The organism is Streptomyces sp. NPDC006610, assembly GCF_040611575.1.
In the GTDB taxonomy this organism is placed as follows: domain Bacteria; phylum Actinomycetota; class Actinomycetes; order Streptomycetales; family Streptomycetaceae; genus Streptomyces.
Window position 1 is genome coordinate 55,893 of record NZ_JBEXOP010000012.1, and the last position, 112,696, is coordinate 168,588.

Consider the following 112,696-nt stretch of genomic DNA (forward strand, 5'->3'; position numbering starts at 1 on the left):
AGTGTGGCCCGTGGACCCGGAAGAGGTCTAGTCCAATGCGGTGGTGTAGACCTTAATCCGAATATCGGAATTCGGATCTCCGGTGACCGGTGACCGGTGATCAGTGAGCGGTGATCGGTGACCGATCACCGAACGGCAGTCGACACAGGGTGGGCGGGTAAAGACGTGCAGCGGCGCAGGACGGGAACGATCGCGGTGGTGGCGGCACTGGGCCTGACGGCGGCCCTGGGCGGCTGCGGACTCGGCGAGGACTCCGGGAACGTCACGCTGCGGCTGGTCGCGGCCGACTACGGCGACCGCGCCGCCAACAGTTCGAAGAAGTACTGGGCCGGGCTGGTCGACGAGTACGAGGCGGCACACCCCGGCGTGGACGTCGAGGTCGAGGTCCACTCCTGGAACGAGGTCGACCGCCGGGTCAGGGAGATGGTCGACGCCGGGAAGGCCCCGGACATGGCGCAGATCGGCGCGTACGCCGACTACGCCGCCGACGATCTGCTCTACACGGCCGACGAACTGCTCTCCATCACCACGCAGGCCGACTTCGCCTCCCGCCTCGCGTCGGCCGGGCAGGTGAACGGGGCCCAGTACGGGATGCCGTTCGCGGCCTCCACGCGGCTGCTGTTCTACAACGAGAGCCTCTTCGCCGAGGCCGGTCTCACGCCCCCGCGCACCTGGAAGGAGCTGGCCGACGCCGCCGCGGCGCTCAAGGCGCGGGGCGTGAAGTACCCGTACGCGCTGCCGCTCGGGCCCGAGGAGGCGCAGGCCGAGACCATGCAGTGGCTGCTCAGCGGGGACGGCGGCTACACCGACGCCGTCGGCACCTACGCCATCGACTCCCCGCAGAACGTCGAGACCTTCACCTGGCTGCGCGACGAGCTGGTCGGCGAGGACCTGGTCGGACCGGTCGCGCCGGGAAGGCTGGACCGGGCCGACGCGTTCGAGGCGTTCGCGGACGGCGAGGTGGGGATGCTCAACGGCCATCCCTCGCTGAAGGAGGCGGCGGAGCGGGAGGGCGTGAAGGTCGGGATGGTGCCGATGCCCGGCGTCGGCGGCGAGAGCCGGGCCACGATGGGGGTGGCCGACTGGATGCTGGCCTTCCGGCAGAACGGGCACCGGGAGGAGGTGGGCGACTTCCTGGACTTCGTCTACGGCGAGAAGAACGTCGTCGCCTTCTCCCGCGCGTACGACCTGCTGCCGGTCACCCAGTCCGCCTCCGAGACGATGAGCGCGGCCCCCGAGGACCGGGCCCTGAAGCCCTTCCTGGACGAGCTGCCGCTGGCCGAGTTCTACCCGGTGGACAAGACGTCGTGGGCGGCGGTGAGCGCGCAGGTGAAGAAGCGCATCGGCGCGGCGGTGCAGCCGGGATGTCAACCCGGCCACGGTCCTCGGCGAACTCCAGACGACGGCGACGACGGCGGAGAGCGCGGCGGCGGGCCGGTAGCCCGGGCCGCCGTTGTCGGTGGCCGGCGTTACCGTGCCCTGTATGGACCAGGAGAGCCTCGGACGTCGGGAACAGGACATCCTCGGGCTGGAGCGGCGGGGGTTCGCGGGGCCCGGCGCGAAGGAGCGCGCGATACGCGAGGAGCTGGGCCTCGCGCCGGTGCGGTACTACCAGCTGCTCAACGCGCTGCTGGACGACCCGCGCGCGCTGGCGCACGACCCGGTCACGGTCAACCGGCTGCGGCGGATACGGGACCGGCGGCGGGCCGAGCGGTAGCGGCCGGGCTGCTTGAGGCCGGGCGGCGTGGATATGGTCCCCGTATGGGCAGCCACGAGACCGAACCCCACCCCCCTCTGCCGACCCCCTCGACCCCGGCCGGCCGCGACGGGCTCGACGCCCTGCTCGCACGGCCCGGCAAGGCGGTGATCGCCCTCGACTTCGACGGGACGCTCGCCCCGATCGTGCCGGACCCCGAACAGGCCCGCGCGCACCCCGGCGCGGTGTCCGCGCTCGCCGCCCTCGCCCCCGAGGTCGCCGCCGTCGCGGTGATCACCGGCCGCCCGGCCGGCGTCGCCGTGCGCTACGGCGGCTTCGCGGGCGTTCCCGGCCTGGAGCACCTCGTCGTCCTCGGCCACTACGGCGCCGAACGCTGGGACGCCGTCAGCGGCGAGGTCAGCGCGCCCGCCCCGCACCCCGGCGTCGCCGCCGTCCGGGCCGAACTGCCCGGCGTCCTCGACGGGGTCGGCGCCTGGCAGGGCACCTGGGTGGAGGAGAAGGGCCGCGCGCTCGCCGTCCACACCCGCCGCGCCGCCGACCCGCAGGCCGCCTTCGAGGCCCTGCGCGAGCCGCTCGCCGACCTCGCCACCCGCCACGGCCTGATCGTCGAACCCGGCCGCATGGTCCTCGAACTGCGCCCCCCGGGCGTCGACAAGGGCGTCGCCCTCTCGGAGTACCTCCGCGACACGGGCGCCGAGTCGGTCCTCTACGCCGGCGACGACCTCGGCGACCTCCCGGCCTTCGCCGCGGTCGACAAACTCCGCGGCGAGGGCGTCCCCGGCGTCCTGGTCTGCAGCGGCAGCGACGAGGTCACGGAACTGCGCGAACGCGCGGACCTGGTGGTCGACGGCCCGGAGGGCGTGGTGGGCCTGCTGGGGGCGTTGGCGGCACGGCTGGGCTGAGCCCTCCCCCTCGGGGGCGCGGACGCGTGGCGGTACCGGACCGGTCGCGCGGGGTCCCGGCACCGCGGTGGGCCGCCGGCCGCCGACGGCTCCGTCCGCGGGGCCGGCCGCCGCAGCGGCCTTCCCTGTGACCACCGTCCGTCCGCGGCCGACGTGTGCCGGCCGACGAGCGCCGTCGGCCGGCCCGGCTGCGAACGGGCCGCGGTGCGGCCCGTGTGGCTGGTGCGACCTCGTCCGTCGCGCCGGGTGGTCGGCCGGGACGAGCAGGGGCCCGGGCGGTCCGCGGCCCGGGCGGGCCGTGCACCGCCGGCTGCACGGCCCCGCCGTGTGGCGCGATCGCCGGTCCGGCGGCGGGGTCGCGCCGGTCGGCGAACGGGCGCGGCGGAGCCGTTGGGCCCGGTGGCCGAGGCTCTGCGGGCGGCCGTTCCGCTCAGGCCGCCGCCCTCACCGATCCGATCCACCGTCCCGGAAGCCGAGGCCCCACCGGGTGCTCAGGCCGCCCCGTCCCCCCGCAGGGCGTTCAGCTGGTCCAGGAACCACTGGGCCGGGGGGAGGGCCGTCGCCGCCGCGGCGAGGCGCTTGGTGCGGTCGGCCCGCTCGGCGGCGGGCATCGTCAGGGCCGCGTGGAGGGCCTCCGCCGTGGCGGTGACGTCGTAGGGGTTGACGACCAGCGCGTCCTCGCCCAGTTCCTCGTAGGCGCCCGCCTCGCGGGACAGGACCAGGGCGCAGCCGTCGTCCGAGACGACCGGGACCTCCTTGGCGACCAGGTTCATGCCGTCCCGGATCGGGTTCACCAGGGCCACGTCGGCCAGGCGGTACGCGGCCAGGGAGCGGGCGAAGTCGTCCTTGACGTGGAGGACCACCGGCGTCCAGCCCGGCGTGCCGTACTGGTCGTTGATCTCCGCGGCCAGGCGCTGCACCTCCGCCGTGTAGTCGCGGTACACCGCGAGGTCCTGCCGCGACGGGTAGGCGAACGCGACGTGCACCACCCGCTCGTGCCACTCGGGGCGGTCCTCCAGGAGCCGGCGGTAGGCCAGCAGGCCGCGGACGATGTTCTTGGAGAGTTCCGTGCGGTCCACGCGGACGATCGCCCGGCGGCCCTCGCCGATCTCCGCGCGCAGCGACTCCATGCGCTCCTCGACGTCCGCCTCGCGCGAGCGCCGGCGCAGGAAGTCCGCGTCCGCTCCCAGGCCGTGCACGCCCACGCGCGTCCCGCCGAGGCCCCCGGCGAACGCCTCGCAGCACGCCGTGAACGCCTCCGCCCAGCGGCGGGTGAGGAAACCCAGCCGGTCTGCGCCCAGCATCCCGCGCAGCACCTGCCCGGCCACGTCGTCCGGCAGCATCCGGAAGTACTCCGGCGGCGCCCACGGCGTGTGCGAGAAGTGGCCGATCCGCAGGTCCGGGCGCAGCTCGCGCAGCAGCCCCGGCACGAGCGTGAGGTGGTAGTCCTGCACCAGCACCGCCGCGCCCTCGGCCGCTTCCTCGGCCAGCGCCCGCGCGAACGCCTCGTTGTACGTGACGTACGACGCCCACTGGCGCCGGAACTCCGCGTCGAACACCGGCTCCACCGGCGTCTGGTAGAGCATGTGGTGCACGAACCACAGCACCGAGTTCGCGACGCCGTTGTACGCGTCCGCGTGCACGTCCCCCGGAATGTCCAGCATCCGCACCCCGGACTCGCCCACCCCGCGCCGCACCGCCTCGCGGTCCCCGTCGCTCAGGGCCGAGCACACCCACAGCGCGCCCGCGTCCGGACCGATCGCCGACAGCCCGGAGACCAGGCCGCCACCGCCCCTGCGGGCGTTCAGCGAACCGTCCTCGCCGACCGTGTAGGAGACCGGCCCCCGGTTGGAGGCGAGCAGGACCTGTGCAGCACCGTACGTCGAAGCCATAAGCCTCAACCTAGCCCGCCCCCCAACCGCTCAAACGTACGGTTCCAGCAGTTCGGCGGCCGGATCGCGTGCCGTATACGACCGGCCGTGCGACGGCGGACGACCGGCCGCGCGACCCTCCGCGCGGCCCGCCGTCCGGCTCCTCGTCCGACCTCTCGTCCGGCCCCTTCCGCTCCCGTCCGGCCCGCGCCCGGCCGCCTCACGCCACCCTGCGCCGCGCGTACTCCGCGATCTCCACCATCGGCGGACGCTCCTCCGTGTCCACCGAGTACGTGCGCGGCTCGAACCCCTCCGACCCCCGCTCGAACTGGGTGATGGCGGGCCGGATCAGATGCCCGCGCGCCAGCCTCAGCTGCGCGGTGCGGTAGATCGCCGCGGCCATCCGGCCGAGCGCCTGCCCGTCCTGGTGCCGGTGCTTGCGCACTCCGATGTCCACCTGGGCCAGCGCGTCGAGCCCCACCAGGTGCAGGGCGTCGACCAGCATGCCCAGCTCCACGCCGTACCCGACGGGGAAGGGCAGCTGTTCCAGCAGCGAGCGGCGGGCCGCGTACTCGCCGCCCAGCGGCTGCACGAAGCCCGCCAGCTGCGGCCAGTGCATGTTGAGCAGCGGGCGTGCCATCAGCTCGGTCACCCGGCCGCCCTGCCCCGCCGCGCCGCCCAGCGGGCGGTCGTACATCCCCTTGACGAGGTCGACGTCCGGGTCGGTCAGCAGCGGGCCGACGATCCCGGAGACGAAGTCCGACGAGAACTCCCGCAGGTCCGCGTCGATGAAGCAGACGATGTCCCCGTCGGTCACCAGCAGGGAGCGCCACAGCACCTCGCCCTTGCCGGGCACGGCGGGGAGGCGCGGGAGGATCTCGTCGCGGTGCACCACCCGGGCGCCCGCGGCGGCGGCCACCTCGGAGGTGCGGTCGGTGGAGCCCGAGTCGACGACGACGATCTCGTCGACGAGCGGGACCTGGTGCATCAGGTCGTGCCGGATCACGGCGACGATGTCGCCGACCGTCTCCTCCTCGTTGAGGGCGGGCAGCACGACGCTGACCGACTGGCCCGTGGCACGCTTGGCGGCCAGGATCTTGTGCAGCGGGCGATCGGTCGCGGACCAGGAGCGGGTGTTCAGCCAGCGCTCGACTTCTTCCAGCACAGCCTGCGGCTCCTTCGCGTTCTCTCGGCGAGTGGGGGAGCACATGTCCGGACGTTCCGACCGGCATGTGATCCATCTCGCGCTTCGGACGACTATCTCAACTGTCCTGGCCTTCGGTTACAGTCTTGAACAACGCTGGTGACCATCGCATGTCGGGGGTCGCCATGCCGACAACCACATACAGCTCATCCAGAGGGGCAGAGGGATACGGCCCGATGAAGCCCCGGCAACCCTCCAGCCGGTCTCGTAGATCAGTGTTGATCGTTTCCGCGAGGCTCCCGGCTAGGGAAGGTGCCAAATCCGTCTCACGGCGAGATGCGTCGTGAGGAAGATGAGGAGAAAGGGCCTCGCCTCACATGGCTGTGCAGACCGTTGCAAGCACCACCGATTCCGCCGCCTCCGTGGACCTGGGTCCCGCCGCGGCGCTCTCCTGCCGCGAGTGCGGTCACCGCGTACCCCTCGGACCGGTCTTCGCCTGCGAGGAGTGTTTCGGCCCGCTGGAGATCGCGTACGACTTCTCGGCCTACGACACCGAGGAACTGCGGCGGCGCATCGAGGCGGGACCCGCGAACATCTGGCGCTACGCGCCCCTGCTGCCCGTCCCGGCCGACGTGGCGGACAAGCCCAACCTGAACCCCGGCTGGACCAAGCTCGTCCAGGCCGACAACCTCGCCCGCGAACTCGGCGTGACCGGCGGTCTGTACGTCAAGGACGACTCCGGCAACCCGACCCACTCCTTCAAGGACCGGGTCGTCGCCCAGGCCCTGGAGGCCGCCCGTGCCTTCGGCTTCACCACCCTGTCCTGCTCCTCCACCGGCAACCTGGCCGGCGCGGTCGGCGCCGCCGCCGCCCGGGCCGGCCTGCGCTCCTGCGTGTTCATCCCGCACGACCTGGAGCAGGGCAAGGTCGTCATGGCCGCCGTCTACGGCGGCGAGCTGGTCGGCATCGAGGGCAACTACGACGACGTCAACCGCTTCTGCTCCGAGCTGATCGGCGACCCGGCCGGCGAGGGCTGGGGCTTCGTCAACGTCAACCTGCGGCCGTACTACGCGGAGGGGTCCAAGACCCTCGCGTACGAGATCTGCGAGCAGCTCGGCTGGCGGCTGCCGGACCAGATCGTGGTGCCGATCGCCTCCGGCTCCCAGCTCACCAAGATCGACAAGGGGCTGCAGGAACTGATCAAGCTCGGTCTGGTCGAGGACCGGCCGTACAAGATCTTCGGCGCCCAGGCCGAGGGCTGCTCGCCGGTGTCCACCGCGTACAAGGCCGGGCACGACGTCGTCCGGCCGCAGAAGCCCGACACCATCGCCAAGTCCCTCGCCATCGGCAACCCGGCCGACGGGCCCTACGTCCTCGACATCGCCCGCCGCACGGGCGGCGCCGTGGAGGACGTCACGGACGAGCAGATCGTGGACGCCATCAGGCTGCTGGCCCGCACCGAGGGCATCTTCGCGGAGACGGCCGGCGGCGTGACGGTGGGCGTGACCCGCAAGCTGATCGAGAACGGCGTGCTGGACCCGGCGAAGACCACGGTCGTCCTCAACACGGGCGACGGTCTCAAGACGCTGGACGCCGTGGCGGGGACGGGGCTCACCGCGACCATCCGGCCGAGCCTGGAGTCGTTCCGCGCGGCCGGCCTCGCCTGATCCGCCGGTCCGCCGCCCCCTTCCGCATCCGCGTACGCCAGCCACCCCGACCGGAGGTCACCGAGCCATGAGCGTCACCGTCCGCATCCCCACCATCCTGCGCACCTACACGGGCGGGAAGGCCGAGGTCGCCGCCGAGGGGGCCACCCTCGGCGAGGTCATCGCCGACCTGGAGAAGAACCACACGGGCATCGCCGCCCGCGTCCTGGACGACCAGGGCAAGCTGCGCCGCTTCGTCAACGTGTACGTCAACGACGACGACGTCCGTTTTGAACAGGGTCTGGACACCGCCACCCCGGACGGCGCGGGCGTGTCGATCATCCCCGCCGTCGCCGGCGGCTGAACACCGGACGTCCGTTGAATGGCCCCCTCCCCAAGAGAAGCGGAGGGGGCCATTCAATGTGATTGAGCACGGTAGAGTTGGGGAACGCGCCCCCTTTCACCTTGCCGGGCGCATATGTGGAACGCTGCGCTTCCGTCGAGAAGTAGCCAAAGTGTGCGATCCTTTTCGGCCATCCTGGCCTTTTCCGCGGTCCGGCTTGCCCTGAAGTCTGGCGGATTTTCCGTAAATTCCCGACCGCTCGCGCCCAGATTTCTCGTCCGACTGACCTGTTGCAGACGGCAGTTGGACAGATACATTCGGCCGCGGTCGACGCGTTCCGGCGCACGCCCCCAGCCATTGGGGGGTGAGATCTGACCCGGGTCCGCGAAGTGTGGATCTGTGCAAGGGCCAGTAATAGGGGAGTTAGGCATGGCTCAGGGCACCGTCAAGTGGTTCAACGCGGAGAAGGGGTACGGCTTCATCGCGGTCGACGGTGGTGCGGACGTCTTCGTCCACTACAGCGCGATCCAGATGGACGGGTACCGGACCCTCGAAGAGGGCCAGCGAGTCGAGTTCGAGATCTCGCAGGGTCAGAAGGGCCCGCAGGCCGACATGGTCCGCGTCACTGCCTGAAACGCGCGACCGACCACCGCAGGCGAAGGTCTTTCTCCGAAGGGCCCGCATCCCCAGGGGTGCGGGCCCTTCGGCTGTCCGGGCCCGCGTCCCCGGCCGTCCGGGCCCGCCTCCGGGTCCGCCTCCGGCCGTCCGGCCCCACGCCTCTGGCCGTCCGGGCCCGCGCCTCTGGCTGTCCGGGCCCGCGCCTCCGGCCTCCGGGTCCGCCTCCGGCCTCCGGGTCCGTCGCCTTCGGCCGTCCGCGGATCCGCCGCTTCCGGCGGTCGGGACCCGCGCTTCCGGCTGTCCGGACCCACGCCTCCGGGTGGCCGGATGCCGGGAGGCGCTTGCACTCACCACACCCGAGTGCTAATCATTGGCGTTAGCACTCTGAAGGTGAGAGTGACAAAGAAGGACCGGGTCGGTGAGGCCCGCGGGCCAGGTGGGGCAAGGAACCACGGGGCCGGCGAGCCGTCCGTCGCGGGCGCGGGCGCGGTCCGAAGGAATCACCCCCAGTCCTGGAGGGACCACTTCACATGGCCAAGATCATCGCGTTCGACGAGGAGGCGCGGCGCGGCCTCGAGCGCGGCATGAACCAGCTCGCGGACGCCGTGAAGGTGACGCTCGGCCCCAAGGGCCGCAACGTCGTCCTCGAGAAGAAGTGGGGCGCCCCCACGATCACCAACGATGGTGTCTCCATCGCCAAGGAGATCGAGCTCGAGGACCCGTACGAGAAGATCGGCGCCGAGCTGGTCAAGGAAGTCGCCAAGAAGACGGACGACGTCGCCGGCGACGGTACGACCACGGCGACCGTGCTGGCCCAGGCCCTGGTGCGCGAGGGTCTGCGCAACGTCGCGGCCGGCGCCAACCCGATGGCCCTGAAGCGCGGCATCGAGAAGGCCGTCGAGGCCGTCTCCGCCGCCCTGCTCGACCAGGCCAAGGAGGTCGAGACCAAGGAGCAGATCGCCTCCACGGCCTCCATCTCCGCCGCCGACACCCAGATCGGCGAGCTGATCGCCGAGGCGATGGACAAGGTCGGCAAGGAAGGCGTCATCACGGTCGAGGAGTCGCAGACCTTCGGTCTGGAGCTCGAGCTCACCGAGGGCATGCGCTTCGACAAGGGCTACATCTCGGCGTACTTCGCCACCGACATGGAGCGGATGGAGGCCTCGCTCGAGGACCCCTACATCCTCATCGCCAACTCCAAGATCTCCAACGTCAAGGACCTGCTCCCGCTCCTGGAGAAGGTCATGCAGTCGGGCAAGCCGCTGCTGATCATCGCCGAGGACGTCGAGGGCGAGGCCCTGTCGACCCTGGTCGTCAACAAGATCCGCGGCACCTTCAAGTCCGTCGCCGTCAAGGCCCCGGGCTTCGGCGACCGCCGCAAGGCCATGCTCGGCGACATCGCCATCCTCACGGGCGGCGAGGTCATCTCCGAGGAGGTCGGCCTCAAGCTGGAGAACGCGACCCTGGACCTCCTGGGCCGCGCCCGCAAGGTCGTCATCACCAAGGACGAGACCACCATCGTGGACGGCGCCGGCTCCGCGGAGCAGGTCCAGGGCCGCGTGAACCAGATCCGCGCCGAGATCGAGAACAGCGACTCGGACTACGACCGCGAGAAGCTGCAGGAGCGCCTGGCGAAGCTCGCCGGCGGTGTCGCGGTCATCAAGGCCGGCGCCGCCACCGAGGTGGAGCTCAAGGAGCGCAAGCACCGCATCGAGGACGCCGTGCGCAACGCCAAGGCGGCCGTCGAGGAGGGCATCGTCGCCGGTGGTGGCGTGGCCCTGCTCCAGGCCTCCCAGGTGTTCGAGAAGCTGGAGCTCGAGGGCGACGAGGCCACCGGTGCCGCCGCCGTCAAGCTGGCGCTCGAGGCCCCGCTGAAGCAGATCGCCGTCAACGCCGGCCTCGAGGGCGGCGTCGTGGTGGAGAAGGTCCGCAACCTCACCCCGGGCCACGGCCTGAACGCCGCGACCGGTGAGTACGTCGACCTGGTCGCCGAAGGCATCATCGACCCGGCGAAGGTGACCCGTTCCGCGCTGCAGAACGCCGCCTCCATCGCCGCGCTGTTCCTCACCACCGAGGCCGTCATCGCCGACAAGCCGGAGAAGGCCGCCGCGCCGGCCGGCGGCGGCATGCCGGGCGGTGACATGGACTTCTGATCCTTCCGAGGATCGGTACCGTCCTTCCGTGCCGTGGGCGGCACTCCCCGTACGACGGGGGGGTGCCGCCCACGCGCGTTTCCGCGGCGGCCAGGTGCGGGTCCGTCTGCCTTCTCCGGCTCCCGGGAACGGGATCCGCGGCTCCCGGGAATGCGATCTGGACACCGCTTGTTGCACATGCACATACTGAGCGGTATCCGATCCCTAGGAGCCCCCGAGTGACCGTCTCCCCGCCCGCCGCCTCCCGCGCGGCCGAGATCCTCTCCCGCCCCGTGTCGATCAACGGCCTCACGGTGCCGAACCGCATCGTCATGGCGCCGATGACCCGTCAGTTCTCCCCGGGCGGCGTCCCCGGCGAGGACGTGGTGTCGTACTACGCCCGCCGTGCCGCCGCCGGCGTCGGGCTCATCGTCACCGAGGGCACGTACGTCGGCCACGACTCGGCCGGGGAGAGCAGCCGGGTGCCGCGGTTCCACGGGGCCGAGCAGCTGGCGGGCTGGACGAAGGTCGCCGACGCCGTGCACGCGGCCGGCGGGACGATCGTGCCGCAGCTGTGGCACATCGGCATGGTCCGCAAGCCGGGCCGCCCGCCGTTCCCCGAGGCGTCCCCCGTCGGCCCCTCCGGGCTGCGCCTGGACGGCACCGCGGGCGACGGCCGGGAGATGACGCGCCAGGACCTGGACGACGTGATCGCCGCCTTCGCCGAGGCCGCCGCGGCGGCCGAGCGGATCGGCTTCGACGGCGTCGAACTGCACGGCGCCCACGGCTACCTCATCGACCAGTTCCTGTGGGAGTTCACCAACCGCCGCACCGACGCCTACGGCGGCGACCCCGTCGCCCGCACCCGGTTCGCCGCCGAGATCGTGGCCGCCGTCCGCGCCTCCGTCTCGCCCGGCTTCCCGGTGATCTTCCGCTACTCGCAGTGGAAGTCGGGGGCCTACGACGCCAGGCTCGCCGACACCCCCGAGCAGCTGGAGGCCGTCCTCACCCCGCTCGCCGCCGCCGGCGTCGACGCCTTCCACGCCTCCACCCGCCGCTACTGGCTCCCCGAGTTCGACGGCTCCGACCTCAACCTCGCCGGCTGGACCAAGAAGCTCACCGGCAAGCCCGCCGTCACCGTCGGCTCGGTCGGCCTCGACGGCGACTTCATCAAGGCGTTCCAGGGTGAGGGCGCCGCGCTGGGCAGCCTCGACAACCTCCTCGACCGCTTCGAGCGCGACGAGTTCGACCTGGTCGCCGTCGGCCGCGCCCTGCTCCAGGACCCGCAGTGGGCCGAGAAGGTGCTCGCCGGCCGCTTCGATGAGCTGGCCCCGTACGACGCCGCGTCCCTGCGCACCCTGAGCTGACCGCGGCGGCCTACAGGTTGCCCATCGGCTCGATGTCCACCCGCACCGGGGTGCCCCACACGCGGAGCACCTCGTAGTCGGTGAACTCGTGCACCAGCCGGTACGCCATGGCGGCCCGCGAGCCGCGCCGCTGGGCGGCCAGATACAGCTCGGCCTCGCGCCGGTCCCGGCGCGGGGTCCCGCACAGCTGCCACTCCTGCCCGTTCCACAGCTCCGGCAGCCAGCGCTGCTGGGGCTGCGGACGGTCGCCGCGCACCCCGTACCGCGACGGCGCGGTGGCGGCGGGGCCGGCGGGCGCGGCGGGGCCGTTGAACTCGGCCCGGCGGGCCGCCCGCCGCCGCGTCTCGCACAGCAGGCACAGGTCGGGCGCGCTCTCGTCCACGGGCCCGTACGGATGCTCGGGGCAGCGGGTGGCCGGGGCCTGCGCGCCGGCGCTCTCCTCCAGCAGCTCCAGCGCGCGCTTGAGGTCCGCCTTGATCTCGTGCAGCTTGGCGTCCGGCGTGTCGGCGCCGAGGGCCTCGCCGTGTTCCCCGAGCAGCCGGAGGGCACGGCCGAGAGCGGTGACGTGGGCGTGGTTCATGCCGTCCAGTGTCTCAGCGGGGGGCGCGGGCCGTGCCGCGCGCGGTGGCGGTGGGATTGCGTCGGCAGCCGCGTCGCGCGGCCGTCGGGGCGTTCGGCCGTGCGGCAGGGGGCCGCCGCCCGCACCCTCCAGGGCAGTCGGTCGGTGGCCGCGGGGTGTTCGGCCGGTGTGTCAGTGGGCTGCCGTCTCCAGCGGCTCGCGCAGTCGGTCGCCGGAGTTCGCCCGGTGGCCGTGTGGTGTTCGGCCGGTGTGTCAGCGGGCTGCCGCCACCAGCGCCTCGCGCAGTCGGCCCCCCGACTCCGCCAGCAGCCGTGCCGCCGTCGGGGCGTCCACCTGGCCGAGGATCGTCAGGATGGCGTCCTTGACCTCGCCGCCCGTCGCCGCGAGGGCCGCCTCGATCTCGTCGTCGCCCGCGCCGGTGGCCAGGGCGACGATCCGGCGGGAGCGGGCGCGCAGCTTGTCGTTGGAGGCGCGCACGTCGACCATCAGGTTCCCGTACGTCTTGCCCAGCCGGATCATCGTGATCGTCGAGATCATGTTGAGCACCAGCTTCTGCGCCGTGCCCGCCTTCAGCCGGGTGGACCCGGTGATCAGCTCGGGCCCGACGACGACCTCGATCCCGTGCTCGGCGGCCGCGGCGAGGGCGCTGCCCGGATTGCAGGCCAGCCCCACGGTCAGGGCGCCGTGCGCGCGGGCGTGCTCCACTGCGCCGACGGCGTAGGGCGTACGGCCGGACGCGGACACGCCGACCACCGCGTCCCCGGCGGTCAGCCCGAGGGCGTCCAGGTCGCGCCGGGCCAGCTCGGCCGAGTCCTCGGCGCCCTCGACGGACGTGACCAGCGCGTCCCTGCCGCCCGCGACGAGGCCCACGACCTGCGCCGGGTCGGTGTTGAAGGTGGGCGGGCACTCGGAGGCGTCCAGCACCCCGAGCCGCCCGGCGGTGCCGGCGCCGGCGTAGACGAGCCGTCCGCCGCGGGCCATGCGCTCGGCGACGGCGTCGACGGCGGCGGCGATGCGGGGCAGCTCCCGGGCGACGGCGGCGGGGACGCCGGCGTCCTCGCCGTTCATCAGCGTGGCGATCTCCAGGGTGGACAGCCGGTCGATCTCCGCCAGTTCGGGCCGGAATGCCTCGGTCGGCAGGCTCGCCAACTGGGCCCGCAGGCCGGTCGATTCGGGTGTGGGGGTCATGGACGTCGGTTCCTGTTCGGTGCGGGTGGGTACGGCATGAACCGCCTGCGACGGCGGATGTCCTGCCTGCGAGCCGGATGTCCTGTCCGCCTGCGACGCAGGACGTCCCTCCTACCTGCGATGCCGGTGGGCCAGTGCCTCGTAGGACGCGGACAGCGCCGGCCCCGCCGTCTCGTAGGTCCGCTGCGCCACCCCCACGAACAGGCAGTCCACCACCAGCAGTTGGCTGGTCCGCGAGGACATCGCCGCGGGCCGCAGCTCGCTCTCGCGGGCCGTGGACGTCGTCAGCACCAGGTCGGCGTACTGCGTCACCGCGGAGTCGGGCCGGCCGGTGACCGCGACGGTCGTCGCCCCGCGCTCGAAGGCGACCCGCAGCGGCTCGATGACGTCCCCGGTCGACCCGGAGTGGGTGATCGCGACGGCGACGTCCCCGGCGCGCAGCTGCACCGCGTTCGTCACCGCGAGGTGCGGATCGCCGGGCGCGTGCGCCATCAGCCCTATGCGCAGCAGCTTCTGCGTCAGGTCCTGGGCGACCAGTCCCGACGCCCCGATGCCGTACACGTCGGTGCGGCGGGCGGTGGCCACCGCGGCGACGGCGGCGCCGAGCTGGGCGGTGTCGAGGCCGGCGGCGGTGTCGGCGAGGGTCTGCTGCTCGTCGAGGGCGAGCTTGGCGACGACGTCGGCGATGGGGTCGTCCACCGCGATGTCGGTCGTGATGGCGGGCGCGCGGCCGGACTGCTGCTGGGCTGCGAGGCCGGCGAGGGCGAGGCGCAGATCGCGGTAGCCGGGGTAGCCGAGGAGGCGGGCGGTGCGTACGACGGTGGCCTCGCTGGTGCCCGTGCGCTCGGCGAGGCCGGTGACGGTGAGGGCGGCGCAGCCCGCCGGGTCGCCCGCGAGGGCCTCGGCGACGCGCTGCATGGAGCGGGTCATCGACGGGGCGAGGGTGCGGACCTTGGCGGCGAGGGCGGCCGGCGCGGGCGGGGCGCCGACGGCGGACACCGGCGCCCGGCGGAAAGTTTCCTTCACGTTCCGGGTCACCTCTGAAAGGTATTTTCGGTTCGGTGTCGTGGTCAAGAGTGCGCACAATGGGTGCATGGACCCCATCAGCCCCCTGGAGCAGGCGCTGCACGCCGCGCGCGCCCTGGTGCTCGCCGACCTCGTGGCGGGCCGGGTCGCGCAGGCGGACGTCGTCTCCCTGGTCGAGGAGTCCGTCGCGCAGCGGCGTTGGTGGGTGGAGCAGTGGCCGGAGGGCGCCGCCTTCGTGGCCGGGCTGGTCGCCCAGGACGTGCAGGACGCCCTGCTGGACCGCCACGGCCGCTGGCCCCTGTGCCCGGTGTGCGGCTCCGGCGAGCCGCACGCGCTCGACGTCGAGCCGGAGCTGGGCCCCGACCCGCACTGGGTGTGCCACAAGGCGGGCGTGAAGGTCGCGGCGATCGGAGGGCTCGGCGCCTGCGGCGGGGCGCCCTCCTCGTGACGGTGTACATCGACCCGCCGACCTGGCCCGGCCACGGCCGCATGTGGTCCCACCTGATCAGCGACGTCTCGTACGACGAACTCCACGCCTTCGCCGCGCGCCTCGGCGTCCCGCGCCGCGCCTTCGAGCGGGACCACTACGACATCCCCTCGCACCGCTACCGGGACGCGGTGCGGGCGGGCGCGGTGGAGGTCGGCAGCCGCGAGGTGGTGCGGCTGCTGCTCGGGGCGGGACTGCGGCGCCGTAAGCACGACGCGGGCTGAGCCGCGGGTCCCCGTGGGGCGCGGTCGGGCCGTGGGGCGCGTCAGCCGCGCAGTTCGTACGCCACCAGCTTCTCCTCGCCGTACGCCTCGCTCACCCGCGTGAACCCGGCGCGTGCCAGGACGTGCCGCGAGGCCGGGTTGTCCCGCTCCACGGTGGCGAACAGCGACCGCACGTCGTCGCGCGCCAGCGCCCAGTCCGCCAGCGTGCGCAGCGCCTCCGTGGCGTAGCCCTGTCCGCGGGCCGGTTCGGTGAGGTCGTAGCCGATCTCGGTACGGCCGTCCTCGTCGGGGGAGCCGTGGAAGCCGATGCCGCCGATCGCGCGGTCGTCCTCGCGGCGCACGACGGCGAAGAGGCCGAACTCGGCGCGGTGCACGCCCGCCTCGTACGCCGCCACCGTCATCCCGGCGGCCTCGCGCGTGCCGTCGAAGGGGCCGCCGCCGAGCCAGTCGAAGCCGCCGTCGCCGCCCGCGGCGAGGTCGGCCGCGGCGGCCGGGGTGACGCCCTCCAGCGTGAGGCGCTGCGAGGCGGGCAGGACCATGTTGTTCTGCCAGCGCCACTCGGTGACCCGGGGCCGCCCGGGCAGCTCGCCCCGGCCGGTGGCCCACAGCAGGGTCCGCCAGGGGTCGGGGCCGGGCCGGACCTCGGGGAAGATCGTGCCGAGCACGAAGGCGGCGAGTTCCGCGCGCGGCGCGTAGGACAGGCCGAGGCCCTCGGTGAGGTCGTGGGTGTGCAGCAGCACCTCGGCGACGCCCATCGCGGCGAAGCCGGTGCGGTTGGCGCTGCGGAACGGGTACGGGTGGAAGGCGCGCACCGCGCGGGGCGTGGTGCGCACGGTGGCGGCGAGCAGGGTCCCGGTGGTCTCGATGACGTGGAGGACGCCCCGGTTGTCGGCGGGGTCGAAGCCGGCGGAGCCGTCGAGGGTGATCTTGAAGGGTACGTAGGAGTCCTGCGCGCGCCCGGCCAACTGGCCCGCGTAGGCGAGCAGACAGCTCGCCACATGGGTGGCCGTCCTGCGGCAGTCCCACTCCAGCGAGCCCGCCCGCACCCGCTCCCAGTCGTCCCGCTCCACCGCCGCGCCCAGCGCCGCGACGGCGCCCGCGACGGCCTGCTCCACCAGATCCCCGCCCGCATCGCTCATGCAGCGCAGGCTAGGCGACGCCGCACCGTCACGACGACAGCATTTCCAGCTCGCCTCCGACGTTGTAGCGAGCCGTCGCCTCCCAGTGGGCGGCGCCGTAGGGGGTGCGGAACAGCCTCGGGAGGGCGAGGAGTTGGCGCAGGACCTCGGCCCGGCCCGCGCGGAAGGCGTCGGACGGGACGAAGCCGTACTCCTCGCGCACGGCCGCGGTGTAGGCGGCGTAGGCCGACGGCGGCGCGGCGAGGATCGCCAGGTCGGCGTCGCACAGCACCACGCCGTTGCGGTCCCCGTCGGCCGGGGCGTGCCCGGCGGTGAGCCGCACCAGCCGGGCCACCTCGGCGGTCTTCGCCTCGGCCAGCCCGGCCTCCGCGAGGGCGCGTTCGGCGAGCCGCGCGGACCGCTCCTCGTTCTCCGAGCGGTCGGGCAGATACACCGCGTCGTGGAACCAGGCGGCCAGCCGCACCAGGTCCGGATCGTCGGCGTACTCGGCCAGCGTGTCGACGCGGTCGAGCACCGCGGCCAGGTGCGTGAGCGTGTGGTACCGGCGCTGGGGCTCCTGCCAGCGGGCGAGCAGGTTGTCGGCGTACGGGGCCGGGTCGGGGCCGTACGCCGGGGAGCGGGCGGCCTCCAGGGCGGCGGCGAAGCGGGTGCGCAGGGCGTCGGGATCGGCCATGCGCCCATTGTCCCGGCCCCGCGTCCTCCCGGCGGGCCGCGCCTTCCCTCTAGCGTGAACGTCATGACGACACCTGCCGATGTGTACGACGTACGGGACCCGGAGCTGCCCGGGCGGCTGCTGATCCTCGAACGGGACGAGTTGGTGCCCCTGCTGCGGGAGCGGGCGGAGGGGGAGTTCGCGCTGCCGGTCGCCGCCTGTCCGGGGTGGTCGGTGCGCGATGTGCTGGCGCACTGCTCCGCCGCGCTGACGCGGGTGGTGGAGAGCCGGTACGAGGCCGACGTGTTCTCGCCCGCCGCCAACGAGCGGGACATCGCCGAGCGAGGCGACTGGAGCAACGCCCGGGTCGTCGACGAGCTGGAGCGCGGGATGACCGGGGCCGGGCCGGTGATCGCCGCCTCCGACGGGCTGCTGGACAAGCTGGCGCTGGGCGAGTGGGTGCACGGCGGCGACGTGCGCGAGGCGCTCGGGGCGCCGGGGGCGTACGGCGGCCGGCCGCTGCCGGAGGCGCTGGCGCTGCTCGCGTACGTGACCCGGCAGGAGAAGCGGCCGCCGCTCCACGCCGACCTGGACGACCTGGACGAGCCCCTGCGGCTCGGCGACTTCGCCGGCGACCGCCCGCCGGCCCGCTACATCGGCGACGCCCCGACCCTGATGCGGCTGTACGCGGGACGTGCGCCGGCGGCGGGGGCGTCGTACGAACTGGCCGGGGTGACGGAGGACGAGCTGGACATTTTCGACTGAGTCGTCCCGGGCTCCCCGCACGAGCGGCGCGGGGGCCTTCGAAGGAGTGGCGTCGGGCACGGGCGTAGTCTTCAATTGGTTCAAGTGGACTAGACCTGTAGCCGTCGACGAATGGGGTCCCATGAGCAAGCGTGCAGTCCTGGAGGTGATCGCCCTCGACGCCGAGGACGCCGTCGCCGCCCAGGCCGGAGGCGCGGACCGGCTGGAGCTGGTCACCGACATGGCGGCGGACGGGCTCACCCCGTCGGCCGGGACCGTCGGCGAGATCCGCGCCGCCGTCGACATCCCGGTGCGCGTGATGCTGCGGCTCGCGGACGGCTTCGCCGCCGGGGACGTCGACCGGCTGGTCGGCACCGCCGGGCGGATGCGGGACGCCGGGGCCGAGGAGTTCGTCCTCGGCTTCCTCGACGCCGCCGGGCAGGTGGACCTGGACGCCGTGGAGCGGGTGGTGGACGTGCTCGACGGCTGCCGGTGGACCTTCCACCGGGCCATCGACCGTGCCGCCGACCGGGACGCGCTGCGCAGGGCGCTCGACGGGCTGCCCGGCCTCGACGCCTACCTCACCGCCGGCTCGGCCACCGGCGTGGACGACGGGCTGCCGGTCCTGTGCGCGGAGGCCGCACGGGGCGGCGAGCGCGGCTACGAGCCGCGGATCCTGGTCGGCGGCGGGCTGCGGCTCGACCATGTGCCGGCCCTGCTCGCCGCCGGGATCGACGCCTTCCACATCGGCGGCGCCGCCCGGCCCGAGGGCTGGACGGGGCCGGTGTCCGAGGTGGCGGTCGCCGAGTGGCGGTACGCGCTGGACTCGGTCGTGCCGGCCTCGGCCGGGGAGGATCAGGGGTGGGCGGTCGGAGCCGCGGTCACCCCAACTGCTCCGGCAGCGGCGCCGAGTACGTGACCGTCAGGCCGGACACGGCCCGGGTCAGCGCCACGTACAGGCGGCGCAGGCCCGTCCGCTCGTCCGGCTCGCCGTCCACGATCGCCCGCGGCTCGTCCAGCACCACGTAGTCGTACTCCAGGCCCTTCGCCAGCGATGCCGGGACCAGCGTCAGCCGGGTCTCGCGGGTCGTCTCCTCGCCCGGCCCGAGGAAGGCCAGGCCCGCGGCCGTGAGCGCCCCGGCGAGCGCGGGCACCCGGGCGTCGGCGGCGATCAGGCCGATCGACCCCTCGTGGCGCAGCGACTCGGCGCACACGGCCACCACCTCCGCGTCCCCGCCGACCCGCCGCACCTCGAACGCGCCCGGGTTCTCCCGCACCGACGCCACCGGCGTCAGACCCGGCGCGATGTGCGGCAGCAGCCGGGAGGCGTAGGCGATGACGTCGGACGGGACGCGGAAACCGGCCGTCAGCTCCTCGATCACGGCGTCGTCCTTGCCCAGGTGCGCCAGCGCCTCCTCCCAACTGCGGGTCGCCCAGGGCGTGGTGCCCTGCGCCAGGTCGCCGAGGACGGTGGCGGAACCGGTGGTGCAGCGCCGGCCCACCGCGCGGTACTGCATCGGGGACAGGTCCTGCGCCTCGTCCAGGACGACATGGCCCAGCGAGGGCGTGCGCTCGACCAGGTCGGCGGCCTCGTCGATGAGCACCGCGTCCGCCGCCGACCACTTGGCCGACCTCACCGAGCGGACGGGCTTCGCCCACAGGATCGTCTTCTGCTCCTCGGGGGTGAGGACCGCGTCGGCATGCTCGGCGAGGAAGTCCGCGTCGGTGAGCAGCCGCAGCACCAGCTTCGCCGGGTCGACCGGCGGCCACACGGCCTTCACCGCCGCCTTCACGGCGCTGTTGCGGGCCACCGCGTCCTGCACCCGGTCGTCGGGGGCCTCCCCGGCCCGCTCCATCTGCACGAGCACGGCGTGCGCGATCCGCTGCGGCAGCGCCTCCCGGGCCGCGCCGTAGCGGATCCCGCGGTCCAGCAGCTCCCGGACGATCTTCTCCAGTTCGTACGCCGGCACCCGCCAGCGCCGTGACCCGCGCACCACGACCACCGGCTCGGTGGGCGGCGTGACGTGCGCGTACAGCGCCCGCCGCAGCACCTCGGCCATCCGGGCGTCGCCCTTGACGACCGCCGCCGCCGCGTCGTCCGCGCCGCTCACCTCGACGTGCGCCACGAGGTCGTCCACCGTCGCCTGACGCACCGTCAACTCGCCGAGCGCGGGCAGCACCTGCTCGATGTAGTGGAGGAAGGACCGGTTCGGCCCGATGACCAGCGTCCCGGTGCGGGCGAGCCGCTCCCGGTGGGCGTAGAGCAGATACGCGACCCGGTGCAGGCCGACCGCCGTCTTCCCGGTGCCGGGTCCGCCCTGCACGCACACCGTGCCGCCCAGCCCGGACCGCACGATCTCGTCCTGCTCGGGCTGGATCGTCGCCACGATGTCCCGCATCGGGCCGACGCGCGGGCGCTCGATCTCCTGCTGGAGCAGCCTGCTGGTCCGCGCCGCCTCCGCCGGGTCCGACAGGTGCTCGTCCTCGTACGCGGTGAGCTGCCCGCCGGTGTAGCCGAAGCGGCGGCGCAGGGCGACGTCCATCGGGTCCTTCTTCGACGCCCGGTAGAACGGCTGCGAGACCGGCGCGCGCCAGTCGATGACCATGGGGTCGCCGTCGGCGTCGTGCACGTGCCGCCGCCCGATGTAGAAGCGTTCCCCCTCGGCGCCCTCCGCCCGTTCCGCCCCCGGTGCGTGCAGGTAGTCGAGCCGGCCGAAGAACAGCGGCGTGTCGCTGAGGTCGGCGAGGGCCTTGATCCGCTCATCGATCTGGCGTTCGAGGATCCGGGCGTTGACCCAGTTCGCGGTCACGTCGCTGATGTCGAGCGACTCGACGTCCTGGCGCATGGCCCGCAGCGCGGCACGGGAGGCGGCGAGGTGGGAGCGCTCGCGGGAGAGGGGATCGTCGGCGGGCGTGGACAAGGCGGTGCCTCCGGAGGACCTGCTGGGTGGGTGTGCGTCGGGATGCCGTCCGGTTCGGTCCGGGCGACGGCCGTCCGGTTTCCGTCCGGACGGCGGCACTCCGCGAGTGGGAGGCGGGCAAGGGCGGAGATTCTAGGGGAGGGGTGCGGACCCGGGCCAACGAATATTCAGGCGTCCTCGGGCTTCGAGTGGAGGATGTCGCGGGCCTGCTCCGCCGCGCGGGCGATGCTCTCGCTGATGAAGGCGAGGTAGCGGGCGATGTTCTCCAGCCGGACGGCGGCCGGGGTGTCCGGGCCGAGGACGCCGACGCCCTGCCGGGTGATCTCGCCGATGTGGGCGGTGGAGCGGGCGCTGGCCATCATCGACTGGTAGAAGACGTCGTCGTCCACGATGTAGCGCTCGCGGCGGCGTTCGCCCTGTTCCCGGCGGAGGAGGCTCTGGCTCTCCAGGAACGCGACGGCCTTGGACACGGACGCCGGGCTGACCCGGAGGCGCTGGACGAGTTCGGCCGCGGTGAGGCTTCCGGTGTCGGTCAGTATGAGGCAGGCCAGCACGCGTGCCGTCATCAGCGGCATGCCGGAGGCCATGAGGACGGTGGTGAACGTCTCCTCGAACTCGCGCACCGCCTCGGCGTCCCGTCCGTCGCCCCGCCCGGGCCGCTCCGGTCCCGGTGGGGCGGGCCTGCGCCGGTGGGCGCGGCGTTCGGCGGCGCGGTGGGCCAGGTCGGCGCGGTAGCCGGTGGGGCCGCCGTTGCGCATCACCTCGCGCGTGACGGTCGAGGTCGGCCGGTCGAGCCGGCGGGCGATCTCGGCGTAGGCGAGCCCGTCGGCCAGCCCCAGCGCGATCTGCTGACGTTCCTGCTGGGTGAGCCTGCCTCCGGGCATGCGCGGTCTCCTTCGTGGTCCTTGAGGTCCCCAGCGTAGCGTTCGACGGCATTCATTGCAATGAACTGCGATGGCGTTGTTGCGTTATCTCCTGACTCATTGCAATGAAATGGTGCCTCTGAGCTGTGTATTCACGCATCAAGTGCAACAGGCTAGTTGCCTGCTTCTTGAATGCAACGTAGCGTTTCTCATATCGGAAACAACTCGCCGTGCCAGCCACCAGGAGTACGCCATGCAGACCTTCGCCACCCCCGCCCCCGTCTCCGCCGTCCTCGACATCCCCGCGGGCCGCATCCAGTTCATCGCCGCCGACCGGGCCGACACCGCGGTCGACATCCGCCCCGCCGACGCCTCGAAGAACCGGGACGTGCAGGCGGCGGAGCGCACGACGGTCGCCTACGCCGACGGCGTGCTGCGGATCGAGGCCGCGCCGGTGAGGAACCCGGTCCTCGGCCGGGCCTCCGGTGCCGTCGAGGTCACCGTCCGGCTCCCGGCGGGCTCCCGTGTCGAGGCCAAGGCCGCCGCCGCCGACTTCCGGGGCGTCGGACGGCTCGGCGACGTCGCCTTCGACGGCGCGCAGGGCACGGTCAAGCTCGACGAGACCGCGAACGCCCGCATCGGCCTCCTCGACGGAGGCATCTCGGTCGGCCGGCTGGGCGGCTCCGCCGAGATCAGCACCCAGAAGGGCGACATCCGCGTCGCCGAGGCCCTGCACGGCACGGTCGTCCTGCGCACCCAGCTCGGCGAGGTGTCGATCGGCGCCGCCCGCGGAGTCTCCGCCTCCCTGGACGCCGGCACCGGCTACGGCCGGATCCACAACTCGCTGAAGAACGCCGACGGCGCCGACGCCGGCCTGGCCATCCACGCGACCACCGCCCACGGCGACATCACCGCCCGCGGCCTCTGAAGGAGCCCTCCATGACCGGCACCACCCACCTGACCAGCACCGGCATGACCAACCCCGCCATCACGGCGAGCGGTCTGCGCAAGTCCTACGGCGACAAGGTCGTGCTCGACGGCATCGACCTCGCCGTCCCCGAAGGCACGGTCTTCGCGCTGCTCGGGCCGAACGGGGCCGGCAAGACCACCGCCGTCAAGATCCTCTCCACCCTCGTGTCCCCCGACCCGGCCTCCGGCGAGATCCGGGTCGCGGGCCACGACCTCGCGGCCGACCCGCAGGCCGTGCGCGCGGCGATCGGTGTCACGGGGCAGTTCTCCGCGGTGGACGGGCTGATCACCGGCGAGGAGAACATGCTGCTGATGGCGGACCTGCACCACCTGCCCCGCGGCGAGGGCCGACGGGTGTGCGCGGACCTGCTGGAGCGCTTCGGCCTGGCGGAGGCGGCGAAGAAGCCGGCCTCCACCTACTCCGGCGGCATGAAGCGCCGTCTGGACATCGCCATGACCCTGGTCGGCAGCCCGCGCGTGATCTTCCTGGACGAGCCCACCACCGGCCTGGACCCCCGCTCCCGGCACACCATGTGGCAGATCGTCCGCGACCTCGTCACCGGCGGCGTCACCGTCTTCCTCACCACCCAGTACCTGGAGGAGGCCGACCAGCTCGCCGACCGCATCGCCGTCCTCCACGACGGCGGGATCGCCGCCCACGGCACCGCGGAGGAACTCAAGCGGATCGTCCCCGGCGGACACGTCGCGCTCCGCTTCACCGACCCCGCCGCCTACGGCGCCGCCACCGCCGCCCTGCCCGCGGCCACCCGCCACGACCGGACCCTGACCCTGCACATCCCCAGCGACGGCAGCCAGCGCGACCTGCACACCCTGCTGACCCGCCTCGACACCGCCGGCGTCCACGCCGACGAGCTCACCGTCCACACCCCCGACCTCGACGACGTCTTCTTCGCCCTGACCGGCGGGAACGAGCCCGTAAAGGAGACCACCCGATGAGCGGCTCCCCGTCCCTCGCGGTGCGCGACTCGGCCACCATGCTGCGCCGCAACCTGCTGCACGCCCGCCGTTACCCCTCCCTCACCCTCAACCTCCTGCTCACCCCGATCATGCTGCTCCTGCTGTTCGTCTACATATTCGGCGACGCCATGAGCGCGGGCCTGGGAGAGGGAGCCGACCGCTCCGACTACATCGCCTACCTGGTGCCCGGCCTGCTGCTGATGACCATCGGCAGCACCACCATCGGCACCGCGGTCTCCGTTTCCAACGACATGAGCGAGGGGATCATCGCCCGCTTCCGGACCATGGCCATCCACCGGCCCTCGGTCCTGATCGGGCACGTCGCCGGCAGCGTCCTGCAGTCCGTCGCCGCCACCGTCCTGGTCGGCGCGGTCGCCGTCGCGATCGGCTTCCGCTCCACCGGCGCCACCCCCCTGGAATGGCTGGCCGCGTTGGGGCTGATCGCCCTCTTCGCCCTCGCCCTGACCTGGATCGCCGTCGGCATGGGCCTGTCCAGCCCGACCGCGGAGGCCGCGAGCAACAACGCCATGCCGCTGATCCTGCTCCCGCTGCTGTCCAGCGCCTTCGTCCCCGTCGACGGGATGCCGGGCTGGTTCCGGCCGATCGCCGAGTACCAGCCCTTCACCCCCGCCATCGAAACCCTGCGAGGACTCCTCCTGGGCACGGAGATCGGCCACCAGGGATGGCTCGCCGCCACCTGGTGCCTCGCCCTCACGGCCCTCGGCCACCTCTGGTCCACGTCCCTCTTCAACCGCGACGCGAAGTAGCGGCCCGAAGAAGCGGGACACCCCGGGACGAAGGCCTCGAAGACCTCAGCCGCCCTCCGCCAGCAGTTCGTCCGCGTCCATGATCCGGTACGCGTACCCCTGCTCCGCCAGGAACCGCTGGCGGTGGGCCGCGAAGTCCTGGTCGATCGTGTCACGGGCGACCACCGAGTAGAAGTGCGCCTGATGCCCGTCCGCCTTCGGCCGCAGCACCCGGCCCAGCCGCTGCGCCTCCTCCTGTCGCGACCCGAACGTGCCCGACACCTGGATGGCGACCGTGGCCTCCGGCAGGTCGATGGAGAAGTTGGCGACCTTGGAGACCACCAGCACGCTCAGCTCGCCCTGCCGGAACGCCTCGAAGAGCTTCTCCCGCTGGGCGTTGCTCGTCTCGCCCTTGATCACGGGGGCGTTCAGATGCTCGCCCAGTTCGTCGAGCTGGTCGATGTACTGCCCGATGACGAGGATCTGCTGCCCGGCGAACCGGCGCACGATCGCCTCCGTCACCTTCCGCTTGGTCACCGTGGTCGAGCAGAACCGGTACTTCTCCTCCGGCTCGGCCGTGGCGTAGGCGAGCCGCTCGGAGTCCGTGAGGTTCACCCGGACCTCCACGCAGTCGGCGGGCGCGATGTAACCCTGCGCCTCGATCTCCTTCCACGGGGCGTCGAACCGCTTGGGCCCGATGAGCGAGAAGACGTCCGACTCCCGGCCGTCCTCCCGCACCAGCGTCGCCGTCAGGCCGAGCCGCCTGCGCGCCTGGAGGTCGGCGGTGAACTTGAACACCGGCGCCGGCAGCAGATGCACCTCGTCGTAGACGATCAGGCCCCAGTCGCGGGAGTCGAACAGCTCCAGGTGCGGGTAGACGCCCTTCCGCCGCGTCGTCAGCACCTGGTAGGTGGCGATGGTGACGGGCCGGATCTCCTTCCTGGTCCCGCTGTACTCGCCGATCTCGTCCTCGGTCAGCGAGGTTCGCTTCACCAGCTCGTGCTTCCACTGCCGGGCGGAGACGGTGTTCGTGACCAGAATCAGCGTCGTCGACTTCGCCTGCGCCATCGACCCGGCGCCGACCAGGGTCTTCCCCGCACCGCAGGGCAGCACGACGACACCGGACCCGCCGTGCCAGAAGTTCTCCACCGCCTGCTTCTGGTAGGGGCGCAGCGCCCAACCGTCCTCGGCCAGCTCGATCGGGTGCGCCTCGCCGTCGACGTACCCGGCGAGGTCCTCGGCCGGCCAGCCCAGCTTCAGCAGCGTCTGCTTGATCTGCCCGCGCTCCGAGGGGTGCACGGCGACCGTGTCCGGGTCGATGCGGGCGCCGACCAGCGGGGCGATGCGCTTGGAGCGCAGCACCTCCTCCAGCACCGGCCGGTCGGTGGTGGTGAGGACCAGCCCGTGGGCCGGATGCTTGCTCAGCGTCAGCCGGCCGTAGCGGTCCATGGTCTCGGCGATGTCGACGAGCAGCGCGTGCGGCACCGGGTAGCGGCTGTACTCCACCAGCGCGTCCACCACCTGCTCGGCGTCGTGGCCGGCCGCGCGGGCGTTCCACAGGCCGAGCGGGGTGACGCGGTAGGTGTGGATGTGCTCGGGCGCCCGCTCCAGCTCCGCGAACGGCGCGATGGCGCGCCGGCAGTCGTCGGCGCGCTCGTGGTCGACTTCCAGAAGCAGTGTTTTGTCTGACTGGACGATCAGCGGACCGTTCACTCGGGCACCCTTTCCGTACGGCCGGACAGTACGGCCAAACGTCCAGTGTGCCTGATCGGGGGCGAGACGGAGCGGGTGTGCGCCGGAGCGCGGACGTGGTGTGTCCGACAAGATGTCTAATCACTCGTGCGAGTGGCGTGACTTCATTTGCTGGGTGGCGACTGCGAAGAATGCTGATCATGCAGCCCCTCACAGGTACCCCACCGCCGACTCCGGCGCCCACCCCTTCCCCGCCCGCGACGACCACGCTCGGGTACGCCCTGTTCGCGACCCGCTGGCTCCAGGCCCCCCTGTACTTCGGCCTGGTCGCCGCGCAGGGCGTCTATGTGTACAAGTTCTTCAACGAACTGTGGGCCTTAATCCTCCGGTGCGTCACCGGCCAGGCGACCGAGACGTACGTGATGCTCGCGGTCCTCAAGCTCGTGGACGTCGTGATGATCGCCAACCTGCTGATCATGGTGATCGTCGGCGGCTACGAGACGTTCGTCTCCCGCATCGGCCTCCAGGGCCACCGCGACCAGCCCGAGTGGCTCTCGCACGTCAACTCCAACGTGCTCAAGGTCAAGCTCGCCACCGCGATCGTGGGCATCTCCTCCGTCCACCTGCTCCAGATGTTCGTGGACGTGCACCACACCGACCAGCACTCGCTGCTGTGGGGCACGGTCATCCACATGGCGTTCATCGTCTCCGCGGCGATCCTCGCGTACATGTCCGGCCCGATGGCCGCACACGCCGACCGCCCGCACCTGCCCGTGCACCTGCAACCGGCGCACGGCGAGCCCGGGGGCCACGGAGCGTACGGGGTGCTCGGCGCGCACGGTGACCTCGGCGGGCCGACCGGTCCCGGCGGTCGTGCGCAGACGCTCCCCGTCGTCCCCGCCCAGGGCGGGCCGCCCCAGGGTGAGGCGGCCGGCGCCGAGGAGCGCATCCGGGCGGCGGGGTTGTCCGTCCGGAAGACGCTGGAGGAGTTCGACGCGGAGCATCTGCGCGCGTTCGACCGGGAGACCGTGGCCCGGCTCGGAAAACTGGACTTCGTCGTCGACAGGGAGAACGTCCTGTTCGTCGGTCCCCCCGGCACCGGCAAGACCCATCTGGCGATCGCCCTCGGCGTACGGGCGTGCCAGGCCGGTCACCGGGTGCTGTTCGCGACCGCGGGTCAGTGGGCGGCGCGGCTGGCCGCGGCACGGGCGGAGGGCCGGCTGGACGAGGAACTGGCCGAGCTGGACTCCGTGCCGCTGCTGATCGTCGACGAGGTCGGCTATCTGACCTTCGACGCGGAAACCTCCCATCTCTTCTTCCGTTTGGTCGCCCACCGCTACGAGCGGGGTTCGCTGATCGTGACCGGCGACCGGCCGCCGGAGCGGTGGGGCGAGATCTTCGCCGGCCCCGGCACCGCGGCGATGGTGGACCGGCTGGCGCACCACGCCGTGACCGTACGGCTGGAGGGGCCGAGCTACCGGCTGCGCGGGGCCGCGTCCGGGGCTACTTCAGAGAGATGTGGTTGATCAGCGGCCCTTCGACGTTCGCCACCTCCCCGACCAGCGGGCCGCCGCCGCCACTGGGCAGCGGCAACGGCAGCGGGTTCGCGTCCGGGGTCGCCGAGGCTCCGGGCGCGAGCAGGCCGGCCAGAGCGAGGGACGCGAGCGCGGCGACGGCGGGCGTCAGGACGCGCACGAGGATGCGAAGGGGAGGACGCAAGGGGGGACGCACGGGGGGACGCACGGGGGGACGCATGGGGGGTTTCCGGCCTTTCCAAGGCTGACGGTCGGCTGAACCGAGGGGGCGGCCGGGCCGGCCCCGGCGGAAGCCGGGACCGGCCCGTGGACGACGACGCGCGGCAGACGCCGGAAGCGACGCCGCGACGACACCACGACGACGCGCCGGCACGGGGACGGGCGACGAGGTGGCACGGGGAGGGGTGATGCCGTGGCGGCGACCGCCTACAGCGTCACACCCCCGCCGAGGTCGATGCCGATCGCCGCGGCCTGGCCGGCGAGGGCGCCGAGCATCGCGGCGGTGGCGGTCAGAACGGCTGCGGCACGACGGACAGCACGCATGAGTGTTCCCTTCTGGTGAGCGATCTGCGCGGGTTTGCGCGGATCAGGACACCCGGTGGTTGCCCGCCGATCCACCCCGCGATGCGGGACACGGCCGAAGGTCCCCCGACGGAGGGAAGCTCGGGCGTGGCGCGCATGAAACCGGGCGTACACCCGTGCGGGCGAACCCCCGTCCGGGTTCCGGCGAAGGAGGCTCTGCGTTGGCCGGAGGAGGCCTCCGCTCGGGCAGGAGGAGGGACTACTGCTCGTCGGCCAGCTCAGCCACCCCGGTGATCCGGTGCAGCGGATAGGTGCGGACCTCGTCCGCCGTATGGTCGTACGCCGTCACGAAGCCGCCCTCGACCCGCACCGGCGCGATCACGCGCTGGCTGGCGGCCCCCTCGGCGTTGACGTAGCCGATCCACAGCGCCTGGCCGGTCAGCACGGCGGCCTGCACGGTGGCGAGGGTCTCGGCGGAACTGGTGCGCGGCAGCTCGCCGCCGGTCACCGGGGCCGTGCCGGTGGCCCGGTGCGGGGCGGTGGCCGCCAGGTCGCCCGCCCGGATCGCGCGGATCGCCGCCGCGAGAAGGGTGTCGTCGGGAACGGGCGGGCCCTCCGGGACCGGCTCGGGCGCGGTGCGCGGCGGGGTGCGCCGGGCGTGTGCCCGGGTGATCAGCACATCGCCCTCGGCGGATTCGGCGGCCGGCGCGAAGCCCATGGCCCGCAGCCCCTCCAGCAGCGCCGCCGGGTCGGCCTGCGCGGCCAGCACGGTCGGCGCGAGCCTGCGCAGCCGCAGCCCGGCCGACCGCTTGTCGGCGAGGATCTCGTCGAGCATCGCGTCGTCGTCGCAGCGCACGTAGGCCGAGGCCGCACCGACCCGCAGCCGGCCGTGCCTGCGGGCCACGTCGTCGATCAGGTAGGCCAGCGGCTGCGGAACCGGCGTTCGGGAGTGCTCGGCCAGGAAGGCGTGCAGGTCGGAGGCGCTGCGGCCGGCGTCGAGGGCGCGGCGTACGGAGGCGGGCGTGAAGCGGTAGACGGTCGCGCCGCCCTTGGACTCGACGTCGGCGACGACGTCGAGCGTGTCGGCGAGCGGCCGCCGCAGCGGGCCCGGCGCGACGGCCGTGAGGTCGGCCTGGAGGAGCACGTGGTCGAGGGGCTCGGGCAGCAGCGGGGCGAGCAGCCGGGCGGCGGCGGCCTGCTCGGCGGGGGAGAGCGGGCCGGGAACCGCGGGGCGCGGCGCGTGGTGGTGCACCGGCAGCTTGTCGCCGGGCCCTTCGGGGACCGCGTCGTCGGCGCCGTGCGCGGGAGCGCGAGCCGGCGCCTGCGCCGGCGGACGCGCGCCCAGCAGCGCCCGCCCGTGCCCGGACAGCGCGCCCCGGCCCGTCACACCGAGCGTCTCGGCCTCGGCCAGCGTCCATTCGGCGAGCCGCCCGCGCAGATCGTCCTCCCGCTCCCGGCCGCGCAACGGACGCTCCCAGCGCAGTCGCGCCAGCACCGAGTCCGCGGAGACGGCGGAGCCCTCCGGCAGCTCGGCCAGCAGGGCGAGCACCCGGTGCCGTACCTCCGGGGCCGCCGAGCGGTCCAGGCCCGGGCCGAGCGCGGACAGCATGCGGTCCTTCGCGTCCCGCGCGCCGACCAGACCGCAGACGCGGGTCGCCGTCAGCCAGGCCGCGGCCAGCCGCGTCCAGCGCTCGGCGGGCGGCTGCTCCAGCCATTCGTCGTAGGCGGGCGTGGCGGCGTAGCGTTCGTCGGCCTCGCCGTCGGAGGCGATCAGCCCGGTGGCGTAGGCCAGCTCCACCCAGAAGGCGGCGACCGGCTCGGACACGTCCAGGGCGACCGCGGTCCGCTTCAGGTCGCGCTGGCTGAGCCCGCCGGCCCGCAGCACCGCCGGGCCGCCCTCGTCCCAGTCCTTCAGCAGCTCCTCGACGGTCGCCAGCGCGGTGTACGCCTGCCCGGCCGCCGTGGCGTCGACCACGCGCGCGGAGTGCGTGGCCGCGGTCTGCACGGGCGGCGGCACCGGCTCCGGCGTGCGGTGCGCGCGCCCGCCGCGCAGGTGCAGGGCGACCTCGCGGGGCAGCACGACCGTCCCCGGCGCGGTCGGCAGCAGCAGCCCGCGGTCCAGCAGCCAGCGCAGATGGGCCGCGGGCTCCGCGGTGACCTGCCCGTACGGCGGCCCCCACATCAGCCGTTCCAGCACCTCGCGCGAGGCGTCGGGGGCCCCGGCGAGCAGTGCCGTCATCCGCGCGCGATGGGTGAACAGCGCGGTCAGGGCCGCCGCGGCGGACACCGCGTCGTGTGTGGAGGGCAGTCCGGCGGCGGCCACCAGCTGCTGGATGCGGCCCGGCGACATGCCCGCGGTCGCCTCCGCGACGGTCGGGCCGAGGCCGGTGGGGGAGGGGTGCTGCGGGGAGGGCGTGAGCAGCTCGCGCGCGGTGCGCACCAGGCGCAGCCGGTCGTCGCCGCCCCACACCAGGGCCTGCTCGCGCAGCGTGCCGAGCGCCCTCGGCAGCGCGGCGGCGATCCGCGGATCACGGCCCCCGTCCACCCCGTCCGCCCGGTCGGCGCCGCCGGCCAGCAGTCCGAGCAGCTCGTCGTACCCCGCCGGGTCCGCGGCCACGGCCAGCGCCTCCGCCGTCTGGAGGGCGAACCGGTCCAGCCGTTCCAGGGCGCGCACCACGGACGCGCGCGTGCCCGCGCGGGTGGCCAGCTGGGTCAGGTCCGTGGGCACGGGAGTGATGAGATCGGGCCGGCTGCGCAGCAGCGCGGCCAGGGAGGCGTCGTCCCGCGCGCGGAGCGCCTCCGCGAGGGACCGCGGGGCGGCCGGCTTCTCGTCGCTGCTCATCCGATCAACGGTAGCGGGTGGGGGCCTCGGCGGGGCACCGCGCCGTGGCCCGGCGTGCGAACGGAACGTTGCGCGAGTGGTCGGGACCCGTACGCCCGCCTGTGCCCGGAGGTCGACAAGCCCGGCCCGGGCGAGCCCGGCTGACGTGCCGTCCGCCCGCCGCGGCCTGCGCTACCGTCGTCTGCGCGGGGAAGCTGGCACATCCGCCCCGGAGGGGACAGCGTGGGGATCGAGAGCGACAAGGTCGTCTACGAGTATCTGAGCCGCGTCGGCGACGTGGCTCAGCAGCGGCAGCTTCCCTCGGCGACCCGGATGCGCCTGGTCTCGCAGCTGCGCGACGAGATCGACCGGCGGCGCGCCAAGGCCGTCGTGGACAGCCCCGCCGCCGTGCGCCGCATCCTCGACCGCATCGGCAGCCCCGACGACGTCGTGGACGCCGCGCGGGACACGGCCCCCGCCTCCGCCACGGCCCCGCAGCCGCCCTCCACGGCGGTACCCGTCCAGCCGACGCAGCCCGCACAGTCGGCCCGGCCCGCCCAGCCCGCACGGCAGAAAGGGCGGCGGGAGCAGGCGTCCGAGGCGGAACGGCCGCCCAAGGGCCTGCGCCGGGCCGTCCCCCGCCCCCGTCCCCGGCCCGCCGAGCCCGATGCCGTCCCGCAGCCTCCTGCGGTGGCCCCCGGCGCCCTCCCGCCGCACCGCGCGGGCATGGACGAGCTGGGGGACAGCGCCACGCAGCCGGACTGGTGGCGGGTGGACGACAGCCCGTTCGGCGTGGGCGACAGCGTGCCCGGCTTCGTCGGCGGGGTGGAGGTCCCCGACCTCCTCAAGCCGCCGCCGCCGAAGGACGCCGACGCCCCCGAGGACACCCGGAAGGACGCCTCGGACCGAGCCCCGAAGGAGGCTCCGGAGCAGGCGACCGGCGGACCGGCGCCCGAGGCGGAGCCCGCCGCCCGCCGTCGCCGCCTCCTCCCGTCCGTCCCCTCGCCGGGCGCCTGGAACAACCCCCTGCTCCTCCTCGCCGCCGGCCTCCTGGTCACCGGCGCGGTCCTGGGCAACCTCATCGCGCTCGCCGCCGGTTGGGCCATCGCCTACGTCTCGCGCCGGCTGACCCGGACGGAGATCAAACTGGCGGTCGTCGTCCTGCCCGCCCTGGCGCTGGGCGCCGGTTTCGGCTGGCTGTGGGGCCGGATGAACGGCCGCTGGGGCGACCCCATCGCCGAGGGCGGGATGTCCGCCGCGATCGGGGAGACCTGGCCGTGGGTGGTACGGGGCGCGGCGCTGGCGTCGGCGCTGTTCCTGGTGTGGCGCTCGCAGAGGGAGCGGTAGCTCGCGGCGAGGGCGGTGGCGGAGGCTCGCCGAGGACCTGCCCGGAGGCATGCCGGCGATCTCCCAGAGCCCGCCGACGGACTCGCCGGGAGGCCTGTCGGCGGACCCGCCGAGAGGCTCGCAGAGGGCCGCGCGCGGGACCCTGCCGAAGACCCCCCGGAGCCGCGCCCCGGCGACTCGGCACAATGGCCCATATGGCTCTCACCCCGCCCACACGGTCCACCGTGCCCACGCCGCCCGTCCTCACCGTCGGCTTCGATCTCGACATGACCCTGATCGACTCCCGCCCCGGCATCCGCGCCTGCTACCGGGCGCTGACCGAGCGGACGGGGACGTACGTCGACGCCGACCTCGCGGTCAGCCGGCTGGGACCGCCGCTGGAGGAGGAGTTGCGGCACTGGTTCCCGGCGCGGGAGGTGCCCGCCGTCGCCGACCTGTACCGCTCGATGTATCCGGGCATCGCCGTCGCCGCGAGCCCGGCCATGCCCGGCGCCCGGGAGGCGATCGAGGCGGTGCGGGCCGCGGGGGGACGGGCGATCGTCGTGACCGCCAAGTACGAGGCCAACGCCGAGCTGCACATCGCCCACCTCGGCCTGGAGCCGGACGCGGTGATCGGCGACCTGTGGGCCGAGCGGAAGGCGGAGGCGCTGCGCGAGCACGGCGCCACCGTCTACGTCGGCGACCACACCGGCGACATACGCGGCGCCCGCGCGGCCGGCGCCCTGTCGGTCACCGTGCCCACCGGCCCCTGCGACGCCGACGAGCTGCGGGCGGCGGGCGCGGACGTCGTACTGGGCGGGCTGGCCGAGTTCCCGGGGTGGCTTTCGGCCCATCTTTCGGCCGGTACGGCCGAAAAGGCTCAGGCCCCCGGATCTCCCGAGGCCCCGGCCGCGGCGCGCGCCTGACGCCGCCCGGCGGCGACGGACTGCAGCACCCCGCCCGCGGCGATGAGGAAACCGACGCCCATGAGCATGCTCAACAGGAACATGTAGGTCGGAAACGGCTCCGTTCCGAGGAACAGCGGGGCCACCGTGACCAGGGTGGCGACGGCGCCGACGATGAAGACGACGGCGCCGACGCGGATCAGCCGGTCGCCGGGAGCGGCGGAATTCGTTTGGGTTTTGTCACGCACCCCACCAGGGTAGTTCCCAGCGCGTAGGAACAACCGGGGGACGTCTTGTCACCGGCCTGGAGACCACTAGCCTTGGTACCGGCGGGTCGCGGACGACCCGCCCGAGTGCTATCAAGAGCCGTTTCAGAAGCAGTTTTCCGACGAGTACGAGGACGAGGACAGACGTGCCTACCGGCAAGGTCAAGTGGTTCAACAACGAGAAGGGCTTCGGCTTTCTCTCCCGCGACGACGGCGGCGACGTCTTCGTGCACTCCTCGGTTCTGCCCGCCGGAGTCGACACGCTCAAGCCGGGGCAGCGTGTGGAGTTCGGAGTGGTCGCCGGTCAGCGCGGCGACCAGGCCCTCTCGGTGACCCTGCTGGACCCGACCCCGTCGGTCGCCGCCGCGCAGCGCAAGAAGCCGGACGAACTGGCGTCCATCGTCCAGGACCTGACCACACTGCTCGAGAACATCACCCCGATGCTGGAGAAGGGCCGTTACCCCGAGAAGGCCTCCGGCAAGAAGATCGCCGGCCTGCTCCGCGCGGTCGCCGACCAGCTCGACGTATGACCGCCGGGCGGCTGTCGGCGCGGCGCGTACGGCCCTGCCGGCGCGGCGGGTGCATCCCGACCGCACGGCCCGGGACGTGCGACCGTGCAGGTCGCCGGATTCCCTACGGGAACGTCAGCGCGTCCGGGCCGAGCGGCGGCAGCAGCCCCTCGGCCGCGGCGCGCGTCAGCAGCCCCCGCACCGCCGCGTAGCCGTCCGCGCCGAGGTCGGCGGTGAACTCGTTGACGTACAGCCCGATGTGCTGGTCGGCGACGGCCGGATCCATCTCCTGGGCGTGCTCCATGACGTACGGGCGGGAGGCTTCGGGGTCGTCCCAGGCCGCCCGCACGGACGCGCGGATCGCGTCGGCGAGCCCCGTCAGGGCCGGCGCGCCCAGGGACCGCTTGGCGATGATCGCGCCGAGCGGGATGGGCAGCCCGGTGGTGTCCTCCCAGTGCTCGCCCATGTCGGCGAGCCGGTGCAGCCCGTACTCCCGGTAGGTGAAGCGGGCCTCGTGGATGACGAGCCCCGCGTCGACCCGCCCGTCCCGCACGGCCGGCATGATCTCGTGGAACGGCATCACCACGACCTCGCCGACCCCGCCGGGCAGCGTGTCCGCCGCCCACAGCCGGAACAGCAGATACGCCGTCGACCGCTCGCTCGGCACGGCGACCGTACGGCCCGTCAGATCCACGCCGGGCTCCCGGGTGAGCACCAGCGGTCCGCAGCCCCGGCCCAGCGCGCCCCCGCAGGGCAGCAGCGCGTACTCGTCGAGGACGTACGGCAGCACCGCGTACGACACCTTCAGCACCTCGAACTCGCCCCGCTCGGCCATGCCGTTGGTGACGTCGATGTCCGCGAACGTCACGTCGAGGGAGGGCGCGCCGGGGACGCGGCCGTGCGCGAGGGCGTCGAAGACGAAGGTGTCGTTGGGGCAGGGGGAGTAGGCGATGCGCAGCTTCTCACCGGTCGTGGTCATGTGGGTTCCAACTCTCCAGGACGGGGGCGAGCTTCCCGAAGCCGGCCGTGAGCGCGGCGAGCGCGTCGCCGATGCGCCAGGCGGCGCGGTCGCGCGGGCCGACGGGATTGGAGACCGCGCGCAGCTCCAGGACGGGCGTGCCGTGCGCGGCGGCGGCCTCGGCGACGCCGAAGCCCTCCATGGCCTCCGCGAGGGCGCGCGGGTGGCGGGCGCGCAGCTCGTCGGCGCGCGCGGCGGTGCCGGTCACGGTGGACACGGTCAGGACGGTGCCGGTCAGGGCGCCCGTGGCGGCGGCGACGGCCCGCACCAGGGCCGGGGGCGGGTGGTGGGTGACGGAGCCGAAGCCCAGCTCGGTCACGGGCAGGAAGCCCTCGGGCGTCTCGGCGCCCAGGTCGGCGACCGTGATCTCGTCGGCGATGACCAGCGAGCCGACGGGCGCGCCGGGGGCGAATCCGCCGCCGATGCCGGCGGACACGACCAGGTCGTAGGGGGCGCCCTCCAGGGCAGCGGTGGTGAGAGCCGTCGCGGTCGAGGCGGCGGCGCGGGCGGGGCCCACGCCGGCGGCGACGACCCGGCCCGGAAACGCCCGTGCCACCGCGTCCCGTTCGGCGGGGACGGCGGTGGCGACGAGGACGCGTGCGGGCGCGGGAGACGTGGTCAGGCGTCCTTCTTCAGCCGGAAGGACCACATGGCGGTGGGCTCCTGCGCGGTGCCCTCGACGATCGTGATCAGCGCGGAGTCCTCCGGGTTCTGCGGGTTGAAGAACGAGCTGGCGCTGGTCGACAGGTACGACTTCTTGGTGGGCTCGGCCATCATCGGGTTGCCGTTCATCATGACGAGCCAGCCCTTCTCGGCGACGTCCCAGTCGACGCCGAAGCGGACCCTCCCGTCCGGGTCGATGGAGAGGGACTCGATGTCCTTCTCCTGAAGACACTTGTTCGGGTCCTTGATGGCCTTGCCGTCGCCGTGGCAGGTCGCCTCGGAGCTCACCGAGTCGGAGCCGACCGTGATCGTCGCGACCGGCGTCGGCTTGTCGCAGGCCGACAGGACGAGCAGTCCGGCGGTAACGGCGCCGGCGGCGGCGACGGCGCGGCGGCGTCGCACAGCGGATTGCAGCGTGGTCATGGCCGAAGGTTATCGGGCGGCCCCGGCACGCTCCCCACGCGGGGTGCGCAGCGCGGGGCGATTAGCCCAAGCGCACGGCGGGCTCCCCCGTGCGAGGTTCCCGGGTTCCCCGTGCGAGGTCCCCGCGGCCCGGCGGCGAGGTTCCCCGCCGCCCGTCGGGGCGTGACTACGCCACCCGGGTGCGCGGGCCCCCGCGACGGGCCGAGGCCAGCAGTCCGCGGGCCGTGCTCAGCCAGCCCGCGGCGACGATGGCCGCCCCGATGCCCAGCCCCAGCGGCCCGATCAGCGGCATCGCTATCCCGATCGCGCCGCCCAGCACCCACGACACCTGCAACAGCGTCTCCGACCGGGCGAACGCCGACGTGCGCACCAGCTCCGGCACGTCCCGCTGGATCAGCGCGTCCAGGGACAGCTTGGCCAGCGCCTGCGCGAACCCGGCGACCGCCGCCAGGCACGCCACCAGGACCGCGCCGAAGAACAGCGCCGCCGTGACGGCCGCCGCCAGCTCCACGGCGACCACGGTCACGATGATCACCTCCGGCGCCCGTGCCTTCAGCCACGCCCCGACCGCCGTACCGCACGCGTTGCCCACGCCCGCCGCGACCGCCACCATGCCCAGCGACACCGCCGCGCTCTGCCCCGTCATCGGATGCTCGCGCAGCAGGAACGCCAGGAAGAAGATCAGGAACCCGGCGAGGCACCGGATCGCCGCGTTGGCCGCCAGCGCGTGCGTCACCGCGCCGCCGACCGTCCGCAGCCCCGGCCGCTTCAGTCCCTTGCGGTGCGGCCCGTGCAGATGGTCCTCGTCCGCCGCGAGCAGCGCCCGGTCCTCGCCCTTGGCCGAGTCCACCTTGTGCGGCAGCGTGAACGACAGGAACGTACCCGCGACGAAGATCACGAAGGCCCCGTACAACGGCCACCGCGGTCCCAGCGCCTGCAGCCCCGCACCCACCGGCGCCGCGACACCAGTGGCCAGCAGCCCACCCAGGGTGACCCGCGAATTGGCCTTCACCAGCGAGAACCCGGGCGGCAGCAGCCGGGGCACGACGGCGCTGCGCACGACGCCGTACGCCTTCGACGCGACCAGCACGCCGAGCGCCGCCGGATACATCTCGATGCTGCCGGTGATCACCGCACCCGACAGCACCAGCGCGAGCAGCGCCCGCGCGAGCATCGCGCACGCCATCGCCGCCCGCCGCCCGTGGGGCACCCGGTCCAGCAGCGGCCCGATGACGGGGGCCAGCAGCGTGAACGGGGCCATGGTGATCGCCAGGTACAGGGCGACGCGCCCACGGGCCTCGTCGGTCGGCACGGAGAAGAAGACGGTGGAGGCGAGCGCGACGGTGATCATGACGTCGCCGGCGCCGTTCACGCCGTGCAGCTCGATCAGCTTGCCGAGCCCCGACTCGCCGGCCCCGTGCGCGTGGGTCGCCTTGCGGATGCCGCGCGCGGGTCCGGTCACCGGCAGGTGCAGGGCACGGCCGACCGAGCGGAGGGAGCCGCGCATCCGGCCCGCCCCGCTGCTCCGGCTGTTCCCGTCGACCCCGCCCACCCCGGCGGCGCCCTGGGACGACCTCGCGGTTGCCACCCCGTCATAGTGCCCCGAGTCGGCCGTCCCTAGCGCGGTAATGGCACGGATGACGCGGATTGCCGAACCGGACGGCGCGGGTCGCCGTGCCGGCGGGGGCGCGGGTCGCCGTACCGGCGGGACACGGAGGCCGACCGGCAGGGTACGGATCGCCGAACCGCTCGGGGCACGGAAGGCCGGCACGGAAGCAGGCGCGGCGATCGGCACGGATTCCGGTACGGGCTGCGTGCCGGAATCCGGCCCGGAAACATCACCGCTCGGCGGCGAAGAGTCCCGTCGGTGTAGGCCGAGCGGACGGGAGAAGGTAGCGTGCGTAGCGCGCCGTGGCGAACGTTCTCGGCCGCGCGCCTCTCAGCCATCCCGCAGAATGGATGACGTAGGTGCGCCCGAGCGCGACAGGGTGCGGACGTCGACGCGGCCCTCTGGTCCGCTCCGTCCCGCCCGTCGCCTTCAGGCAGGCGCATCGAGAGACGGCGTAGGAGAGAAGCGATACCTGTGAGCGCAGCGACAACGCGAAGCCGCACCCCCGATCGTCTGTGCGCCGAGGCGGTCGAACTCGCCCGCGCGGCGGCCGAGGAGGCCGCCGCGCCAGGGATCGTCGGAGAGCACGTCGGAGTGGTCTCCGAGGGCGACCGTGTTGTCACGCACTTCTTCCAGTGCATGGAGCTCGGGTACCGCGGCTGGCGCTGGGCGGTGACGGTCGCCCGCGCCTCCCGGGCGAAGGCCGTCACCCTGGACGAGGTGGTGCTGCTCCCCGGCCCCGACGCGATACTGGCCCCCGAGTGGGTGCCGTGGAGCGAGCGCCTGCGCCCCGGCGACATGGGCCCCGGAGATCTGCTGCCCACCGACGCCGAGGATCTCCGGCTGGAGCCCGGCTACACGGGTGAGGAGGAGCCGCCGCCGAACTCCGCGGTCTCCGAGGACATGGCCGACCTGGTCGAGGCCGAGGACGCCGAGGTCACCGCGGGCCCGCCGGCCGCGCTGCCCGCCGCCCCGGCCCGCGGCTCGATCGCCGCCGTGGCCGAGGAACTGGGCATGCGCCGGGCCAGAGTGCTGTCCCGCTACGGCCTCCATGTCGCCGCGGACCGCTGGGAGGAGGCGTTCGGCGCGAAGACCCCGATGGCCCAGGCGGCCCCCGCGTCCTGCGTGAGCTGCGGCTTCCTGGTCCCGGTCGGCGGCTCCCTCGGGCAGGCCTTCGGCGTCTGCGCCAACGAGTTCTCCCCGGCCGACGGCCGGGTGGTCTCGCTGGCCTACGGCTGCGGCGGTCACTCCGAGGCGGCGGTCATGCCGAAGCCGCCCCAGCCGGCGCCGCCGGTGATCGATGAGACGAAGGTCGACGCCTTCCCCCTGCGCCCGTCCCCGGACTCGGGCTCCGTCCCGGAGACGACGGACGAGGACACGGCGGAGCTGGGCCACTCGTAGGAACGGCCCGGGGTCGGCCCGGGCTGCGCGCCGTCGCCGAAGATCTCCCCGGCCGTCGGCGTGGTGACGGCGCGGACCGGCCAGTGGCGGAGGAGTCCGGGGTCGGTGCGGTCCGTGGTGCGGGCGCGGACTTCGTCGCAGACGTCGGGGCCGCGTTGCTCCAGGACGAGCAGGACGTCCTCGGCACACCGCTGTGCCCGGCCTTCGTCGCGGATTTCTCCCGAGATGCGGGACTTGTAAGAACGGCCCTCGGACACGCCCCGGCGGTCCGCCGACGCCTCGACGAGCAGCCGCCTCACCGCGACTCGGCGTCCGGGGCGGGCACTTCGGACTCGGGCATGGCATCACCGCGCGCGTCGGTCGTCTCGATGCGCGCCGACGACGTAGAGCATCGGCCGAAAAGTCCTGGCCTGGGCGCGATCGTGGGCGCGACGGCGGCGGCGAGTTCCGCGGTGGATGTCGGGCCGTGTCCAGGGGCAGTGCCCGGAACGGAGTCCTGCGCGCCGAGCAGCCGGGCCGGTCGGCAGCCGCTTCCCGCGCTCTTCGGACGGAGCCCGCCGCTCGCCCGGCGCGGGTACGCCGCCCGGCCGTCCGGTGCGATGCGCGCTCATGGCCGGTGGGGCGGTACCTTCGGCCTCACGGCGATGAGGAGAGTGAACGTGAGCAAGTTCGTGCGGCCGGCTGACGAGGGGGCCGATCCGTTCGGGACGGGGCGGTTGCGGCGCGGGGTGCTGGACGCGTGGACGGCCAGTCCGGCGCGGTTCCGGGAGGACGCCAACGCCGAGGAGGACCTCGTCCTCGGCGGGTACCGGGACCGGCTCGTGGTCGAGCTGGCGCAGAACGCCGCCGACGCCGCCGCCCGGGCCGGGGTGCCCGGCAGGCTGCGGCTCACCCTGCGCGACGGCGTCCTCGTCGCCGCGAACACCGGCGCCCCGCTGGACGCGGCCGGTGTGGAGTCGCTGGCCACGCTGCGGGCGTCGGCCAAGCGCGACGCCCCCGACCTCGCCGTGGGCCGGTTCGGCGTCGGGTTCGCCGCCGTGCTCGCCGTCACCGACGAGCCCGCCGTCGTCGGGCGGCACGGCGGGGTGCGCTGGTCCCTCGCCGAGGCCCGCGACCTCGCGCTCGACGCCGCCCGCGCCAATCCCGGCCTCGGTGACGAGATCCGCCGCCGGGACGGCCACGTACCGCTGCTGCGGCTGCCCTTCGCCGCCGAGGGCAGCGCGCCCGACCCGTACGACACCGTCGTCATCCTGCCGCTGCGCGACACCGCCGCCGCCGACCTCGCCGAACGGCTGCTGCGGGCCGTGGACGACTCGCTGCTGCTGAGCCTGCCCGGCCTCGCCGAGGTCGTCGTCGAGATCGGCGACGACGCCCCGCGTACGCTGGCCCGTCGCACCGAGGGCCCGCTGACCGTCGTCGAGGACTCGCGCGACGGGGCCACCCGTTGGCGCACCGCGGCCGCGCACGGCCCGCTCACCCCCGACCTGCTCGCCGACCGCCCGGTGGAGGAGCGGCTGCGGCCCCACTGGACCGTCACCTGGGCGGTCCCCGTGGACACCGACGGCGGCCCCGCCCGGCCCCGCACCAGCCCCGTCCTGCACGCCCCCACCCCCAGCGACGAGCCCCTCGGCGTCCCCGCCCTGCTCATCGCCTCCTTCCCCCTCGACACCACGCGCCGGCACGCCGCGCCCGGCCCGCTCACCGACTTCCTGGTCCAGCGCGCCGCCGACGCCTACGCCGAACTCCTCGCCGACTGGCGCCCGGTGACCGAGGGCGTCATCGGCCTCGTGCCCGGCCCGCTGGGCAAGGGCGAACTGGACGGCGCGCTGCGCCAGGCGATCCTGGAGCGGCTGCCGCGCACGTCGTTCCTGCCGCCCGCGATCGAGCCCGCCGAGCACGACGACGAGGCGCCCGCGTCCCTGCGCCCCCGCGACGCCGAGGTGGTCGAGGGCGCGGGGGCGGACACCGTGCGGGTCCTCGCCGAGGTCCTGCCGACGCTGCTGCCGGCCGGTCTCGAACGGCGCGTGGAGCTGCGCACACTGGGCGTGGCGCGGGTGCGGCTGACCGACGCGGTGGACCGCCTGGCCGGTCTGGAGAAGGAACCGGGCTGGTGGCGGCGGCTGTACGACAGCCTCGCCGGCGTCGACCCCGACCGGCTCACCGGCCTGCCCGTGCCCCTCGCCGGGGGTACCTCCCGGGCTTTCGGCTCCGGGGGAGGGCGTACGACGATCGGCCCCCGTCAGGTACTGCTCCCCACCTCGGACGCCACCGGCATCGACCCGGAGATCCTCGCGCGGCTCGGCCTCAAGGTCGCCCACCCGGACGCCGCGCACCCGCTGCTGGAGAAGCTCGGCGCGCTCCCGGCCACGCCCCGCGCGATCCTCACCACGCCCCAGGTGCGGGCCGCCGTCGCCGCCTCCCTGGACGACGAGGGCGCGCTGTCCTGGGAGGAGGAGGCGCTGGACGCCGAGGAACTGGCGGAGACCGTCCTCGGCCTGGTCCGCGACGCCGGCCTGGAGCCCGGCGACGAACCCTGGCTCGGCGCGCTCGCCCTGCCCGACGAGGACGGCGAACTCGCCCCCGCCGGTGAACTGGTCCTTCCCGGCAGCCCGTTCGCCCAGGTCATGCGCGAGGGCGAACTCGCCCACGTGGACGCCGACCTGGCCTCCCGCTTCGGCGAACAGCCCCTGGCCGCCTGCGGGGTGCTGGCCGACTTCTCCCTCGTCCGCGCCACCGACGTCGTCCTCGACCCCGACGAACTGGAGCCCCGCGAGAGCGACTTCGCCGAGCCCGACGACCCCGGGCTGCTGGACGCCGTCGACGTGTGGTGCGAGGACATCCTCGACCGCTTCCCGGACAGCCCCGTACCGCCGGTCGCCACCGAGCTGGTGGCCGTACGGGACCTGGACCTCGTGGACGACGACAAGTGGCCGCAGGCGCTGGCGCTGCTGTCCCGCCCGCCGCTGCGGGACGCGGTGGTCCAGCCGGTCCGCATCCTGCTGCCCGACGGCACCCACGAGGTCGTACGGCCCTACACCGCCTGGTGGCTGCGCGGGCACCCGGTGCTCGACGGCCGCCGCCCGGCCGGCCTGCTCGCCGCCGGCGGCGACCCGCTGCTGCGCGGCCTGTACGACGAGGCAGACGCCACCGGCTTCGACGACGAACAGGTCCTGCGCGCCCTCGGCGTGCGCACCTCCGTCGCCGCCCTGCTGGACGAGCCCGGCGGCGCCGCCGAACTCCTCGACCGCCTCGCCGCCCCCGACCGCCACGTCACCGGCGCCCAGCTCCACGGGCTGTACGGCGCGCTGGCCGAACTGGACCCCGACCAGGTCACCCTGCCGGACGAGCTGAGGGCGGTCGTGGACGGCCGGGTCGAGGTGGTGGACGCGGCCGACGCGGTGGTCGTGGACTCGCCCGACCTGCTGCCGTTCACCGAGGGCGTCCCGCTGCTGCCGGTGCCTCCGGCGCGGGCGGCGGAACTGGCGGAGCTGTTCCAGGTGCGCCGGCTGAGCGAGTCGGTCACCGGCCGCGTCGACTCCGAGGGCACGGAACACGAGGTCCCCGACTCCGTCCGCGTCCTGCTGGGCCCGCGCACCCCGGCGACGTACGTGGAACACGAGGAACTCGTCGTGGACGGTGTCGAACTCGACTGGCGCCTCACCGAGGACGGCACCCTCCACGCCTCCACCCTCGAGGGCGTCGCCGCGGGCCTGGCCTGGGCGGCGGGCCAGTGGCCGCGCCGCTTCGAGGTGGCGGCCCTCCTGGAGGACCCGTCCCGGACGGAGGAACTGGCACGGGACCGGTGGTTCGACTGAGCCGTCGGAGGCCGTGAGCCGGTGTGGCCGTGGAGCCGGTAGGTCCGCCCGGAAACGCCGTAGGAGTCCGGAATCCTCGCCGGCCGTACAACCTTTCGGAAAGGTCGTGCATCCGATCCCGTGAGCCAGCAGGCTCGAGATCCACTCGGGCCCGTGCGCGTCCCGCGCGCCGGGCCCCTCTCCACCCGGGGAATCGCATGCGCACTCGTACCACCGTCGCCGCCGTGGCCGCCGTTTCCGGCGCCCTCGCCCTCTGCGCCCTCTCCGTGCCCGCCGCGCAGGCCGACGGCGGATGGGGCGACACCACGATCACCAAGGTGGTCGTGGACGGCGACAACAAGGTCTCCGTCGGCATCTCCGCCGCCAAGACCATCAAGGTCAGCGTGACCGCCACGGACGACTCGGGCATCGCGGGCGCCGACTCGTTCACGCTGGAGGGACCGGACTACGGCTTCCTCATGACCGGCAGGCCGACCTGCACCGAGGCCGGCTCCACCACCTCCACGTGCAGCGCGTCGGTGCTGGTAGACCCGAAGGTGGACTACCTGAGCAACGCCAACGCCGGCACCTGGTACGTCGGCGCATGGATCGACGCCAACGACGGGGACTGGGCGTGGGAGGAGAAGGCGGGCTCGTTCGCGTTCCAGCGCGCCTCGAAGCTGACGGTCAACGCCTCGCCGGAACCGGTGCGCAAGGGTTCGACCCTCACGGTCTCGGGCAAGCTGACCCGCGCCGACTGGCAGAACCTGAAGTACGTCGGCCTGCCGAGCGGCCAGTCGGTCACGCTCCAGTTCCGCAAGGCGGGCAGCAGCACGTACACGAACGTCAAGACGCTCAAGACCACCACGGGCGGCGCCTTGAAGACGACGGTCACGGCCGCGTCCGACGGCTACTGGCGCTTCAGCTACGCGGGCATCACCAGCACCGCGGCCGCCACGGCGACCGGCGACTACGTCGACGTGCAGTAGCAGGAGCACCGGACGGGAGTCCGACTCGGCGCCCCGGTCGAGGGCGCCGGGTCCGGCGTGCGGGGAAAGTTCTCGCCACTGGCCTACAACCATCCATCGCCGTCGCGCATCTGATCATGCGAGCCAACAGGCTCCACGATCGACTTGGCCCCCGCCGCGCTCACGAGCCGCAGGGAACGAAGGGCAGCGGGGTCCCTCTCCTCATGGGGAACACATGCGTATTCGCGCCACCGTGGCCGCCGTCTCCGGCGCCCTGGCCCTGTCCGCCCTCTCCGCGCCGCTCGCGCAGGCGGACACCTCGTACAGCCCCGAAGACCTCGTGCAGTCCGTGCAGGCCGCCCGCGAGGCGGCGCAGGCCGCCCGGTCGGACCGTACCGGCGGCACCCGCGCCCCGTCCGTGGTGGACATCTCCTTCTCCGACGTGAAGGTCAACGACGGCAAGCCGATCGCCGTCCGCGCGACCGCGAAGCGGACCGTGCCGGTGACCTTCGACGTCACGCACGGCCCCGAGGTCGACCTCGACGACCCCTCCCTGTTCTTCGACGTCGAGCTGTACCGCGGCGAGTACGACATGGACGACCTGCTGTACGGCGACGAGTGGCCGGTGTGCACCGGGACCTCGGACACCACGGCCACCTGCAAGGCCACGATCGACATCTACCCCGAGTACGGCGAGCTGACCAACGACGACGCCACCACGTGGAAGGTCGGCGCCTACGCCATGGACTACAACGGGCAGGACCCGGAGGGGGACGTCGACTGGGAGAACGTCGACTACACCCAGCAGGAGGGCCTGGGCACCGCCCGCATCCAGCGGTTCTCCAAGCTGACGGTCAACGCGTCCCCCGAGCCGGTGAAGAAGGGTGCGACCATCACCGTCACCGGCAAGCTGACGCGCGCCAACTGGGAGACCAACACCTACGTCGGCATCCCCAGCGGCCAGACCGTGTCGCTCCAGTTCCGCAAGGCGGGCAGCTCCACCTACACCACCGTCAAGAACGTCACCACCACCAGCGGCGGCGCCCTGAAGACGTACGTCAAGGCGGGAGTGGACGGCTACTACCGCTTCAAGTACGCCGGCATCACCAGCACCGCCGGCTCCGTCGCCGCCGGCGACTACGTCGACGTGAAGTAGACGCCGAGCGTGACGTAGTCGCCGGGGAAGCAACCGCAGACCCGACGTCCGGCCCCGGAAGCCATCCGGGGCCGTTCTTTTTCGGCCACCGCCCTGTCGGGCGCAACCCTTTGCCCCCGTCAGTCATCTGATCACATGAGTCACCGGACTCCCTACACACTTGGGGAACGCATGCGCATACGAGCCACCGTCGCCGCCGTCGGCGGCGCCCTGGCCCTGTCCGCCCTCGTCGTGCCCGCCGCGCAGGCCGACGCCTCCGCCGCCACGGCCGACGACTACCGCGCCGCCGTGGCGAAGGTCCGCCAGGCGGCGGCCGCCGGCGACGCCCGCACCGCGAGGGTCGACCAGCCGTACCCGCTGAACGCCACCTTCTCGAACTTCAAGATCGGCAAGGCGATCAAGGTCGGGATCAGCGGCACCTACTCCACGACGGTCAGCTACACGCTCACCCACGACGCGGACGTCGACGTCACCGCCCCCGACTTCCTCACCGGTCCGTACCTGTACCGGGGCGACGCGACGCTGTTCGGCATCGAGCCGGCCACCTGCACCGGCACCACGGCGACCACCGCCACCTGCACGGGCAAGATCGACGTCCTCCCCGCGGAGGGCGACCTGCTCAACTCGGACGCCGGCACCTGGAAGGGCGCCGCGCTGGCCATCGACTACAACGGCCAGGACCCCGAGGGCTTCGACTTCGACATCACCCAGGTCGGCTACGCGGACCAGGGCGGTCTCGGCACCACGCTCGTGCAGCGCCGGTCCCAGCTGACGGTCAACGCCACCCCGGAGCCGGTGAAGAAGGGCGCGACCATCACCGTCACCGGCAAGCTGACCCGCGCCGACTGGGAGAACACCAAGTACGTCGGCATCCCCAGCGGCCAGACGGTGAAGCTGCAGTTCCGCAAGGCGAGCAGCTCCACCTACACCGACGTCAAGAGCATCACCACCACCAGTGGCGGCGCCCTGAAGACGTACGTCAAGGCGGGCGTGGACGGCTACTACCGCTTCAGCTACGCCGGCATCACCAGCACCGTCGCCTCCGTCGCCGCCGGCGACTACGTCGACGTGCAGTAGGGCATGCGGGAAGCGACGCAGGACGACGCGCGGCACGCGCGGTAATCCGCACCCGCATCCCTCACGCGGGCACGCGGCGGTCGACCCACCTCCACAGCACCTCCAGGGCGGCCGCCGCTGCCGCCGCGACGGCGGCGGCCGTCCACGGCATCGTCATCCCCACCAGCCGCAGGGCGAAGAACTCCTGCAGCCACGGCACCACCAGCACCAGCAGGAAACCGCCGCCCATCGCCGCCACCAGCGCGACCCGCCACCAGGTGTAGGGGCGGGCGACGATCGCCAGCACCCAGAGCGAGATCAGGAACAGCGTGAGCGTCGCCGCGCTGGTCTCCGCCTCCAGCGCGCCCGGCCCGGTGTAGTGGCTCCGGGCGATCAGATACGTCGCGAAGGTCGCCGCCGCGGCCAGCACCCCGCCCGGGATCGCGTACCGCATCACCCGCCGCACGAAGTGGGGTCTGGCCCGTTCCCTGTTGGGCGCGAGGGCGAGGAAGAACGCGGGGACGCCGATGGTCAGCGTGGACAGCAGGGTCAGATGGCGGGGCAGGAACGGGTACTCCACCTGCCAGCACACCACCAGGATCGCCAGCAGCACCGAGTAGACCGTCTTCACCAGGAACAGCGTCGCCACGCGCGTGATGTTCCCGATCACCCGGCGGCCCTCCGCCACCACCGACGGCAGCGTGGCGAAGCTGTTGTTCAGCAGCACGATCTGCGCCACCGCCCGCGTCGCCTCCGAGCCCGTGCCCATCGCGACGCCGATGTCGGCGTCCTTCAGCGCCAGGACGTCGTTGACGCCGTCGCCCGTCATGGCGACCGTGTGCCCGCGCGACTGCAACGCGCCCACCATGTCCCGCTTCTGCTGCGGGGTGACCCGCCCGAACACCGTCCCCTCGTCCAGCGCCGCCGCCATCGGCTCCCGCTCCTCGGGCAGCCTGCGCGCGTCCACCACCGCGCCGGTCAGCCCCAGCTTGCTCGCCACCGCGCCCACCGACACCGCGTTGTCCCCGGAGATGACCTTGGCCCGGACGTTCTGCTCGGCGAAGTAGCGCAGCGTGTCACCGGCGTCCGGGCGCAGCCGCTGCTCCAGCACCACCAGCGCGGCCGGCTCGGCGTCACGGGCGACGTCGGGGGAGTCGAGGTCGACGCAGGCCCGGGCCAGCAGCAGGACGCGCAGGCCCTGTTCGTTCAGACGGTCGGTCTCGGCGAGGGCCGGGTCGCCCTCGGGGAGCAGCACGTCGGGCGCCCCCAGCAGCCAGGTGCTCGACTCCCCGTCCCCCTCGCTGAACGACGCCCCCGCGTACTTGCGGGCCGAGGAGAACGGCAGCGACCGCAGGCACCGCCACTCCTCGCTGTCCGGGCAGGCGTCGATGACGGCCTGGAGCGAGGCGTTGGGACGGGGGTCGGACTCGCCGAGCGCGCCGAGCACCTTGCGGACGTACCCCTCGTCGTGACCGTTCAGCGCCCGCAGCTCCGTGACGTCCATGCCGCCCTCGGTGAGCGTGCCGGTCTTGTCCAGGCAGACCGTGTCGACGCGGGCGAGGCCCTCGATCGCGGGGAGTTCCTGGACGAGGCACTGCTTGCGGCCGAGCCGTATCACTCCGATCGCGAAGGCCACCGACGTCAGCAGCACCAGGCCCTCGGGCACCATGGGGACGATGCCGCCGACCGTGCGGGCCACGGAGTCCTTGAAGTCGTTGTCCTTCACCACCAGCTGGCTGATGACCAGGCCGATCGCGGTCGGGACCATCATCCACGTCACGTACTTGAGGATCGTGGAGATCCCGGAGCGCAGCTCGGAGTGGACCAGCGTGAACCGTGACGCCTCCTCCGCCAGCTGCGCCGCGTACGCCTCCCGCCCCACCCTCGTCGCCCGGAACGCGCCCCCGCCCGCGACCACGAAGCTGCCCGACATCACCTGGTCCCCGGGCCGCTTCAGCACCGGATCGGCCTCGCCGGTGAGCAGCGACTCGTCGATCTCCAGCGAGTCCGTCTCGACGCACACCCCGTCGACCACGACCTTGTCCCCGGGACCGATCTCGATCAGGTCGTCCAGCACGATCTCGCCGGTGCCCACTTCGACGGCGACTCCGTCGCGGCGCACGGTGGGCCGGACCTCGCCGATCAGCGCGAGGGAGTCGAGGGTCTTCTTGGCCCGCCACTCCTGGACGATCCCGATGCCGGTGTTGGCCAGGATGACGAACCCGAACAGGCTGTCCTGGATCGGCGCGACGAAGAACATGATCACCCACAGCACGCCGATGATCGCGTTGAAGCGGGTGAGGACGTTGGCCCGGACGATGTCGACGGTGGACCGGCTGCTGCGCACCGGCACGTCGTTGACGTCGCCGCGCGCGACCCGTTCGGCGACCTCGGCGGAGGTCAGCCCGGTCACCGGCGTGGTGGCGCGCACGGGGCGCGCGGGGTCGAGTTGTGCGCCCGCATCGGTGTGCGTCATGCCTTCGACGGTACGTGCGGAAGGGGGCGTTCACCCGGCGAAGGGGCGGAAGATCCGACCTCGGGAGGACCGGGGGGTGACGGGGGTGGTTCCGTGGTGGTACGTGCCTAGGGGCGGGCCGGGGAGCCCTGCTCCGTTTCCGGGGAGCCCTTCTCCGCTTCCGCTTCCGCCGTCCGCTTGATCGCGGCGTCGCGCCGGCGGACGTACCAGATGCCGATGAACCCGAGCCCGCCGCCCGCGAGGCAGGTCCACAGCCACCAGGTGTGGCCGTGGTCGTCGTACCAGCCGTAGAACGGGATCTGGACGAGGAAGAGGACGAACCACAGGATCGTGCCGCCGGTGATGGTGGCGACCACGGGCCCCTCAAGGGGCTCCGGCGCCTCGTGCCTGGGGGTCCACTTCGCCATGGGCACAGCTTACGAGGTCGGGCGGGTGGCCGAGGCGCATGCCTCTCGGCGGAGCCCTTCTGCGGCCGCCGTGTTCTACGCGCGGAGATGGCGTTGGTCCCCGATGTATGTTCATACTGAAACCGTTTGTTTCTGACCGCTTTTATTTGTAGAAAACGCCAAACGGGCATGGGGGATGTCCGTCGGCGATGAGGTCCCCGCACATGTCCACCTCGGCCCCCGCCAAGGTCCCCGCCCCCGACGAGCCGGGCGGCCGTCCCGCGTACGGCGCTCTCGACCGCTACTTCCGGATCACCGAGCGGGGCAGCACCCTCGCCCGCGAGGTCCGTGGCGGCTTCGCCACCTTCTTCGCGATGGCGTACATCATCGTGCTGAACCCGATCATCCTCGGCAGCGCGAAGGACATGTACGGCCACCAGCTGGACAACGGCCAGCTCGTCACGGCGACCGCGGTGACGGCGGCGTTCGCGACGCTGCTGATGGGCGTCATCGGCAACGTGCCGATCGCGCTCGCCGCCGGACTGGGCGTCAACTCGGTCGTCGCCCTCCAGCTCGCCCCGCGGATGTCGTGGGCCGACGCCATGGGCATGGTCGTGCTGGCCGGCTTCGTGGTGATGCTGCTCGTCGCCACCGGTCTGCGCGAGCGCGTGATGAACGCCGTCCCCCACGGGCTGCGCAAGGCCATCGCCATCGGCATCGGCCTGTTCATCATGCTCATCGGCCTGGTGGACGCCGGGTTCGTCACGCGGATGCCCGACGCCGCCCACACCACCGTCCCGCTCCAGCTGGGCACCGGCGGTCAGCTGCTCGGCTGGCCGGTCCTCGTCTTCGTCCTCGGCGTGCTGCTCACGCTCGCGCTGATCGTGCGCAGGGTGCCCGGCGCGATCCTGATCTCGATCGTCGCCATGACCGCGCTCGCGGTCGTCCTCAACGCCGTCGCCACGGTGCCGTCGTGGGGCCTGACGACCCCGAAGTGGCCCGGCAACCCGGTCGCCACGCCCGACTTCGGCCTGATCGGGGAGGTCAGCCTGTTCGGCGGCTTCGGCAAGGTCGGCGTGCTCACCGGCGTGCTGTTCGTCTTCACCGTGCTGCTGTCCTGCTTCTTCGACGCCATGGGCACGATCATGGGCGTCAGCGACGAGGCGAAGCTGACCGACGCCCAGGGGCAGATGCCGGGCATCAACAAGGTCCTGTTCGTCGACGGCATCGCGGTCGCCGCGGGCGGCGCCGGCTCCTCCTCGGCGACGACCTGCTTCGTGGAGTCCACGGCCGGTGTCGGCGAGGGCGCCCGCACCGGCTTCGCGAACGTCGTCACCGGCGGTCTGTTCGGGCTCGCGCTGTTCCTGACGCCGGTCGCCACGATGGTGCCGTCGCAGGCGGCGACCCCGGCGCTGATCGCGGTCGGCTTCCTGATCCTGGCCGGCTCCGTCAAGGAGATCGACTGGGCGGACCACACGATCGCCGTCCCCGCGTTCGTGACGATGCTGATGATGCCGTTCACCTACTCGATCACCAACGGCATCGGCATGGGCTTCATCACCTTCGTGGTGCTGCGCCTGGCGGCCGGTCGGGGCCGGGAGGTGCCGACGGCGATGTACGTGGTGTCGGCGGTGTTCGCCTTCTACTACCTGATGCCGGCACTGGGTCTGACCTGAGCGGTGGCGCGACGGTGACCGGCTGCGGGACGGACGGCGCCGGTTCCGTTGCGGCGACCGGCCGCGCGACGGCGGGCGCCGCTCACGTCACCCCGTAGAACCGTTCCGTCTCCTCCACCGCGGCCTGCATCCGCTCGTCGAAGTCATCGCGAGTGAGCGTCCGGACGACATAGTCCTGGACGCTCATTCCCCTTTTCGCGGCGTGATGGCGGAGCCGTTCGAGCAGCTCGTGATCCATCCGCAGGCTGAGCACGCTGGTCCCCATGGAGTCGAGGGTCGTCGCACTGTTCGGTCCCCTGCGTTAGGTTCCGCTCCGGGGTCACCCGTATGAGTGATGTTCGCCGGTATCCCCGTGTCCGGAGTCACGCTGTGGCGGGGTGCACGCCGATGGTCCTTAGTCAGGGTAATGAGTTACGCTAAAGAACATGCCGGACCTAAGCCATGGCGACGACGCTGCCGCCGTGAACTCCCTCAGATCCGCCGTGATGCGGCTCTCCCGCCGCCTCAAGCACCAGCGGGTCGATGAATCGCTGAGCCCGACCGAGATGTCGGTCCTGGGCACCCTGGCCCGCTGCGGCCAGGCCACGCCGGGCGAACTCGCCCGCAAGGAACACGTCCAGCCGCCGTCGATGACCCGCATCGTCGCGCTGCTGGAGGCCAAGGGACTGGTCCGGCTGGAGCCGCACCCCGAGGACCGGCGCCAGAAGGTCGTCACCCAGACGGAACGCGCCGAGGCCATGCTCGAGGAGAGCCGCCGCAAGCGGAACGCCTTCCTGGCCGCCCTCGCCGACGGCCTCGACGAGGACGAGTGGGCGAAACTGCGCGCCGCCGCCCCCGTGCTGGAGAAGCTCGCACACCTGTAAGCGCGATCCGAGGAGGCGAACCCTTTTGAGTACGGGACCCGGAGCACACTCCGCACCCGCACCGGCAACCCACGACTCCCCCACCGGGGACACCCGCAAGTCCTCCATGTTCAGCTCCCTGAAGGTCCGCAACTACCGCCTCTACTTCATCGGCCAGGTCGTCTCGAACATCGGCACCTGGATGCAGCGCATCGCCCAGGACTGGCTGGTGCTGAGCCTGACCGGCTCCGCCACCGCCGTCGGCGTGACGACGGCCCTGCAGTTCCTGCCGATGCTCCTCTTCGGCCTCTACGGCGGCGTCCTGGTGGACCGCCTGCCCAAGCGCCCCGCGCTGCTGGTCACCCAGGCGGCCATGGCGTTCACCGGCACGGCGCTGGCCGTCCTCACCCTCACCGGACACGTCGAGGTCTGGCACGTGTACGTCGCCGCCTTCGCCGTCGGCCTCGCCACGGTCGTCGACAACCCGGCCCGCCAGTCCTTCGTCTCCGAGATGGTCGGCCCCGACCAGCTCCAGAACGCGGTCAGCCTGAACTCCGCCAACTTCCAGTCCGCCCGCATGGTCGGCCCCGCCGTCGCCGGCGTGCTGATCACCGGCGTCGGCACCGGCTGGGCGTTCCTCTTCAACGGCCTGTCCTTCGTCGCGCCCATCGCCGGGCTGCTGCTGATGCGGGGCCGCGAACTGCACCCCGCCCGGCGCACCCCGCGCGGCAAGGGGCAGCTGCGCGAAGGGCTGGCCTATGTCGCCGGGCGGCCGGATTTGATCTGGCCGATCGTGCTGGTCGGTTTCGTCGGCACGTTCGCCTTCAACTTCCCCGTGTACCTGTCGGCCTTCGCGGACGACGTCTTCCACGCGGGCGCGGGCACGTACAGCCTGTTCAACACGCTCATGGCGGTCGGGTCGGTGGCCGGAGCCCTGCTCGCCGCGCGGCGCGGCCGGGCCCGGCTGCGGGTGCTGAGCGGGGCGGCGCTGGTGTTCGGCACGATAGAGATCGTCGCCGCGGCGTCGCCGGAACTGTGGATGTTCGCGCTGCTGATGATCCCGCTGGGCCTGTTCGGCATGACGGTCAACGTCACCGCCAACACCAACATCCAGATGTCCACCGACCCCGCCATGCGCGGGCGCGTGATGGCCCTGTACATGATGGTGTTCCTCGGCGGCTCGCCGGTCGGCGCCCCGATCGTCGGCTGGATCACCGACGCCTACGGCGCCCGGGTCGGCCTCGCCGCGGGAGGCGCGGTCGCCGCCCTGGCCGCCGCGGTCATCGGCCTGGTCCTGGCCCGCGTCGGCGGCCTGCGCCTCGCGGTCGGCTGGCACCACGGACACCCCAGGGTCAGCCTCGTACCGCGCGAGCGCCGCGAGGAACTGGCGACGGCGGCGTAGCAGGACGTACGGGGGTCAGTCGCGGGGGAACTCGTCCGTCTTGAGGACGAGACCGACCGCCGTGCCGCTCAGGTCGATCTCCTCGCCGAAGCCGAAGCTGAGCGACGCGTGGTACTCGCCGTCCTTCGGGAGGGTGTGGAGCTGCCAGGTGCCGGTGTACGGGTCGACGATCAGGTACACCGGCACTCCGGCGGTGGCGTAGGCGGCCTTTTTGGGGCCGTAGTCGTTGGCGGCGGTCTGCCTGGAGATCACGTCGGCGACGAACTCGACGTCGTCGCAGCGCCAGCGGCCCTTGTCGTCCTTGCGCGCGTCCTCCGACAGAGCGACCAGGTCCGAGGCGAAGCCGTTGAGATGGCCGGGGTAGTCGATGCGGACGTCGGACTTGAGGCGTCGGCGGGGATACCTGGTCCGCAACTGGTCGTAGAGCGCCGCGATGATGTCCCAGTGGTTGTCCCGCTGCGGTGCCATGAAGATGTGACCCCCGACGATCTCGGTCTTGTAACCCTCGGGGATGGGCATCTTCTCGAGCCACTCGAACATGGTGTCGAGCATAAGTTCGGCGCTGCTCTCGGCCATCTCGATCCTGTCGTCGAGGACGGTCATCGTGGCGCTCCTGCCCGGCCGCTCCTGTCACGAGTGCGGCCGCGCAGTCCAACGATACGCATGTCACAAGGTCACGTACGGGCGTCCGCGCCCCGGGGACACTGTCCCCATGAGACTCTTCGCCGCCGTGCTGCCCCCCGAACAGGTCGTCCGTGAGCTGGCCGTCGAGGTCGACGCGTTGCGGCGGCTGCCGGGGGCGGACGCGTTGCGGTGGACCGGGCGGCCCGGGTGGCACTTCACGCTGGCGTTCTACGGCGAGGTGGCCGACGGTCTCGTCCCCGGGCTGGCGGCCCGGCTGGAGCGGGCCGCGCACCGGACCGCACCGTTCTCGCTGGCGGTGAGCGGCGGGGGCCAGTTCGGGCACGGGCGGGCGTTGTGGGCGGGCGCGGCGGGGGATCTGGACGCCCTGCGCCTGCTGGCGGACCGCGCGGAGGCGGCGGCGCGGAAGGCGGGCGTGCCGATGGGGGAGCACCGGCGTTACAAGGCCCACCTCACGGTGGCCCGCTGCCGGGACGCCGTGGACGTGCGGCCGTACGTCGACGCGCTGAGCGCCTTCGCGGGCAGCACCTGGACCGTGGCGGACCTGGCCCTGGTGCGCAGCAACCTGCCCCGCTCCGGCGTCCCGGGCGAGCAGCCCCGCTACGAGGCGGTCGCCCGCTGGCCGCTGGGCGGGGCCGGTTAGGCTCGACGCGTGGACCCGAAGACCAGAAACCGGATCATGGCCGGTGCGCTCGTACTGATGTTCGTTGTGGTGGCGGTGGCGGCGGCCCTGGGGCAGTAGGCCAGTGGGCCGCCGCCCGCCTGCGGTGCGCTCCTACCAGGCGAAGGCCTCCGGGGACGGCCCCGGGCCCGGGAAGATCTCGTCCAGTCCCGCCAGCACGTCCTGCGACAGCTCCAGCTCGACGGCCCGCAGCGCCGACTCGAGCTGCTCGGCGGTGCGCGGACCGACGATCGGGCCGGTCACGCCCGGCCGGGTGAGCAGCCAGGCCAGCGCGGCCTCGCCGGGCTCCAGACCGTGCTTCTCCAACAGGTTCTCGTACGCCTCGATCTTCGCGCGCAGCGCCGGGTCGGCGAGCGAGTCGGCGGCCCGGCCGGAGGCGCGGCGGCCGCCCTGGGCCTCCTTCTTGAGGACGCCGCCGAGCAGTCCGCCGTGCAGCGGCGACCAGGGGATGACACCGAGGCCGTAGTCCTGCGAGGCCGGGATGACCTCCATCTCGGCGCGCCGCTCGACGAGGTTGTAGAGGCACTGCTCGCTGACCAGCCCGATCGTCCCGCCCCTGCGGGCGGCGACCTCGTTGGCCTGGGCGATCTTGTAGCCGGGGAAGTTGGAGGAGCCGACGTAGAGGATCTTCCCCTGCTGGACGAGGACGTCGATCGCCTGCCAGATCTCGTCGAACGGCGTGTTCCGGTCGATGTGGTGGAACTGGTAGAGGTCGATGTAGTCGGTCCCCAGCCGCTTGAGGCTGGCGTCGACGGCCCGGCGGATGTTCAGCGCGGAGAGCTTGTCGTGGTTGGGCCACGCCTCCCCGTCGGGACCCATGTTCCCGTACACCTTCGTGGCGAGGACGACCTTGTCGCGCCGCTCGCCGCCCTTGGCGAACCAGCTTCCGATGATCTCCTCGGTGCGGCCCTTGTTCTCACCCCAGCCGTACACATTGGCCGTGTCGAAGAAGTTGATCCCGGCGTCGAGCGCCGCGTCCATGATGCCGTGGCTGTCGGCCTCGTCGGTCTGGGGACCGAAGTTCATCGTGCCGAGGACGAGTCGGCTGACCTTGAGTCCGGTGCGTCCGAGCTGCGTGTACTTCATGGTCCACAAGCCAACGACTTGGAGTGCGCTCCACGCAAGGGTATTCAGCCACGGGGGAAGTCGTCCGTCTTGAGGACGAGGCCGACCGGTGTGCCGGTGAGGCCGAGGTCCGCGCCGTAGGAGACCGACAGTTCGCTGAGGTACTCGCCGTCCTTGGGGTGGGTGAGAGCGTCAGGCCCCGTACCGCGCCCCCATCCCCCACTCCTCGTACAGCACCTCCGCGAACGTCGCCGCGATCTTGTGCTCGCCGTTCTCGTTGGGGTGGGTGCCGTCGTACGTGTCCGTGTGGATGTCCCAGGCGTGCGGGACCGGGGTGAGGACCAGCGGGGAGCGGGGGGCGTCCAGGTCGGTCAGGGTCTTGGCCAGGAGGTCGTTGAAGCGGGCCACCTCGGCGGCGAAGTGGTCGTCCGAGGCCGCGCGGACGTTGGGGATCACCGGGAGGACCGCCATCCGCACCGCGGGCCGCGCCTCACGGGCCGCCGTGACGAACGCGCGGACGTTGTCGGCGGTCTGTTCGGCGTTGGTGTAGAAGCCCAGGTCGATCAGGCCCAGGGAGACCAGCAGCACGTCCGCGCGGGTCGTGCGGACCGCGTCGCCGATCAGCGGGGCCATGTGCAGCCATCCCTCGCCCCAGCCGGCGAGGTGGCCGCGCGGGAAGTCGGGGTCGGCGTAGGCGTACGACGTCGGGGCCTCGGCCGCCTTGTCGTACAGCGTCTCGCGCGGGCCCACGATCCGGAACGGGCCGCCGTAGGTGGCGCACAGGTGCTGCCACAGGCGGTGACGCCAGGTGTGTTCGCCCGCGCTGCCGATGGTCATGGAGTCGCCTACGGGCATGAACCTGAGCATCCGCTCATGATGAACGATCGCCGCGGCGGACGGGATGTGAGGCCCGCCACCCTCCGTGAACGGCCGGGCGGGGTGGCAGGCTTGGGAACATGCGCCGATCCTTCGTGTTCCTCGCCGCGGCCCTGCTGACGGGCGCCGCCCTCGCCGCTCCGCCCGCCTTCGCCGAGGACGGGAACGAGGCGTTCACCATCGAGGACCCGCGCATCACCGAGTCCAGCGGCCTCGCGGCCTCGCGGCAGCACCCCGGCGTCTACTGGACCCACAACGACCAGGACGAGGGCGCCTACCTCTACGCCGTGGACAGCCGCACCGGCGAGACCGTCGCCACGGTCACCATGACCGGCGTCGGCGCCCCCAGGGACGTCGAGGCCATCGCCCTCGGCCCCGACGACCAGCTCTACGTCGGCGACATAGGCGACAACCTCGGCGGCACCTGGGACCACGTCTGGGTGTACCGGCTCCCCGAGCCGAAGCGGCTGAGGGACCAGAGCGTGCGGGCCACGCAGTACGTGGTCCGGTACTCCGACGGCGCCCGCGACGCCGAGTCCCTGGTCGTGCACCCGAAGACCGGGCGCGTCTACATCATCGACAAGCAGGAGAACGGCGGGCACCTGTACGCCGGGCCGGCCGAGCTGTCCCCGTCGGGCGCCAACGTCTTCGAGCCCGTCGCGCCCGTCGACCTGTGGGCCACCGACGCGGCCCTCTCCCCCAACGGCGAGCAGCTCGCCGTGCGGGGCTACTTCGGCGGCATCGCCTACGACTGGAACGACGGCCGGATCGAGCGCATCGGCCGGCTCAGCGTGCCGTTCCAGGGGCAGGGGGAGTCGGTGACGTACTCCGCCGACGGGACGAAGCTGATGTACGGCAGCGAGGGGCTGGGCAGCGCGGTCGAGCCGGAGGACGTTCCGGGCGGCGGCGGGGACGCGGGCTCCGGACGGGGGGCGGGTTCGTCCTCCGGGAACGGGTCCGGGGCCGCGGGCGGGGACGACGACGGGTTCCGGCCCGGCCCCGCCGCGCTCGGCGTCGCCGGCCTGGTCGCCGCCGTCATCGGGCTGCTGCGCCTGCGCCGCCGGCGCTGAGGGGGTCACCCGGGGGTGCCGGGCCCCGCCGCGCGGCGGGCGACCAGGGCCTCCAGGCCGTCCAGGATCCGCTGGAGGCCGAACTCGAAGTGGTCGAAGTCAGGACCCCAGGCCTCCGCCGACAGGGAGGCCATCACCGGGTAGCGGCCGCTCGCCATGACCTTCTCCAGCACCGGCACCTGCGCCTGCCAGAACTCGGCGTCCGTCAGGCCGCTGCTGCGCTCGGCCTCCTCCTGGTAGAGCCGGGTGCGCGCGGCGCCGACGACGTAGTTGTCGACGACGAGGATCGCCGAGACCAGCTCCGCGTCGCTCAGGCCCATCGGGCGGATCCGGGAGAGCACCTTCTCCGTGCCCTCGATGGCGCTGGGGCCGAGGACCGGCCGGGACTGGTTGACCTGGAGCAGCCAGGGGTGGCGGCGGTAGAGGGCGAGCGTGGCGCGGCCGAGGGCCTCCAGCGCGGCCCGCCAGCCGCCGTCGCCGAGGGCCTCGGGGTCCTGCGAGGGCCGCTGGACGCGGTCCAGCATCAGGTCGAGCAGTTCGGCCTTGCCGGGGACGTACCGGTAGAGGGTCATCGCGCCCGTGCCCAGCTCCGTGGCGATCCGGCGCATGGAGACCGCCGCCAGGCCCTCCCGGTCGGCGATCTCGACGGCGGTCTCCACGATCCGCTCCAGCGTCAGCCCCGGCCGGGGGCCGCGGCTGGGGCGCCTGCCGAGGTCCCACAGCAGTTCCAGGGTGCGGCCGATGTCGCCGCTGCCGCTGCTCTCCGTACCGCCCGTTCCGCCGGTACCGCCCTTGCCGCCGCTCGTCATGGGTGCAGTTTAGGTCCGCCGCAAAAAACCGAGTACGGCGTACGCGCAATCGGGTACGGTGTACTCAGTTATCGGAAGGGGGAACCCATGACCGACGGATTCGCCGTGCGCGCCGAGGGCCTGCAGAAGCGGTACGGCGACAAACGCGCCCTCGACGGCTTCGACCTGGCCGTCCGCGAGGGCACGGTGCACGGGCTGCTCGGCCCGAACGGCGCCGGCAAGACCACGGCCGTGCGCATCCTGTCGACGCTGGTCCGGCTGGACGGCGGACGGGCCACGGTGGCCGGGCTGGACGTGGCCCGCCGGCCGCGCGAGGTCCGCGCCCGGATCGGGCTGACCGGGCAGTACGCGGCGGTGGACGAGGTGCTCACCGGGCGGCAGAACCTGGAGATGTTCGGCCGGCTGTTCCACCTCGGCGGCAAACGCGCCAAACTGCGCGCCGCCGAGCTGCTGGACCGGTTCGACCTCGCCGACGCCGCGGACAAGGGCGTCGGCGGCTACAGCGGCGGCATGCGGCGCCGCCTCGACCTCGCCGCGTCGATGATCCTCGCCCCGGCCGTGCTGTTCCTGGACGAGCCGACGACGGGCCTCGACCCGCGCAGCCGCGGTGAAGTCTGGGACACGGTGCGGGCGTTGGTGGCCGGCGGCACGACCGTGCTGCTGACCACGCAGTACCTGGAGGAGGCGGACCGGCTGGCCTCCCGGATCACCGTCATCGACCAGGGCCGGGCCATCGCGGACGACACCCCGGACGGCCTGAAGGACCGCGTCGGAGGCGACCGCGTCGAGGTCGTCGTCGCCGAGCGCGCGGACATCCCGCGGGTGGTGAAGGCCGTCGCCCGGGTGTCGGACGGCGAACCCGAGGCCGACGAGACGGAGTTGAGGGTGCACGCCCCGGTCACCGACCGGGTGGCCGCGCTCACCGACGTCGCCCGCACCCTCCAGGACGAGGGCGTGCGGGTCGAGGACATCGGACTGCGCAGACCGAGCCTGGACGACGTGTTCCTGCGCCTGACCGGACACCGCACCGACAAGGAAGAGCAGGGGGCCGCCGCGTGAGCGCCGTCGATCTGAACGTCTCGGACGGCCGCGGCCGTGCCTACTGGCTGCTCGCCGATTCCTGGAACATCGTCCGCCGCGGCCTGACCCACTACCGCCGCCAGCCCGTCAACATCGCCTGGCAGCTGGGCTTCCCGATCCTCTCCGTCCTGCTGTACGGCTATGTCTTCGGCAGCGCCATGCAGGTTCCCGGCGGCGGGGACTACCAGGATTTCCTGATGCCGGGCATGTTCGTGATGACGATGGCGTTCGGCTTCATCAACACCGCCACGGTCGTCGTCTACGACGCCACCAAGGGGGTCATCGACCGGTTCCGGTCGATGCCGATGGCGTCGTCCGCGGTGGTCGCCGGGCGCGGACTGACCGATCTCATCGTGGCCTGCGCCGAGTTGGCCATCATGATGCTCACCGCGCTGGCCATGGGGTGGCGCCCGGACGGGGGCTGGGGCTTCCTGGCCGCCTTCGGGCTGCTGCTGTGGCTGCGGTTCGCGCTGATCTGGGTCGGCGTGTGGCTCGGGCTGCTCGTGCCCAACCCCGAGGCGGCGGGCGGGCTGTTCGCGGTGGCCTTCCCGCTGACGATGATCTCCAGCATCTTCGTCGCCCCGCAGCTCATGCCCGACTGGCTGGGCTGGGTGGCCGCCTGGAACCCGATCTCCTCCACGGCCGCCGCCGCACGGGAGCTGTTCGGGACGCCGGTGGGCGGCGGGGACTCCTGGGTGGAACAGCACGCGCTGCTGATGGCGGGGGTGTGGCCGGTCGTCCTGACGGCGGTCTTCCTGCCGCTGGCGGTGCGCCGGTTCCAGCGGCTGAGCCGTTGAGTACCGTCCCGGCGGAGCGGGGGCGGTAGCCCGCCGGGGCCGGGGACCGCCCAGCCCCGTGGGAGACGACGAAGGGCGCCCGATTCCCGTCGGGCGCCCTTCCCTGCCGTGCGTGCCGTACGCGGCTCCTGCGACCGCTACAGCTTCTCGATCACATGGTCGACGCACTTCGTCAGCGCCTCGACGTCCGCCGGGTCGATCGCCGGGAACATCGCCACGCGCAGCTGGTTGCGGCCGAGCTTGCGGTACGGCTCGGTGTCCACGATGCCGTTGGCGCGCAGGACCTTGGCGACGGCCGCCGCGTCCACCTCGTCGGTGAAGTCGATGGTGCCGATGACCTGGGAGCGCTTGGCCGGGTCGGCGACGAACGGGTTGGCGTACTTGACGTCCTCGGCCCAGCCGTAGAGCGTGCGCGCGGAGGTGGCCGTGCGGCGGACCGCCCAGTCCAGGCCGCCCTGGCCGTTGAGCCACTCCAGCTGCTGGTTCAGCAGGAAGAGGGTGGCCAGCGCCGGGGTGTTGTAGGTCTGGTTCTTGCGGGAGTTGTCGATCGCCGTCGGCAGCGAGAAGAACTCCGGGATGTGGCGGCCGGACGCGTGGATCCGCTCGGCGCGCTCGATCGCGGCCGGGGAGAAGACGCCGATCCACAGGCCGCCGTCGGAGGCGAAGGACTTCTGGGGCGCGAAGTAGTAGACGTCCGTCTCGGCGACGTCCACCGGCAGGCCGCCCGCGCCGGAGGTGGCGTCGACCAGGACGAGGGCGCCCTCGTCCGCGCCGGCCACCCGCTCGATGGGCATGGCGACGCCGGTCGAGGTCTCGTTGTGCGTGAACGCGTACACGTCCACGCCCGCCTCGGCAGCCGCCTGCGGATGGGTGCCCGGGTCGGCGGCGACGATCGTGGGCTCGGCCAGCCAGGGGGCCAGCTTGGCCGCCTTGGCGAACTTGGAGGAGAACTCGCCGAAGCTGAGGTGCTGCGACTTGTTCTCGATCAGGCCGTGCGTCGCGATGTCCCAGAACGCCGTGGAGCCGCCGTTGCCGAGGATCACCTCGTAGCCGTCGGGGAGCTGGAACAGCTCGCTGATGCCCTCGCGCACCTTGCCGACCAGGTTCTTCACCGGAGCCTGCCGGTGGGAGGTGCCGAGGAGGGACGTACCGGTCGCGGCGAGCGCGTCCAGCGCCTCCGTCCGCACCTTGGAGGGACCCGCGCCGAAACGACCGTCCGCGGGCTTGATGTCAGAAGGAATCTGGATCTCAGCCACGATCCGGAGGGTATCTCTTGGCGAAACCGGACGGAAACGTGTCCGTTCGATGAGACGACGGGATCTTCGGCGCAAGCCGCCGCCCGCGCGTGGTGCGCGGTGGCACAGGGTGGGAGCTTGAACGTATGAGCGATACGGAAGCGGCGCTGCGCCGGGCCGTGCGGGGCGACGTCGACTTCGGCGTCACCGCGCGGGCGTTGGTCACCATGGACGCCTCCAACTACCGGCGCGTCCCGCTGGGCGTGGTAGCGCCCCGCGACGCCGACGACGTGGCGGCGGCGCTGGAGGTGTGCCGGGAGCACGGCGTGCCGGTGGTGGCGCGCGGCGGGGGAACCTCGATCGCCGGGCAGGCCACCGGCACGGGCGTGGTGCTGGACTTCACCCGGCACATGAACCGGCTGCTGTCCCTGGACGCCGGCGCGCGCACGGCCGTCGTCCAGCCCGGCCTCGTCCTGGACCGCCTCCAGGAGGCCGCCGCCCCGCACGGGCTGCGCTTCGGCCCCGACCCCTCCACCCACAGCCGCTGCACCCTCGGCGGAATGATCGGCAACAACTCCTGCGGCTCCCACTCGGTGGCCTGGGGGACGACGGCCGACAACGTCCGCGAGCTGTCGGTGCTGACCTCGGACGGGCGGTCGCTGCGCCCGGGGCGGGACTGGCAGGGCGCTCCGGAAGGGCTGCGGCGGCTGGTGGAGGGGGAGTTGGCGCGGCTGCGCACCGGCTTCCCGGAGCTGCCCCGCCGTATCTCCGGCTACGCGCTGGACGCGCTGCTGCCCGAGCGGGGCGCGGACGTCGCCCGATCCTTCTGCGGCTCGGAGGGCACGCTGGGGGTGGTGACGGAGGCGGTCGTGCGGCTGGTGGAGGCGCCCCGCGCGCGGGCGCTGGCCGTGCTCGGGTACGCGGACGAGAGCGGGGCGGCGGAAGCGGCGGCGGGCCTGCTGCCGCACGGGCCGCTGACGGTCGAGGGCATGGCGGCGGACCTGGTCCCCGCTGCCGCCGACCTCCCGCGCGGCGCGGCCTGGCTGTTCGTGGAGACGGGCGGGGACACGCAGGCGCAGGCACGCGCGCGTGCGGAGGAGATCCGGCGGGCGGCCGGCGTCGTGGACGCGCTCGTGGTCACCGACACGGCCGGGCAGCGCGCCCTGTGGCGCGTCCGCGAGGACGCCGCGGGTACGGCCACCCGCATGCCGGACGGCTCGGAGGCGTGGCCCGGCTGGGAGGACTGCGCGGTGCCGCCCGCCCGGCTCGGCGCGTACCTGCGGGAGTTCCGGGCACTGCTGACCGCGCACGGCCTGCGCGGGACGCCGTACGGGCACTTCGGGGACGGCTGCATCCACGTCCGCATCGACTTCGACCTGCTGTCGGCGGCGGGGGTGGCGCGCTTCCGCCGCTTCTCCGAGGAACTGGCCGAACTGGTGGTCGCGCACGGCGGCTCGCTGTCCGGCGAGCACGGCGACGGGCAGGCGCGCGCGGAGCTGCTGCCGCGGATGTACGGCGCGGAGACGGTCGCGCTGTTCGAGCGCGCCAAGGCCCTCTGGGACCCGCACGACCTCCTCAACCCGGGCATGCTGGTCCGCCCCCACCGCCTCGACGACAACCTCCGCTTCGCCCCGCTGCCCCGTGAACCGGTCCCCGTCGCCTTCGGCTACCCGGACGACGGCGGCGACTTCGCGGCGGCGGTGCGCCGCTGCGTGGGCGTCGCCAAGTGCCGTACGACGACGGCGTCCGGGCCCGCCGTGATGTGCCCGTCGTACCGCGCGACCGGCGAGGAGGCGCACTCCACGCGCGGACGCGCCCGGCTGCTGCACGAGATGCTCGCGGGCGAGGTGGTCACGGACGGCTGGCGGTCGGCGGAGGTGCGCGACGCGCTGGATCTGTGCCTGTCCTGCAAGGGGTGCCGGTCGGACTGCCCGGTGGGGGTGGACATGGCCACGTACAAGGCGGAGTTCCTGCACCACCACTACGCGGGCCGGCGGCGGCCGGCGGCCCACTATGCGATGGGGTGGCTGCCGAGGTGGCTGGGGCTGGTGGCGGGCGCGCGGGCGGGGGCGGTGGTGAACGGCCTGGCGTCGGTGCGGCCGGTGGCGTGGGTGGTGAAGCGGGTGGGGGGGATCGCGCCGGAGCGCGCGATCCCGCGGGTGGCGCGGGTGCCGTTCACCCGGTGGTGGACGCGGCGGACGCCGGTCCGGGCGGACGGGCGGCTGGTGGTGCTGTGGCCGGACACCTTCACCGAGCACCTCTCGCCCTCCGTCGGGCGGGCGGCGGTGCGGGTGCTGGAGGCGGCGGGGCTGCGGGTCGCGCTGCCGCCGACGCGGACCGGCGCGCCGGTGGCCGACGGGCGCTCCCGGCGGCTGCCCCTGCGGGCGGTGGTGCGCCGGTCGCGCGTGTGCTGCGGGCTGACGTACGTCTCGACGGGCCAGCTGGACCGGGCCCGGTCGGTCCTGCGGCGGACGCTGGACCTGATGGAGCCGGTGCTGGAGGCCGGTGTGCCGGTGGTCGTGCTGGAGCCGAGCTGCGCGGCGGCCCTGCGCGCGGACCTGCCCGAACTGCTGCCCGACGACCCGCGCGCGGCGCGCCTCGCCCGGAGCGTCCTGACCTTCGCCGAGGCGCTGGAGCGGCTGGCGCCGGACTGGACGCCGCCCCGCCTCGACCGTCCGGTGGCCGGCCAGACCCACTGCCACCAGCACGCGGTGCTGGGCGACGGCCCCGACGCCCGGCTGCGCGCGGCGGCGGGCCTGACCGGCGCCCTGTCGGGCGGCTGCTGCGGCCTGGCGGGCGACTTCGGCTTCACCCGCGGCCACTACGAGGTGTCGGCGGCCTGCGCCGGGGAGCAACTGCTCCCGGCGGTGGCGGCGGCGCCGGAGGGCGCGGCGATCCTGGCGGACGGCTTCTCGTGCCGGACCCAGCTGGAGCAGCTGGCGGGGGTGCGGGGGAGACATGTGGCGGAGGTGCTGGCGGAGGCGCTGGACGATCGTCGGTGAGGCCGCCCGTCGTACAGGTCCATATCCACTTCACGCTCCTGACGCGGTTCATTACTCTGGTCGGGAGCAGTGCCCGCCCAGCCCCTGGAGACCCCCGTGACCACGCCCAGCGCAGCCACCCCCGCGACGGGCCGGGCACAGGACGTCACGCCGCCGGGCGGGCGGGGCGCCCTGGGACCGGTGGGCCTGGTCTTCGCCGGCGCGGTCTCCGTGCAGTTCGGCGGGGCGCTCGCGGTGAGCCTGATGCCGCGGGCCGGGGCGCTGGGCATCGTGACGCTGCGGCTGGTGGTCGCGGCGGTCGTGCTGCTGGTGGTGTGCCGACCGCGGCTGCGCGGGTACTCCCGGGCCGACTGGGGGACGGTTCTCGTCTTCGGCCTGACCACGGGCGCGATGAACGCCCTCTTCTACCAGTCCGTCGACCGCATCCCGCTGGGCGCGGCCGTCACCCTGGAGGTGCTGGGCCCGCTCGCGCTGTCCGTGGTGGCCTCCCGCCGGCTCGTCAACCTGGTGTGGGCCGGGCTGGCCCTCGCCGGCGTGTTCCTGCTCAGCGGCGGAGGCTTCGACAGCCTCGACCCGGTCGGGGCCGCCTTCGCGCTGGGGGCGGGGGCGATGTGGGCGGCGTACATCGTCTTCAGCGCCCGCACCGGCCGCCGTTTCCCGCAGGCCGACGGGCTGGCGCTCGCGATGGTGGTCGCCGCGCTGGCGGCCCTCCCGCTGGGGATCGCCGAGTCCGGTACGAAGCTCCTGAACCCGACGACACTGGCCCTCGGGGCGGCGGTCGCCGTGCTCTCCTCGGTCCTGCCCTACACCCTCGAACTCCTCGCCCTGCGCCGCCTGCCCGCCTCGACGTTCGCGATCCTCATGAGCCTGGAGCCCGCCCTCGCCGCGACGGCCGGCTTCTTCATCCTCGACCAGGCCCTCACGACGACGGAGGCGGCGGCGATCGCCCTGGTCATCGCGGCGAGCATGGGCGCGGTGCGGACGCAGACGCGGCGGGGGCCGGTGAAGGGGCCCGCGGCGATCAGCGGTTGAGGTCCAGCACCCCCACCCCGAGCCCGGCGTACGCCGCCGGTTCCACGGTCGCCACCAGCGCGCCCTCGGGGAACATCACGCTCGGCCGGGCGACGTGCACGGCCGCCGCGACCCCGAAGGGCACGTCCCCGTCGCGCAGGGCGGCGACCGTGACGGCCATGGCGTAGTCGTCGTCGACGACGCGCAGCACGTCCACGAGTACGCCGATGTGCTCGACCAGTCCGGAACGCACGCGTTCCGCCTCGATCATGCTCAGGACGGGCACCCAGAGACGGACGTCGTCGCTGCCCGCCGCCGCGTGCACGAGTCCCGACACCTGCTTGTTGCCGCCCAGGGCGAGCAGCGTCGGGGTGTCCAGGACATAGTGTTCGATCGGGTTCACCCGGAGGCCTCGCCGTCCGCGAGGCCCCCCGCGGGGGTGGCCCGGTGGGCGGCCGTGGCGGCGCGCATCTTCCGCCGCATCTCGGCGGACTCCTCGTCGGTCACGTAGTGCCCGAACCGCTCGGCGAGCAGGGCACGGGTCCGCTCCGCCCGGGCCTCCAACTGCTCCCGCGTCAGCGTCTGAGCCGCTATGTCCTGCATGAGCGCTCGCAGGCTGGTGCCCCTGGACTCGGCCACGGCCGCCAGCTGGTCACGGACTTCGGCGGGAACGCGGATCATGACGTCGCTCATGGAGTGAGTATACGTCTCGTATACGCCTCGGAGGCGAGGGTCGGACGTTCAGCCCAAGCGGCCCTCGGCGGCTGCCGCCACGAACGCCGAGAAGGCGACCGGGGTCACGGTGAGGGCCCCGGCCGCGGGGGCCTTCGAGTCGCGGACGGCTATGTGGGGGGCGAGGTCGGCGACCTCGACGCAATCGCCGCCGGTGTCGCCGCTGTAGGAGGACTTCCGCCAGGCGGCGGTGCCGAGGGGAGCGCACTCCACGCACTGCCCGCCGGTGTCGCCGCTGTGCGACGACCTACGCCACGTCGCGCCCGTCAGGTCCAGGTTCGTTCCCATACCGATCCTCCATCACACGGGCGATGAGAGCCGCCGAGTCGTCCACGGAGAGGGCGGCGGCCTGCAGGTGATCGTAACGGACCGAACCCTCCCTGACCGCTTCCGGATTGGCGGTCATGTGGCCCTGGACGAAGTCCTCGGTGTAGACGATGTCGGGGTCCTTTTCGAAGCGCAACAGGTTGAACGAACCCATCAGCCCGGAGTGCGCCCCGGCCTCGAACGGCAGTACCTGGATCTCCAGCCACCGGCGCTTCTGCATCGCCAGGAGGTGGGCCAACTGCTCGCGCATGACGCCTCGTCCGCCGACCTCCTGGTGCAGAACGGCCTCGCCCAGGACCACCCACATCGCGGGCGGCTGGTCCTGGTGCAGGATGCGCTGGCGGTCCAGCCGCGCGGCCGCCTGGCTGTCGAGGTCATGGTCACCGCGAATGCCGAGCACCGCACGGGCGTACCGCTTCGTCTGCAGCAATCCATGTACCAACTGCGCCTGGTACGTCGAGATGTACGCCGCCTTCGCCTCCATCTCCGCATACGGCTGGAACCAACTCGGCAACTGGCTCCGCAGCACCAGCCCCACCAGTCGGGAGAACATCCCGTCCGTCCCCAGTGCCGCGTCCACCCGCTCCGAGAACTCCCGCGTCGGCACCTTCGCCGCCGTCTCGATCTGGCCGACCAGGGACCCCGTGCAGAACAGGATCGCCCCCAACTGCGCCAGCGTGAGCCTCGCGGCCTCCCGCCGACGCCGCAACTCGTATCCGTAGTAGTCCAACGGCGACGCGCTGGGGTCCAGTTGACGAATGGGCATGTCACCACCTCCTCTCACTCACGGTAGTGAATCAGCCACACAATGAAGCCGCGAACAAAGTAAGCAATCATGCTTGATTGTTTCTGACCCCCCTGCCATGCTCGCCCCCATGGCCGACCCGACGCCCGTTCTCGACGACCTGCGTGCCGAAAGCCAAGACCTCGATCAGCTCGTCGCCGAGCTGGAACCGGAGCGCTGGGCGCTCCCCACCCCCGCCCCCGGCTGGACCGTCGCCCACCAGATCGCCCACCTCGCCTGGACCGACCACGCCGCCCTGCTCGCCGTCACCGACGCGGACGGGTTCCGGGAGATCGGGGAGAAGGCGTTCGCCTCGCCCGGCGGGTTCGTGGACGACGGGGCCGAGGAGGGGGCCCGACTGCCGCCCGCCGAACTGCTCCGGCGCTGGCGGGAGGGCCGTACCGCGCTCGACGCGGCGTTGCGGGCCGCGCCCGACGGGGCACGGTTCCCCTGGTTCGGGCCGCCCATGGCCGTCGCCTCCATGGCCACCGGCCGACTGATGGAGACCTGGGCCCACGGCCTGGACGTCGCCGACGCGCTCGGTGTGACCCGCGCCCCCACGGACCGGCTCAGGCACGTCGCCCGGATCGGCGTCCGTGCCCGCAACCACGCCTTCGGGGTGCACGGGCTCACGCCACCCGGCGAGGAGTTCCGCGTCGAACTGGTGGCACCGAGCGGGCAGTCGTGGACCTACGGCCCCGAGGACGCCGCCCAGCGTGTCACCGGCCCCGCCCTCGACTTCTGCCTCCTCGTCACCCGCCGCGCCCACCGCGCCGACCTCGCCCTCACCGCCCACGGCCCCGACGCCGACCACTGGCTCGACATCGCCCAGGCCTTCGCCGGCCCGCCCGGCAGCGGACGCCCGCCCAAGGGGGACGGGCGATGACCCTCCGCATCGGCAACGCCTCCGGGTTCTACGGCGACCGCTTCGACGCCCTGCGCGAGATGCTCACCGGCGGTGAACTCGACGTCCTCACCGGCGACTACCTCGCCGAGCTGACCATGCTCATCCTCGGCCGGGACCGGATGAAGGACCCGGACGCCGGATACGCGCGCACGTTCCTGCGGCAGTTGGAGGAATGCCTCGGCCTCGCCCACGAGAAGGGCGTGCGGATCGTCACCAACGCCGGAGGGCTCAACCCCGCCGGACTCGCCGCGGAGATCCGGGACTTGGCCGACCGGCTCGGCCTGCCCGTCCGGGTCGCCCACGTCGAGGGCGACGACCTCACCGCCGCCCACCCCGGTGCCCTCGCCGCCCACGCCTACCTCGGCGGCTTCGGCATCGCCGCCTGCCTGCGCGAGGGCGCCGACCTCGTCGTCACCGGGCGGGTCACCGACGCCGCCCTGGTCACCGGACCCGCCGCCGCCCACTTCGGCTGGGGACCCGACGACCACGACCGGCTCGCGGGGGCCGTCGTCGCCGGACACGTCCTGGAGTGCGGGCCGCAGGCCACCGGCGGCAACTACTCCTTCTTCCCGGGCCGGGACGTCCGCCGCCCCGGCTTCCCGCTCGCCGAGATCCACGAGGACGGCACCTCGGTCATCACCAAGCACCCCGGCGCGGGCGGCTTCGTCGACACCGGCACGGTCACCGCGCAGCTCCTCTACGAGACGGTCGGCGCCCGGTACGCCGGGCCCGACGTCACCGCCCGCCTCGACACCGTGCGGCTCGTCCAGGAGGGCCCCGACCGGGTGCGCGTCGAGGGAGTGCGCGGCGAGGCCCCGCCGCCCGGCCTCAAGGTCGGCGTCAACCGCCTCGGTGGCTTCCGCAACGAGGTCGCCTTCGTGCTCACCGGGCTCGACATCGAGGCCAAGGCGGCGCTCGTGAAGGGACAGATGACCGACGCCCTCGCCAAGTCGCCGCCCGCCGACGTGCGCTGGGACCTCGCCCGCACCGACCACGCCGACGCCGCCACCGAGGAGACCGCCGGCGCCCTGCTCCGGCTCGTCGTCCGCGACCCCGACCCCGACAAGGTCGGCCGCGCCCTCAGCGGGGCCGCCGTCGAACTGGCGCTGGCGAGCTACCCCGGCTTCCACCTGCTCGCACCGCCCGGCAAAGGGACGCCGTACGGCGTCTTCGAGGCGCGCTCCGTCCCGCAGACGGCCGTCGGGCACGTCGCCGTCCTGCACGACGGCCGCCGCCTCCCCGTGCCGCCGCCCGCGCACACCCGGCCGCTGGAGGAGGTCCCGCAGCCGCCGCTGCCCGAGCCCCTGCCGCCCGGCCCCACCCGCCGCGCGCCCCTCGGGCTCGTCGCCGGCGCCCGCAGCGGCGACAAGGGCGGCGACGCCAACGTCGGCGTCTGGACGCCCGGCGACGACGCCTGGCGCTGGCTCGCCCACGAGCTGACGGTCGACCGGTTCCGGCAGCTGATCCCCGAGGCCGCCGCCCTGCCCGTCACCCGCCACGTCCTGCCGCACCTGCGTGCCCTCAACTTCACCGTCGAGGGCCTCCTCGGCGAGGGCGCCGCCGCGCAGGCCCGCTTCGACCCGCAGGCCAAGGCCCTCGGCGAATGGCTGCGCTCCCGCCACCTGGACATCCCGGAGACCCTGCTGTGACGGTCCTCTCCTCCGCCCTGGACACCACCGGCCCCGACTACGCGGCCCACCGCGACGCCATGCTCGGCAAGCTCGCCGCCCTCGACGCCGAGCACGCCAAGGCCCTCGCGGGCGGCGGCGACAAGTACGTCGAACGCCACCGCGCGCGCGGCAAGCTGCTCGCACGGGAGCGCGTCGAGCTGCTCGTCGACCCGGACACGCCGTTCCTGGAGCTGTCGCCGCTGGCGGCCTGGGGCAGCGAGTACGCGGTCGGCGCCTCCCTCGTCACCGGCATCGGGGTCGTCGAGGGCGTGGAGTGCCTGATCACCGCCAACGACCCGACCGTGCGCGGCGGCGCCAGCAACCCCTGGAGCCTGAAGAAGGCACTGCGCGCCCACGACATCGCCCTCGCCAACCGGCTGCCCTGCGTGAGCCTGGTCGAGTCCGGCGGCGCCGACCTGCCCTCCCAGAAGGAGATCTTCATCCCGGGCGGGGCGGTCTTCCGCGACCTCACCCGGCTCTCGGCGGCCGGCATCCCCACCGTCGCCGTCGTCTTCGGCAACTCCACGGCCGGGGGCGCGTACGTCCCCGGCATGTCCGACCACGTCGTCATGGTCAAGGAGCGCGCGAAGGTGTTCCTCGGCGGGCCGCCGCTGGTCAGGATGGCGACCGGCGAGGAGAGCGACGACGAGTCCCTCGGCGGCGCCGACATGCACGCGCGCGTGTCCGGCCTCGCCGACCACTTCGCCCTCGACGAGCGGGACGCGCTGCGGCAGGCCCGCAGGATCGTCGCCCGGCTCAACCACCGCAAGGCCCACCCCGACCCGGCCGGACCCGTAGAGCCGCCCGAGTACGACCCCGAGGAACTCCTCGGCATCGTCCCCGAGGACCTCAAAACCCCCTTCGACCCGCGCGAGGTCATCGCGCGCATCGTCGACGGCTCCGACTACGACGAGTTCAAACCGCTGTACGGGACGAGCCTGACGACCGGGTGGGCCCGGCTCCACGGCTACCCGATCGGCGTGCTGGCCAACGCCCAGGGCGTGCTGTTCAGCGAGGAGTCGCAGAAGGCCGCCCAGTTCATCCAGCTCGCCAACCAGCGCGACATCCCCCTGCTGTTCCTGCACAACACCACCGGCTACATGGTCGGCAGCCGCTACGAGCAGGGCGGCATCGTCAAGCACGGCGCGATGATGATCAACGCGGTGAGCAACTCGAAGGTCCCGCACCTGTCCGTCCTCATGGGCGCCTCCTACGGCGCCGGGCACTACGGCATGTGCGGACGGGCCTACGACCCGCGCTTCCTCTTCGCCTGGCCCAGCGCCAAGTCCGCCGTCATGGGCCCGCAGCAGCTCGCCGGCGTGCTGTCCATCGTGGCCCGCCAGTCCGCCGCCGCGAAGGGCCGGCCGTACGACGACGAGGCGGACGCGGGGCTGCGCGCCATGGTCGAGCAGCAGATCGAGTCCGAGTCGCTGCCCATGTTCCTGTCCGGCCGGCTGTACGACGACGGCGTCATCGACCCGCGCGACACCCGCACCGTCCTCGGCCTGTGCCTGTCCGCCGTCCACACCGCCCCCTACGAGGGCGTGCGCGGCGGCTTCGGCGTCTTCCGGATGTGAGGGACCCCCGACATGATCACTTCCCTGCTCGTCGCCAACCGGGGCGAAATCGCCTGCCGGGTCTTCCGCACCTGCCGTGAGCTGGGCGTCCGCACGGTCGCCGTGCACTCCGACGCGGACGAGAACGCGCTCCACGCGCGCGTGGCCGACGCCGCCGTACGACTTCCGGGTGACACGCCCGCCGACACCTACCTGCGCGACGACCTGATCGTGCGCGCCGCCGTCGCCGCCGGCGCCGACGCCGTGCACCCCGGCTACGGCTTCCTCTCCGAGAACGCCGGCTTCGCCCGCGCGGTCCTCGACGCCGGACTGACCTGGATCGGGCCGCCGCCGGAGGCCGTCGAGGCGATGGCGTCCAAGACCCGTGCCAAGCGACTGCTGGGCATCGCCCCGCTCGGCGAGGTCACCGAGGCCGACCTGCCGGTGCTGGTGAAGGCGGCGGCGGGCGGCGGCGGACGCGGGATGCGGATCGTACGGCGCCTGGAGGACCTGGCGGGCGCGCTGGAGGGGGCCCGCGCGGAGGCCGCGAGCGCCTTCGGGGACGGCGAGGTGTTCGTCGAGCCGTACGTCGAGGCCGGCCGCCACGTCGAGGTGCAGATCCTCGCCGACACGCACGGCACCGTGTGGACGCTCGGCACCCGCGACTGCTCGCTCCAGCGCCGCCACCAGAAGGTCATCGAGGAGGCCCCCGCCCCCGGCCTCTCCGAGCGCCTCACGGCCGAGCTGTACGACACCGCCGTACGCGCCGCCCGCGCCGTCGGCTACGTCGGGGCCGGCACCGTCGAGTTCCTCGTCGCCGGCGACACCGCGCACTTCCTGGAGATGAACACCCGCCTCCAGGTCGAACACCCCGTCACCGAGGCCGTCTTCGGCATCGACCTGGTCGCCCTCCAGCTCCGCGTCGCCGAGGGCCACGCCCTGGACGCCGAGCCCCCGCCCGCGCGCGGCCACGCCGTCGAGGCCCGCCTCTACGCCGAGGACCCGGCGAACGGCTGGGCCCCGCAGACCGGCACCCTGCACCGCCTCGCCGTCCCCGACGGCGTCCGCCTCGACACCGGCTACACCGACGGCGACGAGATCGGCGTCCACTACGACCCCCTGCTCGCCAAGGCCGTCGCCCACGCCCCCACCCGCGCGGAAGCCGTCCGCAGGCTCGCCGGCGCGCTGGAACGGGCCACCGTCCACGGCCCCGTCACCAACCGCGACCTCCTCGTCCGCTCCCTGCGGCACGAGGAGTTCACCACCGCCCGCGCGGACACCGGCTTCTACGACCGCCACCTGCCCGAACTCACCGAACCCGCACCCGACCCGCTCGCCCCCCTCGCCGCCGCCCTCGCGGACGCCCACGGCCGCTCCCGCTTCGGCGGCTGGCGCAACCTCCCCTCCCAGCCGCAGACCAAGCGGTACGCGATGGCGGGGGAGGAGCACGAGGTCCGCTACCACCACACCCGCGACGGCTTCACGGCCGAGGGCGTCCACGTCGTCGCCGTCACGGCCGATCTCGTCGTCCTCGAAGCGGACGGCGTACGACGCCGCTTCGAGGTCGCCCGCTACGGCGACGAGGTGCACGTCGGCGCCACCCGCCTCAAGGCCCTCCCCCGCTTCCCCGACCCCACCCCGCACCACGCCCCCGGCTCCCTCCTCGCCCCCATGCCGGGAACGGTGGCGAGGGTGGCGGACGGCCTGACGGAGGGGTCCGCGGTGCAGGCGGGACAGCCGCTGCTGTGGCTGGAGGCGATGAAGATGCAGCACCGGATCTCCGCCCCGGCGACGGGCACCTTGACGGCCCTGCACGCGGCCATCGGCCAACGAGTCCAGGTCGGCACCCTCCTGGCGGTCGTGGAGGACGACGTCCCCAGGGGCGCGGGGAACCGCGCGTCCGGCCACCCACTACCCGCACCCGGAGGAAACCCGTGACCCCCCTGATCGAGTCCGAGGAGCACAAAGCCCTCCGCGCCGCAGTCGCCGCCCTGGGCGCCCGCTACGGCCGCGCCTACCTCGCCACGACCGTCCAGGAAGGCTGCCACCCCGAGGAACTCTGGTCCGAGGCCGGCAGACTCGGCTACCTGGGCGTCAACCTCCCGGAGGAGTACGGCGGCGGAGGCGGCGGCATCACCGAACTGTCCCTCGTCCTCGAAGAACTGGGCGCGGCCGGCTGCCCGCTGCTCATGCTGGTCGTCTCCCCGGCCATCTGCGGCACGGTCATCGCCCGCTTCGGCACCGAGGCGCAGAAACGGGAGTGGCTTCCCGGCCTGGCCGACGGCAGCCGCACCATGGCCTTCGGCATCACCGAGCCCGACGCCGGCTCCAACTCCCACCGCATCACCACCACCGCCCGCCGCGACGGCGCCGACTGGCTCCTCACCGGCCGCAAGGTCTTCATCTCCGGCGTGGACCGCGCCGACGCCGTCCTGATCGTCGGCCGCACCGAGGACGCCCGCACCGGACGCCTCAAGCCCTGCCTGTTCATCGTCCCGCGCGACGCCGAGGGCTTCTCCCGGCGCCCCATCGACATGGAGATCAACGCCGCCGAGAAGCAGTTCGAACTGACCCTGGACGACGTACGGCTCCCCGCAGACGCCCTCGTGGGTGGGGGCCCCTCCCACGCTTTCGGCAGTGGGGGAGAGGACGCGGGCCTGCTGCAGTTGTTCGCCGGGCTCAACCCCGAGCGCATCATGACGGCCGCGTTCGCCATCGGCATGGGCCGCTACGCCCTCGCCCGCGCCGTCGAGTACGCCCGTGACCGCACCGTCTGGAACACCCCCATCGGGGCCCACCAGGCCGTCGCCCACCCCCTCGCCCAGGCGCACATCGACCTCGAACTCGCCCGCCTGATGATGGGCAAGGCCGCCCACCTCTACGACGCCGGGGACGACGCCGGCGCGGGGGAGGCCGCCAACATGGCCAAGTACGCCGCAGGAGAGGCCTGCGTGAAGGCCGTCGACCAGGCCGTGCACACCCTCGGCGGCAACGGCCTCACCCGCGAGTTCGGACTCGCCTCCCTGATCACCGCCGCGCGGGTGGCCCGCATCGCCCCCGTGAGCCGGGAGATGATTCTCAACTACGTCTCCCACCAGACCCTGGGCCTGCCCAAGTCGTACTGACCCGCCCACAGCCCAGGGAGCGCAGATGGCACTGATCGCCCGCAGCCGCGACCGCGCGGTGCAGACCCTCGTCCTCGACTCGCCGGACACCCGCAACGCCCTGTCCGCCGCCCTGGTCGGCGAACTCGCCGACGCCCTCGCGGACGCCGGCGAGGACGACGACGTCCGCGCGGTCGTCCTCACCCACAGCGGCACCACCTTCTGCGCGGGCGCCGACCTGCGCGACCCGCCCCACCCCGACGCCCTGGTCGGCCTCCTCCGCGGCATCGTGGAACTGCCGAAACCGGTCGTCGCCCGCGTCACCGGACACGTCCGCGCGGGCGGCCTCGGCCTCCTCGCCGCCTGCGACGTCGCCGTCGCCGCCGACACCGCCACCTTCGCCTTCACCGAGGTCCGCATCGGCGTCGCCCCCGCCGTGATCTCCCTGACCCTGCTGCCCCGCACCGACCCGCGCGCCCTCGCCCGCCTCTACCTCACCGGTGAACGCTTCGACGCCGCCGAGGCCGTCCGCACCGGCCTGCTCACCGCGGCCGGCGACGACGCCGACGGCGTCCTCGCACCCGTCCTCGACGGACTGCGCAGGTCCGCACCCGAGGCCCTGGCCGAGACGAAACGGCTGCTCACGGCTAGGGTGCTGGAGACGTTCGACCGGGACGCGGCGCGGCTGACCGCCCTCTCGGCCCGGATGTTCGCCTCCGCCGACGCCCGCGCGGGCATGACGGCCTTCCTCGAACGACGGGAACCTCCATGGGTGGTGTGAGCAGGCAATGGACGTGACCACGGCATCCGAGCGCGCACCCAAGCAGGACCGCAGCCGGGCCACCCGGCGGCGGCTCCTGGAGGCCGCCGTGTCCTGCCTGGCCGAACACGGCTGGGCGGGCTCCACGGTCGCCGTCGTCGCCGAACGCGCCGGCGTCTCCCGGGGCGCCGCCCAGCACCACTTCCCGACCCGCGAGGACCTGTTCACCGCCGCCGTCGAGTACGTCGCCGAGGAACGCTCCAACGCCCTGCGCGCCCTCTTCCCCGAGGGCGCCGCCGGCGACCGGCACGCGGTCGTGGCCGCCCTCGTCGACCTCTACACCGGCCCCCTCTTCCGCGCCGCCCTGCACCTGTGGGTCGCCGCCTCCAACGAGGAACAGCTCCGCCCCAGGGTCACCGAACTGGAGGCCCGCGTCGGCCGCGAGACCCACCGCATCGCCGTGGAACTCCTCGGCGCCGACGAGAACCGCCCCGGCGTCCGCGAAACCGTCCAGGGCCTGCTCGACATGGCCCGCGGCCTGGGCCTGGCCAACCTCCTCACCGACGACGCGGGACGTCGGGAACGGGTCGTGGCGCAGTGGGCCGGACTGCTGGACCGGACGCTGCGCTGAGGGCGCCGCACGGCAACGGCTACGGTATGCGCATGGGCGACTTCTTTCAGACGATCGTCGACCTCGACGCGACCGCGGAGCAGGCGCCGGCACTCGCCGAACGGGCCGTGCGGTGGCTGGTGGACGAGGGCGTCGTGCTGGCCGAGCCCACCGAGCACGTGCCCGGAAGCGGCCCCGGCCACCCGCCGGGCCCGCACTGGAACCGGGCCGTGACCGACGACCCGGACTGGGAGCCGAGCGGCGCGCTCGCCGTCCGCACCGGCCGCACCGTCTTCACCAGCGGCGCCGACATGCCCGGCGCCGCCCTCTGCCCGCGCTGCGCGTGGGGCATCCCCCTGCACGAGGGCGCGTGGCAGCGCTTCGGCGACGCCATGGAGACCTGGGAGAAGACCGGCGCCGCCGCCGTCGACTGCCCCGCCTGCGCCGCGGCCGTCCCGGTCCCGGAGTGGGCGTGGGACGAGGCCCCGCTCGCCTTCGGCCACCTCGGCCTGGAGTTCTGGAACTGGCCCGAGTTCACCGACGGCTTCCGCGCCCGCCTGGCCGCGGGCCCGCTGGAGGGCCACCGCACGGCACTCCTGTGGGGCCAGTACTGACGGCCCACGGCCCCCGGCCGACGAGCGGGGGCATCCCCCGAAGGCCGTCAGGTCCGTCGTCACAGACTGATTCAGGGCCGTTGTCAACGGCCGATTCGGGGCCGTGATCAAGGCATGACCAGAGGCCGTGATCAAGGCATGACCAGAGGCCGTGAACAAGGCATGATCAGGGGCCGAGCCGCTCCACCCGCCAGCTCCCGTCGTCCCGCGCGACGTACCGGAGCCGGTCGTGCAGCCGGTTCTCCCGCCCCTGCCAGAACTCCACCGACCGCGGCGCCACCCGGAAACCGCCCCAGTGCGGCGGCACCGGCACCTGCTCGCCCTCCGGATAACGGGCCACCAGAGCGGCGTACGCGTCCTCCAGCTCCTCCCGGCCGGAGATCACAGCCGACTGGGTGCTGGCCCACGCGCCCAGCTGGGAGCCGTGCGGACGGGTGCGGAAGTACGCCGCCGTCTCGTCGCGCCCGGTGCGCCGCGCCACGCCGGTCACGATGACCTGCCGGGCCATCGGATACCAGGGGAACAGCAGCGAGACGTACGGGTTGGCGTCGAGGTCGCGGGCCTTGCGGGAGCCGTAATTGGTGTAGAAGACGAAGCCGCGGTCGTCGAAGTGCTTCAGCAGCACCGTGCGCGAGCCGGGCCGGCCCTGCGCGTCGGCCGTGGAGACGACCATCGCGTTCGGCTCGAACAGCCGGCCCTCCGTCGCGGCCTGCCGGAACCAGCGCGCGAACTGCTCCACGGGGGTGGCGGCCAGGTCGGCCTCGGCGAGCCCCTCCGCCCGGTAGTGCCGGCGCATGGCGGCGGGATCGGGCACGCGGGGAACGGAGTCGTCGGTCACACGGTCATATTGCCGCACGGGCGCCGCGGGGGTGCCGCACGGGCGGTGGCCTTGATCACTGCCTGGCACTGAGTGCCACACCGTGGCTCCCCAAGGGCCGCACCGAGGGATATCGTGCGAATGCCCACCGGTTCGGGTGACCACCGACCGCACCGGGCATCACCCGAGTGACCGTTCGGGACCGCGAGCCTGCGAAAACCTTCGCTTCACGACCGTGGATCCGCAGAACGCGCTCGCTTCGACCACCCGTCGTACCCGTCCATCGCCGCACACGTCACGAGGAGCCGCCTGATGTCCGACTTCGTACCCGGACTCGAAGGAGTCGTCGCGTTCGAGACGGAGATCGCCGAACCCGACAAGGAGGGCGGCGCCCTGCGGTACCGCGGCGTCGACATCGAGGACCTCGTCGGCCACGTCTCGTTCGGCAACGTCTGGGGCCTGCTGGTCGACGGCGCCTTCAACCCCGGCCTGCCGCCCGCCGAGCCCTTCCCGATCCCCGTCCACTCCGGCGACATCCGGGTCGACGTCCAGTCCGCGCTGGCCATGCTCGCGCCCGTGTGGGGCCTCAAACCCCTCCTGGACATCGACGCCGAGCAGGCCCGCGACGACCTGGCCAGGGCCGCGGTCATGGCCCTTTCCTACGTCGCCCAGTCCGCGCGCGGCCAGGGCCTGCCCATGGTCCCGCAGCGGGAGATCGACAAGGCGCACTCCATCGCCGAACGCTTCATGATCCGCTGGCGCGGCGAGCCCGACCCGAAGCACGTCGCCGCGGTCGACGCCTACTGGACGTCGGCGGCCGAGCACGGCATGAACGCCTCCACCTTCACGGCCCGCGTCATCGCCTCCACCGGCGCGGACGTCGCCGCCGCGCTCTCCGGAGCCGTCGGCGCCATGTCCGGCCCGCTGCACGGCGGCGCCCCTTCCCGGGTCCTCGGCATGATCGAGGAGATCGAGCGCACCGGCGACGCGGAGGCGTACGTCAAGCAGGCCCTGGACAAGGGCGAGCGCCTCATGGGCTTCGGCCACCGCGTCTACCGCGCCGAGGACCCCCGCGCCCGCGTCCTGCGCCGCACCGCCCGCGAACTGGGCGCCCCGCGCTTCGAGGTCGCCGAGGCCCTGGAGAAGGCGGCCCTGGAGGAGCTCCACAACCGCCGCCCCGACCGCGTCCTCGCCACCAACGTCGAGTTCTGGGCGGCGATCGTCCTGGACTTCGCCGAGGTCCCGGCGCACATGTTCACCTCGATGTTCACCTGCGCCCGCACGGCCGGCTGGTCCGCCCACATCCTCGAACAGAAGCGCACGGGCCGCCTGGTCCGCCCCTCCGCCCGCTACGTGGGCCCCGCCGCCCGCAGCCCGCGCGAGATCGAGGGCCACGACGACATCGTCCACTGACCCCGGAAACGCAGACGACCCGCGAGTCTGGTTCCTCCGTGGAGGAGCCGGCCGGACGTACCGGCGACTCGCGGGTCGGGTGACTGCTGGGATTGGGCCGGCTGCACGTGTCTTTCACGTGCTGGTCCGGCACCGCACTGAGTGGGTGACGGGCCGCTAGCCCGCAGCCACCTCACGCGTCCGGTATTCACACATCTGCCGAACCACCTCCCTTCTCGTGTACTGAGCACACTAGGAACGGTGGGCTCGCGCCTCAACCCATTTTTTCGAGAAGTACGGTTCCCGCATGACGCAGCGGCGGGTGGTTCTCAGCGGATCGGTGTTCGAGGAGCGGATCGGGTATGCGCGGGCCGTGGTGGACGGGGATCGGGTGCACGTGTCCGGGACCACCGGGTTCGACTACGCGCAGATGAGCATCTCCGAGGACGTCGTCGAGCAGGCCGAGCAGTGTCTGCGGAACATCGGGGCCGCGCTCGCGGAGGCCGGGTGCACCTTCCGGGACGTGGTGCGGGTGCGGTACCTGCTGCCGGAGCGGGAGGACTTCGAGCCGTGCTGGCCGGTGCTGCGGCGGTGTTTCGGGGAGGTGCGGCCGGCGGCGACGATGATGGTGTGCGGGCTGGCGGACCCTCGTATGAAGATCGAGATAGAGGTGGACGCGCGCCGCGGGGCCGTGTCCGAGGGGGCCGGGCTGAGGGTCGGGGCCGTCGCCGGGGACCGGATGCTGGAGGAGTGGCGGCAGGTGCGCAACGCGGTCGCGCCGCCCGCGGCGATGTCGCGCGAGGAGGCGCGGGAGCGCGGGGAGCGGTACCGGCTGGAGAACGCCTACCTCGGGGACGTGCTCGTGGGGTGCTCCACCGTGCGTCCGCCGCGGGAGGAGGGCGGGGAGGCGACCGTCATCGCCCGGGTGCTGCCCGCCTACCGGGGGCGGGGGATCGGGACGGCGCTGTACGAGCGGGCGCTCGGGCACGCGCGCGTGCTGGGGGCCGGGGGGATCGGGACGTGCGTGCCGGCGGTCGACGAGGACGGGCTGCGGTTCGCCCGGGCGCGGGGGTTCGTGGAGACCGAGCGGTACACGCTCGACGGGGAGGACGGCGTCTGGGTCGACCTGCGGCTGGCGGACGGCACGGCGCCGTAGGAGGCGGCCGGTTGCCGGCCGGATTTCCGGGGTACAACGATTCCTGCAATATTGCGGGAACCAGGTGTGGGCTGCATCACGTTCGAGTTGAATGAGGGCAAGTCAGAACCGACGCGCCGTACGTGCGGACGCAGCCTGCAGGGGGTCCAGGTGAGTGCTTCACGGCGTAGTGGGACCACGGACGAGCTGGGGCCGGACGAGCCCGAGCGGGACGGCTCGGATCTGCTCGCCGCGCTCCTCGACGGCATGGACGCGGCGCTGTGCGCGTTCGACGCCGACGGCGTCGTCACGCACTGGAACCGGGAGGCCGAGCGCATCCTCGGCTGGAGCGCCGCCGAGGCCGTCGGCCGGCGCGGTTTCTCCGGGTGGGCGGTGCGCAGCGCGGACGCCGAGGACGTGCAGGCGCGGCTGATGTCGGCCATGCACGCGCCGGGCCGTCAGGTGCACGAGTTCGCGCTGGTCACCAAGGACGGCGGGCGGGTGCTCGTGCGCACCCAGTCGGCGGCGGTGCGCGGCCCGGACGGCAAGCCGGCGGGGCTGTACTGCGCCTTCAGCGAGGTGCACGCGCAGATAGACCTGGAGCGCTCGATCGCGCTGAGCGAGGCCCTGTTCGAGGACGCCGGCTGGGGCGTGGTGCTGGTCGACGCCGATCTGCGTCCGGCCGTGGTCAACGCGCACGCGGCCCGCGCGCTGGGCGTCGGCCGTACGTCCGTGCTGGGGCGGCCGATCGGCGAGCTGCTGGCGCAGGGCGCGGAGGAGCTGGAGAGCGCGCTGACGCATGTGCTGGGGGAGGGCGCGCCGCCCGCTCCGGCGGAGATGTGGGTGAGCGTGCGCACGCCGGACGGCGAGAAGCGGCGCTGCTGGCGCAGCGGGTTCCTGCGGCTGGCGTCGCCGCTCGCGGAGGAGCCGGTGCCGCTGGGGGTCGGCTGGCTGTTCCAGGACGTGACGGAGGCCAAGCAGGGCGAGCAGGAGGCGGCGCTGCTGCGGTTCCGGAGCAATCAGCTGCACCGGGCCGCCCGGGCCGCCGCCGAGTGCGAGGACCCGGCGGAGGCGGCGACCGTGCACCTGGACTTCGCGCTGGCGGGGTTCGCGGACCACGCGCTGATCGACCGGGTGGCCGGCGGTGCGGTGACCGACGGGCGGCTCGGCCAGGGGCCGGTGCGGTTGGTGCGGGTGGCGGCGACGCCCTCGGGAGCGCCGGGCCCGAGCATGTCGGCCGGGGACGCGGGGTTGCCGGTGCGGTATGCGGAGGGGCATCCGGCGCTCCAGTGCGTGGAGCGGATCGGCACGGTGCGGGCGAGCGTCGGGGCGGTGCCGCCGGAGCAGGCTCGGGTGTGGGCGCTGGCCCGGCAGTGGCCGGCGGACGCGGTGCACTCGCTGTGCGCGGTGCTGCGCAGCCGGGGGCGGACGCTCGGGGTCGTGACGTTCCTGCGGGGGAGCGGGCGCAGCGCGTTCGAGCGGGCGGACACCGTGTACGCGGAGGACGTCGCCGTACGGATCGCCGCCGCGCTGGACCTGGCGGCGCTGACGGCGTCGGAGGGCTGACCGCGGGCGGCAGCGGTAGCGGCGGGGCGGCAGGGTATGGGCCGGTGCCCGATTCCCGCCCCGCCCGGCCCCGCCGGGCTCCCGCCCTGTCACTGCTGGTAGAAGATCCGCTCCCGGTAGCGCTCCATCACGCCCGCGTTCCACTCGTGTCCTCCGTCGACGTTGCCCGAGCGCAGCAGCGGCGGTTCGATGCCCCGGTCGGCGAGGGTGGCGGCGGCGGTGGCGACCACGGCCTGGAGCAGGGCGGTCGTGACGACGGTGGAGGCGGGGGCGAAGGGGGCGGGCACGGAGTCGAGGGTCAGCTCGGCGTCCCCGATCGCGATCTTCGAGTCGAGGACGACGTCGCAGTGGTCCTTGAGGAACGTCCCCGACGCGTGCCGTGACGTCGTGTGCGTGGTGTACGCGACCGAGGTCACGCCGATGACCTTCACCCCGAGGGCGCGGGCGTGCTGGGCCATCTCGACGGGCAGGGCGTTGCGGCCGGACAGGGAGATGATCACCAGGGCGTCGCCGGCGCGCAGCGGGGAGCAGTCGAGGACGGTGGTGGCGAGGCCGTCGACGCGTTCGAGGGCGGAGCCGAGGGTGGCGGGCATGACGTCGACGCCGACGACGCCGGGGACGGTGAGCAGGTTCATCAGGGCGAGGCCGCCGGCCCGGTAGACGACGTCCTGGGCGGCGAGGGAGGAGTGCCCGGCCCCGAACGCGAACAGTCGGCCGCCCGCGGCGACGGTGTCGGCGAGCAGCGTCCCGGCCGCGGCGACGGAGTCGGCCTCCTCGTCGCGGACGCGGTGGAGCAGTCCGATGGCGGCGTCCAGATACCGCTCGGCCGGTTTGCGCGCTCTGGTGCCCTCGCCGTTGCCGTCGCCCTGGCCGTGGCCCATGCGTCTGCTCCTTCGCGCCGTTGCGGGGATCGCCGCTGCCCCGCGGCACGGTCGGGTGCCACCGGGGACGTGTCGCGGATCACGGTGCGGTCTGGACCACTTGGATGTCAATACGGGGACCCGCGCAGGACCCTTGAGCCGGGTGGCGGGCGGCCCCACGCTGTAACCCCCCGCGTTGCGACGGCGCGGCACGGTTGCCGGTGGCATCCGGCAGAATTGAATCCAGGGCCAGCGCACGCGCCGGAGTTCCTCCGAGCCTCCGGCAGAGCTAATCGAGGGGCACGTATGTCCGGACTGATCGACACCACGGAGATGTATCTCCGCACCATCCTCGAGCTGGAGGAGGAAGGTGTGGTCCCCATGCGCGCCCGCATCGCCGAGCGGCTCGACCAGAGCGGGCCGACGGTGAGCCAGACGGTGGCCCGGATGGAGCGCGACGGCCTGGTGTCCGTGGCCAGCGACCGCCATCTGGAGCTGACCGACGAGGGCCGTCGGCTGGCCACGCGCGTGATGCGCAAGCACCGCCTCGCCGAGTGTCTGCTCGTCGACGTGATCGGCCTGGAGTGGGAGCAGGTGCACGCCGAGGCCTGCCGCTGGGAGCACGTGATGAGCGAGGCCGTGGAGCGGCGCGTGCTGGAGCTGCTGCGGCACCCGACCGAGTCGCCGTACGGCAATCCGATCCCGGGCCTGGAGGAGCTGGGCGAGACGGACGGGGCCGACCCGTTCCTGGACGAGGGCATGGTCTCGCTGGCCGACCTCGACCCGGGCCTGGAGGGCAAGACGGTGGTCGTGCGCCGGATCGGCGAGCCGATCCAGACGGACGCCCAGCTGATGTACACGCTGCGCCGGGCGGGCGTGCAGCCCGGTTCGGTGGTGAGCGTGACGGAGTCGGCGGGCGGTGTGCTGGTGGGCAGCGGCGGCGAGGCGGCCGAACTGGCGTCGGACGTCGCGTCGCACGTGTTCGTCGCCAAACGCTGACCGCTGCCGGGAGCCGGGCCGGAGGCGCGGGGGCGAACCGGTCCGGACCGGGGTCCGGCGGGACCGGGCCGGAGTCCGGCGGGACCGGGCCGGTATAGGACGGACTCCGACCGGTTCGGAATCGGACGGTGCCGATTCGAGCCGGAGTTGACTGGACGTGATCGTTCCTGATCGGAACTGCGTCCATCTGTAACCGACTTCGCCGCTGCGTCGATTCCCGGACTCGGTGCTCCGAATCGCAGCGCCCTGCGGCCGCGCGTGCGAGGCTGTCGCATGAGGTCGTACGAGGCATATGACGTACGGGGCATATGACCGAAGGGGCGGACGATGGGCGACGGTGGGGGAACGCACCGCGCGCTCGTGTGCCCCGGCAGTCATGTAGAGGGCCCCGGCGCCGTGCGGCGCCGGGGCCTGTCCTCCCCTGTGTCGACCCGGAGCCCCGAGCTCTCAGGGTCGTCCCCTGCGGACCCTTTTCCCCGAGTGGTCCGCCTCCCGATGAAGATCTCCCCTGGGTGGCGAGGATCATTCCTCGACGGGTGTCACTCGAACGAGGGGTGTTGTGCGGCGGAAGGACGTTTTCGAATAAGAGTTCGATAGTCTGCGCTTGCACGGTTCCACGCCACGGATCAGCGGTACCAGCGGAGCTTGGGGGTGCCAGCACCAATGGCGCGACGCATCGACGTAACGGGCGCGGGCGGGGTTCGGCTCGCCGCCTGGGAGTTCGGCGACCCGCCCAAGGACACCGACCCGGAGCGCCCGGCCGCGCCCGGCGTGCTCCTGCTCCACGGCCTGATGGGCCGCGCCTCGCACTGGGCCGCGACCGCCCGCCGGCTGTCCGAACGCCATCGCGCCGTCGCCCTCGACCAGCGCGGCCACGGCCAGAGCGCCAAGGCGCCGGACGTCTCCCACACCCGCGAGGCCTACGTCGAGGACGCCGTGGCGGCCCTGGAGCAGCTCGGCCTCGCCCCGGCCGTCGTGATCGGCCACGCCATGGGCGCGCTGACCGCCTGGCAGCTCGCCGCCAAACGCCCCGACCTGGTGCGCGGTCTGATCATCTGCGATATGCGGGCCTCCGCACTGGGCGCGGCCTCGCAGCGGGAGTGGGCCGCCTGGTTCCGGGCCTGGCCGCTGCCGTTCGCCACCCTCGCCGACGTGCGCAAGTGGTTCGGCGAGGACGACCCCTGGGTCGAGCGCCCCAACCCGGCCCGCGGCGAGTTCTACGCCGAGGTGATGCAGGAGTACCCGGACGGATGGCGCCCCGTCTTCGACCTCGACCAGATGCTGAAGTCCCGTGAGACCTGGGTCTACGACGCCCACTGGGAGGAGCTGGCGCAGGTCCGCTGCCCCACCCTGGTCGTCCGCGGCCTCGACGGCGAGCTGGGCCGCGCCGAGGCCCAGGAGATGGTCCGGGTGCTGCCCCGCGGCCGTTACGCCGAGGTCGCCGACGCCGGCCACCTCGTCCACTACGACCAGCCGGAGGCCTGGCGCGCGGCGATCGAGCCCTTCCTCGACAGCCTGGAGGCCGACGGCTAGCGGGCCGTCGGCCTCCTACCGGGCGCACGCGTACGCGAGCGCCGGGACCAGCTCCTCCACGTCCGGCAGCCACCGGTTCGCCGCCGTGGGCCGGCAGGCCCACTGCACCGCGCCCCGCGACCCCATCCGCGTGGGCGGCGCCGCCACGTACGCCCCCTCGCCCAGCGCGACCAGGTCCAGGGAGGACACGGACCAGCCCAGCGCGCGCACCAGCGCGGGCAGCTTCACCGAAGCCCCGGGCAGCACCAGGAAGTTCATCCGGCCGTCCGGCGTCAGCGTCACCGGCCCCAGCGGCAGCCGCAGCCGCTCGGTCCGGGCCAGCGCCAGGAACCCGGCCGTCTCCGGGACGGACAGCGCGTCGAACGTCCGCCCCGTCGGCAGCAGGATCGACGCGTCCGGCCGCTGCTGCCACATCCGCCGGACCGCGCTCGCGCTGCCCGTGGCGAGGGACGCCCAGTCGGGGCGCACGGGGTGCGCGCCGGGCGCATCGCAGCGTGCGTCGCCGCAGGAACAGCGCTGCACCCCGTCGACGGCTTCCAGCCAGGCGCCGGGGACCACGTCCCAGTGACGCTCCTCGGCATAACGGACGGCGGTGTCCAGCAGCGATTCCCCGCGCTGGACCGGGATCTGGGCGGCCTCGATGGTCACGACGGTGTCTTCCACGACGAACTCAACTCCCGCACCCACCTGGGGTTACGGCCGCCTCCCGCGCGCGGGGAGGAGCGCCGGTTCGCCGGTCGGGGCGCATGGGTGCATGGGCGGGGGCGCGCGGGAGGATCCCGGCCGGAGCTGGGTAACCACGGGAGGGGCCGGCTCCGGCCGACCCGGGCAATCCTCATATGTCTTGTATGTCTCGCATTTTTGGTTTGTCCGTGGGGCATTGATCTCCACGGCCGGAACCTTTCGCCCCCGGGGCGGAGGTCGCGGCCGTGGAAGACACATCAACTCGGTGCGCGGGCAGGCACCGCAGCCAGCAGGGGGTACGCCATGGCCGCAAGGCCTCTCGTCGCCAGGCAGCCGAACGAACGGCTGCAGGCGCTCATCCAGGAAGCGGGTTGCTCCAACGCCGGGCTGGCCCGCCGGGTCAACATGTGCGGGGCCGAGCACGGTCTCGACCTGCGCTACGACAAGACGTCCGTGGCCCGTTGGCTGCGGGGACAGCAGCCGCGCGGGCGCGCCCCGGCGATCATCGCCGAGGCGCTCGGGCGCAAACTGGGCCGTACGGTCACGATCGACGAGATCGGCATGGCCAACGGCAAGAACCTCGCGTCGGGCGTGGGCCTGCAGTTCTCGCCGACGGTCCTCGGGGCCATCGAGCAGGTCTGCGAGCTGTGGCGCAGCGACGTCGGGCGGCGGGACTTCCTGTCCGGGTCCTCCGTGGCGGCGTCCGCGCTGGTCGAGCCGAGCCGCGACTGGCTGATCTCGGCGCCCGACGCCCAGGTGGCGCGCTCCGCCGGGCCCCGGGTGGGGCAGTCGGACGTGGCGGCCGTGCGGGCGATGACGCAGGCGCTGGTCGACCTGGACCACCAGTACGGCAGCGGGCATGTGCGGCCGGTGGTCGTGCACTACCTCAACAGCGTGGTGTCCGGGCTGCTCGCGGGCTCCTACCGGGAGACGGTGGGCCGTGAACTGTTCGCCGCCGTCGCGCGGTTGACCGAGCTGGCGGGCTACATGGCCGTCGACACCGGTCAACCGGGCCTGGCCCAGCGGTACTACATCCAGGCGCTGCGGCTCGCCCAGGCGGCCGGCGACCGCGGTTACGGCGGTTATGTGCTCGCCGCGTCCATGAGCCATCTGGCCGCGCAGCTCGGAAACCCCCGGGAGATCGCCCAGTTGGCGCGGGCCGCGCAGGAGGGAGCGCGCGGCCGGGTCACCCCGCGCGCGGAGGCGATGTTCCTCGCGGCGGAGGCGCGCGGGCACGCGCTGATGGGTGACGCGCGCGCCGCCGAGGAGGCGTCGGGGCGGGCGGTGAACGCGCTGGCGCAGGCCGACCCGGAGTCGGGCGACGACCCGGAGTGGATCAGGCACTTCGACGAGGCGTACCTCGCCGACGAGTTGGCGCACTGCCACCGCGACCTCGGGCAGGCCGAGGCGGCGGCGCGCTGTGCCCGGCAGGCCCTGGCCGGGCTGCCCGAGTCCAAGGCCAGGCGGCGGGCGATCGGTTATGTGCTGCTCGCCACGGCGCAGGTGCAGCAGCGGGAGATCGAGCAGGCCTGCCACACGGGTCTGAAGGCGGTCGAGCTGCTGGAGACGCTGCGCTCGGAACGCGGCGCCGAGTATCTGGAGGACTTCCAGCAGCGGCTGGAGCCGTTCCGGGAGGAGGCGGTGGTACGGGAGTTCGGGGCGCGGCTGGAGCTCCAGGAGGCCGCGTGAACTCTCGCCCGCCGCCTGCGTGAACGGGCGGGAAACGGGGGCGCGGGGCGGCCAGGGCCGCATCATCAGCGTTGCGGCGGGTGGTTCTGTTACCGGTGTCACAGGGCGGGCGGTCCGCTCCCGTGCTGCGTGGCACCGGGCTCCGGGGACCCGGTAGCGTGGGCCGACGATTCCGAAGGTCCCCCAGTCGTAGGAGTCCCGGTGACGCAGAGCGGACAGGGCGAGGAGCCCTCGGCGCAGCCCGCGCGCGAAGGCATCGTGCTGCCCTCGGACGGCGGTGAGCCCGTGCTGCCGGGCGGATCCGGCGGTCCGGGCGGGATCGCCGCCCCGCAGCCCGGCGGGCCCCTGCCGTCCGCGCCGCCGCCCGGCGGTCAGGCCTGGGACCGGCCGTGGGGACCCGAGCAGCCTCCGGTGCAGGACCAGGGCTGGCAGAGCCCGCCCCCGGCCGAGCCGTGGTCCGCCCAGGCCCCGCAGCAGCAGCCGTACCAGCAGCAGCAACACGAGCATCGGCAGCAGCACCAGCAGCCGCAGCAGGACCAGTGGGGCCGGCAGGACCACGCGCCGGCCCACGGCGGCGGTCCCGGCCCGCTGCCGCCCGAGGGGGCCCCGGCCCCGTCGTCGTACGACCGTCCCGCGGGCGGCTACGACCCGTACGCGCCGCACGGCACGGCCGGCCAGGACCCCTACCCCCCCATACCCGGCGCCTCCATACCCGGCCAGGGCCACGCGGCGCCGCTCCCGCCCGCCGAGGACCGCGCCACCCACTACCTCCCGCCCGTCCGGGCGGACCGCGCCCCGCGGCAGCCGCAGGCCCCCGGAGCGGACGACGGCGCGACGCAGTACCTGCCCCCCGTCGCCGCGGCCCCGGACGAGGGCGCCACGCAGTACATCCCGCCCGTCGGCCCCGGCGCCCTGCCCCCGGAGATGCCCCCCGCCCACGGCCCGGGCCCGCAGACGCCCGCCGAGACGACCCAGTACCTCGGCCGCGCCCGCCAGGACGCCGCCGGTCCCGGCCCCGACGCGGACGCCACGCAGTACGTCCCGCCCGTGACCGGGCAGCCGTACGGCGACCGGCAGCCGCCCGCCGAGTTCGACAACCTCTTCCGCAGCGGTCCCGGCGGCCCCGCCCCGGAGACCCAGCAGCTGCCGCGCTTCCAGGACCCGCAGCCCGCGCAGCCCTCCTACGACACTCCGGGCCCCGCCCGCGGACGGCGCGGCGGCGGTGGCCGTACCGGCTCGCGGGTGCCGGTGATCGCCGCGTGCGGTGTCGCCATCGCGCTCGTCGGCATCGGGGCGGGCGCCCTGCTCGGCGCGGGCGGCGACGACAACGACGACCCCAGGCCCGTGTCCGCCACCGCCCCGGCGGACGAGTCGGCCTCCGCGTCCGCCTCCCCCTCGCCGTCCGTGGACCCGGCGAGGACGCAGGCGGTGGAGCTGGACAAGCTGCTGGCCGACAGCGGCGACAGCCGGGCCGCGGTGATCAACGCCGTCAACGACGTGAAGGCCTGCACCAACCTGGCCGAGGCGGCCGAGGACCTGCGGGACGCCGCGGCGCAGCGCAACGACCTGGTGACGCGGCTGTCGGGGCTGACGGTCGACGAGCTGCCGCAGAACGCCGAGCTGACCGCCGCCCTGACCAAGGCCTGGCAGGCCTCCGCCGCCGCGGACAACCACTACGCGGCCTGGGCCGACCAGGTGGCCGCGCAGAAGGGCAAGCTCTGCCGCAAGAACCAGGCCCGCGCCACCGGCCGGACGCAGGCCGGCAACCGGGAGAGCGGCACCGCCACCACGCAGAAGTCCGAGGCGGCCAAGCTGTGGAACCCGATCGCCAAGCGGTACGGGCTGACCGAGCGCCGGCCGACCCAGCTCTGAGCGGGCCGGCCGGCGGCGGGTCAGCTCGCGTCGGCGTCCTGGAGGGTGTCGGTCACGTCGATGGCGTCCTTGCCGGCGGCCACCAGCTGGCCGTCCCGGACCACCTGGGGGGTCACGGAGGTGTTGGCCAGCCGCGGGAAGCCGACGGAGGCGAGCACGTCCTGGAACTCCCACCGCAGCGTCGGCGTGAGCCCGCCCGTGGTGACCTTGAAGCCGTCGTCCAGGATGCGGCGCACGGCGCCGGCGGAGACCTCGCCCTCGCCGATCTCCTCCAGGACGGCCTCGAGGACGGTGTAGGCGATCCAGGTGGTCTGCACCCCGGCGTCCGCCGGGTCGATGCGGGTGTCGGAGAAGGCCTGGTCGCGGATGACCTTCTTCATCGGGTCCCAGCGCTTGTCGGTCTCCACCGGGTACCAGCCGGTGATGTACGCCCCCTCGAACGGCCCCGAGGCGCCGCCGCTCGCGTCGATGACCGTCTGGTCGGCGTTGCCCAGGACGGTGCCGGTGCGGACCCCCGGGTACTCCTCGCGGGCGCGCCGGAAGGAGTCCATGAACGTGCTGGTGCGGTCGCCCAGCGCGGGCACCACACAGCCCTTCTTCGCCGGGTCGGCCGAGGCGCGCTCCAGGGCCTGAGCGGTCTGGACGGAGAACTCGGTCGCGTCCTCCGCCGCCCGCAGGTCGGTCGCCTCGGGGTGGCCGCCGGCCTTCAGGCCGGAGTTGATCAGGGTGGGCAGTTCGTCGCCCGCGATGGTGTCGGGCCGTACCAGCGCCACCGGCCCGCACTCGTCGGCCAGCTCCCGGCCGAGGCCGGCCAGCAGCGTGGGCTGGCCGCCGTTGACCGGGTAGGACAGCGGGCTGGTGAACTCCGCGTTGGTGATGCCGTAGCCGCCGATGTACGGGATGCCCGCGCCTTCCAGCACGGGGAAGAAGGAGTCGGCGTACTGGCTGTACGAGCCGACGACGGCGACGACGTTCTCCTTGGCGGCGCGCCGGGCGCACTTGGCGGCGTGGACGCTGTTGTTGTGGTCGTTGCAGATGACCACCTTGAGCTTGCGGCCGTTGATGCCGCCGTTGGCGTTGACCTCCCGCGCGTAGGCGAGGGCCAGCGCCGGCATGCCGGGCTTGTTGGTGGCGTTGGTGTCCTGCGGGGCCCAGGTCATCACGGTGATCGAGTCGTCCCCGGCGCCCCCCGTGACGCCGGGGACGACCCCGCATCCGACGGCCAGCGACGCGCAGGCCACCAGGGCTGCCGCCGCGCGCACGCCGGCTCTGACGGGCCTGGTGGAGGAGATCGGGAAGGTGCTGCGGTGGTATCGCCTGCCGGTCATGAACACGCACGATTCCGTCACATCGCTAACCCGTGAGTGACCTTTGGCCAACGATCGGTGACCGCGGGGTGAATTGCGGGGTCCGGTTAACGCGGTATTTCAAAGAACGTACGATCGATGACCGTGCAAGCAGCTCAGGGTGTCCAAGGTTCCGAGAACTCTTCCCGTCGCGGGCGTCGCTCCTCCACCATGGGCGGCATGCCACTCAACGACATGCCGTGGTGGCGCTGGCGCAGCAATGTGCGCTCCGCGCTGCACATGCTCTCCGACCCCGCCTTCCAGCGCGACGTCTGGCTCGCCGGCGCCGACGGGTACGGGGACGTCACCGACGCCGTGTACCGGCTCGTCGAGGACACCTGGCTCGACCACTGGTCGGCGGAGAAGTACGTCGGCACGATCTTCCGCGACTCGCAGGAGGCCGCGCTGGTCGACACCGCGGTGCTGCGGGTGCTGCGGATCATGCACCAGGTCGGCCCGGACGCGCCCGTCTCCTCCTACGTCGAGCACCCCGCCTGGCCGGAGGCGGTGCGGGCGGCGCGGGACGCGCACGTGCGGATGGCGGTGAGCGACGGCGAGGACCCGGACGCGCCGCCGCGCACGCTCGAGGTGCTGCGCATCCTGACCCGGTCCGCGTAGCGGGACGGTTGCCGCCCGCGCGGCTCGTTGTGCGACCCTGTGCTGCATGAACGAGCAGTCCACCCGAGCCGCGGCCCCGGCCGACCAGTACGTCCTCACCCTCTCGTGCCCGGACAAGCAGGGCATCGTGCACGCCGTGTCGAGCTACCTGTTCATGACCGGCTGCAACATCGAGGACAGCCAGCAGTTCGGGGACCACGACACGGGTCTGTTCTTCATGCGCGTCCACTTCTCCGCCGAGCCGCCGGTGACCCTGGAGAAGCTGCGGGCCAGTTTCGCGGCGATCGGCGACTCCTTCCAGATGGACTGGCAGATCAACCGGGCCGACGAGAAGATGCGCATTCTGCTGATGGTCAGCAGGTTCGGGCACTGCCTGAACGACCTGCTGTTCCGGGCGAGCATCGGCGCGCTGCCGGTGGAGATCGCGGGCGTCGTGTCCAACCACACGGACTTCGCCGAGCTGGTGGGCTCGTACGACATCCCCTTCCATCACATCCCGGTGACGAAGGAGACCAAGCCCGAGGCCGAGGCGCGGCTGCTGGAGATCGTGCGCGAGGAGAACGTCGAACTCGTCGTCCTCGCCCGGTACATGCAGGTCCTCTCCGACGACCTGTGCAAGCAGCTCAGCGGGCGGATCATCAACATCCACCACTCCTTCCTGCCGAGCTTCAAGGGCGCCAAGCCGTACCACCAGGCGCACGCCCGGGGCGTGAAACTGATCGGCGCGACCGCGCACTACGTCACGGCCGACCTGGACGAGGGCCCGATCATCGAGCAGGAGGTCGAGCGCGTCGGCCACGGCGTCACCCCCGACCAGCTCGTCGGCATCGGCCGCGACGTGGAGTGCCAGGCCCTCGCCCGCGCCGTGAAGTGGCACGCCGAGCGGCGCATCCTGCTCAACGGCCGGCGGACGGTCGTCTTCGCGTAGCCGGCCTCGCGCGGGTGCCCTACATGCGGCTCAGGGACGCCGCCGCCGACAGCACGTCCCTGATCGCCACCGGGTCGCCCTCCTGGCCCGTGGCCGCCTCCTGCGGGGAGACGCGGCCCGCGGCCAGTCGGCAGAACTCGACGTCGTCCAGGGCGATGTGGGCCACCGTGCGGTCCGCCGAGGCGGACGCCGCGGGGGAGTCCAGCGGGATCAGCCACTTCCCGCCCGCCGCGCCCTCGATCTCCAGCAGGAGGGTGCGGCCCGGACGGCCCGCGGTGGCGGGACGACGGGCCGGCGCGGCCGGACCCCAGCGCCGGCGCTCCGCGAGCCTGCCCGGCAGCGACCGCGCGGCCAGCTCGATCATGCGGTGCAGATGGCGCGGGGACGGCGGCTCGTACGGGTAGGTCACCGCGTCCGCGATGTCCTCCGCGTGCACCCAGCACTCGAACGCCCGGTCGATCATCGCGTCGTGCAGCGGCAGTTCGAGGTCGCCGTAGGGCACCGGGAGCCCGCCGCCCCGCCCGCCGGTGAAGGACGCCGTGCGCACCAGCTCGTGCGACTGGGCCCGCCAGGGCGCCCGCACGGCCCCCGTCGGCGGGACGTGCGACGCCTGCCAGTACGCCTCCGTGCGCGCCGCCGGCGTCGGCCCGGCCGGCGTCTCGCCCAGCGGGTCGTCCAGGCCCAGGGCGAGGGCGATCAGCCCGTCGACGGCCAGCAGGTGCGCGATCACCCCGGCCACCGTCGTACGACGGCTCGCCGGCTCCTCGCCGTCGAACCAGCGCAGCCGCACCGGCGCGTGCCACTCCGCCGTGCCGAAGTCCTGGAGCAGGGCGTCCAGCCGCGCCGTCTCCGCGTCGTACGGCTCCGCCCACTCGGGGACGGGGATGCCCGGCGGGCGCCGGTCCAGACAGGCGCCCAGGACGCGGGCGCGCAGGGCGGGGTCCAGGTCGAGGCTCTCGGGGCGGTGCAGCAGGCCGACCGCCTCACGCAGCCGGCGCGCCTCGTCCGCGCAGTCGCCGCACTCGCCCAGGTGGTCCTCCACGGCCGCCGACTCCTCCGCCGAGCACGCGGCCAGCGCCCAGGCCCCCAGCAGCGATTTCAGCACCGGGTGCGCCAGCACCGGGGGCGCAGGAGGCGGGGGCGGGGCGGGCGCGGCGCGCAGGGCGTCGAGGGCGGGCAGCGGGCGGTCGCCGTCCTCGACGGAGGCGCGGGGCGGCGGGATGCGGGGCGCGCGCGGGGCGTCGTGGCCGCCCTGCTCCCCGGGGCCGGGTTCGTTCACGCCGCGCCCCCGTATCCCGGGGGCGCGCCCGGCGTGTCCGTGTCGTAGGCGGTGGCCAGCAGCTGGAGGCCGAGGCGGAGCCGGCGGCGGGCCTCGTCCTCCGTGACGCCGAGGTCGGCGGCGGTGCGGCGGTAGTCACGGCGCTGGAAGTAGGCCAGCTCCAGCGCGGCGCGCAGCGGGGACGGCATGGCGTGCGCGATGTAGTCGGCGCGGGCGGCCACCGAGGCGCGGCGGACCTTCCGCTCCAGCTCCTGGCGGCCGGCCTCCGAGGCCTCGTCGTCCCCGTCGAACGCCGTCGTCCCGGTGGCGCGCAGGCGCTCGACGGCGATGCGGTGGGTGAGGTCGGCCACCCAGGTGCGCAGCGGGCCCTGCTGCGGGTCGTACGACTCGGGGCGCTCCCATATGCGGACGAACACCTCGTGCGTGACGGCGTCGGCCCCCTCCTCGTCGCCCAGGACGCGGTGGGCGAGGCTGTGCACGAGCGAGGAGAACCGGTCGTACAGCTCTCCGAGGGCGGCGGCCTCGCCGCGGGCCAGGCGCCGGCGCATCGTGCGGTCCCAGTGGGGCGACGCGTCCCTCTTCGCCATGCGGCCCCCTCCCTCAGCGTTCGCCGGCACCGGTCCTCACCTCGAATGTAGTCGGCGCGTTGGAGAACGCACGCCCCTTTGCGGCAATGTGCGCCCCTGGACGACCCCGTAGTGGTAGAGGGCTGAACGACATTGACCGACGGGCGCCGACGGCGACGACTCCTGGGGGACGATCGTTTTTGACCGAACAGGATCGAAGCCGACGTAATCAAGCCTCTTTCCTTTGATCGCCGTTTCCGCGGACGTGTTTCGGGGAACGGCCGGTGGGCAGCCGCGCTGCAAGGAAGCGTAGGAAAAGCTTCCGTTTCTCCGGTGGGGGCCGGAAGTCCGGCGAACGAAGGGCATGGTGGTGGCGTTCAATGTGACCGGCGGCGAGCAGGGCAATTGGGCCGTGCTCCGGGTGTCGGGCGAACTGGACCTGGTGACGTCGCCGATGCTGCGCCAGCGGGTGCACGACGAGGTCGCCGAGGGCCGCCACAGTCTCGTCCTGGACCTCTCGGAGGTCTTCTTCTGCGACTCCAGCGGCGTCGGAGTGCTCATCGCCAGCCGCAGGCTGCTGCGTTCCTGCCAGGGCCGGCTCCGGCTGATCCTGCCCGCCGAGGGCGCCGTGGACGGCTCCCATGTCAACCGGGTGCTGGGCGCGCTGGGCGTGCGCCGCCTGTTCGACGTCCATCCCGACCTCGCGTCGGCCGTGTCGGAGGACGCCCGCCCCCTGCCGGCCTGAACACCCGCCCCTGCCGGCCCGCGCCCGCCCCGTGCCACACCGTTGTCCCGGAATTCCCCCGGTCCTGGCACAACCGCCGCCCGCACGCGACCGGCCCGGCCCCGGCGTCGTACGCTCCCAGCCAGACGCACCCCGGATACGAGATGACGTGAGGCGGCCCGAAAGACATGGTCAGCGACGAGTACGAGCGCAGGATTGCGGCCAGGTTCGCCACCTTCGACCAGGACGGCAACGGCTGCATCGACCGTGCGGACTTCTACGGAGCGGCCAAGGCGCTGCTCGCGGAGTTCGGCGTCGCGCCCCGCTCCGACCGTGGGCAGGCGCTGTTCGGCGGCGCCGAGGCCTTCTGGCAGGGCATGGCGGGCATGGCCGACCGCGACGGCGATCAGCGCGTCACCCGCGAGGAGTTCGTGAACGGCGCGGTCAAGCGGCTGAGCGACAACCCGGAGCGGTTCGCCGAGATCGCCCGCCCCTTCCTGCACGCCGCCGTCGAGGTGGCCGGCACGCGGGGCGACGGCCCGGTCACGGTCACCGTCGGCGACGCCGTGCGCGCGCTGCGGGCGTTCGGCGTCCCCGAGGCCGTGGCCCGCTCGGCCGCCGCCGCCCTGGACGCGGACGGCGACGGCAAGGTGACCGAGGCGGAGATCGTGCCGGCCTTCGCCCGCTACTTCACCGTCCACGGATGACCACCGGGTGACAACGGATGGCGCCGCCCCGGCCGTTGAACAAACCCTCGATTGTCACGCATCGTGGCATTGGTGCGGTTACTGAGCGTGGAAGCGAAGTTGTGTCCCCGGCGTGACTCGTCACGTCCCGGAGTCGGGGGTTCACTCCGGTACCTTGGGTGGGATGCGAGTGAAAAGCGCTTCTACCCCCGTCGGTGAGCGTCGCACAGTATGCCGCACGGGTACTCCTTCGCGCTGGAATATGCCCGAAGCGCTTGTTCAGGTGACGCAACGTCAACCAAGCTGTCTCGCAAGGGAATCACTTTCCGTGATCCCTGCTCTGGCCGTTGTTCTGGTCATGCAGAAAATGGCTACGATCGTGGCCCTCATGAGGTGCGAGCCTCTGTGTCCACCGGTTCGGATGGTGTGAGCGGTGCAGGTGCTTCAAGTGCAGCTGGAAATCCGGCCCGACCCCGCTGAAGTGGGGCGTGCCCGGCGGTGGGCGCGCTCCCGGCTCGCCGGCTCGGGCATAGGGACCGACGACCCGCTGGCCGAGACGCTGGTCCTGCTCGTGTCCGAGTTGGTCACCAACGCCGTGGTGCACACCGGCCGTCCGGCCGTGCTGCGGCTGTCGCTGCCCCCCGCGCCGGCCGAGTCGGCCACCGTGCGGGTGGAGGTGGCCGACGCCAGCACCCGGGCCCCGATGCCCCGCTGGGTGGACTGCGAGCAGACCGGCGGCCGGGGCCTCGCCCTGGTCGACGGCCTCGCCGACCGCTGGGGCTGGAGCCCCGAGGGCGCGGGCAAGCAGATCTGGTGCGAACTCGACTGCTGCACGGCACGCGCGGCGGTGACGTACGGCTTCGAGGGGCGCGGCGGATACGAGGGGTTCACGTACGAGGCCGTGTGACCGGGCCGGTGTGCGGGCCTTCGAAGGGGGCGTGCGGGTGCGGGCGCCGGCCGGTGTGCGGCGTACGGCGGGCGGGTGCCGACCGGTGCGCGGGCGTGCGGGCCCGTGTGTGACCGTGCGGACGGATGCGCGGCTGCGTGGTCCGAACCGGTACGGCGGGAGTCCGCGCGAAGTGCCGTGCGCCGGGTGTGCTTCCATGTGCGCCGTCCAGCAAATGGGACGTAAGTAACAAATTTCCGCCGGGGTGTTGACGCCCGATGTCCGTTTGATCACGCTTGTGGGCAACGGCTCGCCGCGAGGGGACGGCGAGAGCTCCGGTGACGGGAGCCCTCGGCGAGTGCGGGTCGTGTTTCGGCGCCGGTTCCCCGCGGGGAGCCGAGGGATCGGGGAGGGGCGCGCCGGAGCCGGACGGCGGCGTCCTTCGGCGCCGTGCTCGGGGCGGGCCGCCGCGGGCGCCGCCGTCCGGAATCAGCACCGTGCGCCGGTGCCGAGGGGTCCGGGGTTTTCCCGGTCTCGACGCTCCCGTCGGCCTCAGCAGCGTCCCGCGTTGTCCACACCCTGTGGAAAACCCGGCCGGAACGTCCGCCGGTACGCCGTCGGCGTCACGCCCAGCGCCGCCTGGAGGTGCTGCCGCATCGACTGCGCCGTCCCGAATCCCGCCTCCCGCGCCACCTGGTCGACCGACAGCTCCGTCGACTCCAGCAGCTGCCGGGCGCGCTCCACCCGCTGCCGGGTCAGCCACTGACCGGGGCTGACGCCGACCTCCTCGCGGAACCGCCGGGTGAAGGTGCGCACCGACATGGCCTCCTGCTCCGCCATGTCGCGCAACTGGATCGGCTCGTGCAGCCGCCCCAGCGCCCAGGCGCGCGCCGTCGTCGTGGTCGACGCCCCCGGATCGGGCACCGGCCGCTGGATGTACTGCGCCTGCCCGCCGTCGCGGTGCGGCGGCACCACCGTGCGCCGGGCCACCTCGTTGGCGACGGCCGTGCCGTGGTCGCGGCGCACCATGTGCAGGCACAGATCGATGCCGGCCGCGACGCCCGCCGAGGTCAGCACGTCGCCGTCGTCGACGAACAGCACGTCCGCGTCGACCCGCACCTTCGGGAACAGCCGCTGGAAGTGCTCGGCCTGCGCCCAGTGCGTGGTGGCCCGGCGTCCGTCGAGGTGACCGGCGGCGGCCAGCACGTACCCTCCGGTGCAGATCGCGGCGAGCCGGGCGCCGGGGCGGACCCGGCCGAGCGCGTCGGCCAGCTCGGGCGTCAGCACCCCCTCCTCGAACACCGGTCCCAGCTCGTACGAGGCCGGGACGACGACGGTGTCGGCGTCGGCGAGGACCTCCGGCCCGTTCTCGACGTGGACGGTGAAGTCGGCGTCCGTGCGGACCGGGCCCGGCGGGCGCACGGAGCAGGTCAGGACCTCGTACAGCCGCCGCCCCCGGGCGTCCCGGGGGCGGCCGAAGATGCGGTGCGGGATGCCCAGTTCGAAGGGGAGCAGCCCGTCGAGGGCCAGCACCACGACCCGGTGCGGACGCAAGCCCTCGCTCCCCGGCCTGTGGATTCCCCCACTCATGGCCCGATCCTAGCGAACACTGTCCCTCCGGCCACTCGATCGTATGATCCGCACCCGCGAAGCTCTACGGCGTGACCCAGACGACCGATGCCGCGCCCGCCGTCCGCCGGCCGCACCCGCCCCGCGTCCACCGCGCCTGGTTCGTCGCCGCCGTCGCCTTCGTGACGATCATCGGCGCCGCCGCATTCCGTTCCCTGCCCGGACTGCTCATCGACCCGTTGCACGAGGAGTTCGGCTGGTCGCGCGGCACGATCGGCGCCGCCGTCTCCGTCAACCTCGCCCTCTACGGGCTGACCGCGCCCTTCGCCGCCGCGCTGATGGACCGCTTCGGCCTGCGCCGGGTGGTCGCCGCCGCGCTGACCGTGATCGCGGTCGGCTCGGGCGCGACCGTGTGGATGACCGAGCCCTGGCAGCTCATCCTGTGCTGGGGCCTGCTCGTCGGCCTCGGCTCCGGGTCGATGGCGCTGGCGTTCGCGGCGACCGTCACCAACCGCTGGTTCACCGAGCGCCGCGGCCTGGTCACCGGCATCCTCACCGCCGCCGCGGCCTCCGGGCAGCTGATCTTCCTTCCGTTGCTGTCCTGGATGGTCGAGCGCGGCGACGACTGGCGTCCCGCCGCCGTCACGGTCGCCGTCACCGCTCTCGCGGTCGTCCCGTTCGTCTGGCTGCTGTTGCGCGACCACCCGGCCGACGTGGGCCTGAAGCCGTACGGGGCCAAGGAGTTCGTACCGAAGCCGGCCCCCGTGCCCGGGGCCGCGCGGCGGGCCGTGACCGTGCTCCGGTCCGCCATGCGCACCGGGCCCTTCTGGCTGCTCGCCGGTTCCTTCGCGATCTGCGGAGCCTCCACCAACGGCCTGATCCAGACCCACTTCGTGCCCGCCGCGCACGACCACGGCATGCCGATCACCGCGGCGGCCTCGCTGCTCGCGGTCATCGGGGTGTTCGACGTCATCGGCACGGTGGCCTCCGGCTGGTTCACCGACCGCTACGACGCCCGCCGGCTGCTCGCCGTCTACTACGCCCTGCGCGGCGTCTCCCTGCTGTTCCTGCCGATCCTGCTGGCGCCCAGTGTGCACCCGCCGATGGTCTTCTTCATCGTCTTCTACGGCCTCGACTGGGTCGCCACCGTGCCTCCGACCATGGCCCTGTGCCGGGCGCACTACGGCGACGACAGCGCGATCGTCTTCGGCTGGGTGCTCGCCTCCCACCAGGTCGGCGCCGCCGCGGTGGCGTTCCTCGGCGGCGTCGCGCGGGACGTCTTCGGATCGTACGACGTCGTCTGGTACGCGTCGGGCGCGCTGTGCGCGGCGGCGGCGCTGATGGCGCTGGTGATCCGCCGGCGGCCGGTTCGGGAGACGCCCGCCGCCGCCTGACGGAGCGTCAGCGCGCGTTACCGGGTGGCGTGTCCGGGCAGCACGGAGACCTTCGCCGCGTCCTTCCGGGCGATGGCCTTGGCGATCTTCTCGGCGTCCAGGGCCAGTTCGCGGAGCATGCCGCTGATGGGGTTGGTGAACCCGGTGAAGTAGAGGCGGGGCGCGTCGCGCGGGCTGCGGGCGCCGCGCACCACCGGCCGGCCCCGCTCGTCCAGGACCCCGAGATGGCCGACCAGCGGCTCCAGGGCCCGGAGGTAACCGGTGGCCGCGATCACCGCGTCCGGGGCGATGCGGTCGCCGTCGGCGAGGACCACCTCGCCGTCCTCGAAGGACTCCACGGCGGCGACGATCTCCACCCGTCCCTTGCGGACCGCGTCCACCAGGCCGACGTCCAGGACGGCCACCGAGCCCTGCTTGACCCGGGTGTAGAGGCCGGCCTCGGGGCGGGGCAGCCCGTGGGCGGACAGGTCCGGCACCGCCAGCCGCGCCACCGGCCGGGCCAGCCGGTCGACCAGGCCGGTCGGCAGCCGGCGGACGAGGATGCCGGTGAGCTGGGCGGGCCAGCCGAGCGTGGCCCGGCGCATGATGTGCGGCGGCGTGCGCACCGCGAGCCGTACCCGCGCAGCGCCGCCCTCGACCAGGTCGACGGCTATCTCGGCGCCGGTGTTGCCGACGCCGACGACGAGCACGTCCCGGCCGGCGTAGGGGGACGCGTCGCGGTAGTCCGCGGAGTGCAGGAACTCGCCGGTGTAGCCGTCGCGGCCCGGCCAGTCGGGGATCCGGGGCGTGTGGTTGTGGCCGGTGGCGACCACGACCGCGCCGCCGGTCAGCCGGCGTCCGCCGGTGGCGTGCAGCAGCCAGCCCCCGTCGGGGGCGGGCTCGACGCGGGAGACCTCGACGCCGGTGACGATCTCCAGCTCGTGGTGCTCGGCGTACTTCTCCAGATAGCGGACCATGTCGTCGCGGGCCGGCCAGCGGCCGAAGCGGCGCGGCATCGGCAGACCGGGGAGCGCGGAGCGGCTGCGGGTGGTGTGCAGCCGCAGCCGGTCGTAGTGCCGCCGCCAGGAGGCGCCGACGCGGTCGGACTTCTCCAGGACGACCGCGCGTATGCCCCGGGCGCGCAGCGCGGCGGCCGTGGCGAGTCCGCCGGGTCCGCCGCCTATGACGTAGACGGGGCGGTCGGCGGGTCTCGGGCCTGCGGCGTCGGCGGGTGCAGTGGAGTCGGGCATAGCACCGGAGCGTAATCATCCGCCGGAGGGATGCGTCGGGATGGGGCGGGGTGTGACTGATGTCGCACGGATGTGCACGCTCGGTGCGGGTGGGTGAGCGGGGATGTCCGGGGGTGGGTGAGCGGGGATGTCCGGGGGTGGGCGAGCGGGGATGTCCGGGTCGTGGGTGGTGGGTGCGCGTGGCGGTGCGGGGGGACCGGTGAGCGCGCTGCCGCCGTGCCTCACCTCGGCTGCCCCTTCGTTCCGGCACCGGATCGATATTTTTTCCTCGGCTTGCTTGCGGTCGCGAACCCACCTGTTCCTCGGCGAAATCGGCGACGCCCCTTCGGGGCTCATGGCCGGTGCGCGGATTCAGATAAACCGCACAGACCGCGCGCCGCGGGCGGAGGGGCGTTCCCGGCCGCAATTCACCGGCTGGACCGGTGCTTGTGGGAGGGCGGTGAAAGGGCGTGTTCCAGCCGTCGCAAGAGGCTTCAATGGCCCCATGGCCCACATACGCGCGCTGACCCCGTGCGACCCTCCGCACCCCGAACTCCACGGCCTGGGACTGCGCTTACGCGATTGGGACCCGGACTCCGTTGACGACGTCAGAAACTGGCTGCGCGGCATGTCCGACCCGGAATTCCGGCGCTGGAACACCCCTCGCAATCCGATCACCGACCTCGCCGCCGCCCGTACCTCCCTGCGTGCCAGGGCGGACCACGAGGCAGGCTGCACGAGCGTGTCCTTCCGCGTCACGGACGCCTCTTCGGGGACGACTCTCGGCCATATCGGCGTCAACGACATCGACCCCGTCCTGCGCGTCGCCCGCGTCGGCTACTGGATCCTCCCCGAGGCCCGCGGCCGGGGCGCCGCCACCCGCGCCCTCACCCTCGCCGCCCGCTGGGCCCTGACCGACTTCGGCCTGCACCGCCTCGAACTGGGCCACGCCCTCGGCCACGACGCCTCCTGCCGCATCGCGGAACGCTGCGGCTTCCCCTACGAGGGCACCCTCCGGGGCGCGATGTGGGAAGCGAACCGCCAGGACCGCTTCAGGGACGTCCACCTCCACGCCCGCCTGGCCACGGACCCGCCCCCGGAACCGCCCCCCGCACCGGACGACCCGGCGGCCGAGACGTCCCGCACATCATCCGGTACGGCATCCGGTGCCGTGCCCGGTCCGGCGTCGGACCGGGGGGACCTGGTGGGCGAACGGACGGTGTGAGCCGGGGCGGCTGCGAGCGGCGGGCCGGTCGGCAGCCCCGCCTGCGGTTCCCGGGGCGGGACGGCCGACCGGCCGTCGCGGGACGGGAATCGACCGTCCCGCGAGCGGGCCGCCCGCCGAGGGCTGGATCGAACGCCGAGGGCTGGATCGGCCGTCCCGGGACCGGGTTCCAGGCCGACCCCCGGTGTGCCGTCCCGGCCACGGCTCCCGGCAGGGTGACGGGCGGGTCACGGGCCGGGCGCCCGGTGCGGCGGGGCCGGTGCGGTGGGGGCCGGTTCGGCCGTCCGCCCCGGACCGGGGCCCCGCACCACTCCCGATGCGCCGTCCCACTCCCGATCCGCCCTCCCGGCCGACGCCGCCGGCCGCCGTCGCGGCCGGACAAGCCCCCGTCCCACTCCCGATCCGCCCTCCCGGCCGACGCCGCCGGCCGCCGTCGCGGCCGGACAAGCCCCCGTCCCACCCCCGATGCGTCGTCCCGGCCGACGCCGCCGGCCGCCGTCGCGGCCGGACAAGCCCCCGTCCCACCCCCGATGCGTCGTCCCGGCCGATGCCCCGGCCGCCCTCACGGCCAGACGAGCCCTCGCGTCCAGCTCCCCCCGCCCTCCTCCCGCCGGTACACCAGGCGCACGTGCCGGCGGTGGGCGTCGCCCTGGAAGAACTCGGCCTCGATGGGGGCGAGGCGGTACAGGGTCCACGTCGGGGCGTGCGCCCCAGGGGTCCCGGCGGCGCGGGTCCAGGCGGACTCCGACGCCGTCGCCAACTCCTCCAGGGAGCCCAGCGGTTCGCTCTGGCGGCCGGTGAGGGCCGCCGCGAGGGCGCCCGTGGAGCGGGCGTGCAGGTCGGCGCGGGACTCCTCCGGCGTGGCCGGCGTGACCGGGCCGCGCAGCCGGATCTGGCGGCCCAGCGCCGGCCAGTAGAAGGCGAGGGCCGCGTACGGGCGGGAGGCGAGGTGGCGGCCCTTGCGGCTCGTCGCGTGCGTGGCGAAGGACCAGCCGGCCGCGTCGGCGCCGTGCAGCATCACGATCCGCACGTCCGGCAGGCCCTCCTCGTCGGCCGTGGCCAGGGACATGGTGTGCGGCTCCGGTTGGCCCGCCGCGACCGCCTGCGCGAACCACGCGGTGAACAGCGGCAGGGGCGAGGCGGGCGCGGTCGCCGGGTCGAAGGGCGGCAGGTGCGTGACCGCCGGGTCCCACACCCGCAGCGACCTCAGCAGTTCGTGAAGATCCGGTTCCATGTCCCCGATTGTCAGACCCGGCCCAGGTCCGACGACACCCACCGCTCGGGCCGCATACGGATCACGATCTGCTCGCCGTGGTTCTTCTCGGCGAAGGCCACGTAGCCGTCGACCTTCTCGGCAGGCAGGTAGCGCACGGCGAGCTCCCGGAGGTGTTCGTGCGCGGCGGGTGCGACGCCGGTCACCGGGCCCTCCACCGACACGTAGCGAATGGTCGGCTCCAGCCGGTCGATCATCAGCGAGAACCTGCCCGCCGCCTCGATCAGCGCGGCCTTGCGGGAGTCCGCCCCCGTCATGATCCACACTTCGCCGCCGGGCTCGTACTGGTACCAGATCGGCAGCGTCAGAGGCGCCCTCCCTTCCCCGGCGGCCACCGCCAGCGCGGCGACGTGCGGTTCGGCCAGGAACTTCTCGCGCTCTTCGCGGTTCAGTGCCATCTCGTTCCCCTCCGGCGCCGAAAAGCGCGACAGGCGGTGGTCCACCGGGGTGGACCACCGCCTGCCTGACAGGACTCGCGCTTTCCGCCGCTTACTTGGTCGGCTTCTTTCCGGTGATCCCCAGATGGACCAACAGTGCCAGATTCGGCTTGAGTTCGGCCTGCTTCACGCCCCACGAGGTGAACCCCTTCTGGTGCGAGGCCACCGCCGCGAGCATCGCCACGACCGAACCCGCGATCGCCGCGGGGTTCACGTCCTTGTCCACCCGTCCCTTGGACTGGAGTTCGGCGACCGCGTCGACCAGGGAGTTGTTCACGGAGTTCAGCAGCTTCATGCGGATCTTGTAGAACCGCTTGTCGCCCTCGGCCGCGCCGAGGTCCACGACCCGCAGGATCGCGTCGTTCTTCCGCCAGAAATCCAGGAAACCGTCCACGAGTTCCTGCGCGGTCTGCCAGCCGGCCCGCCCCGCCCAGGTGCGACCCTCCAGCAGCGGCGTCAGCAACCCGGCCCCCTCGGCGGCCGTGCGCTCGGCGATCTCCAGGACCGCGCCCTCGACGTCCGGGAAGTACTGGTAGAAGGTCGCGGGCGACGTGCCCGCCTTGCGGGCCACATCGATGACTTTGACGTCCCGGTACGGGGAGGAGCTGAGCATCTCGCTGAGGCAGTCGAGCAGCTTCTGCCGCGTCGCCTGCCCGCGCCGGCCGGCCACCCGGCCGTCGACGGTGCGCACTTGTCCTGTCATGCCGTCAGCTTACCGACGGGGGGTGGGAGCGCGATTTGGCCGACTGCAAATGGGGTGCACGGGTGAATCGGGCGTGGTGTGCCTGGTGGGCGGCGTGCGCGCGCCGCCGCTAGTTTGGCTGTATGGCCGAAAACAGGGCACCGCAGTACACGGAGGGCGTCCCCTGCTGGCTGGACGCCCAGCTCGCCGACGTCGAGGCGGGCAAGCGGTTCTACGGCGAGCTGCTCGGGTGGTCCTTCGAGGAGTCGCACGGCGGAACCGTGCGCGCCCGTCTCGGCGGCGAGCCGGTCGCCGGGCTCGCGCGCAAGACGGACGGCCGGCTGCCCACCGTGTGGACCGTGTACTTCGCGACGCCGGACGCGCACGCCCTGAGCCGGCGGATCATGGCGGCCGGCGGCCAGGTCGTCACCGCTCCGGCACCGGTCGGCGACCTGGGCGTGGCCGCCCTCGCCACCGACCCCGAGGGCGCCGTCTTCGGCCTGTGGCAGCCGGGCCGGCTCCAGGGCTTCGGCGTGCGCCACGAGGTGGGCGCCTTCGTCTGGGCCGAGCTGTACGCCCGCGACACCGGGGCCGCCAACGCCTTCTACGGCGGCCTCTTCCACGACGCCCTCTTCGGCCCCGACGCCGAGCCCGACTTCGGCCGCGCCCCGCTCACCGACCTCTTCGCCGCCCAGATGCCGCCGCACTTCCTCGTCCATTTCCGGGTCGCGGACTGCGCGGCCGCGCTCGCCGAGGTGCGCCGGCTCGGCGGCCGGATCCAGGCGGGCCCTTTCGGCGCCTCGTACGGCACGGTGGGAGTGGTCAGCGACGACCAGGGGGCGTCGTTCGCGGTGCTGGAGCGCTGATAGGCCCCGGTTCTTCCCCGTTTTTGCCGGTGTATGACACGAGACATCCCAATTGTCACCGGGTTCGCAACCTGTGGCCGGGACAGGAAGAATCGGGGTGCGTGCCGCCGCGGCGGTGCGGTGGTGAGACGCTGCACTTCGGCCGCGTACACATCAGTGGGTGACGCGGCTCGTACGGGGAGGTGGCAGGCAAGTGGTGGATCAGCTGACGCAGCACGATCCGCGGCGGATCGGGCCGTTCGAGGTGCTGGGACGGCTGGGGGCCGGCGGCATGGGGCTGGTCTATCTCGCGCGCTCGGCGTCCGGCCGGCGCGTGGCGATCAAGACCGTCCGCACCGAGCTGGCCGAGGACCAGCTGTTCCGCGTCCGCTTCACGCGCGAGGTGGAGGCGGCCCGCGCGGTCTCCGGTTTCTACACGGCCGCCGTGGTCGACGCCGACCCGCGCGCCGCCGTGCCGTGGCTGGCCACCGCCTACGTCCCCGCGCCCTCCCTCGAGGAGATAGTGAACGACTGCGGGCCGCTGCCGGCCCAGGCGGTGCGCTGGCTGGCGGCGGGCGTCGCCGAGGCGCTCCAGTCGATCCACGGCGCCGGGCTGGTCCACCGCGACCTCAAGCCGTCCAACGTCCTCGTCGTCGAGGACGGCCCCCGGGTGATCGACTTCGGCATCGCCTCCGGCGTGTCGAACACCCGTCTGACGATGACGAACGTCGCCGTCGGCACCCCGGCCTACATGTCCCCGGAGCAGGCCAAGGACTCGCGCAGCGTCACCGGTGCGAGCGACGTCTTCTCCCTCGGCTCCACGCTCGTCTTCGCCGCCACCGGACACCCGCCCTACCACGGGGCCAACCCGGTCGAGACCGTGTTCATGCTGCTGCGCGAGGGCCCGGACCTGGAGGGCCTGCCGGACGAGCTGCGCCCGCTGATCGAGTCCTGCATGCAGATGGACCCGACCGCCCGCCCCACCCCGGCCGACCTCCAGGCGCAGCTCGCCCCGCACCTGTTCGGCTCCGGCTCCGACGACAGCGGCACGGCGTCCGCCTGGCTGCCCGAGAAGGCGGTCGCCCTGATCGAGGCCCGGCGCGGCGGCAGACCCGCCCCCAGGCCCGCGTCCGCCCAGGGCCGCAGCGCCGGGGGCCGGCCCGCCGTACCGCCGCCGCCCCCGCACGACCCGGCCGTCCCGGCCCCGCCGCCCACCGCGCCGCCCGTCCCGCCCGTCCCGCCCGTCCCGCCCGGCGGCCTCGACGGCGGGCCCGTGCGGCTGCCCGGCGCCGCCGTGCCCATCGGCCCCGGTCCGCGCGTCGCCGACGCCCGCGCCGCCGCCGTCAAGGCGCCCCCGCCGGAGGCCGGCCTCGCCGCGTCCTGGGCCAGACCCCGCCCCGGCGTCAACGGCGCCGACCCCGCGCCGCAGGCCCCGGCCGCCCCCGCCGAGCCCGCGTCCACCGGCTGGCGCCCGTGGCGTTTCCGCATGTCCAACGACGTCTGGGGCACCCCCGCAGTCGCCGGCGACCTGGTCTACGTCACCTCCTTCGAGGTGCACGCCCTGGACGTGGCGACCGGCCGGCGGCGGTTCAAGACCCGTGACGTGGCCTGGTCGATGGCGGTCGCGGACGGCCGTATCCACGCCTCCGACGGGCCCACGCTGTTCGCCCTGGACGCCCGCGAGGGCGGTGACCTGTGGCGGCAGTCCACCGACGCCTGGGTGTACTCGCTCAAGGCCGACCGGGGCACCGTCGTCACCGGCACGCGCGGCGGCGGGGTCCAGGCCTGGGAGGCCGCCAACGGGCGCAAGCTGTGGGAGACGACCGGCTGCCAGACCGACTTCGAGTCGCCCGAGGCCGGGCCCGCCGTGCACGACGGCACGGTGTACGTCTGGCAGGACGCCCGGCTGCGCGCGCTGGACGCCCGCACCGGCAGCGAGCGCTGGTCCTATCCGATCGGCGACGCGGCCTCCTGCGGCGGCGTCCCGGTCCGGCTGACGGCCGCGCCCGACGGGTTCGTCTACCTCTCGGCCGGCACCCGGGTCATCGCCGCCGACGCGGCGACCGGGCGGGTGCGCTGGCACTTCGAGGCGCCGGCGGTGTTCCTGTCCCCGCCCGCCTTCGCGCCCGGCCCCGCGGTCACCGGCGGCGGGGTCTACCTCGCCGACTACCTCGGCACCGTCTACGCCCTCGACCCCACCGACGGGCGCGACCGCTGGCGCATCGCCACCGAGTCGCGGGCCTCGGTCGAGCCGGTGCTGGTGGCCGGCGGCCATGTGCACGTCGGCAGCGGCAACGGCCTCTACACCCTCGACGCGGTCACCGGCACGCCCAAGTGGCGCTTCCAGGCGGGCGGCGACATCGTGGGGGCGCCCTCGGTCGCGGAGGGCCGGATCCACTTCGGCTCCACCGACCACCTGCTCTACACCCTGAAGGCGGACGACGGCCGGTTGCGCTGGAAGCTCGCCACCGGCGGCGAGATCACCGGCTCGCCGGTGGTCAGGGACGGCATCGTGTACGCGTGCAGCAAGGACCGCTGCGTCTACGCGCTCGACGCGGAGAAGGGAACGGGCACGGCCCGCGCGGCCTGATCCGGTCGCGGCCCGTGCCCGGTCGGTCCCGTCCGGTCAGCCGAAGGCGCGCACGGCCTGGTAGTACGTCCACGCCGTGCTGTTGCAGCTGGTCTTGGTGGCGCCGCTGTATCGGTTGCAGACGCGCTTGAGGTCCTCGTAGAAGGCGCTGTCGAGGCGGGACTTGTTCGCGGAGAAGGTGCCCATCGCCTTGTAGTTGCGGTAGCCGAAGTCGTGGCGCGCGCAGGACATGGAGAAGGGGAAGCCGAAGGGGTTGTCCGGCGAGGTGGAACAGTAGTCCGTCGACCAGTCGAAGCCGTAGGCGGACCATGCGGACTGGTTGGCCCGGGCGGCGGCCCAGGCGTTGTAGCTCGTCGCGCTGGTCTGCGTCCAGCTGGACAGCACCTGCGGCTTGTCGGCCGGCGCGGCTCCGGCGGCGGTCGCGGTGGCGACGACGGCGCCGAGGGCGAAGGTCGAGGCGGCAAGAGCGGTGCCGAGTCTGCGGTGCATCCCACACCTCCATGACGTCGTTGCCCGCTTGTCGGGCAACAGGTTCATGACAAGAGGATCTCCGCGCGATGGGTGGGTTCACACTCCGACGGCTCGAAATCTCCATGAACGACAGTGGAATTGACACGCTGTCGGACGCACGTCGGCCGCGACGGCTCCCCCAGGTGCCGTCGCGGCCGATCCCCCCGCCGGGATGAAGGTGCGTGGGCCCGTCAGCGACCGTCGAGGTCGAGGGCGGGCGGGGCGGGCATGGCGTTGTCCATGGTGCGGATGTCGCCCTTGGTGGGCGGGGCCGGCATGGCGTTGTCGAGCGTGGTGATGTCCGCCCCGCCCTTGGGCGGCGTCGGCATCGCGTTGTCGAGCGTCGTGACGGCCTCGTCCATGGCGGGCGGCGCGGGCATCGCGTTGTCCTGCGGTACGGCCGCGGCGTCCTTGAGGTTCTCGCTCATGGTTCTGGTTCCTCTGCAGTGGTGACGAGTGAGGAAGGCCCGCCCGGAAGTTCCCCCGAGGACCGCCGGACGGGCGTTCGGAGCCGCACAGTAACCCGGCGTGCTCCCTGCTGGACCGCCTGCCCCCCGACGCGACGGTCCGACAGGCACCACAGTGCCGTGCCGCGATAAACGAATGCTGAACGCCCGTACGTAGACGTGTCTCCGTATGCCTACGCCGCCTTCTCGGCGGAGAGCAGACCGCGCACCTGGTCCGCCTCGACGAGCCCGCCGTGCTGCTCGAACAGGGTCAGCGCCTCCCGCCAGCAGGCCTTCGCCCGGTCCGCCTGGCCGAGGCCGGACAGCGCCCGGCCGAGCAGGGCCAGGACGTTGCCCCGCATCCGGTCGCCGCCGATGCACCCCAGGGACAGGGCCTGTTCGGCGTGCTGCGCCGCCTGTGCGGGCCGGCCGGCCGCCAAGTGCGCCTCCGCCACGCGGAAGTGGGTGACGCCCTCCCACAGACGCTGGCGGTGGTCGCGGAAGATGTGCAGCGCGTCGGAGAACTGGCTGAGCGCCTCGGCGTGCCGCCCCGCCCGGGTCAGGGCGATGCCCAGGGTGAAGTGCCCGTTGGCCAGGCGCATCGTGCGGCCGATCGCCAACTGGGCGGCCAGACCGCGCTGGGCGATCTCGACGGCCTTGTCGGTGTTGCCCATGCCGAGGTGCGCGCGGGAGAGATTGCACAGGCTGAGGGCCTCACCGGGCCGGTTGCCCGCCGCGCGGTAGCCGTCTATGGCCTGCTCCAGGAACGTCTTGCCGTCCGCGTAGCGGCCCTGGTGCAGGGAGATCAGCCCGCGGTCGTTGGCGACCCAGCTGACCGCGCGGTCGTCTCCGGCGGCGGCCGCCAGCTCCATCGCGAGCTGCGCCTGCTCCTCGGCCTGCTGGATGCGCCCGGAGATCAGCAGCACGTTGGTGAGCGTCGTGCGGGCCCGGCCCTCCGCGCGGACGTCGCCGGCGGTGCGGGTCGCCTCGCACATCGCCCGGGCGGTCGTCTCGTACTGATGGGAGTTGGCCCCCGACTCGGTGAGGTCCTTGGCCGCCCACAGGAGGTCCACGGCGCGGCGCAGACGGTCGGTGCCGGCGGCCTGCCGCACACAGGCGAGCAGACACGCCGCCTCGGTGTACAGCCAGTCCAGGGCGCCGGCCCCGTCGGCGAACCGCAGGCCGGGATGATCGGTGGGCTCCAGATGGTCCACCAGCCGGTCCCCCGGCCGCTCGATCGCGTACACCCCCGCCGCCGTCGCCAGATAGAAGTCCAACAGCCGCGACATCGCCGACTCCCGCTCCCCGGACGACTGTTCGTCGCGTTCCGCGCACGCACGCGCGTAGAGGCGGACCAGGTCGTGGAAGCGGTAGCGGCCGGGGGCCGCCGATTCCAGCAGGGACGTGTCGACCAGGGACTCCAGCAGGTCCTCCGTGTCGTCCACCGGCAGGTCGAGCACGGCGGCAGCGGCGGCCAGGGACATGTCGGGCCCGTCCGCCAGGCCCAGCAGGCGGAACGCGCGGGCCTGGGCCGCGTCCAGCGCGCCGTAGCCCAGCTCGAACGTCGCCTTCACCGCGAGGTCGCCCGCCTGCAGCTCGTCCAGCCGCCGGCGTTCGTCGGCCAGCTTCGCGGCGAGCACCGACACCGTCCAGGTGCGCCGCGCCGCCAGCCGGGACGCCGCGATCCGGATGGCCAGCGGCAGGAAACCGCACGCCGCGACCACGTCCAGCGCCGCGTCCCGCTCCGAGGCGACCCGCTCCTCGCCCACGATCCTCGTGAACAGGGCCAGCGCCTCGTCCGGCGACATCACGTCCAGGTCGACCAGTTGCGCGCCGGCGAGGTCCACCATCCGCACCCGCGAGGTCACCAGCGCCGCGCACCCCTCCGTCCCCGGCAGCAGCGGACGCACCTGCGCCGCGTCCTTCGCGTTGTCCAGCAGCACCAGCACCCGCCGCCCGTCCAGCACCGACCGGTACAGCGCCGCCCGCTCCTCCAGCGAGTCCGGGATCGCCGAGTCGGCCGTGCCGAGGGCGCGCAGGAACGACCCGAGGACCGTCTCCGGCTCGGCCGCGCGGGGACCGGCGCCCTGGAGGTCGACGTACAGCTGCCCGTCCGGGAAGGCGGCCCGCGCCCGGTGGGCGACGTGCACCGCGAGGGTCGTCTTGCCGACGCCGCCGATCCCGGCGAGGGCGGACACCGCCATCACCCGGCCGTCCGCCGAGGCCAGCATGTCGCCCAGCTCCTGCACGAAGGCCGCCCGGCCCGTGAAGTCCGGGACCGTCGCCGGGAGTTGGGCGGGGCGTACGACCACGGCGGCCGGTTCGCCCACCGGCGCCGGCGGCTCCGCCAGGGCCGGGTCGGCCTGGAGGATGCGGCGCTGGAGCTCGCGCAGGCCGGGACGGGGGTCGACGCCCAGTTCCTCGGCGAGCAGCCGGCGGGTGTCGGCGTACACCGCGAGCGCCTCCGCCTGCCGGCCGCTGCGGTACAGCGCCAGCATCAGCAGCTCGCGCAGCCGCTCCCGCAGGGGGTGCGCCGCGGTGAGCGCGGTCAGCTCGGAGACCGCCTCGGCGTGGCCGCCCTGCTCCAGGTCCATGTCCAGCCGCGTTTCGAGGAGTTGCAGCCGCCACTCCTCCAACCGCACCCGCTGCGCCTGCGCGTACGGTCCCGGCACGCCCGCCAGCGGCTCGCCGTCCCACAGCGCCAGCGCCCGGTTCAGGGTCTCGCGCGCCTGCGACAGGTCCCCGGCCGTCCGCGCCTTCTCCGCCGCGGCCGCCAGTTCCTGCGCCACCGCCAGGTCCAGTGCGCCGTCGCTGACCGAGCGGATCGCGTACCCGCCCGACTCGCTCGCGAGCACGCCGGCGTCCAGCACCTTGCGCAGCCGCGAGGCGTACGTCCGCAGCGCCGCCACCGCCTGCGAGGGCGGCTCCTGCCCCCACAGCGCGTCGATCAGCTCCGCCGCCGTCGCGGTCCGCCCCTCGCGCAGCAACAGGGCCGCCAGCAGAGCGCGTTGCTGGGGGGAGCCGGTGTTCAGCGGCTCCTCTCCGCGCCAGGCCCGCACCGGTCCGAGCACACCGAAGCGCAGCGCGCCCGGCGCGGCGCCCACCACCGCGTCCGCGTCCGTGCCCGCGGCCGAGCGCCTCTGTGCCGGCACTCGCGGTACCCCGTCCATCGCACCGTCCCCCTAGACACCCTGAGCAACCCTGTCAGTTTGCCCTGTCGATGCCGGACGCGTCAGCCGCGGGAGACGCCGATCACAAGCCAACAAACGGTGTTCCACACGACCTCCACACCTTCTCCGCTCACTTCCGGACAGAGTCGAACAATCGGAGGGCGCGGCGGCCGACGGGGTTTCCGTGCGCGTCGACGGGAGCTCCGGGCGCGTCGACGGGAGCTTCGTGCCCACCGGCGGAGTCTCAGCGCGCGCCGGCGGCGGTTCGGTCCGCGCCGCGGCCCAGGAAGATCGGGTTGGTGAACGCCGCCGGCGGCCCGGGCAGCGGTCCGGCCGGGGCCTCGTGGCGGACCTCCGCGCGCACGTACGCCGCGTAGGCGGGCGTCGTACGCCACTCCACCACGCCGTCCCCGGACTCCGGCAGCGGCCCGGCGGTGTGCAGCACCCCCTGGTCGGTGACGAGCCGGACGACGCACCGCGGCGCGCCCACGACCTCCAGGCGGACGGTCACCGGGGCGTCCGCCGCGACGTCGAGCCGCTCGCCGATGCCCGCGTGCCGGCCGCGCCCGCCGGCCGCCGTGAAGGACAGCACCACGCTCGACGACTCGGCGACGTAGGAGCGGCCCGCCCGGATGCCGTCGAGGATCGCCTCGCGGGTCAGGTCGTCGGCGAGGACCACCGTCTGCGGGCGGCCCACGACGTCCGGGTCGCGGTGGGCGTCGCTGCTGCCCATCGCCGGGATCCAGCCCCGCCCGTCGCGCACGGACGCTGCCAGCATGCCGTCCCAGTCGGCCAGGGACACCTCGTCGTCGGCCGTGTAGGGGCCGTTCCACACCTCGACCGCGTCGGCCTCGCCGAACCCGAACTTCCAGTTGCAGCCGATGCAGGTGGCGTGCGGGTGGGCCGGGACCACCAGCCCTCCGGCCCGCCGGATCTGCCGGGCGAACCGTCCGTAGCGGTTGTCCCGCGCCCGGTACCGCCAGTCCACGAAGGTGCCGGGGTCGGTGCCGACGGCGACGACGTGACCGTTGCGGGTGGTGACCTCCTCGCCCAGCATCACCAGCAGGTCGTCGCCGGCGACGTCCGCCCAGTGCGCGTGCCCGGCGTGGGTGTTGTGCTCGGAGGTGTTGATGAAGTCGAGCCCGGCCGCCCGCGCGAGTGCGCCGATCTCGGCCGGGGTGCGCCGGCCGTCGGAGTACCAGGAGTGCAGATGGCAGTCGCCCCGGTACCAGGCCCGGCCCCGCCCCTTCGCCCGCTCCGGCGGGTACACCGGGCTCACGGCGGGCGCCGGCTCGCCGTACACGAGCGTGACGGTGATCTCGTACGACAGCCCCTGCGGGGCCACGGTGTACGGGCCGAGCGCGATGTGCCAGGTGCCCTCGCGGACCGGTCCCGGCAGATAGCCGGGCGTGGCGGTGTCCGCGCGCAGGAAGAACTCCCGGCGCGCCCCGCCCGACCAGCCCCGGAAGCCCTTGCCGCCCAGGCCGGTGCCGCGTTCGTCGAAGATGCCGATGTCGAGGGCGTTGCCCTGGGTGCCGGCCGGGACGGCGGGCCGCTCGTAGGAGTAGGCGACCCTGATCTCCCGTACGCCGGCCGGGACCTCGACCGGGAGGTAGACGAAGTCGGGGGAGCCGGGCGGCAGCGTGCCGCGCACGGTCCGGGTCTCCTGGCCGCCGTCGGCGGCCGAGGCGAAGGTCACGCTTCCCGACGTCAGCGCGGCGGCGGCGCCCG

The 112,696-nt window shown here is 73.5% G+C and carries 99 protein-coding genes, 2 pseudogenes and 1 riboswitch (1 of these 102 running past the window's edge); of the genes and pseudogenes, 57 read left to right on the plus strand and 44 right to left on the minus strand.

Translation table 11 applies throughout. The features are described 5' to 3' along the window. The first annotated feature begins 165 nt into the window (after nucleotides 1-165). From ABZY13_RS12435 to otsB, 3 genes and pseudogenes are all read left to right on the plus strand, one after another. A pseudogene (locus ABZY13_RS12435) lies at nucleotides 166-1,441 on the plus strand (extracellular solute-binding protein). Between the two features lie 42 nt (nucleotides 1,442-1,483). Then, entirely contained in the window at nucleotides 1,484-1,717 is a 234-nt protein-coding gene (locus ABZY13_RS12440) for a DUF3263 domain-containing protein (protein ID WP_356629626.1), read from the plus strand. Between the two features lie 44 nt (nucleotides 1,718-1,761). Beyond that, nucleotides 1,762-2,619: a trehalose-phosphatase gene (gene otsB / locus ABZY13_RS12445; RefSeq protein ID WP_356629628.1), complete on the plus strand. Its 858-nt coding sequence runs from the start codon at nucleotides 1,762-1,764 to the stop codon at nucleotides 2,617-2,619. A 491-nt stretch (nucleotides 2,620-3,110) separates the two neighbouring features. Here the strand turns inward: otsB and ABZY13_RS12450 are convergent, their stop codons facing one another. Together ABZY13_RS12450 and ABZY13_RS12455 are read right to left on the minus strand one after the other, a co-directional pair. Next, complete coding sequence (locus ABZY13_RS12450) at nucleotides 3,111-4,511, minus strand: trehalose-6-phosphate synthase (RefSeq protein WP_356629630.1); 1,401 nt, start codon at nucleotides 4,509-4,511, stop codon at nucleotides 3,111-3,113. A gap of 199 nt (nucleotides 4,512-4,710) precedes the next feature. Further along, entirely contained in the window at nucleotides 4,711-5,655 is a 945-nt protein-coding gene (locus ABZY13_RS12455; protein ID WP_356629632.1) for a glucosyl-3-phosphoglycerate synthase, read from the minus strand. 182 nt (nucleotides 5,656-5,837) lie between these two features. Continuing rightward, nucleotides 5,838-5,993: riboswitch (SAM riboswitch) on the plus strand. An 18-nt stretch (nucleotides 5,994-6,011) separates the two neighbouring features. Here ABZY13_RS12455 and thrC point away from each other — a divergent pair. The 5 genes from thrC to ABZY13_RS12480 all read left to right on the plus strand — a co-directional run bounded on the left by thrC (nucleotide 6,012) and on the right by ABZY13_RS12480 (nucleotide 11,740). Continuing rightward, entirely contained in the window at nucleotides 6,012-7,301 is a 1,290-nt protein-coding gene (gene thrC / locus ABZY13_RS12460) for a threonine synthase (protein WP_356629634.1), read from the plus strand. Between the two features lie 67 nt (nucleotides 7,302-7,368). Beyond that, nucleotides 7,369-7,644, plus strand: coding sequence for a ubiquitin-like small modifier protein 1 (locus ABZY13_RS12465; protein WP_356629636.1), 276 nt, complete (start codon nucleotides 7,369-7,371; stop codon nucleotides 7,642-7,644). Between the two features lie 408 nt (nucleotides 7,645-8,052). After that, on the plus strand, nucleotides 8,053-8,256 hold the full coding sequence (locus tag ABZY13_RS12470; protein ID WP_004986573.1) for a cold-shock protein: 204 nt from the start codon (nucleotides 8,053-8,055) through the stop codon (nucleotides 8,254-8,256). A gap of 515 nt (nucleotides 8,257-8,771) precedes the next feature. Continuing rightward, a complete protein-coding gene (gene groL, locus ABZY13_RS12475) occupies nucleotides 8,772-10,394 on the plus strand; it encodes a chaperonin GroEL (RefSeq protein ID WP_356629638.1) in 1,623 nt (540 codons plus the stop codon). 218 nt (nucleotides 10,395-10,612) lie between these two features. Further along, nucleotides 10,613-11,740: an NADH:flavin oxidoreductase gene (locus ABZY13_RS12480; protein WP_356629640.1), complete on the plus strand. Its 1,128-nt coding sequence runs from the start codon at nucleotides 10,613-10,615 to the stop codon at nucleotides 11,738-11,740. 10 nt (nucleotides 11,741-11,750) lie between these two features. On the opposite strand, the gene ABZY13_RS12485 is transcribed toward ABZY13_RS12480, so the two are convergent. From ABZY13_RS12485 to ABZY13_RS12495, 3 genes are all read right to left on the minus strand, one after another. Continuing rightward, on the minus strand, nucleotides 11,751-12,320 hold the full coding sequence (locus ABZY13_RS12485; protein WP_356629642.1) for a hypothetical protein: 570 nt from the start codon (nucleotides 12,318-12,320) through the stop codon (nucleotides 11,751-11,753). 252 nt (nucleotides 12,321-12,572) lie between these two features. After that, on the minus strand, nucleotides 12,573-13,508 hold the full coding sequence (murQ, locus tag ABZY13_RS12490) for an N-acetylmuramic acid 6-phosphate etherase (protein WP_356629644.1): 936 nt from the start codon (nucleotides 13,506-13,508) through the stop codon (nucleotides 12,573-12,575). A gap of 111 nt (nucleotides 13,509-13,619) precedes the next feature. Next, entirely contained in the window at nucleotides 13,620-14,546 is a 927-nt protein-coding gene (locus tag ABZY13_RS12495) for a MurR/RpiR family transcriptional regulator (RefSeq protein ID WP_356629646.1), read from the minus strand. 55 nt (nucleotides 14,547-14,601) lie between these two features. On the opposite strand from ABZY13_RS12495, the gene ABZY13_RS12500 reads away from it, so the two are divergent. Together ABZY13_RS12500 and ABZY13_RS12505 are read left to right on the plus strand one after the other, a co-directional pair. Continuing rightward, on the plus strand, nucleotides 14,602-14,982 hold the full coding sequence (locus tag ABZY13_RS12500) for a hypothetical protein (RefSeq protein ID WP_356629648.1): 381 nt from the start codon (nucleotides 14,602-14,604) through the stop codon (nucleotides 14,980-14,982). Continuing rightward, nucleotides 14,979-15,245 carry a DUF4031 domain-containing protein gene (locus tag ABZY13_RS12505; RefSeq protein WP_356629650.1) on the plus strand — a complete coding sequence of 89 codons (267 nt, stop codon included), beginning with the start codon at nucleotides 14,979-14,981 and terminating at the stop codon, nucleotides 15,243-15,245. Before ABZY13_RS12500 ends, ABZY13_RS12505 begins: the two co-directional genes overlap by 4 nt. Before the next feature lie 41 nt (nucleotides 15,246-15,286). Here ABZY13_RS12505 and ABZY13_RS12510 read toward each other — a convergent pair whose 3' ends face one another. Continuing rightward, entirely contained in the window at nucleotides 15,287-16,384 is a 1,098-nt protein-coding gene (locus ABZY13_RS12510; protein WP_356629652.1) for a GNAT family N-acetyltransferase, read from the minus strand. A gap of 28 nt (nucleotides 16,385-16,412) precedes the next feature. Continuing rightward, a complete protein-coding gene (locus ABZY13_RS12515; protein ID WP_356629654.1) occupies nucleotides 16,413-17,057 on the minus strand; it encodes a hypothetical protein in 645 nt (214 codons plus the stop codon). A 63-nt stretch (nucleotides 17,058-17,120) separates the two neighbouring features. Here ABZY13_RS12515 and ABZY13_RS12520 point away from each other — a divergent pair, with 63 nt between their 5' ends. Both ABZY13_RS12520 and ABZY13_RS12525 read left to right on the plus strand, forming a co-directional pair. Then, entirely contained in the window at nucleotides 17,121-17,801 is a 681-nt protein-coding gene (locus ABZY13_RS12520) for a maleylpyruvate isomerase family mycothiol-dependent enzyme (protein ID WP_356629656.1), read from the plus strand. 121 nt (nucleotides 17,802-17,922) lie between these two features. Further along, complete coding sequence (locus ABZY13_RS12525; RefSeq protein ID WP_356629658.1) at nucleotides 17,923-18,699, plus strand: copper homeostasis protein CutC; 777 nt, start codon at nucleotides 17,923-17,925, stop codon at nucleotides 18,697-18,699. On the opposite strand, the gene ABZY13_RS12530 is transcribed toward ABZY13_RS12525, so the two are convergent. Both ABZY13_RS12530 and ABZY13_RS12535 read right to left on the minus strand, forming a co-directional pair. Beyond that, on the minus strand, nucleotides 18,662-20,701 hold the full coding sequence (locus ABZY13_RS12530; RefSeq protein WP_356629660.1) for a UvrD-helicase domain-containing protein: 2,040 nt from the start codon (nucleotides 20,699-20,701) through the stop codon (nucleotides 18,662-18,664). The two genes, ABZY13_RS12525 and ABZY13_RS12530, sit on opposite strands and share 38 nt — an antisense overlap. Before the next feature lie 167 nt (nucleotides 20,702-20,868). Beyond that, nucleotides 20,869-21,585 carry a helix-turn-helix domain-containing protein gene (locus tag ABZY13_RS12535; RefSeq protein WP_356629662.1) on the minus strand — a complete coding sequence of 239 codons (717 nt, stop codon included), beginning with the start codon at nucleotides 21,583-21,585 and terminating at the stop codon, nucleotides 20,869-20,871. Between the two features lie 232 nt (nucleotides 21,586-21,817). Here ABZY13_RS12535 and ABZY13_RS12540 point away from each other — a divergent pair, with 232 nt between their 5' ends. The 3 genes from ABZY13_RS12540 to ABZY13_RS12550 are packed head-to-tail and all read left to right on the plus strand — an operon-like array spanning nucleotide 21,818 to nucleotide 24,278. Beyond that, nucleotides 21,818-22,492 carry a DUF4097 family beta strand repeat-containing protein gene (locus ABZY13_RS12540; RefSeq protein WP_356629664.1) on the plus strand — a complete coding sequence of 225 codons (675 nt, stop codon included), beginning with the start codon at nucleotides 21,818-21,820 and terminating at the stop codon, nucleotides 22,490-22,492. A gap of 44 nt (nucleotides 22,493-22,536) precedes the next feature. Continuing rightward, entirely contained in the window at nucleotides 22,537-23,490 is a 954-nt protein-coding gene (locus ABZY13_RS12545; RefSeq protein WP_356629870.1) for an ATP-binding cassette domain-containing protein, read from the plus strand. Next, nucleotides 23,487-24,278 (plus strand): ABC transporter permease, encoded by a 792-nt coding sequence (locus tag ABZY13_RS12550; RefSeq protein ID WP_356629666.1) that lies wholly within the window; start codon nucleotides 23,487-23,489, stop codon nucleotides 24,276-24,278. Before ABZY13_RS12545 ends, ABZY13_RS12550 begins: the two co-directional genes overlap by 4 nt. 45 nt (nucleotides 24,279-24,323) lie before the next feature. Here the strand turns inward: ABZY13_RS12550 and ABZY13_RS12555 are convergent, their stop codons facing one another. Beyond that, nucleotides 24,324-25,970: a DNA repair helicase XPB gene (locus tag ABZY13_RS12555; RefSeq protein ID WP_356629668.1), complete on the minus strand. Its 1,647-nt coding sequence runs from the start codon at nucleotides 25,968-25,970 to the stop codon at nucleotides 24,324-24,326. A 179-nt stretch (nucleotides 25,971-26,149) separates the two neighbouring features. Between ABZY13_RS12555 and istB the strand changes: the two genes are divergently transcribed. Then, entirely contained in the window at nucleotides 26,150-27,475 is a 1,326-nt protein-coding gene (istB, locus tag ABZY13_RS12560) for an IS21-like element helper ATPase IstB (RefSeq protein WP_356629670.1), read from the plus strand. On the opposite strand, the gene ABZY13_RS12565 is transcribed toward istB, so the two are convergent. Both ABZY13_RS12565 and ABZY13_RS12570 read right to left on the minus strand, forming a co-directional pair. Next, on the minus strand, nucleotides 27,453-27,668 hold the full coding sequence (locus ABZY13_RS12565; protein ID WP_356629672.1) for a hypothetical protein: 216 nt from the start codon (nucleotides 27,666-27,668) through the stop codon (nucleotides 27,453-27,455). The genes istB and ABZY13_RS12565 overlap by 23 nt on opposite strands. Before the next feature lie 597 nt (nucleotides 27,669-28,265). After that, the gene (locus tag ABZY13_RS12570) at nucleotides 28,266-30,848 is read right to left on the minus strand and encodes a helicase C-terminal domain-containing protein (protein ID WP_356629674.1); all 2,583 of its coding nucleotides are present in this window, start codon (nucleotides 30,846-30,848) and stop codon (nucleotides 28,266-28,268) included. A 222-nt stretch (nucleotides 30,849-31,070) separates the two neighbouring features. On the opposite strand from ABZY13_RS12570, the gene ABZY13_RS12575 reads away from it, so the two are divergent. After that, complete coding sequence (locus ABZY13_RS12575) at nucleotides 31,071-32,174, plus strand: hypothetical protein (RefSeq protein WP_356629676.1); 1,104 nt, start codon at nucleotides 31,071-31,073, stop codon at nucleotides 32,172-32,174. 194 nt (nucleotides 32,175-32,368) lie between these two features. Beyond that, nucleotides 32,369-33,079 (plus strand): HAD family hydrolase, encoded by a 711-nt coding sequence (locus ABZY13_RS12580; RefSeq protein ID WP_356629678.1) that lies wholly within the window; start codon nucleotides 32,369-32,371, stop codon nucleotides 33,077-33,079. Here ABZY13_RS12580 and ABZY13_RS12585 read toward each other — a convergent pair. Next, complete coding sequence (locus tag ABZY13_RS12585) at nucleotides 33,034-33,306, minus strand: hypothetical protein (protein ID WP_356629680.1); 273 nt, start codon at nucleotides 33,304-33,306, stop codon at nucleotides 33,034-33,036. The genes ABZY13_RS12580 and ABZY13_RS12585 overlap by 46 nt on opposite strands. A 164-nt stretch (nucleotides 33,307-33,470) precedes the next feature. Between ABZY13_RS12585 and ABZY13_RS12590 the strand changes: the two genes are divergently transcribed. Next, nucleotides 33,471-33,854 (plus strand): cold-shock protein, encoded by a 384-nt coding sequence (locus ABZY13_RS12590; protein WP_356629682.1) that lies wholly within the window; start codon nucleotides 33,471-33,473, stop codon nucleotides 33,852-33,854. 103 nt (nucleotides 33,855-33,957) lie between these two features. Here ABZY13_RS12590 and ABZY13_RS12595 read toward each other — a convergent pair whose 3' ends face one another. The 4 genes from ABZY13_RS12595 to ABZY13_RS12610 all read right to left on the minus strand — a co-directional run bounded on the left by ABZY13_RS12595 (nucleotide 33,958) and on the right by ABZY13_RS12610 (nucleotide 37,525). Then, nucleotides 33,958-34,812: a 1,4-dihydroxy-6-naphthoate synthase gene (locus tag ABZY13_RS12595; protein WP_356629684.1), complete on the minus strand. Its 855-nt coding sequence runs from the start codon at nucleotides 34,810-34,812 to the stop codon at nucleotides 33,958-33,960. Continuing rightward, the gene (locus ABZY13_RS12600) at nucleotides 34,796-35,500 is read right to left on the minus strand and encodes a futalosine hydrolase (protein WP_356629686.1); all 705 of its coding nucleotides are present in this window, start codon (nucleotides 35,498-35,500) and stop codon (nucleotides 34,796-34,798) included. The genes ABZY13_RS12595 and ABZY13_RS12600 overlap by 17 nt, the downstream gene beginning before the upstream one ends. Next, nucleotides 35,470-35,937: a DUF2771 domain-containing protein gene (locus ABZY13_RS12605; protein WP_356629688.1), complete on the minus strand. Its 468-nt coding sequence runs from the start codon at nucleotides 35,935-35,937 to the stop codon at nucleotides 35,470-35,472. The genes ABZY13_RS12600 and ABZY13_RS12605 overlap by 31 nt, the downstream gene beginning before the upstream one ends. A gap of 166 nt (nucleotides 35,938-36,103) precedes the next feature. Continuing rightward, a complete protein-coding gene (locus ABZY13_RS12610) occupies nucleotides 36,104-37,525 on the minus strand; it encodes an MFS transporter (protein ID WP_356629690.1) in 1,422 nt (473 codons plus the stop codon). 495 nt (nucleotides 37,526-38,020) lie between these two features. Here ABZY13_RS12610 and ABZY13_RS12615 point away from each other — a divergent pair, with 495 nt between their 5' ends. The 5 genes from ABZY13_RS12615 (at nucleotide 38,021) to ABZY13_RS12635 (ending at nucleotide 45,942) form a co-directional block, all read left to right on the plus strand. Then, nucleotides 38,021-38,947 (plus strand): DUF3027 domain-containing protein, encoded by a 927-nt coding sequence (locus ABZY13_RS12615; protein ID WP_356629692.1) that lies wholly within the window; start codon nucleotides 38,021-38,023, stop codon nucleotides 38,945-38,947. A 659-nt stretch (nucleotides 38,948-39,606) separates the two neighbouring features. Beyond that, on the plus strand, nucleotides 39,607-42,762 hold the full coding sequence (locus tag ABZY13_RS12620; RefSeq protein WP_356629694.1) for a molecular chaperone Hsp90: 3,156 nt from the start codon (nucleotides 39,607-39,609) through the stop codon (nucleotides 42,760-42,762). A gap of 197 nt (nucleotides 42,763-42,959) precedes the next feature. Further along, complete coding sequence (locus tag ABZY13_RS12625) at nucleotides 42,960-43,730, plus strand: calcium-binding protein (RefSeq protein ID WP_356629696.1); 771 nt, start codon at nucleotides 42,960-42,962, stop codon at nucleotides 43,728-43,730. Nucleotides 43,731-43,944: 214 nt separating this feature from the next. Next, a complete protein-coding gene (locus ABZY13_RS12630) occupies nucleotides 43,945-44,865 on the plus strand; it encodes a hypothetical protein (RefSeq protein WP_356629698.1) in 921 nt (306 codons plus the stop codon). 171 nt (nucleotides 44,866-45,036) lie between these two features. Further along, a complete protein-coding gene (locus ABZY13_RS12635) occupies nucleotides 45,037-45,942 on the plus strand; it encodes a hypothetical protein (RefSeq protein ID WP_356629700.1) in 906 nt (301 codons plus the stop codon). 61 nt (nucleotides 45,943-46,003) lie between these two features. Here ABZY13_RS12635 and ABZY13_RS12640 read toward each other — a convergent pair whose 3' ends face one another. Beyond that, nucleotides 46,004-48,397, minus strand: a complete 2,394-nt coding sequence (locus ABZY13_RS12640) for a cation-translocating P-type ATPase (RefSeq protein ID WP_356629702.1) — start codon at nucleotides 48,395-48,397, stop codon at nucleotides 46,004-46,006. Between the two features lie 107 nt (nucleotides 48,398-48,504). Continuing rightward, nucleotides 48,505-48,804: a DUF2530 domain-containing protein gene (locus ABZY13_RS12645; RefSeq protein ID WP_356629704.1), complete on the minus strand. Its 300-nt coding sequence runs from the start codon at nucleotides 48,802-48,804 to the stop codon at nucleotides 48,505-48,507. 203 nt (nucleotides 48,805-49,007) lie between these two features. Here ABZY13_RS12645 and ABZY13_RS12650 point away from each other — a divergent pair, with 203 nt between their 5' ends. After that, nucleotides 49,008-50,459 (plus strand): NCS2 family permease, encoded by a 1,452-nt coding sequence (locus tag ABZY13_RS12650; protein ID WP_356629706.1) that lies wholly within the window; start codon nucleotides 49,008-49,010, stop codon nucleotides 50,457-50,459. A gap of 82 nt (nucleotides 50,460-50,541) precedes the next feature. On the opposite strand, the gene ABZY13_RS12655 is transcribed toward ABZY13_RS12650, so the two are convergent. Further along, nucleotides 50,542-50,724: a ribbon-helix-helix protein, CopG family gene (locus ABZY13_RS12655; protein ID WP_356629708.1), complete on the minus strand. Its 183-nt coding sequence runs from the start codon at nucleotides 50,722-50,724 to the stop codon at nucleotides 50,542-50,544. A gap of 160 nt (nucleotides 50,725-50,884) precedes the next feature. Here ABZY13_RS12655 and ABZY13_RS12660 point away from each other — a divergent pair, with 160 nt between their 5' ends. Both ABZY13_RS12660 and ABZY13_RS12665 read left to right on the plus strand, forming a co-directional pair. Further along, nucleotides 50,885-51,322 carry a MarR family transcriptional regulator gene (locus ABZY13_RS12660; RefSeq protein WP_356629710.1) on the plus strand — a complete coding sequence of 146 codons (438 nt, stop codon included), beginning with the start codon at nucleotides 50,885-50,887 and terminating at the stop codon, nucleotides 51,320-51,322. Between the two features lie 25 nt (nucleotides 51,323-51,347). Continuing rightward, nucleotides 51,348-52,703 (plus strand): MFS transporter, encoded by a 1,356-nt coding sequence (locus tag ABZY13_RS12665; protein WP_356629712.1) that lies wholly within the window; start codon nucleotides 51,348-51,350, stop codon nucleotides 52,701-52,703. Between the two features lie 15 nt (nucleotides 52,704-52,718). Here the strand turns inward: ABZY13_RS12665 and ABZY13_RS12670 are convergent, their stop codons facing one another. Beyond that, nucleotides 52,719-53,306: a Uma2 family endonuclease gene (locus ABZY13_RS12670; protein WP_356629714.1), complete on the minus strand. Its 588-nt coding sequence runs from the start codon at nucleotides 53,304-53,306 to the stop codon at nucleotides 52,719-52,721. Nucleotides 53,307-53,415: 109 nt separating this feature from the next. Here ABZY13_RS12670 and thpR point away from each other — a divergent pair, with 109 nt between their 5' ends. Continuing rightward, nucleotides 53,416-53,988, plus strand: a complete 573-nt coding sequence (thpR, locus tag ABZY13_RS12675; protein ID WP_356629716.1) for an RNA 2',3'-cyclic phosphodiesterase — start codon at nucleotides 53,416-53,418, stop codon at nucleotides 53,986-53,988. Between the two features lie 132 nt (nucleotides 53,989-54,120). Here thpR and ABZY13_RS12680 read toward each other — a convergent pair whose 3' ends face one another. Continuing rightward, nucleotides 54,121-55,113, minus strand: coding sequence for an aldo/keto reductase (locus ABZY13_RS12680; protein ID WP_356629718.1), 993 nt, complete (start codon nucleotides 55,111-55,113; stop codon nucleotides 54,121-54,123). A 171-nt stretch (nucleotides 55,114-55,284) separates the two neighbouring features. Beyond that, a complete protein-coding gene (locus ABZY13_RS12685; RefSeq protein WP_356629720.1) occupies nucleotides 55,285-55,959 on the minus strand; it encodes a GDSL-type esterase/lipase family protein in 675 nt (224 codons plus the stop codon). Between the two features lie 89 nt (nucleotides 55,960-56,048). Here ABZY13_RS12685 and ABZY13_RS12690 point away from each other — a divergent pair, with 89 nt between their 5' ends. Next, nucleotides 56,049-57,038: a WD40 repeat domain-containing protein gene (locus tag ABZY13_RS12690; RefSeq protein ID WP_356629722.1), complete on the plus strand. Its 990-nt coding sequence runs from the start codon at nucleotides 56,049-56,051 to the stop codon at nucleotides 57,036-57,038. Nucleotides 57,039-57,043: 5 nt separating this feature from the next. Here ABZY13_RS12690 and ABZY13_RS12695 read toward each other — a convergent pair whose 3' ends face one another. Beyond that, complete coding sequence (locus ABZY13_RS12695; RefSeq protein ID WP_356629724.1) at nucleotides 57,044-57,847, minus strand: TetR/AcrR family transcriptional regulator; 804 nt, start codon at nucleotides 57,845-57,847, stop codon at nucleotides 57,044-57,046. Between the two features lie 87 nt (nucleotides 57,848-57,934). Between ABZY13_RS12695 and ABZY13_RS12700 the strand changes: the two genes are divergently transcribed. After that, entirely contained in the window at nucleotides 57,935-58,906 is a 972-nt protein-coding gene (locus ABZY13_RS12700) for an ATP-binding cassette domain-containing protein (protein ID WP_356629726.1), read from the plus strand. After that, nucleotides 58,903-59,724 (plus strand): ABC transporter permease, encoded by an 822-nt coding sequence (locus ABZY13_RS12705; RefSeq protein ID WP_356629728.1) that lies wholly within the window; start codon nucleotides 58,903-58,905, stop codon nucleotides 59,722-59,724. Before ABZY13_RS12700 ends, ABZY13_RS12705 begins: the two co-directional genes overlap by 4 nt. 137 nt (nucleotides 59,725-59,861) lie before the next feature. On the opposite strand, the gene serC is transcribed toward ABZY13_RS12705, so the two are convergent. Next, on the minus strand, nucleotides 59,862-60,980 hold the full coding sequence (gene serC, locus ABZY13_RS12710) for a phosphoserine transaminase (protein ID WP_356629730.1): 1,119 nt from the start codon (nucleotides 60,978-60,980) through the stop codon (nucleotides 59,862-59,864). A 125-nt stretch (nucleotides 60,981-61,105) separates the two neighbouring features. On the opposite strand from serC, the gene ABZY13_RS12715 reads away from it, so the two are divergent. Together ABZY13_RS12715 and ABZY13_RS12720 are read left to right on the plus strand one after the other, a co-directional pair. Next, nucleotides 61,106-63,961, plus strand: a complete 2,856-nt coding sequence (locus tag ABZY13_RS12715) for an FAD-binding and (Fe-S)-binding domain-containing protein (protein ID WP_356629732.1) — start codon at nucleotides 61,106-61,108, stop codon at nucleotides 63,959-63,961. Nucleotides 63,962-64,057: 96 nt separating this feature from the next. Further along, nucleotides 64,058-64,993 carry an EamA family transporter gene (locus ABZY13_RS12720; RefSeq protein WP_356629734.1) on the plus strand — a complete coding sequence of 312 codons (936 nt, stop codon included), beginning with the start codon at nucleotides 64,058-64,060 and terminating at the stop codon, nucleotides 64,991-64,993. Here ABZY13_RS12720 and ABZY13_RS12725 read toward each other — a convergent pair. The 4 genes from ABZY13_RS12725 to ABZY13_RS12740 are packed head-to-tail and all read right to left on the minus strand — an operon-like array spanning nucleotide 64,983 to nucleotide 66,797. Then, nucleotides 64,983-65,375, minus strand: coding sequence for a hypothetical protein (locus tag ABZY13_RS12725; RefSeq protein WP_356629736.1), 393 nt, complete (start codon nucleotides 65,373-65,375; stop codon nucleotides 64,983-64,985). The genes ABZY13_RS12720 and ABZY13_RS12725 overlap by 11 nt on opposite strands. Next, entirely contained in the window at nucleotides 65,372-65,665 is a 294-nt protein-coding gene (locus ABZY13_RS12730; RefSeq protein ID WP_356629738.1) for an Arc family DNA-binding protein, read from the minus strand. The genes ABZY13_RS12725 and ABZY13_RS12730 overlap by 4 nt, the downstream gene beginning before the upstream one ends. A gap of 48 nt (nucleotides 65,666-65,713) precedes the next feature. Next, the gene (locus ABZY13_RS12735; protein ID WP_356629740.1) at nucleotides 65,714-65,992 is read right to left on the minus strand and encodes a DUF397 domain-containing protein; all 279 of its coding nucleotides are present in this window, start codon (nucleotides 65,990-65,992) and stop codon (nucleotides 65,714-65,716) included. Then, complete coding sequence (locus tag ABZY13_RS12740) at nucleotides 65,952-66,797, minus strand: DUF5753 domain-containing protein (protein ID WP_356629742.1); 846 nt, start codon at nucleotides 66,795-66,797, stop codon at nucleotides 65,952-65,954. The genes ABZY13_RS12735 and ABZY13_RS12740 overlap by 41 nt, the downstream gene beginning before the upstream one ends. 109 nt (nucleotides 66,798-66,906) lie before the next feature. Between ABZY13_RS12740 and ABZY13_RS12745 the strand changes: the two genes are divergently transcribed. The 8 genes and pseudogenes from ABZY13_RS12745 to ABZY13_RS12780 all read left to right on the plus strand — a co-directional run bounded on the left by ABZY13_RS12745 (nucleotide 66,907) and on the right by ABZY13_RS12780 (nucleotide 76,036). Then, nucleotides 66,907-67,701: a TIGR03084 family metal-binding protein gene (locus ABZY13_RS12745; RefSeq protein ID WP_356629744.1), complete on the plus strand. Its 795-nt coding sequence runs from the start codon at nucleotides 66,907-66,909 to the stop codon at nucleotides 67,699-67,701. 2 nt (nucleotides 67,702-67,703) lie between these two features. Further along, nucleotides 67,704-69,371: pseudogene (locus tag ABZY13_RS12750) on the plus strand (acyclic terpene utilization AtuA family protein); the annotation flags it as partial. Beyond that, nucleotides 69,368-70,969 carry a carboxyl transferase domain-containing protein gene (locus ABZY13_RS12755; protein ID WP_356629746.1) on the plus strand — a complete coding sequence of 534 codons (1,602 nt, stop codon included), beginning with the start codon at nucleotides 69,368-69,370 and terminating at the stop codon, nucleotides 70,967-70,969. The pseudogene ABZY13_RS12750 and the gene ABZY13_RS12755, both read left to right, overlap by 4 nt. 12 nt (nucleotides 70,970-70,981) lie before the next feature. Continuing rightward, entirely contained in the window at nucleotides 70,982-72,886 is a 1,905-nt protein-coding gene (locus tag ABZY13_RS12760; RefSeq protein ID WP_356629748.1) for a biotin carboxylase N-terminal domain-containing protein, read from the plus strand. Next, nucleotides 72,883-74,073 (plus strand): acyl-CoA dehydrogenase, encoded by a 1,191-nt coding sequence (locus tag ABZY13_RS12765; protein WP_356629750.1) that lies wholly within the window; start codon nucleotides 72,883-72,885, stop codon nucleotides 74,071-74,073. The genes ABZY13_RS12760 and ABZY13_RS12765 overlap by 4 nt, the downstream gene beginning before the upstream one ends. 25 nt (nucleotides 74,074-74,098) lie before the next feature. Further along, on the plus strand, nucleotides 74,099-74,833 hold the full coding sequence (locus tag ABZY13_RS12770) for an enoyl-CoA hydratase family protein (RefSeq protein WP_356629752.1): 735 nt from the start codon (nucleotides 74,099-74,101) through the stop codon (nucleotides 74,831-74,833). 13 nt (nucleotides 74,834-74,846) lie between these two features. After that, nucleotides 74,847-75,443: a TetR/AcrR family transcriptional regulator gene (locus ABZY13_RS12775; protein WP_356629754.1), complete on the plus strand. Its 597-nt coding sequence runs from the start codon at nucleotides 74,847-74,849 to the stop codon at nucleotides 75,441-75,443. A gap of 32 nt (nucleotides 75,444-75,475) precedes the next feature. Further along, nucleotides 75,476-76,036: a hypothetical protein gene (locus ABZY13_RS12780; RefSeq protein ID WP_356629756.1), complete on the plus strand. Its 561-nt coding sequence runs from the start codon at nucleotides 75,476-75,478 to the stop codon at nucleotides 76,034-76,036. 166 nt (nucleotides 76,037-76,202) lie between these two features. Here the strand turns inward: ABZY13_RS12780 and pdxH are convergent, their stop codons facing one another. Then, nucleotides 76,203-76,874: a pyridoxamine 5'-phosphate oxidase gene (gene pdxH / locus ABZY13_RS12785; protein WP_356629758.1), complete on the minus strand. Its 672-nt coding sequence runs from the start codon at nucleotides 76,872-76,874 to the stop codon at nucleotides 76,203-76,205. A gap of 291 nt (nucleotides 76,875-77,165) precedes the next feature. On the opposite strand from pdxH, the gene ABZY13_RS12790 reads away from it, so the two are divergent. From ABZY13_RS12790 to ABZY13_RS12800, 3 genes are all read left to right on the plus strand, one after another. Beyond that, nucleotides 77,166-78,266, plus strand: coding sequence for a citrate synthase 2 (locus ABZY13_RS12790; RefSeq protein ID WP_356629760.1), 1,101 nt, complete (start codon nucleotides 77,166-77,168; stop codon nucleotides 78,264-78,266). Nucleotides 78,267-78,552: 286 nt separating this feature from the next. Further along, complete coding sequence (locus tag ABZY13_RS12795; protein WP_356629762.1) at nucleotides 78,553-79,401, plus strand: GNAT family N-acetyltransferase; 849 nt, start codon at nucleotides 78,553-78,555, stop codon at nucleotides 79,399-79,401. Between the two features lie 150 nt (nucleotides 79,402-79,551). Beyond that, complete coding sequence (locus tag ABZY13_RS12800; RefSeq protein WP_356629764.1) at nucleotides 79,552-80,946, plus strand: PAS domain-containing protein; 1,395 nt, start codon at nucleotides 79,552-79,554, stop codon at nucleotides 80,944-80,946. A gap of 89 nt (nucleotides 80,947-81,035) precedes the next feature. Here ABZY13_RS12800 and ABZY13_RS12805 read toward each other — a convergent pair whose 3' ends face one another. Next, on the minus strand, nucleotides 81,036-81,827 hold the full coding sequence (locus ABZY13_RS12805) for an SIS domain-containing protein (protein WP_356629766.1): 792 nt from the start codon (nucleotides 81,825-81,827) through the stop codon (nucleotides 81,036-81,038). Nucleotides 81,828-82,112: 285 nt separating this feature from the next. Between ABZY13_RS12805 and ABZY13_RS12810 the strand changes: the two genes are divergently transcribed. Further along, nucleotides 82,113-82,805, plus strand: a complete 693-nt coding sequence (locus tag ABZY13_RS12810) for a metal-dependent transcriptional regulator (RefSeq protein ID WP_356629768.1) — start codon at nucleotides 82,113-82,115, stop codon at nucleotides 82,803-82,805. Between the two features lie 663 nt (nucleotides 82,806-83,468). Next, entirely contained in the window at nucleotides 83,469-84,338 is an 870-nt protein-coding gene (locus ABZY13_RS12815; protein WP_356629770.1) for an alpha/beta hydrolase, read from the plus strand. Nucleotides 84,339-84,353: 15 nt separating this feature from the next. Here the strand turns inward: ABZY13_RS12815 and ABZY13_RS12820 are convergent, their stop codons facing one another. After that, nucleotides 84,354-85,001 (minus strand): bifunctional DNA primase/polymerase, encoded by a 648-nt coding sequence (locus ABZY13_RS12820; protein ID WP_356629772.1) that lies wholly within the window; start codon nucleotides 84,999-85,001, stop codon nucleotides 84,354-84,356. Nucleotides 85,002-85,325: 324 nt separating this feature from the next. Here ABZY13_RS12820 and ABZY13_RS12825 point away from each other — a divergent pair, with 324 nt between their 5' ends. After that, the gene (locus ABZY13_RS12825; protein WP_356629774.1) at nucleotides 85,326-86,711 is read left to right on the plus strand and encodes a transcriptional regulator; all 1,386 of its coding nucleotides are present in this window, start codon (nucleotides 85,326-85,328) and stop codon (nucleotides 86,709-86,711) included. 201 nt (nucleotides 86,712-86,912) lie between these two features. Further along, nucleotides 86,913-88,583, plus strand: coding sequence for a hypothetical protein (locus tag ABZY13_RS12830; protein ID WP_356629776.1), 1,671 nt, complete (start codon nucleotides 86,913-86,915; stop codon nucleotides 88,581-88,583). A 20-nt stretch (nucleotides 88,584-88,603) separates the two neighbouring features. Here the strand turns inward: ABZY13_RS12830 and ABZY13_RS12835 are convergent, their stop codons facing one another. Further along, nucleotides 88,604-89,911, minus strand: a complete 1,308-nt coding sequence (locus ABZY13_RS12835; RefSeq protein WP_356629778.1) for an ABC transporter substrate-binding protein — start codon at nucleotides 89,909-89,911, stop codon at nucleotides 88,604-88,606. A 117-nt stretch (nucleotides 89,912-90,028) separates the two neighbouring features. Here ABZY13_RS12835 and ABZY13_RS12840 point away from each other — a divergent pair, with 117 nt between their 5' ends. Further along, nucleotides 90,029-90,547 (plus strand): hypothetical protein, encoded by a 519-nt coding sequence (locus ABZY13_RS12840; protein ID WP_356629780.1) that lies wholly within the window; start codon nucleotides 90,029-90,031, stop codon nucleotides 90,545-90,547. Between the two features lie 46 nt (nucleotides 90,548-90,593). After that, entirely contained in the window at nucleotides 90,594-91,475 is an 882-nt protein-coding gene (purU, locus tag ABZY13_RS12845; protein WP_356629782.1) for a formyltetrahydrofolate deformylase, read from the plus strand. A gap of 19 nt (nucleotides 91,476-91,494) precedes the next feature. Here the strand turns inward: purU and ABZY13_RS12850 are convergent, their stop codons facing one another. Then, nucleotides 91,495-92,754 carry an MDMPI N domain containing protein gene (locus ABZY13_RS12850; RefSeq protein WP_356629784.1) on the minus strand — a complete coding sequence of 420 codons (1,260 nt, stop codon included), beginning with the start codon at nucleotides 92,752-92,754 and terminating at the stop codon, nucleotides 91,495-91,497. Further along, nucleotides 92,751-93,341: a sigma-70 family RNA polymerase sigma factor gene (locus ABZY13_RS12855; protein WP_356629786.1), complete on the minus strand. Its 591-nt coding sequence runs from the start codon at nucleotides 93,339-93,341 to the stop codon at nucleotides 92,751-92,753. Before ABZY13_RS12855 ends, ABZY13_RS12850 begins: the two co-directional genes overlap by 4 nt. A 343-nt stretch (nucleotides 93,342-93,684) precedes the next feature. On the opposite strand from ABZY13_RS12855, the gene ABZY13_RS12860 reads away from it, so the two are divergent. From ABZY13_RS12860 to ABZY13_RS12870, 3 genes are all read left to right on the plus strand, one after another. Beyond that, on the plus strand, nucleotides 93,685-94,065 hold the full coding sequence (locus ABZY13_RS12860) for an STAS domain-containing protein (protein ID WP_356629788.1): 381 nt from the start codon (nucleotides 93,685-93,687) through the stop codon (nucleotides 94,063-94,065). 167 nt (nucleotides 94,066-94,232) lie between these two features. Next, complete coding sequence (locus tag ABZY13_RS12865; RefSeq protein ID WP_356629790.1) at nucleotides 94,233-94,751, plus strand: EF-hand domain-containing protein; 519 nt, start codon at nucleotides 94,233-94,235, stop codon at nucleotides 94,749-94,751. A gap of 427 nt (nucleotides 94,752-95,178) precedes the next feature. Next, a complete protein-coding gene (locus ABZY13_RS12870; RefSeq protein ID WP_356629792.1) occupies nucleotides 95,179-95,637 on the plus strand; it encodes an ATP-binding protein in 459 nt (152 codons plus the stop codon). Between the two features lie 531 nt (nucleotides 95,638-96,168). On the opposite strand, the gene ABZY13_RS12875 is transcribed toward ABZY13_RS12870, so the two are convergent. After that, nucleotides 96,169-97,206, minus strand: coding sequence for a helix-turn-helix domain-containing protein (locus tag ABZY13_RS12875; RefSeq protein WP_356629794.1), 1,038 nt, complete (start codon nucleotides 97,204-97,206; stop codon nucleotides 96,169-96,171). Nucleotides 97,207-97,277: 71 nt separating this feature from the next. On the opposite strand from ABZY13_RS12875, the gene ABZY13_RS12880 reads away from it, so the two are divergent. After that, nucleotides 97,278-98,579, plus strand: a complete 1,302-nt coding sequence (locus ABZY13_RS12880) for an MFS transporter (RefSeq protein WP_356629796.1) — start codon at nucleotides 97,278-97,280, stop codon at nucleotides 98,577-98,579. A gap of 17 nt (nucleotides 98,580-98,596) precedes the next feature. On the opposite strand, the gene ABZY13_RS12885 is transcribed toward ABZY13_RS12880, so the two are convergent. Continuing rightward, on the minus strand, nucleotides 98,597-99,808 hold the full coding sequence (locus ABZY13_RS12885; RefSeq protein WP_356629798.1) for an NAD(P)/FAD-dependent oxidoreductase: 1,212 nt from the start codon (nucleotides 99,806-99,808) through the stop codon (nucleotides 98,597-98,599). Between the two features lie 484 nt (nucleotides 99,809-100,292). Here ABZY13_RS12885 and ABZY13_RS12890 point away from each other — a divergent pair, with 484 nt between their 5' ends. After that, nucleotides 100,293-101,012: a GNAT family N-acetyltransferase gene (locus ABZY13_RS12890; RefSeq protein WP_356629800.1), complete on the plus strand. Its 720-nt coding sequence runs from the start codon at nucleotides 100,293-100,295 to the stop codon at nucleotides 101,010-101,012. 562 nt (nucleotides 101,013-101,574) lie between these two features. Here the strand turns inward: ABZY13_RS12890 and ABZY13_RS12895 are convergent. The 3 genes from ABZY13_RS12895 to ABZY13_RS12905 all read right to left on the minus strand — a co-directional run bounded on the left by ABZY13_RS12895 (nucleotide 101,575) and on the right by ABZY13_RS12905 (nucleotide 103,413). Then, the gene (locus ABZY13_RS12895) at nucleotides 101,575-102,246 is read right to left on the minus strand and encodes a pyridoxal 5'-phosphate synthase (protein WP_356629802.1); all 672 of its coding nucleotides are present in this window, start codon (nucleotides 102,244-102,246) and stop codon (nucleotides 101,575-101,577) included. 11 nt (nucleotides 102,247-102,257) lie between these two features. Then, a complete protein-coding gene (locus ABZY13_RS12900) occupies nucleotides 102,258-102,683 on the minus strand; it encodes a pyridoxamine 5'-phosphate oxidase family protein (RefSeq protein WP_356629804.1) in 426 nt (141 codons plus the stop codon). Nucleotides 102,684-102,774: 91 nt separating this feature from the next. Beyond that, nucleotides 102,775-103,413 carry a TetR family transcriptional regulator gene (locus ABZY13_RS12905; protein WP_356629872.1) on the minus strand — a complete coding sequence of 213 codons (639 nt, stop codon included), beginning with the start codon at nucleotides 103,411-103,413 and terminating at the stop codon, nucleotides 102,775-102,777. A 134-nt stretch (nucleotides 103,414-103,547) separates the two neighbouring features. Between ABZY13_RS12905 and ABZY13_RS12910 the strand changes: the two genes are divergently transcribed. Continuing rightward, nucleotides 103,548-104,270, plus strand: coding sequence for a VOC family protein (locus tag ABZY13_RS12910; RefSeq protein ID WP_356629806.1), 723 nt, complete (start codon nucleotides 103,548-103,550; stop codon nucleotides 104,268-104,270). Nucleotides 104,271-104,463: 193 nt separating this feature from the next. Then, nucleotides 104,464-106,839, plus strand: coding sequence for a serine/threonine-protein kinase (locus tag ABZY13_RS12915; RefSeq protein WP_356629808.1), 2,376 nt, complete (start codon nucleotides 104,464-104,466; stop codon nucleotides 106,837-106,839). 36 nt (nucleotides 106,840-106,875) lie between these two features. Here the strand turns inward: ABZY13_RS12915 and ABZY13_RS12920 are convergent, their stop codons facing one another. The 4 genes from ABZY13_RS12920 to ABZY13_RS12935 form a co-directional block, all read right to left on the minus strand. Next, a complete protein-coding gene (locus ABZY13_RS12920) occupies nucleotides 106,876-107,328 on the minus strand; it encodes a phospholipase (protein WP_356629810.1) in 453 nt (150 codons plus the stop codon). Nucleotides 107,329-107,540: 212 nt separating this feature from the next. Beyond that, entirely contained in the window at nucleotides 107,541-107,777 is a 237-nt protein-coding gene (locus ABZY13_RS12925) for a hypothetical protein (RefSeq protein WP_356629812.1), read from the minus strand. 212 nt (nucleotides 107,778-107,989) lie between these two features. Next, a complete protein-coding gene (locus ABZY13_RS12930) occupies nucleotides 107,990-110,965 on the minus strand; it encodes a BTAD domain-containing putative transcriptional regulator (protein WP_356629814.1) in 2,976 nt (991 codons plus the stop codon). A 244-nt stretch (nucleotides 110,966-111,209) separates the two neighbouring features. Next, on the minus strand, nucleotides 111,210-112,696 hold the 3' portion of the coding sequence (locus ABZY13_RS12935) for a CehA/McbA family metallohydrolase (RefSeq protein ID WP_356629816.1). 52 nt of this gene lie beyond the right edge of the window; only the last 1,487 of its 1,539 coding nucleotides appear in the window; its start codon lies off the right edge, out of view — the gene reads right to left on this strand; the stop codon is at nucleotides 111,210-111,212.

Excerpts from the sequence above, each read along its gene's own strand:
- ABZY13_RS12440 (WP_356629626.1), top strand. The coding sequence starts at position 1,484 with ATGGACCAGGAGAGCCTCGGACGTCGGGAACAGGACATCCTCGGGCTG.
- ABZY13_RS12640 (WP_356629702.1), bottom strand. The coding sequence starts at position 48,397 with ATGACGCACACCGATGCGGGCGCACAACTCGACCCCGCGCGCCCCGTG.
- ABZY13_RS12855 (WP_356629786.1), bottom strand. The coding sequence starts at position 93,341 with ATGGCGAAGAGGGACGCGTCGCCCCACTGGGACCGCACGATGCGCCGG.
- ABZY13_RS12795 (WP_356629762.1), top strand. The coding sequence starts at position 78,553 with ATGACGCAGCGGCGGGTGGTTCTCAGCGGATCGGTGTTCGAGGAGCGG.
- ABZY13_RS12810 (WP_356629768.1), top strand. The coding sequence starts at position 82,113 with ATGTCCGGACTGATCGACACCACGGAGATGTATCTCCGCACCATCCTC.
- ABZY13_RS12740 (WP_356629742.1), bottom strand. The coding sequence starts at position 66,797 with ATGCCCATTCGTCAACTGGACCCCAGCGCGTCGCCGTTGGACTACTAC.
- ABZY13_RS12580 (WP_356629678.1), top strand. The coding sequence starts at position 32,369 with ATGGCTCTCACCCCGCCCACACGGTCCACCGTGCCCACGCCGCCCGTC.
- ABZY13_RS12500 (WP_356629648.1), top strand. The coding sequence starts at position 14,602 with ATGGACCCCATCAGCCCCCTGGAGCAGGCGCTGCACGCCGCGCGCGCC.
- purU (WP_356629782.1), top strand. The coding sequence starts at position 90,594 with ATGAACGAGCAGTCCACCCGAGCCGCGGCCCCGGCCGACCAGTACGTC.
- ABZY13_RS12635 (WP_356629700.1), top strand. The coding sequence starts at position 45,037 with ATGCGCATACGAGCCACCGTCGCCGCCGTCGGCGGCGCCCTGGCCCTG.
- ABZY13_RS12805 (WP_356629766.1), bottom strand. The coding sequence starts at position 81,827 with ATGGGCCACGGCCAGGGCGACGGCAACGGCGAGGGCACCAGAGCGCGC.
- ABZY13_RS12670 (WP_356629714.1), bottom strand. The coding sequence starts at position 53,306 with ATGACCGTCCTCGACGACAGGATCGAGATGGCCGAGAGCAGCGCCGAA.
- ABZY13_RS12895 (WP_356629802.1), bottom strand. The coding sequence starts at position 102,246 with ATGGAACCGGATCTTCACGAACTGCTGAGGTCGCTGCGGGTGTGGGAC.
- ABZY13_RS12920 (WP_356629810.1), bottom strand. The coding sequence starts at position 107,328 with ATGCACCGCAGACTCGGCACCGCTCTTGCCGCCTCGACCTTCGCCCTC.
- ABZY13_RS12535 (WP_356629662.1), bottom strand. The coding sequence starts at position 21,585 with ATGCCCGGAGGCAGGCTCACCCAGCAGGAACGTCAGCAGATCGCGCTG.
- ABZY13_RS12700 (WP_356629726.1), top strand. The coding sequence starts at position 57,935 with ATGACCGACGGATTCGCCGTGCGCGCCGAGGGCCTGCAGAAGCGGTAC.
- ABZY13_RS12525 (WP_356629658.1), top strand. The coding sequence starts at position 17,923 with ATGAGCAAGCGTGCAGTCCTGGAGGTGATCGCCCTCGACGCCGAGGAC.
- ABZY13_RS12860 (WP_356629788.1), top strand. The coding sequence starts at position 93,685 with ATGGTGGTGGCGTTCAATGTGACCGGCGGCGAGCAGGGCAATTGGGCC.
- ABZY13_RS12745 (WP_356629744.1), top strand. The coding sequence starts at position 66,907 with ATGGCCGACCCGACGCCCGTTCTCGACGACCTGCGTGCCGAAAGCCAA.
- otsB (WP_356629628.1), top strand. The coding sequence starts at position 1,762 with ATGGGCAGCCACGAGACCGAACCCCACCCCCCTCTGCCGACCCCCTCG.
- ABZY13_RS12545 (WP_356629870.1), top strand. The coding sequence starts at position 22,537 with ATGACCAACCCCGCCATCACGGCGAGCGGTCTGCGCAAGTCCTACGGC.
- ABZY13_RS12890 (WP_356629800.1), top strand. The coding sequence starts at position 100,293 with ATGGCCCACATACGCGCGCTGACCCCGTGCGACCCTCCGCACCCCGAA.
- ABZY13_RS12760 (WP_356629748.1), top strand. The coding sequence starts at position 70,982 with ATGATCACTTCCCTGCTCGTCGCCAACCGGGGCGAAATCGCCTGCCGG.
- ABZY13_RS12570 (WP_356629674.1), bottom strand. The coding sequence starts at position 30,848 with ATGAGCAGCGACGAGAAGCCGGCCGCCCCGCGGTCCCTCGCGGAGGCG.
- ABZY13_RS12515 (WP_356629654.1), bottom strand. The coding sequence starts at position 17,057 with ATGGCCGATCCCGACGCCCTGCGCACCCGCTTCGCCGCCGCCCTGGAG.
- ABZY13_RS12510 (WP_356629652.1), bottom strand. The coding sequence starts at position 16,384 with ATGAGCGATGCGGGCGGGGATCTGGTGGAGCAGGCCGTCGCGGGCGCC.
- ABZY13_RS12625 (WP_356629696.1), top strand. The coding sequence starts at position 42,960 with ATGCGCACTCGTACCACCGTCGCCGCCGTGGCCGCCGTTTCCGGCGCC.
- ABZY13_RS12840 (WP_356629780.1), top strand. The coding sequence starts at position 90,029 with ATGACCGTGCAAGCAGCTCAGGGTGTCCAAGGTTCCGAGAACTCTTCC.
- ABZY13_RS12885 (WP_356629798.1), bottom strand. The coding sequence starts at position 99,808 with ATGCCCGACTCCACTGCACCCGCCGACGCCGCAGGCCCGAGACCCGCC.
- ABZY13_RS12875 (WP_356629794.1), bottom strand. The coding sequence starts at position 97,206 with ATGAGTGGGGGAATCCACAGGCCGGGGAGCGAGGGCTTGCGTCCGCAC.
- ABZY13_RS12540 (WP_356629664.1), top strand. The coding sequence starts at position 21,818 with ATGCAGACCTTCGCCACCCCCGCCCCCGTCTCCGCCGTCCTCGACATC.
- ABZY13_RS12865 (WP_356629790.1), top strand. The coding sequence starts at position 94,233 with ATGGTCAGCGACGAGTACGAGCGCAGGATTGCGGCCAGGTTCGCCACC.
- thpR (WP_356629716.1), top strand. The coding sequence starts at position 53,416 with ATGAGACTCTTCGCCGCCGTGCTGCCCCCCGAACAGGTCGTCCGTGAG.
- ABZY13_RS12690 (WP_356629722.1), top strand. The coding sequence starts at position 56,049 with ATGCGCCGATCCTTCGTGTTCCTCGCCGCGGCCCTGCTGACGGGCGCC.
- ABZY13_RS12900 (WP_356629804.1), bottom strand. The coding sequence starts at position 102,683 with ATGGCACTGAACCGCGAAGAGCGCGAGAAGTTCCTGGCCGAACCGCAC.
- ABZY13_RS12815 (WP_356629770.1), top strand. The coding sequence starts at position 83,469 with ATGGCGCGACGCATCGACGTAACGGGCGCGGGCGGGGTTCGGCTCGCC.
- thrC (WP_356629634.1), top strand. The coding sequence starts at position 6,012 with ATGGCTGTGCAGACCGTTGCAAGCACCACCGATTCCGCCGCCTCCGTG.
- ABZY13_RS12645 (WP_356629704.1), bottom strand. The coding sequence starts at position 48,804 with ATGGCGAAGTGGACCCCCAGGCACGAGGCGCCGGAGCCCCTTGAGGGG.
- ABZY13_RS12715 (WP_356629732.1), top strand. The coding sequence starts at position 61,106 with ATGAGCGATACGGAAGCGGCGCTGCGCCGGGCCGTGCGGGGCGACGTC.
- murQ (WP_356629644.1), bottom strand. The coding sequence starts at position 13,508 with ATGACCCCCACACCCGAATCGACCGGCCTGCGGGCCCAGTTGGCGAGC.
- ABZY13_RS12550 (WP_356629666.1), top strand. The coding sequence starts at position 23,487 with ATGAGCGGCTCCCCGTCCCTCGCGGTGCGCGACTCGGCCACCATGCTG.
- ABZY13_RS12770 (WP_356629752.1), top strand. The coding sequence starts at position 74,099 with ATGGCACTGATCGCCCGCAGCCGCGACCGCGCGGTGCAGACCCTCGTC.
- ABZY13_RS12685 (WP_356629720.1), bottom strand. The coding sequence starts at position 55,959 with ATGCTCAGGTTCATGCCCGTAGGCGACTCCATGACCATCGGCAGCGCG.
- ABZY13_RS12910 (WP_356629806.1), top strand. The coding sequence starts at position 103,548 with ATGGCCGAAAACAGGGCACCGCAGTACACGGAGGGCGTCCCCTGCTGG.
- ABZY13_RS12825 (WP_356629774.1), top strand. The coding sequence starts at position 85,326 with ATGGCCGCAAGGCCTCTCGTCGCCAGGCAGCCGAACGAACGGCTGCAG.
- ABZY13_RS12520 (WP_356629656.1), top strand. The coding sequence starts at position 17,121 with ATGACGACACCTGCCGATGTGTACGACGTACGGGACCCGGAGCTGCCC.
- ABZY13_RS12680 (WP_356629718.1), bottom strand. The coding sequence starts at position 55,113 with ATGAAGTACACGCAGCTCGGACGCACCGGACTCAAGGTCAGCCGACTC.
- ABZY13_RS12780 (WP_356629756.1), top strand. The coding sequence starts at position 75,476 with ATGGGCGACTTCTTTCAGACGATCGTCGACCTCGACGCGACCGCGGAG.
- ABZY13_RS12660 (WP_356629710.1), top strand. The coding sequence starts at position 50,885 with ATGCCGGACCTAAGCCATGGCGACGACGCTGCCGCCGTGAACTCCCTC.
- ABZY13_RS12730 (WP_356629738.1), bottom strand. The coding sequence starts at position 65,665 with ATGAGCGACGTCATGATCCGCGTTCCCGCCGAAGTCCGTGACCAGCTG.
- ABZY13_RS12925 (WP_356629812.1), bottom strand. The coding sequence starts at position 107,777 with ATGAGCGAGAACCTCAAGGACGCCGCGGCCGTACCGCAGGACAACGCG.
- ABZY13_RS12470 (WP_004986573.1), top strand. The coding sequence starts at position 8,053 with ATGGCTCAGGGCACCGTCAAGTGGTTCAACGCGGAGAAGGGGTACGGC.
- ABZY13_RS12450 (WP_356629630.1), bottom strand. The coding sequence starts at position 4,511 with ATGGCTTCGACGTACGGTGCTGCACAGGTCCTGCTCGCCTCCAACCGG.
- ABZY13_RS12595 (WP_356629684.1), bottom strand. The coding sequence starts at position 34,812 with ATGACCACGACCGGTGAGAAGCTGCGCATCGCCTACTCCCCCTGCCCC.
- ABZY13_RS12790 (WP_356629760.1), top strand. The coding sequence starts at position 77,166 with ATGTCCGACTTCGTACCCGGACTCGAAGGAGTCGTCGCGTTCGAGACG.
- ABZY13_RS12835 (WP_356629778.1), bottom strand. The coding sequence starts at position 89,911 with ATGACCGGCAGGCGATACCACCGCAGCACCTTCCCGATCTCCTCCACC.
- istB (WP_356629670.1), top strand. The coding sequence starts at position 26,150 with ATGCAGCCCCTCACAGGTACCCCACCGCCGACTCCGGCGCCCACCCCT.
- ABZY13_RS12605 (WP_356629688.1), bottom strand. The coding sequence starts at position 35,937 with ATGACCACGCTGCAATCCGCTGTGCGACGCCGCCGCGCCGTCGCCGCC.
- ABZY13_RS12655 (WP_356629708.1), bottom strand. The coding sequence starts at position 50,724 with ATGGGGACCAGCGTGCTCAGCCTGCGGATGGATCACGAGCTGCTCGAA.
- groL (WP_356629638.1), top strand. The coding sequence starts at position 8,772 with ATGGCCAAGATCATCGCGTTCGACGAGGAGGCGCGGCGCGGCCTCGAG.
- ABZY13_RS12695 (WP_356629724.1), bottom strand. The coding sequence starts at position 57,847 with ATGACGAGCGGCGGCAAGGGCGGTACCGGCGGAACGGGCGGTACGGAG.
- ABZY13_RS12465 (WP_356629636.1), top strand. The coding sequence starts at position 7,369 with ATGAGCGTCACCGTCCGCATCCCCACCATCCTGCGCACCTACACGGGC.
- ABZY13_RS12485 (WP_356629642.1), bottom strand. The coding sequence starts at position 12,320 with ATGAACCACGCCCACGTCACCGCTCTCGGCCGTGCCCTCCGGCTGCTC.
- ABZY13_RS12630 (WP_356629698.1), top strand. The coding sequence starts at position 43,945 with ATGCGTATTCGCGCCACCGTGGCCGCCGTCTCCGGCGCCCTGGCCCTG.
- ABZY13_RS12650 (WP_356629706.1), top strand. The coding sequence starts at position 49,008 with ATGTCCACCTCGGCCCCCGCCAAGGTCCCCGCCCCCGACGAGCCGGGC.
- ABZY13_RS12930 (WP_356629814.1), bottom strand. The coding sequence starts at position 110,965 with ATGGACGGGGTACCGCGAGTGCCGGCACAGAGGCGCTCGGCCGCGGGC.
- ABZY13_RS12735 (WP_356629740.1), bottom strand. The coding sequence starts at position 65,992 with ATGGGAACGAACCTGGACCTGACGGGCGCGACGTGGCGTAGGTCGTCG.